The sequence below is a fragment of the Calothrix sp. CCY 0018 genome (assembly GCF_963920925.1).
Taxonomy (GTDB): domain Bacteria; phylum Cyanobacteriota; class Cyanobacteriia; order Cyanobacteriales; family Nostocaceae; genus Rivularia.
On record NZ_CAWUDI010000021.1, the window covers coordinates 1 to 115,343 of the forward strand.

A 115,343-nucleotide genomic window follows, 5' to 3' on the forward strand; every position below is an offset into this window, starting at 1 on the left:
CTGGTTTAGGTATGTACGGACTGATTACCGTGATTCCCTAAACAACGAATCGCACGACCTGAGTTCTTTTTATTGGGAAACTCCAGTCTTGGATTGCCCATGCCCTATATAAATGCCTTCTGCTATCTTCAGATATTCAACTCCCCTGGCAAGGAGTCCCCCGCTCCCCGTATTGGTGAGCCGGGGGACGCGAATAATAAGGGAAGCACAGCTACACCTCATTTTCGCTCAAGAATGCCAGCCAGCAATTAGATTTTTTTGGGGATAACCCAAATTATTGCTAATTTGTATTTAGGAGTACATCCAGTCCCTTCGGGCAATTCGATAAGCGTATCTTCTATTCACGACTAGACCATATAGAGGACAAGAACTAGGGAAACATTCTGTCGTATAACCTTACCAAATCTCAGCGCCCTAACCAACTCTTACGTTACATACCGTGAACCCAGTTATACCGGGTGTTTTGCAAGCCTACATTTACTCGTTAGAGAGGTGCAGGTAGTTGACAGGCATCCTTTATTTAGCATTACATTTCTTTATATTCCTATCATACTGGAGTTACGGAACTTCACATCATTACTAAATGTAAATAAAACCAAAAGTAAAGTTATGACAGGACAAGAATTACGTCAAATATTGATTGAGAAGTGGGGACGTTCCTATGATGTCCAGTTACGTCGCACGCAAGGCAAACTTTTTCTACAGGTGATGTGGAAATATTTAGAGCAAGCTTCGTTTCCTTTGAATGAGAATGAGTACCTAGAGCATTTGGAATTAGTCGCGAACTATCTTGATGGGATGGGTGGAAGCGAACAGGTACAGGGATATATTGAGGAAACGCGAGAACGTCCGCGACTCGGTAAAGCTGTCAGCGTTCCTTTGGATTTAGGCGAGCGTACTTCCGAATGGGTATTATAACTTTTTGAAGTATGTTCGCGCTACAGCATTTCTTCTTATTAGAAGCGCAATTATTTTTTGGGAAAGTTTATGAATATTTTAGATTTTGGATTTTAGATTAAAAATATTAATGCAAGTTTTATCACCCTGCGATAAAGACGTTCTTGCTGAAATGAAAGACTGTTTTGTTTTACCTATTTCCTACTTCCTTAAATTAAACCAATTAAAACACTCTTTTACCTAAAGTAACTTCTCTATCTGGTTGAATTAATACGACTTCACCATCATCAAGTAAGACTCCTAAAACCAAAACTTCAGACATAAAATCGGCTATTTGACGTGGTGGAAAGTTGGTTACAGCTAATATTGATTTATCGATAAAATCTTCTTGCTGATAAAGCTTAGTAATTTGAGCGCTAGATTTTTTCACTCCTAAATCACCAAAGTCTATCCATAATTTGTATGCTGGTTTTTTAGCTTTGGGAAAATCTTCGACCTTTATTATTTTCCCAACGCGAATTTCTACTTTCTCAAAGTCTTCGTAGGTAATTTGCATAGCAATTATTTCATATTTATCCTAAATAATGTAGTAGCTAGTAGCAAGTGTTAAATAAATGTATGTCTGGTAGGCAAATTTCAGATACAACCTAATATTAGGATGGTGCGTTAAGCGCGAAACATACATTTTTTGTAAAATCAAAATTATCTGTCGCGCCATAACACACCCTAAAAGTGAATTATATTCGCCCATTCAGATTAATTTGTATCACTTACCAATTAATTTCACTAAACCAATTCCACCAAAATATAATCCTAGAACTGCTCCTGCTAAAAGACTTTGAGTAAGTGGATCTGTGGAAGGTGTAAGAATGGCTCCCAAAACAACCGCTCCCATAATTACATAACGCCAGCCTGAAATCATAACTTTGGAAGATACAATTCCTAAAGCACCAACTAACAGTTGAATTACGGGAATTTGGAAAGCTAAACCCGTACTAAATAGCAATAATAAAACAAATTCAAAATATTTATCAATTGACCAACTTTGCTCAACTACATCCGCACCGTAATTGATGAAAAAATTCAAAGCTGCGGGAATCAAGGCATAGTAAGCAAATACCAACCCCGATAAAAATAGTACGGTAGAACCCATAAATACGGGTATAAGTAAACGACGCTCCCTTCTAGTTAATCCCGGTAGAACAAATTGAACGAGTTGATATAAAACAAATGGGCTAGCTAAAACCAAGCCACTGTAACCAGCAACTTTGATCGATACGAAAAAATATTCACCGGGAGCTAGTTGAAGAAACTTGACTCCTTGGGCTGGTATTTCCAGGAGTTGGACAATTTGCTTGACGAAAATAAAACAGCCAATCGCACTTAACACCACAGCGATCAAAGAATAAAAAATTCGCGATCGCAATTCTTCCAAATGATCGAAAAGCGACATTTCAACTTCATCGGGTAACTCCGAAAGAAATTCCGATTGTGAATTAGTGTCAACTTCAACATCTTTTACGGTAGTAGTTTCAGCTTCTGAAGAACGAGACATATGATTTTGAATTTTAGATTTTAGATTTTGCGGAAAGTTTGGGGTGTAGATTCACGAACCCCAAAACTTTCCAAGACGGATTAAAACAGTCAGGAGTAATTAAGGTTAAAGGTTAAAATAATCCTTGTCTCCCCATCACCCCATCCCCCTCTCCCCACTCTACCCCCTCTCCCCCCTCTCCCCCCCTTTCTCCCCTTCCTCCTCCATTTTTATAATTTTTATCCGGTTTTCCCAAAAAAGGGTTGGATAAGTTATCAGAAAAGTGTAAGTTGATTGTCATTTTACATTTTTCGATACGTAAAAGGTTCGTTTGTTTGAGAGGGAATCTACTATGACGTAACCTACAATTCTACTTGAGGTTAAGGATGCATAGTACAGGTTGTTATCTCATGTTGGCATTACCTATTATTGGGTGGAATGCTTTTGGTAGCTTGACTACTACTAGTAATGATTTACAATTTCTTGACAGCAAAGAAGCTATAATTACCGATTTTGTGACTGTTGGAAAAGTTGTTCAACCGTATTTAACAGATTTAACACCAAATCAATTATCGGCTAGAGATGACCGAATAAAAGATTGTCTTCGTTCGGGAAATTGTAAGAATTGATGCATTATTGTTTTTAATTCTTAGTTATTGTGTTTTAAATCATTATTTTTGGGATTAATTTTATAATTACTCCTTTATCTAGCTATTATTCTTTATACATACGAAATTATACTTAGATAATTTTACCATTTTTCAGTTATATATAATAGTATTTGAGAAGCTTCATTTTGATTTTGCACCGGGAAAAATAAGGGTAAGAATAATATCATTCTAAATCGACAGAATGCAATTTAATCTGCCACTTTTCAAGCAGTTCCGATTTTTATAGAGACAGTTCGTTTGAATGAACTGAAAATATTGCTGATGTAATACTACATTTTTTTTGGATCTAATTCTTTGTTTTGTAGCTGTTTGTTACAAGATATTAGTTGTGCTGGCAGTTGATTTTAATGTATATGTAGATAATACTTATTTGGGGATGTTATGAATAAGTTATTATTGAAATACTTTTAAACATTCAATCCAATTTTATGAAATTTACGGTATTGATTGTAGCTACCATTTGAATAAAGCTAATTAGTATAAAAAATAGCGCTATTCATCAGTTTCTATAGCTATTATCTATTAACATTGACCTACCTGTTTCAACTGCCGGATAAATTTGATGACGGCAACGGTATTTTATTACCAAAAAAAATCAATATTTATGTAACTATTTTATCCAAATATCAGCAAATATAAATTATTTATAAATCCGGAATACTGCATTTTTAATTTGTATTCAGAGTGAAGCTCACTCAATAGAAAAAATCCTCATATTGTTATAAATCTCGTCTTTCAAATAGAGCGAGTAGCAGTCTTTTATGCTTCTAAACTTAGAAAGATTTTATCAAGCTTGTAATCCGAGCCAACCTCTAGTAATGGGAGATGCTGATGCTCGTCGATATTATATTGATTTCGCTGCGGTAAGGGGCGGAAAAATTATTGAAGCGCTACAAAGGACTATTACTAGAATATCACCGGATACGCCTACTACTCAACTTTTTACTGGACATATTGGTTGCGGTAAATCTACAGAATTACTGCGATTAAAAGCCGAATTGGAACTGAAAAAATTTCATGTTGTCTATTTTGAATCCACCCACGTTTTGGAAATGGTGGACTTGGATGTTACTGATATTTTTCTGGCGATCGCCGGACAAGTTTCTCAAAGTTTGGAGTCAATAAAAATAAGGTTAAAGCCTTCATATTTTGCAAAGTTGTTTGGTGAAATTGTTGATTTTCTGCAAACTCCGATCGATTTGGAGTTGGAAGGTGAATTATCAGTGGGAATTGCCAAAATTACCACGAAAACAAAGGAAAGTCCTCAGTTGCGGCGACGTTTGAGGGATTATTTAGAACCGCGAACTCTGAATATTTTGCACTCTATTAATACTGAGTTATTAGCTCGTGCTAATGAGGAACTCAAAGCTAGAGGTAAAAAGGGATTGGTGGTAATTGTTGATAACTTAGATAGAGTAGCAATTCGTCCTTTACCATCGGGACGTTCTCTACCGGAATACTTATTTATTGACAGAGGAGAACAGTTACGCAAACTCAATTGTCATATGGTTTATACAATTCCTTTAGGTTTAACTTTTTCCAACGATAGCGCTCAATTACAGCATCGTTTGGGTGGTGGTGTTGCGCCAAAAGTTTTACCAATGATTCCCGTGCGTAAACGTACTGGTGAAATTTATACTCCTGGCTTGGATAGTTTGCGACAAATGGTTTTAGCGAGGGCTTTTCCTACTATTAATCCCGCAGAGAGATTACATTTTATAACAGAATTATTCGAGACTCCGGAAGCTTTGACTCGGTTGTGTTTAATTAGTGGCGGGCACGTGCGAGACTTGTTAGGATTGCTGTTTGATTGTATCAGGGAACAAGATCCGCCTTTCAGCAATGAATGCGTGGAGTTGGTAATTCAAAGACATCGCGATTATCGGGCTAATGCGATTGATACTCCTGAATGGGATTTAATTTTCCAAGTAGTAAAACAACAGCGAGTTAGAGGCGATATCGAATATCATACTCTGCTACGAAGCTTATTTGTTTTCGAGTATCGCGATAATCAAGGGGTTTGGTTTGCAGTCAATCCAGTTTTAGCAGAAACCAGGAAGTTTAGATCGTGGTTGGAAGAACAGAGCAATCAGATTTAGTCGCTGCTAATGCTTCTGCACTAAGAAGTTTAACGCGAGCAATTTCCCTTTCTAATGGGGAATTTTCGCTCGTATTAGTATGCTGTAATTATCAAGTTTTACAAGAGCGAATATTACAGCAACTCCAGGAAAATTTGGGAAAAAATTATCTATTGCAAAAGGTTTGTTTACCGCCTCATGCCAGAAGTTTATACAGTAAAATTCATATAAAGATAGATGATTCACAAAAAAGTGAAAACTTACCCAAAATAGCATTGATGGTTTTGGGTTTAGAATCAGTTGATGCAATCGACGATTTATTAAGTACCATCAATCACGTGCGTGATGAATTTCGCAAACAACATCCTTTCCCGATGGTGCTTTGGGTAAACGAAGAAGTATTGCGAAAACTGCGAAGATTGGCCCCGGATTTTGCCAGTTGGGCAGCCACACCGATAAAATTTGAAATGACGACGGTAGAATTGCGGCAGTTTTTGCAACAAGAAACCGATTCATTATTCTCCACAGTTTTAGATATTGCTACGGCAAGGGAAAAAGAACCTCGAATCATTAAAGATAATCGATGCAGTAAAAACTGTTTGGCGAAAAATATCAAAAACTCATCCGAACAGTACTGTCAATGCAACTTAGAACAAATTTGGCAGCACAAAAACGAACTGCATCATGCAATTAAAGACTTACAAACTCGTGGAATTAACTTAACTCCAGAACTAGAAGCTAGTTTGCAATTTGTGTTTGGTTTAGACGAATACGTTAAAGACTGCATCGAAAAAGCAATAAACCACTTTCGGAACAGTTATCAATTATCAATTAACAATTATCAATCATCAGTTAATAGCGAGCAATCATTAATAATAAGTTATCGAAACACAAATAAAACAAATAAGATAGTAATTACTTCTCCCCATCCCCCCATCTCCCCATCCCCCCATCTCCCCAACCCCCCATCCCCTCACCTGATCCACCAAGGAGTAATCCTCTTCTACCTGGGTTTGTGTTTTCACCGTTTAGCCGAGCGCTCACGCGGCGAGCAAGATGGTAATTGGCAATCTGCAAAGTCTTATTTTCAGCAGTGTTTGCAGGTGTTTGAGTTGGCTGAGCGTCCGGTTTTGGTGGCTCAGTTTATCGGACAGTTATGTGAGGTTTTACAGCAGCTTGAGGATTGGAGTGAGTTACGAGTAGTTGCTCATAAGTCTTTGGAGCTGCATCAATTGCACGGTAGCTACACTCAACTTGCTTGCGATTGCGGTTATTTAGCTGATGTGGCTTTGCAAGAATCAAATTGGAAGCAAGCAAGTAAATATGCTCAAGCTTCGCTGTTTTATTTGGCTGAAGCGAAGAATAATCATCAGGCACATCAAGCTTTATTCCCATTATTATTAGAGCAGATTTATCAGTTGGTTTTGGTGAAAGCTCTACAACTTTTGGGTGAGGAAAAAATCGCGCAACAGCATTTAGAAAATGCCACTAAGAAGTTATCAATGATGATGGAAAATAGCGATTATCGTTATGATGCTCATCGTTATATTCGGCTTTTACGGCGGTTGAGATGGCTTTATTATGAGTGTGGAAAGTATTTGGAAGCTTTTTTCATTCGTCGCGAAAGACGTTCGGTAGAACAGCAGTATGGCTTGCGTGCTTTTATTGGTGCGGGTAGGTTGCAACCCCAAAGACAAGCGAAAAATCCGGTGTTGATTTCACCGGCAAAAAATACTCATGTTGCTTTAGAAATTACTGCTTCTGGTAGGGAACGAGATATTAATTTATTGATTGGAAAAATTAGTCGTTCTGATAAAAAGTTAATTTTGATTCATGGTGAATCGGGAGTTGGTAAAAGTTCTATTGTTAATGCTGGTTTGGTTCCAGCTTTGCAAAATCGTCCAATTGGCGACCAAATTGCGGTACCCGTGGTGTTACAGATTTATACCGATTGGGTGCGGGAATTAGGAAAATCTTTGAGTGAAGCGATGTTTGTTGATACGCCGATTCGATCCGTTTATGGTAAAGAATTAAACGCTTTTGTTTATCCAACCACACCGATTACAATCGCAAGTATTTTAGAACAGTTACGAGAGAATGCTAATAATCATTTGATAACTGTGTTGATTTTTGACCAATTAGAAGAATTTTTCTTTGTTTGTAACGATAGAAGTCAGAAGGAAGAGTACGATAATTTTATATGTGAATGTTTAAATATCGCTTTTGTAAAAATAATTTTTTCGTTACGGGAAGATTATTTACATCGCTTATTAGATTTAAAACGTTTGGGAAAACAAGATTCGATTAGTAATAATATTTTAGATAAAGATATTCGCTATCAAGTTAATAATCTTTCCTCGGAAGATGCCAAAAGAGTTATTCAAAAATTAACCGAACGCTCCGAATACAATCTTGAGCCGGGTTTAATTGATAATTTAGTAGAAGATTTATCATCAGAAATAGGAGAAGTACGTCCAATTGAGTTACAGGTAGTAGGAGCGCAACTGCAAGATGAAAGAATTACTACTTTAGCTAAATACGAACCTTATCGACCAAATAAACTTATTGAAAGATATATTAAAGAAATTATTAAAGATTGCGGTGTGGAAAACGAACAGGCTGCTTTAATAGTTTTATATTTGTTAACTGACGAAAATCATAAAAGACCTTTTAAAACTAAGGCTGAATTAATCGCGGAATTAGCGGAGTTCGATTCAGGAGAAAACTTAGAATTAGTATTAGAAATTCTGGTACGCTCCGGGTTAGTTGTATTATTTGCTGACGTTACCGAACGCTATCAGCTAATTCACGATTATTTAGTTTATTTGATTCGCTCTTTTCAACAAGAAGAATTAATCCAAACTCAATTAGCACAGTTGAGAAATCAAGTACAGCAAAGAGAAGCTGAAATTACCCGACTTCATAGCGAACTAAGGAAAAAAAAGCAGTCAACAATAATTGATACTCAACCCCATGAAAACGTAGATATATTTACAGAATTAAAAGAGCTTCGCAAGCGTGAAGAACTTAGTCGCAGATCGATTGAGAAGCTATCAGTAGAATTAGAACAGCAAAAGTTACAAGCACAATTAGCAGAAAGTCAACAGCAGCAAAAACTCAGCGAAGTCAAAGTTAATCGTTCTTTAAAAATAGCCCTTGCTGGTTCTGTTACGGCTATTTTAGCTTTAACAGCTTCGACAATAATGTCAGTTTATTTATGGAGACAATCTGTAATTAGCGAAATTCAAGCTATTAGCGCCTCAGCAGAAGAACTTGCTTCTTCCGGCAAAGATTTCGACGCTTTAAGACAAGGATTGAAAGCAGCAAAAAAAATTAAAATCGCATTTTTACCAGATGCTTATACTAAAGCTCAGGTAATGACAGCTTTACATCAGGTAGTTCCTCAAATTAGAGAAAGAGAAACAATATCCGGACATTTATCAGGAGTTAATAGCGTTGCTTTTAGTCCGCTGAATTCCTTAATTGCTTCCGGTAGTGCCGACAACACCATTAAATTATGGTATCCAGACGGTAAATTTTTCCGCACTTTATCGGGACATACCGATGTAGTAAATAGCGTGACTTTTAGTCCTGATGGTACTACTGTTGCTTCTGGTTCTCAAGATAAAACTGTCAAACTTTGGACTATAGATGGTAGGGTAAATTTAACTTTATCGGGACACAAAAATATTGTTAATAGTGTTGCTTTTAGTCCCAATGGTAGAATAATTGCTTCCGGAAGTACCGATAACACCGTTAAGCTTTGGAATCGTCAAGGTAAATTATTTAAAACACTTTTCGGTCATGATGGTGCAGTTTTACAAGTTGCTTTTTCTCCGGATGGTGATTTAATTGCTTCAGCAAGCAGCGATAAAACTATTAAACTATGGGATAAAAACGGTAACAATGTTCGTACTTATAGCGGACATCGCGATGCAATTACTAGTATTGCTTGGAGTAATGACGGTAACATTATCGCTTCGGCAAGTTTGGATAACACTGTTAAATTATGGAACCTTCAAGGAAAGTTATTAAAAGTTATTAAGGCACATTCAGAAGCAGTTACTGCTGTTAGTTTTAGCCCCGATAATCAAATTATTGCTACGGTAAGTACCGACGAAACAGTGAAGCTTTGGCGTTGGCAAGATGGCATACTTTTAGGAACCCTTAAAGGACACAAAGACTGGGTAAATGATGTTAGTTTCAGCCCGGATGGTAAAACCCTTGCTTCTGCTAGTAAAGATAAAACTGTGAAACTTTGGTCTTGGCAGGATTTATTATTAGGAAATCTAAAAACACATAGTAAAGCCGTTACCAGCGTTAGTTTTTCCCCCAACGGTAATTTAATTGCTTCTGGAAGTACCGATAAAACGATAAAATTATGGACTCGTAACGGTACTCAAATCAAAACTTTACAGCCATCTCAAGCAGAAATTTGGGATGTCAGCTTTAGTCCCGATGGTAAACTTTTTGCATCTGCCGGTAAAGATAAAACTATCAAGCTTTGGCAAGAAGACGGCAAATTAATTAAAACAATTGCCGCTCATAATAATGTAATATTAAGTCTTGCTTGGTCTAATAAAGGTAATATATTTGCTTCCGCTAGTAAAGATAAAACTGTTAAATTGTGGCGTAGAAACGGTGAATTAATAACTACTTTGTCGGGACATCAGCAAGCAGTAAACTGGGTTAGATTTAGTCATGACGGTGAATTGATTGCTTCAGCTAGCGACGATAATACTGTTAAAATTTGGCATAAATCTGGTAAATTATTACATACGTTAATAGGACATAAACGTTCTGTATTTGCCGTTGATTGGTCAAGTAAAGGTAATATTATTGCTTCAGCTAGTCTCGATGGTACCGTAAAATTGTGGAATCAAAAAGGTGAATTGCAGCAAACTTTAATCGCAGAAGGTGAAGAGTTTATTGGTGTAACATTTAGCCCCGACGGTAAATTATTAGCAGCCACCAGCGAAGATAATGTTAAGCTTTGGCAGCGCGATGGGACATTATTAATTACTTTAAAAGCTGATAGAGAAGAATTTACCAGTATTAGCTTTAGTCCAAATGGTGAAACTTTGTTAAGCGGAACTAATAAGGGAACAATAATTTTACGAGATTTAGATAATTTAACTTTAGAAAAATTGCTTAATAAAGGATGTGATGCGCTGCAAGATTATGGAAAAGGAGGAGATGAGGTGTGTAAGAATTAGGATCTGAAACTGATGTTAAAAACCAAAAAACCTTTTAATATTGTTCCAATTTTTCATAACTCATATGCTAACATTTGTATCGTATAGTAAATACCTTTTAAAAATTAATTCCAAGTTTTTTATCGCCGTATCATTTTCTGCGGGTTTATAACTTTTTGCCCCACGATACTGAGTATAAGTCGAATTTTTGATTAATTCTTCTCGACATTTTATTGCAATAGTCTTATCTGAAGAGTAAAAAGATTTTTCTAATGCAGCGGCTAAATCTTGGTTAACTTGCTGATTATTTTTAATTGCCTCGATCGCACGCAACTTGCAGAGCTTGCCAATTTTCTTTAGTCGAATCGTAAGCTATATTTTCTATTAAGTCTAGCCAAATTACTTTAAATAGTATAAGTAAAAAAGGTTCCGCCATGTAAGCGCCCCCTTCTGTTTTTTAAGTATAAATTACACCATTTTATACTTAAGAAAAGTTATTCGCATACGTATGATGACTTCATATTTTTTTTATTATATATACGGTTCATACTAGTAATATTACTTAAATAACTAATTTAAGAGATTAAATTTATAAAACATCAATGTTAATAAATAGGACTTACGCAGCTACAACATTAAGTGTAGTGTTCCAGACATTTTAGATCACCCCAAACCCCCTTTTTAGCGGGGGCTTATGTAAGTCCTAATAGAAATACTTTTTAAACATCATCTAAAAAAAAATAAATATTGCGTAGGATGGATGACATATAAGTCACACCCTACGCTAAACAATTAGTGAAGCAATCGTGAATCCAAAATATTCGTACCTTCTTCACTTTTGACCTTTAACCTTTAACCTGACTAATTGCTTGCTGGTGTGGGTTTCGTTGTTGCTGCTGGCTCTTGCTGCTGATATTGAGGGAATTGAGATTGGTTTGCAGAATATTGTCCTACTATTTGAGATGTTTGGGGGTTATAAATCCTTAGATAATTCCAGTAATTTCCCAGCACCTGACGGACGTAATCTTTAGTTTCTGGGAAGGGAATTGCTTCTACAAATTCATCTGGGTCATCTATTGGTAAAGTTTTTAACCACTTAGAAACATTTCCGGGACCTGCATTGTAACTGGCAACTGCCAACAGCGAGCTATTTTCGTATTGCTTGTGGGTGCTGTCCAAATACCACGTACCGTACATGATATTATCGTTGGGGTCTTCTAAGCTGGTGCTTTTATAATCCACGTTGATTTGTGGTGCAATCCATTCGGCAGTAGTTGGTAGCACCTGCATTAAACCCGTTGCATTGGCAATAGATTTAATTTTTTCTTGAAATCTCGATTCCTGACGTATCAGGGAAACCACCAAGAAAGGATTAAGCTGACGTTCTTTAGACCACTTGCTAATTAGATCGAAGTAAGGGAATGGATAACGAGCCTGCCAATACATATTTTTCTGGCTCAATTCCTGATATGCGGCTTTCTCGTCAGGTTTTTCCCTATCTTCTAACTTTGCTACCGTAGAAATTCCATTAACATAGTTTCCCCTTGCTAGCAGCATCAAACCTTCAGTAAACTGTTCGGCAACTGTTGGCTGTGCTTTGTTCTCAAATTCTGTTTCCCATTGCAGCCAAGCGTCTCTTTCTTGTCCTAATAGATACAGTTCTTTAAAAGTATCGGAACCAGCCGGTGGTAAAGGACGTAACAAATCTACCATTTCCGGACTCATGTTACGCAGGGAATTAAAATCACCAACGTCCAAACCTAAAGTAACAGCAGAGCGCCATGCGTAATAAGAGTAAGGAAATTTACTGACTACATACTCGTAAGCTTGTTTCGCTTGTGCTTCCTTACCAAGTTTAGTTGCCCATTTGCCGACCCAAAAACCGGCTCTAGGAGCCAAAATACTACTAGGATTATTCACAGGAATCGGTCCTGCCCATTCCCATGCAGCTTGATAATCGCCAGTTTTTGCTTTATCCAGCGCGACTTTCCAGCGGTATTCTGCTGCTTGTTCGCTATTAGCAAACTTAGTAATTAGTAATTTTAAAGCCTCTTTAGCACCCGTATTATTGTTTTGCGATTGCAGAACTTTGGATTTACGAATCAGCGCTTCTCCAGCAAATTCGGGGAAATTGGTAATTACCCGATCGAGAAAAGGTAAACTTGCACTACCCGTTCTGGTTAACTCAGCCAAATTCAACAGTGCTTTACCACTTTCCCTTTCTTGAGGAAATTCGCTCAACAACTGTTGATAAGTCAATTGAGCCTTTTCTCTCTCTCCACTCAGCTGCAAACCTCTACCATGACGATAAACGTTTTCAGCCGTAGGAGTAGCTTTTTCGTAAGCTTTAGCTGCTTTACCAAATTCCTTATTTTCCCAATACGCATTTCCAATTACTCCCCAATCCTCTGGTTTGAGCGTTGGTTCATTAACAAGACGATCTAATACCGGAACGATTCCCGGTTGTTCAAAAGCCTGTTTTGCCAGAATTAATTGCAATTGTGGTTGATTAGGATTTTTCGCCAAACGTCCCCGAATAATGTCCCACGTCAAAGGATTAGAAGGAAACTCGGCGATCGCCTGATCTTGATATTCCTCGATTCCAATCAAATACAGAGCTTTAGCCGCAACTGGCTGTTCTGCGTATTCTTTTACAACAGTCTGCCTTTTATCGGAAGCTTTGCCTTCTTCACCGAGGATACCGTAAGCACGAGCCTGCTGTAATAAAACATAAGGCTTTAAAGCTTGATAATCATTTTCCAGTCCATCAAGCAATTCCAGTGCTTCCTTTGCTCGATCTTTTACAAGCAAATCATCCGCTAAAAGATAACGAGCGCGATATTGTTCGATTGAAGACGAACCCTTGGCAATTCGCGCCAGCTGAGCCGCACGTTTTTCCGGGGGTTGATTAACTAAAGGTAAAACAACAGATTTGGCTATATTCGCTTCCGAAATAACCGCTTCTTGATTGTTACCACCAAATAATCTCCCCAAATTATTACCAATTTGAGGGGCTGAAACCATAGCTCCAACCAGAAAGGCGCAGACTCCTGCACCAGCAATCAGAGAGATTTGTTTTTTCTGTAGCTTCTTCAGCATTGATACCCGCTGAGAATTTAACAAGAATATCTTGCACTTTAGCATCACTGGTCGTCAAATTAACCTATCTTGGCTACCAATTTGGAATTTTTTTGCTAAATTTTGCGAAAAAGTAGTTAGTAGTTAGTGGTTAGTGGTTAGTTGTTGGGGATTGGGAATTGGGGATTGGGAATTGGGCATCGGATTTTAGATTTTAGATTTTAGATTTTGGATTAAAAATTCTCTCCCCATGTCCCCCTATCTCCCTATCTCCCCATCCCCCCATCACCCCATACCCTACTTTCCCTTCGCCAATTCGGGAGTTTTCCCCTTCAAGCCAATCATCAATTTAAGATTAAATATTTTAATAAAAGGTACGCGCTGCATTACCCATAAGCCGAAGCGCCTGGCTATGACTACAGGTAGAAATTTATTGGAAAATACTCTATCTAATAAATCTGTAAAACCTAATATTGCTAGGTTCTCTCGCTTGCGCCAGCGTTCGTACTTTTTAAGTACCTTGATATTTCCAATGTCTTTACCAGCAGAATGGGCTTCTTTAATAACTTGGGCTAAAGCTGCTGCATCGCGAATACCTAAATTTAAACCTTGTCCGCCGACGGGATGACATTTGTGCGCTGCATCGCCGATTAATGCTAGTCGATTCAATACATAGCGATCGCTTTGCATTAACTGTACTTGAAAAATAAAGCGATCGCCTAATAATTCTAATTCTCCCATTTGGTTGCCGAAGCGTTTCTGCAATTGCTCTAAGAATTGCTTGTCATCTAAGTCACATAGGGCTTTCGCTTCTTCATGGGGTGCCGTCCAAACTATTCGGCAGCGATTTCCTGGTAGCGGTAATACTGCAAATGGCCCGCTGGATTGAAATTTTTCGTAAGCTGTATTATTGTGAGATTTTTCTGGTTTAACAAATGCTACAATACAAGATTGCCAATATTTCCAACCTCTGGTTTTAATTCCAGCAGCTTGACGAATTCGAGATTTACCTCCGTCGGCAGCTACTATTAAATGGCTGCGAATCTTGCATATTTCTCCGGCGATTTTAACCTCAACCGTTGCCACATCTTCGAGGTATTCAGTACTTATAACTTCGGCAGGACATAAATAAGTAATGTTAGAACTGTATTTGACAAATTCTTGTAAAGGATACAGTAGTGCTTGATGTTCGGCAACGTAACCTAAATCCTTACTACCGATATCTGAAGTATTAAACTCAACTACACTTGAATAATCGGCATCGGAAAGACGCACGCGGTTGTAAGTTTCGATTTGGGGCAATATCTTATCCCAAATGCCAATTCCTTGATAAATCAACGCCGACAGCATATGTATCGCATAGGCTTGCCCCTTTAGCACCGACGCAGATTGAACTCTGGCTTCGATTAAAAGTATGCTTAGCCCCGAATCATTTAATGCAGCGGCTAAAGTTAAGCCGATAATTCCGCCGCCAACAATTACCAAATCGTAATCATATCCCCGTTTATCGGTAAGGGATTGGGAAGGAGAGCTAATTTTAGAGAGCTGCGCTTGTGCCATTGTTAAGATTAATCACAGCATTTCTCATATTATGACGTATTTTGAAGGATTTGGGCAAGGGGGAAGGAGTTGAGAGTTATATTCGCTTTCTCTACCTACTGTTTTTGTAATATTTATAACGAACTTTACGCATACTCGTGTCTGATAATTTTAGCTTTTTTCTTCTGCTGTCTCGGTTCTTGCTCATTCTCGATTTAGATTTAAAATTATCCCCTCTCTTTGATTAGCTTTTGAGCCGCTATATATAGAAAGGGGTGGTAAGTCTTTGGGGTCGGTTAAAAATTTAACTGCTTTTAAATCTGGTTCTTATATCGTAACTCTCCTCTGTTCTGTAAATTTTAGATTTTCTGAGTTTCTTGTATGCTTTTCTGAAATTCTTCATTAAATTGCTTTATCTGAGCTTCGGTGTCAGAAAGCCCCGATTTCAATGCCCATTTATTATTAGTGAATAGTTCTACTTTTTTTGTGGTTATTTGAAGTAATTGATCTAATTTTTTACGTTGATCCTGGCTTAATTGTTCCCTTTGGGTATTATAATTTTTTGTTAATTCCTTCAATTCTTTGTCTAATTTATCTGATTTCTCGCGCCATTCTGTTGTCTTTAATCTATTAGAAAGACTACGGTCGGGAGCAGGGTCGTTTTCAAATGTGAATACTAAACTCTGCGAATCAACTATTTGTTGAATTTTGTCGGGATTCCAAGCACTCGGTTTAGTGATTCTGAGGAACTTCCGGAGTTTGTCGTGTTCTTCGATATTATTAGTTACGTACCACTCTCCCCTAACGTTCCATGCCATAGGTTCATCTGACTCGGAGGCTACTGGTCTAACCAGCCTTGCGGGTATTTGCTGCCCAGCTTCTCTAGCTTCTAATATCTGGTTTGTGGGGTAGGTGGCTTGGTCGCCATGCTGAAACATGGCATAAGCTCCTTCACCGTGAATTCGGGGCGGTGTCCCCTCCAGTTTAGCTTCGCCCTTTCTGGTTTTATCGACCTGCTCAATCGCTTTATTAAGGCGATTTAGTAGATTCCTTTTTTCAACCGTAGCTTCTGCTATTTGACCATTCATTCCCTGTTGTATTGCGTAGGCTTCGTGCAGGTCGTAGTCTCCGGTGTACAGAGAGGCTTGCCAATTAGGCAATTTTTGCAGCGCATCTATCTGCGGGTTATCATCTTCTTCTATATTAAAGAAAATAAATTGGATATTCTCATCTGATTGATCTACCTCCACAGTGATTCCTTGTTTTTCCAAGTCTTCTTTTGAGCCGTCTACTCTCACTCCTAATAGTTGATTGCTTTGAGAATCCCAGTGACCAACAAAACCATCTAGATTTAGTTTTTTCAGCTTGTCCATAATTTCGCTGGCATTATTCTTGTAATATCTCTCTACGGAGCTTTTTTTTATGGATTTTTCAAGAATAGTATGGGGTTTAGCCTTTGCACCCTCGGCGATACGCTTTACCGACAAAGCACCTGTTTCGCGAATCGCGATGGTATATTTGTATTTTTTGCAAGCATCACTGATTGCATTTAAATGCTTATCCCAGAGAATTTCTTTCAAGGATTTAGCTCTTTGCTGGTCTTCCAAAACGGATTGAACATCTTCATTGTCAACACTCAATTTGAACTGTTGGACATCGGCTTCCGCAAGGGCAAGTTCGGCGGCTTTCTGTAACTTTGCTGCTTCAGCAATTTTCTTTTTCGCTAACTCGGTCGCTTGCGCGTGCTTTTGTGCATCTAATGTTTTTTTCTGCTCTCTTCTTTCTTCTGATTTATTAACTTCGTCATTTGATCTTTTTTCATTTAGTGTATTTAATTCGCTTGTCCCCTGAAGAGTTTCAACTTCGTCTGTAATAAATTTCTGTAATTCCTCAACTGCATCTTTCCGACTTCCGGGGTCTTTTAAGAAATTCTCCAGAGTTATATTAATTTCTTGTAATTTATCTAGCTGTTTCTGGCTAGGTTTGTTCTCCTGACTGAGTATCTTCAAATCTTCATATTCACCTAGAAGTCGATCAACTTTAAGCAAATCAGGTCTATTTTTACCGCGATTGTTAGAAAATAAAGATTTGGTTTTGCTTTTCCAGGTTCTAAGAATATTTTTAACCTTAGAATAATCACTTTTATTTTTCGTGTTAACAGGTGTGACGACAAGCTGCTGATTAACACTTTCCGTCTCTTTTGCCCAAAGTTTCTTTGTTGAACGTTTATTTTTGCCTTTTCGTAAATTACTTTTACTACTGTTTGTCTGAGAACTAGGACTATTTCTACGTCTATCCGGTTTCTTGTTCGTCATGCGTTGTTTTCCTTAAAGTTTCAATTTAATTTCGCTTGATAACTCACGACTAAATTAATATTGCGTAAATTCTGCTTATCTCCTTTAATCGTTAAAACCCAATTCGACGTTTGATTACTAATATTTAATCCAGGTGTGGTTACATATTTACCATTTTGCAAAGGTAAATCATCTTGATTATTCAGCATCATACTTATCTCACCAGGTTCGTATAAATCAAATTGGGTATAAATTCCAGAAATTTTACTACTACTTATATCAGGAAATAAGTCACGACTCAAAGTTAGAATTAGCTCATTACTATCACTATCTAAAAATTCACCCCATTCATTGGCAAATTCATTGGCAATATTGAAATAACGAGTAGTTTGATAGGGTTTTAACATTCCTTTCACCCCCAGAGCAAAATCTTTACCTCCTTGCATTGCGGTATATTGAACGTTAACTGTAATATCGGTAAGTTGATCGAGATTGTAAGAACCGCGTTTACCTTTAAGTTCGAGTTCCCAGGTGGAAATTGCTCCGGTTCCTTCAAAGGGTAAATAGCGTTCGTCGTTAAAGTTGAGTTCAAATAGTCCTTGACTTTCTCCGGTGAAGGTATTTGTATGGGAAAAGGCTATTTGTTGATTGGCTTTCCAACCGCTACGTATCGAAAGGGGTGGTAAGTCTTTGGGTTCCATCAAATATTTAACTGCTTTTAAATCTGGTTCCAATACGGTTTTATCAGTTAATTGAGTTAAAATTGCATTGACAAATTCCCCTTCTGCTGCATTAAAGGTGATGGAAACGGTTTTGATTTGACGGTTGTAATGTCCGGGATAATCGTAATCAAAGTCTGCTTCGTTCAAAGCAAAGGTACAGCTACCCCGACGTTTTAATTCAAATAATGCTACGGGGTCGTGTTTAATTAAAGAAACGTTTTTAGTAATTTCAAAACCCCGACGATAGCTTTCATAATAAGCTTTTTCCATTCGGTCTAAATCGAGGTCTAAGCTATATCCCGCTAACAATCCTTTTTTCTGGGAGTCCCAATACAAACCATTAATATAATTGACTTCGCTTTCTTTCAAACCTCGTTCAAATTGAAAGGCTTTTTCGGCAGCTTTTGACATATCGTATGCCATTTGATAAGTCTGGTAATATATCGCCGAAAGTTTACTGACCATCCACTGATATAGTTGGGTATTGGTAAACTTACCTTTCATAAAGGTGGTAATTGAGTCCTGTTGTTCAATTTGTTTGAGATGAATTAATAAATCCTGTTGAGCAATTTTTTCTTGAAGTTTTGCTGCTTCGATTTGAGCGGTTATTTGGAGTACATCGCTGTCTGCTATTTTCTTTTGAAGTTCCCAATCTTGAACCGAGCGCTGGTGTTGAGCAAAAATGCCAATCACTTCTCCGATAGTACTTAAAGCATCTCCACCAGTTTCTAAAGCTTCTGCTGTCTTTTCAATTGCTTCACCAACATGGTCTCCACCAGTAGTTACCCCCACAGAAAATGGACCCAAGGTAACTTTTGGAAAAGTCCAGGCGATCGCCGAAAGTGTTTTTACAATAGCCGAAGCAGTCATGAGAGTAGAACCAGCAATCATTAGTGCAATTTGAGCAGCTTCTGTAGGAAGTAAGCCATCAGAAATGAGATTGGAATAATGAGTTACTTGTTGTCGAGCGGAATTTAAACTTTCGTTTAAAGATTGAGTATTATATTTGGTTTCTTCTAATTGCGCTTCTTTGATACTCTGGGTCATTGCTAAAATGACGCTTTCATGCTTATTTTGCAGTAGGGTAAGTTCTTCAGCATCTTGTTTCTCAATAGCTCCCAGTAATTCACCGCTAAATTGATTGAGTTTGGCAACTAATTCTTTGGCTTTTGCTAAGAGGAAACTAAAGCGATAATGGGGAACCTCTACATTAGTAATGCTAGCTAAAGCACTACTCAAACCAGCACCAGAACTTACAGCATTCACCAAAGCCATTGGGTCAATGGGAGGTTCAAATAATGGTAGTGGTTGAGCGATACCTAAAATATTTTGACAGCTACGGATTTTTCTGAGTCTATCTTCGACTCGGTTCCAATAATCGTTAAACAAGGGATTTTCGGGGACGAAGAAATAGGGATTACCAACGCTATCGTTAGGGGTAGTGGTAGTAAGTTTAGTAAATATTAATTCGTTTCCTGTATGAGGAAGAATCGCTGGTTCTGCTCGGAAGTCATCGTAATCGGGTTGGTTGGGGATTTGAGTATAATTACTGTCGGGGGAAAGGATTTTAGTACCCAGACTTTCGGGTTTTTTACCGAGCAGGTCGTAAGCCAAAATATATAACATCCGAGCTTCGTCGATGCTTTCGGAGGTATATTGACGGAATAACATATCACCCCAATCGATAATATTATCGATGTAAGCCATGACAATTGATTTACGATATGCAGTCTTTCGTAAATTTGCGATCGCGTGGGGGTCGAAGGGGTCATCTAAGTAAGTTTGAATTTCTGCATCCTTTACTCTGGTTAAGTCGTAGTTGTACCACAGGTTATCAATAATCCCCGTTAATTCGTGCAACTGATTGACCAATTTCTGATATCGTTCAATTTTATTTTCGTCAAGAGGTATAGGTAATTTACGTAAATTATCTTGGGTGTTTCTCAGCGTTAAACTTAAATCATTAAAATAATTTTTATAATCATCTTGCTGCTGCTCGGATAATTGACGAAGATGTTGAAAAACGTCAGTTAATGGTTCTATACGGGTAAAAATATTATTGAAATCATTTTCAACCGTAGCAACATTAATACCAATATTTTGAGGATTTTTTAATTCTGCTAAAGTAGTTCGTCCCGAAGTAATAATTGCTTGGATATCTACAGCTAAGAAAGGTAAAAATTTCCAGTAATGAGTAATTTCTGTGGGGTCAAATATATATTCGTACCATTCTTTAGCTTCTGCAAATTTTTGAGCGGTATTAAGGGATTGAGCAATCAGAAATGGAGCGTGGAAAAACACTTCCCAATAATAAAGACCGTTAGCGCTGTTAAAATCAAGATGGGAACTTATAGGTAAATTAGTAACTTTCCCTTGTTTAACTTTAATTTGAGTCGGAGTAGATTGTTCGGTACTAAATGAAGGTAGTTCATCTGTTTCTTGTGTAGAAAGACTTAATAACCACTTTATCCCTCCAGCAAACAATCTTTGATTTAATTTATAAGCGGTGCTGGTAGTTAACCGGATAATCTCATATGGAATATCAGTTATTTCATAAGGTCTAGGTTCGTTATCATCATCTATATTTGGATACTTGATATATTGATTATTTTGAAATAAATACAGTTCGCTTCCTTTATTTAAAGCAGCATCGAATCCCAAATCAATTAAGTCTTGAGGAATATTGCCAAAACTACCATTAATATTTTTAGATTCTGCTAAAGAATCCAGTTCTTGGTTATTATATAAAACAAAATAGACCTTCTTTCTAATCGTCCAAAAAATTCCAGCAAAAAATATATTCTGAAATTTTTGTTCGATTTCGCAAATTATGTATACTTTCTTTTTATTTTCATTGCCAAGAGTAAAAGCAGCATCAATCTTAATGTTATTAAGGTTAGGAATATCGGTTTTAATTTGTTTGGGATAACCACTATCAACAAATTCCGGTAATTGTTGATTTTCGGTAAGGGTATAGCGGATAAATTGATTACCGCTGCTCATAAATAGATAATTACCCTTGATATAAGCAGAATCTACTATTCCAGTTCCTAGAAAATTATTGCTAACCTTACCCCATTTACTTTTGATCAGAATATTTTGGTTTAAATTACTCGATTCAACAAAATACTGGTCTTCGTCTTGAATCTTCTTCTGGAAAAAGTATGATTTATTGCCGTTTGTAAATGCTGCTCCAATTTGATTCCACTGGGGAAAATCTTCTGTATTATCTAAAATCTGCTTGGGATACCCTTCATCAGCGTATTCATAGAGAAAGTCTGAATAAACTAGATATTCATCACCGCTGAATAAATAAGTTTTTGTGTCACGTACAAAGGCTGCATCGATAATACCATCGGCAGCAACTTTATTGTAAATCCTTCCCCATTTACTACTTTGCGGTTGAGGGTTAGACCAATTATTGATTTGTTCCACAATTATGGAAACTTTAGATACGGAGAAGACAATATAATATTGACCTCTAAATATATATATATTGTTATCCCGACCAGCGAATGCTGTATCGATTGTAAATCCCAAGTCTATAACCGGGACTCCAGATATAGTTAACTGTGAATTTTTAAATTTATATTGTGTATTACCTACCGTAAACGCTGTATTAAACTCCCAGTTAGCATCTTCGCTCTTATCTTCTGCGGTTGCAACCTTTTCTAAGTTTAAAGTAGTTGTATTTAGTTTATAATATCTATCTCTACGTCTACCTTCTTTGTCAAAGATAAAATATATATGTGAATCAAGAACGAAAGCTATATCAACAATTTCTTTTTTGTGAGATTCATCATTGTTTTGATAACCTAAATCTTCTAACAGATTATAAAAACTATTTTCTATCGGAAATCCATTATCTACAAATTGATAACTACCTCCTGTATATCTAATAATTTGCTTTTCGTTAATTAAATATGTTTTATCTCCAAAGATAAAGGCTGTTTCAACAGATTTTTTATTGCTCTGGGGTACGGTAAATGAATTTTTTACTTTACCCCATTTACTTTGAATTGATTTCTCCTCATTTATATTGTTAGAAGCAACATATGTTTTAGTTGAATTCTTAAAAAAGTAGATATTTCCATCTCTACCCTTCAAAGCAGCATCAATTTTATTCCATTTTGGTAAATTGATTTCTGCATGATTATTAGTTGAGATGGATTTAGGATAACTAAAGTCAGCAAAATCATATTCTTGGGAATATACTAAATATTCATTACCACTGAAAAGATAAAGCTTATTGTTGTGAATAAAAGCAGAATCAACAATACCGCTTACTTGAATATTGGTACGAATCTTACCCCATCTATCCCGAGTCTTGTTTAAATTATCGAGATTCTCGGAACTAACATATTTTTGAGTAGTATTATCAAAGAAATAAACTTGACTGTCAGTACCCATAAAAGCAGCGTCAATTTTATCCCACTTGGGTAAATCATTATTCTTACCAATATTTTGTGGGAAAGCATTATCATTTAAAATCGCAACATCAGGTTTACATAGGAAACTTCCTCCCTTATGGTCAAAGCTAAACCAAGCACCTCTTGATGAAGCTTCTGGAGCGTTAAACATGACCACATTATTAGGACTGATTGCTGGTTCGTCAAATAAAGATGTGAATACCTCTATTCCACTATTACTAAATCCTTTTGCATCAAAAACTTCTTCGGTATATAGTTCTGGAGTTAATCTAAATTCTTTAAATTTTTCTTCTTGATTAATTTTGTAACTACAGTTAATTACTATATTTTCATGGATTTCATGGAGATTATCATGATTATTATTTAATTTTAATCTATTAGAGTTTTCAACAAATAATTGAACGTCATTAATTTTAGCATCTTCCTTAATCTCAGCAGCTAATGTTTGTGCTGGAACCCATTCTTTATTTAAATTATAAAAAGAGAAGGAGATATCAATTAGATATTTTACTTCTGCTTGAGATGATACCGTTTGTGTATTTTCAGTTTCTTTAGTAGTAATAGAAGCATTAGCTGGGTCTTCTGTAATAGCTTGTATATTAGACCAGAACACAAATACTCGATTAAAAGCAAATACGGGATAAACTCGATCCGCATCAATTTTTATATTAACGCTTGACCAATATTCCCATAAACTAGAACCGTTTTCTCCACCGAGAAATTCTCCTTGACGGTAATAGTATCGTCTGGGGTCTGTTTTTGTCCGTCCAAACAAAACTAAATTTTGCTTTTCTCCTCCGAATCCGGGTTTATCGTAAACGTAACCTCCAGCAATAGTTAAACGAGAAACTTCTGTATATTCATCCAGATATTTTTTAAAGGCTTTCGCTGCTAAATCAAGGGTGATTTCCCCTTGCAATAAATCTTCTTCTAATGTTTGAAATCCCGGTGTTTTTGTATCTCGAAGTTCGGGACGGATATAATTTTCCGGATAAAGAAATACTTTCCGATTTGCTTCCCAAACCCGATAGTTTCTCATCCATTTCCAATATTCTTTTAATTTTGATTTAACTTCCTCATCTTGAAATCCGTTTATACCAATATTTTCTAAATTAACGAAATATCGATGAAAATATAGTTGAGTTGCAGCAATAGCTTCCTTAATTTTAGAAGTTGTACCACAGCTACCCATTTCTACATCTATCAACAGTTTTTCGTATAAGTCACGAGGACTTTCTGTTTCGTTATCATGAGATATTACATAAGGAACCAAAGCATCTCTTTTGATAACATTTAGTTCGTTATGAATTTGTTGGGAAAGTTCGAGCCAATTATTTTTTGTCATGATTATATTAGAAAATTGGTAATTGGGATTAACTATGAATTAAAGCTAAAAACTTGTATAAAGTATCTGCGGCTGATTTCAAATTTTTATTTGTAGATGAATACATCTTCAACCAAACTTGTTGGTAAATTTCTTTTGGGGAAGCTCCCATTTTCTTGATTACTTCAAATATGTCAAATAATTTAATCGCTATTTCTAAATTAAATTTGACTTCTAAAGAATCACTTGTCAAAAAAGCATTATTTCGTTTTAACCATTTCAAATCATCAATATCCCAATCAAATATCTCAGCAAGCATTTGATAGGGGTCTGGAATTTCTCCTTGGTCATAATGCAGGAAATTAACTAAGGTATAATCTCCGTTACTATAATTATCCTGAAGCTGTTTAAAACGAGTTATGGTTTTGATATCGTTTAAAAGATAATCTGACCAATTTCCCCAACGATATTCAAATTTTTGCGGGTAAATACTATCTATTGACTGATATTCTTCGTCAGAATAACGAACGTATTCATCCCCTTTCAAGAAGTATGTTTTACCTTCTAATACAAAAGCACTATCTATAGATTGCTCGAAGTGAACTGGTAAATTACCCCAGTTATCTTTTATAGACTTGGGAAATCCTTGATCAACATATTTTTGATTGGATTCGCTATATCTGATATACTGGTTTCCCTTGAAAAGATAAATATACCCTCTCTCAGATACGAATCCTGCATTAATTGAAGTATCTGGGTCGGTAAAATTGTTTTTAATCTTTCCCCATTTATCTTGAATAGGTCGAGGTTCTAATTCAGCAGAGCTTTGATATTCCTGACCTTTAAATAAATAAATATTACCGTCAGCACCCCAAACGGCTGCATCAATGCCATATTTAAAAGAAGCAGTGAATTGTGACATCCCTTCTTCACTTGTCAAATCAGCGATCGCTTTAGGATATCCATCATCTACATATTCATACTCATCTTGGGAATACCTGACATAATTATCCCCGGAAAATAAAAAGGTCTGTCTGCTTCCATTGACAAAGGCAGCATCAACATGATTATTTTCAACTATGCTGTTCTTCAATTTACCGATAATTTCAATATCGTAATTTTCGCTGAGTTTTTGCGATACTACATGAATATGGTTATCCATAAAGATGTAGAGATTCCGATTGTTCGCTACGATGGCATTTATTAATGTATCTGTCTCGTTAACGCTCAGGTCGGTAAGGGTATCTGTAAATTGTTCGGGAAGTTGATTAAATCCCGGTTCATCTGTTAAATCAACAATAAACTTGGGATATCCTGTATCTACATAACGATAATCTGCTGTCGAATATCTAACGTATTGGTCTCCGGAAAACAAATAAGTAATCTTATTTTGCCAAACGAATGCTGCATCTACTTTATTTTGCAGTCCGTTATTCACAAAGTTGTTATCAATTATTCCCCAATCTTCTTCAATTAACGTTGGTTCAGTAAATCTACTACCATCGTAAGTAACATAATATTCATCTGAGAAAAAATATGTTTTGCCATCTTTCCCGGTAAAAGCGGTTTTGACACGATCAAAAATATCTTTTTTAAAGGGAATATCTCTCCATATCCGTTCGAGTGGTTTGGGATAAGCCCAACTATCTTCTAAATTATTAAATTGGAGATAATGTTTCCCTGTTACCAGGAACATATTATCATTTTCAAATAGCGCTGCATTAACTTGAAGATATTTTTGAGGTATTTCCGATTTTTCTCCAACTTCAGTATATTCGTGGGGAATCTGCCAAAAATCAATATCTGCAACTTGAGGAAATCCTGAGTCTGGTTGGGAATAGTCTGCGGTGGAATAACAGACGTAACGAGAATTCCCTTGTGGATCTGCTTTTTCAAATAAGTAGGTTTTATCGTCTTTGACAAAAGCTAAAGCAACGGTAGTTAAACCTCCCCAGTGTTCAGAAATCTCTTGAGGAAGTCTTTCAATTTCTTCTTTAATATAAGTATTACCGGAATAAGTTACATATTGATGGTCGCTGAACAGGTAAGTTTTTCCATCGAGTCCGACAAATGCTGCATCAATGCTTTTATTCAAGTAAATATTATTTCTGACTATTCCCCATTCTTCATTTAGCGGATATTCTTTATTCAATAAAATATTAAAGCAATCCGCTCCTTTAAATAGATAAGTATTGCGATCGACACCATGTAATACAGCATCGAGTTCAGTTTTGAATTTATCTGGTACATTTCTTAATATTGGAGGTTCAACAGAATTTCTTCTCACTTCTTGACCTTCAATATTGCCGAAACGATTCCACGAATTACCATCAGCTATATATAAACTGTCTTCGAGGAAAGCACATTTGACTTGTCCAATATCTAAATCGTTGTAAGAATAAGCTTGATATAACCTTTCAGATACGACATGACATTTTGTTCCTTGGAATAAATATATATGACGACGGTCAGCAAAAGCAGCGTCAATCTTTCCTGACCAAAAAGTTTGCATTTGAAATCTGGGTTCTTGATGGAGAGAAGTGGAAATATATTTTGGATATCCTTCTTCTACTACGTCATATTGATTTCCTTGGTAACGATAATATTGGTCTCCGGAGAAAAGGTAGGTATGTATTAGAGTAATGGTATAGTTCAACGTAAATGTAATTTCTGCAATAATTTCTGAAGCTATTTGACGATTAATTGCAGATTGTAGTAAAGCGGAATCAATTTTATTGCGAAGTATACTATCGGGAGCAAATTCATTTCCTCCGACAATGCTACCATTACTATCGAAAATGCGGACTTGATAATTATCCCCAAATTTTGCGATCGCGATTGTATTTCTTCTATAATCGGGTAATTGAGAAGTTGTTAATTCTAATTGATAATCGTTATATTCAGCTTGAGATGTGACGACAACAGCAGCATCAACTTTTCCAGTTTTTGCGATATTATTGATTACATTTCCCCAATATCGGTTAGTTATATTGGGATATCGGTCTTCAACTTGATTATAATTATTACCGCTATATCTCAGATATTCCGTTCCGGAGAAAAGATAAGTTTTACCATCTTTTCCAGTAAAAGCAGCGTCAACGGATTCAAAAGGAATACTATCCCAATGGGTATTTAAATCTTGTGGTTCCGACCACCAACGCTGTTTATTATCGAAATAGATAAATTTATTGTTGGAGAACAAATATACTTTATCATCCGAACTATTTAAAACTGCATCTATACGGTGAAAAGCAGCTCCTTCCTCAACTAAACTAAAAGGAAGATTCCACCAGTTATCATTAGGTTCTTGGGGATAATTTTGATCTAGTTCTGTATAATCATTTGTCGAATAGCGGACGTAAACTGTATTTTCGGTAGAATCCATCCCAAATAAATAAGTTTTCCCGTCTAATATAAAAGCAGCATCGACATGAATTAAACCACCCCAGTCATCTTCAATCGTCCGAGGATATCCGCAATCAACCTGAGAATAATCATCTCCCGAATAACGAACGTATTGATTTCCCCCGAACACATAGGTATGACCATCTAAACCTACAAATGCAGCATTAACAATCCCAGTATCAATAATACTATTAGGAACAATTCCCCAGTGCTGTTTTACATTGCTTGGGATAATAGGAGTATCATTATCGTAAGCATAAAAGCTGACGAATTTATTATCCTTGAACAGGTAAACCTTTCCATCCTCACCTTTAAAAGCAGCATTAATCCCATTTTTAAATTCCGCTGGTAAGTTGGGATAATAGGATTCTAAAAGTCTGGGGAAACCGGATTCAACAATTAAACCGTCATTTTCCAAACAGTTTTGATAAACAATTACCTGATTACCAGCAAAGATATAATATTGACCACTATCAACATAAGCAGCGTCAATATTACTTAGATTCTCAAAATTATTTTTAACCTTTCCCCAAGTTTGCGAAATACTTCTTCTTTGAGATGAATTTTCAGAACAAATATAGCTGTTGTCCTTGAAAAGATAAATTTTATCATCAGTACCTTGAAAAGAAGCATCAATTGATTTATGAAACTCTACAGGTAATTGATAATTTGAACTAAAACCTTCATTTTTCCAATTCCCAGCGATTTCTAAAGGATATCCCTCATCCACAAAATCATAACTACCATTGGAATAGCGAATATATTGATCTCCGAAAAACAGATAGGTTTTACCTGCTTTATCTTGAAAGCTTCCATCAATATGTTCTGGTGACTCGAAATCGCTTTCAACCAATCCCCACACCTGCTTTTCCTTCACCCACCGAGTACTATCTTTCTCCTTACTATAAGATTCACCCCCAGCAAAGATAAATGATTTGCCATTTTTATCAACTAAAGCAGCGTCTATATGAGAAATATCTTTAAAATAGTTAGATAGGGAGCTAATATGATTATCCCTACTGATTCTATTCGCTAAAGTTTGAGAATAACCTATTTCCGTTAATTTAAATGTTAATTCTTCAGATTTAAACTGATTATAAGTCTCTGCTGAATAAGTCCAATATTTATTATCCTTAAATAGATATATAATTCCTTCCGGACTTTCCCATAAAGCATCAATACTGTTGATATTTTCAGGAAGAATTAATTTTTCCGGGAATTTCTCTACAATATCTTGGTCTTCCAGAATAATTTCAACTTCTTTCCGATTCAACCTTAAAATAGAGACTAGTAGAGCAAACTGTTGTATTCTCCGATAGGTAAAATTGAATTTATTATGATTCGGCTCTTCCGTGATTGTATCGTCATTGTTCACCACAGCTAGAACCGGAACCATAAATTCTTCGACAATCCGATCCGAACTTTGAAAGAAATTATCAAAAATGACTTTTAATATATCTTTTTCTAAACCAAAGATTTCTTGAGAAACATCCAACAACACCATTTGTTGAATTTCAGCAATCTCTCGAACTTTCTCAGAAATCTCCTCGATCGCAGAATTGACGGTTTTCGCAAAGCTATGTATGGCAAAAAAGATATCCTTATTATAGTCCTCGAATTTTTCTAAATTAAAAATAAGTGCATTATTAATATTGAGGAAGTAATCAATTTTGTCTTCAGGGATATACCCGCTCTCCAGAAGAAATCCATCTGCTAATATGTCAATCAATTCTTCCCGTTCTTCAATATCAAAATCTAACTCATCAAGAATTTCCGGATTGAATTGATATTGTCCAGAGCTAGAGATAATTTGACCAATCTTATTAAAGATAGCTTCCGTCTCTTGATCGGTGAAATCGGAATCAATCGTAAATTCAGCCAAATTATCTGGTTCTAGGAAAAAAGATTTTTCATCGTTTCCAATTATCCCATCGTCGTTGAGATATTCAATTTTAATACTCTCAAAAATTAAATTAGCAACAATTTTATCCGCTATTTCAGTAAAGGATTCTTTCGTGAAAACGTAAAAACTGGACTTTGATCGATCAATTAATTCCTGAATAGCTTTGAGTATCTTGTGTCGATAGGGGTAAAACACCAAAGCTAATTTAAACTCTTTTACATCTTGAGTTAATAAACTCTCTTTATTGATGAATATATTATCCCCATCGATATACTCGTTAAACTGTAGATTTTCCATCAAATCTGAAATTTCAGCTTCGGTGAGGGGAAGTGCTGAAAATATTTGTTTATTAAGGGTAATCTTCTCTTGTTCAAATTTTTCAACTCGTGAAAATATAACCTGAAAAATCTCTGCTGAATAATTTTTAATTTTGGTATTGACTTCAAATAACGAATAAGAATCGAATGTAGTGAAAAAATCCGGTTTTAAAATAGTTCCTTCGTCATTAATATAACCGTTAACAATTAAATTATCGTATAATTCTTGACGCTGTTCTTCAGTAAGTGTAAATACTGCTAAATCAGAAGGATAAATAGCAACATCAAGGATGTATATTTCTTCTTCTTCTATATCTATATATTCTTCGTCTTCTTCATCCGTCAATTTAACTTCATTAGCAATTAAATTAAGAATTAACTCAAAAAGGTCTTTGCGATAATCGCTAAAATCAGTTTCTATCTTGACTTTAACTGAATCCGCAATCTTCTCTTCATTCAACTTCCCTTCAGTATCAATATAACCTTGTAAAATTAAAGCATTGAAAATTCTATCTAGGAGATTTTGCTCTAAACCTAGATACATAAAATCTTCTTTACTAAAAGTTTCAATATTTTTTAAAGCTTGATAAGCAGATTGATTAACGGAATCTTGTTTATATTTAACTAATCGATTATCAAAACTGGAAACTTGATTGTCAGATGTCAACGTCTGGTAGATAATTCTCGCAGCACGATTATCAAATAAATCAGAATCAAATAAATCTACGCTCAAAGCAGTAGGTTTAAACTGCTGGTAAAGCTGATTTAAAAAAATGATTTTCTCTTGTTTGCGTTTTTCTTCTTCTACTTTTATTACTTCATCTACCTGAAATTTACCAGTTAACACAAACTTGAGTTGTTGAGTGGTAAATTGATTGGTTTTCATCCATTTTACGATGGAGAATAAAATTTGTACCAACCATATTGAATCAACGTTGGTTCTGGAAATAATTTGATAACAATCAAGTATCTCCGTATCTCGTTCAATTAAAATATCAAAATTACTGTATCTTCTAATTGTTGGGTCTGTTTCTAAGATATCGAACAAATTAAATAAATCATCGTAGGAAATATCCAGGGTTTCAGTTAATTTACCAATCCTGAATAATAGGGATAAAGCAGAAAGCTCAACCTCTTGGTATTCTTCACTATTCTTACAAATATCAAGGGGAGTTTCGTTTAGTTCATCACCATCATATTTACTAGATTTACTTCTAAATTTCTCAATAATTTTACTCAAATCTTTGTCATAAATACCCAAAGCTCTGCTCAAACGAATTCTATAAACTTTATTGCTCAGAGCAAGAATATCCCCCGAACAAGCTAGTTTAGTGTAAGTAGAATTAGAATACGCTTCGGGAATAAATTCTGAGACAGAAATATATTGTTGATCGATATCGGTAAATTTTAAATTAAAAATCCTATTGAATAAATCTTGGGGTTGATCTTCTCCGATACCTAATATGTTGATATCGCTGAAGAAAGCACAAATAACATCATAGGGAAGCTCGGATAAATCGTGTAATTGTTTTATGACTGCAATATTCTTAATTGCTTCAGCATCAAGTTTATTTTTACAACAACTACGAAGAATAATATCTAAGTCAGTAAACGAAATACCAATTTTCTTTGATATCCTGATAAATCTATTTACTCGCTCATACCATACAGGTATATTAGAATCTTTAATCCCTATAATATTTTCTTCATTTTCATCTAACTTTGAATAATCATCTAATTTATAGTTAATAAAGAAATTAGCTGCTCGATCCGTTTCCTCGCCATTTAAATTTTGATATAATAATTCTCTTAATTCAGAACCAGAAATCTCAGTAATTTTAAGAAAATATTCTACCTGCTTTAAATCGCTAAAAGATTGATTGTTATAAGACTTTCTAATTTCTTCTTCTCGATTTTCTTCAATTATATAAGTATTATATTCCTCTTCCGATAATCCTAAATACTCCCTAGCAACGATATTATAGTCAGTTTGTCGGCTAAATGATTTATATAATGATTCATTAGTAATATTTAAATAATTAAGAAACTTTTTAACTCTTTCATTTTCATAATTGAAAGGTAAATTAAAAGGGTACTTAGCAGTTCTCATATCCTCATAGACATCACCCTGAGATACCTTCTCTTCTAAAACTTGATTAACAATATCTAGATATGGAATAGTACCGTAAGTATTTTCAGAATTTAGCAATATACTTTTTATATCTTCCCTTCGATCCAGCTGTGGTTGCTCAAAATTATCATCTAAAAGCTGAAGCAAATCAGTTAGATATGCTGCTGGTGAATATACAGAACGACCATCATCACCTTTCTTAAAATTTAATTTACCGAAAAGCTCTTCGTAGCTTGGTAAATCTGGATTAGTACTCATGGGGTCTATTTATATTCCTGTAATTTTATTTTTAGAATCTTCTTCAGGCAACATTTGCACAAAAATCAGATAGAGACAGCATAGCTGAACACTACTTAATTACCTCTAAATTTTGTAACCAATTTTACTTGTGCCTTGAAATGTTATCCTGTGCATTTTCAAGGGCTGAAGCTGAATCTTTGAATTTAATCTTGATCTTATGACTAAGCTTTATTGTATGTTTTGAAACACATCTAACTACTTCATAGAGTAAAAGCTCTACCTCAAAAAAGTAAAGTGTATAAATAAAACTTTACATCGTGAGGTTTTATATTTAATTTGATCCGTTTACTTATATCCTTTGACTTATTGACAAAATACATTATCTAACTTTTCACAAATAAACACGCGCAAATTCGAGACTAACTTAAGCTAGCAGCCATTAAATCATCAGCTAGATCGAAGTTAGCTGTCACATTTTGCACATCGTCTAAAGCTTCAAGAGTATCAATTAACTTTATCAGCAACCGCGCTTGTTCTAAGTCAGTCACATCTATGTTATTGCTAGGAATCCAGCGCAATTCTACATCGGTAACATCAAAACTTTCTTGAAGAGTTTGGTTGAGGTTTTCTAAATCCGCAACTTCCGATACAACTTCCGCCATATCATCTTCGGTGATTTCGTAAAATTCGGCACCACCTTCTAAGGAAGCTTCGAGAAGTTTTTCTTCGTTAGGAATATCTTTTACAGTACAAACGCCTTTTTGGTCGAACATCCAGCTAACGCAACCAGTTTCTCCCAGATTGCCGCCATTTTTGCCAAAAGCTTCTCGTAAATCCGCTGCGGTACGGTTGCGATTGTCCGTAAGTGCTTCAATCAAAATTGCCACACCACCCGGTCCGTAGCCTTCGTAGCGAATTTCCTCAAACTCTGCTTCATCGTCTGCAAAAGTACCCGCACCTTTAGCGATCGCCCGCTCGATATTATCGTTAGGAATACCCGCTGCTTTGGCTTTTTCGATGGCGGTACGCAGTTGAAAGTTACCATTCGGATCTGCTACACCATTTCTAGCGGCAACAATAATCGCACGGGATAGCTGAGTGAAGGTTTTGCCTCTTTTAGCATCAACCCGCGCTTTCTGACGCTTGATATTAGCCCATTTACTATGTCCTGCCATAATCCCAACCTATAAAATTGAATCAACCACTAAGATATATAAATTTTTCTCTAAAATTAACTTCATTTTAAGCATTTATGCTTCAATGCAGTGTATTAAATTTTTGAAAATCAAGAAACCGTGTTTTTCAATAGCTAGAATTATTACAAGAAAAAGAATGTTTTATAAAAAATTATTGGCTTTACTAATAGTTTCGATAATTATCGTCACGGGATGCCAAACTTCATCGAGTGAAAAAAGCAATGTAACGCATCTGACTTTATGGCAGGGAGTAAATCCACCTTCTAATCGAGATGTTTTGCAAAAGTTAGTAGATAAATTTAATCAAAATCATCCCAAAATTCAAGTACAGTCGCTTTATGTAGGGCAACCAGATCAGCAAATGCCTAAGATTTTAGCGGCAGTAGTGGGAAATGCACCACCAGATTTATTATGGTTTAATCCCACAATTGCCGGACAATTAGTAGAATTAGATGCTTTAGTACCGTTGGATGAAATGTTAAATAAATCCCCGGTAAAAAATGAAATCGATCCGGCTTTGTTTGATTCAATGAAGTATCAAGGAAAGATTTGGTCGGTACCCTTTGCAACTAATAATGTTGGAATTTTTTATCGTCCCAGTTTATTTAAAGCTGCCGGAATTAATGAATTACCCCGCACTTGGGAAGAGTTTCGTCAAGTTGCTAAAAAATTAACTCGCGATACCAACGGAGATAATAAAATTGACCAGCACGGTATCTTTTTGCCATTAGGAAAAGGTGAATTCACAGTATTTATATGGCTGCCATTTATGTGGAGTGGTGGGGGGGAATTAGCTTTGGAACCCGCAAAGGTAGATTTGGCGAATAATAAAGGCGCGATCGCAGCTTTGCAATTGTGGCAAGATTTAGTCAAAGATGGTTCTGTAGTATTATCTGCACCGGAGAGAGGTTTTGAAACAGATGCTTTCGTCGCTGGTAAAGTTGCAATGCAGGTAACTGGACCTTGGACTTTAACGTATATAAATAATGATATTAAAGACGGTGATTATGGCGTATTTTCGATTCCTGTAGATGAACGTCAAGCTACTAGTATTGGTGGAGAAAATCTGTTTTTATTCAAAACTACATCAGAAAGAGAAAAAGCAGCTTTACAATTCGCGGAATATGTAGCAAGTGAAGATTTTCAGACAGAATGGGCGTTAGGTACTGGATATTTACCTGCAAATTTAAAGTCGCGTCAAAGCGAAGAATATCAGGCTTATCTTAAAAAACATCCCACCGCAAAAGTATTTTTAGAACAAGCGCAATACGGGCGGAGTCGTCCGGTTTTTGCCGGTTACAGTAGAGTTTCGCAAAGTATCGGTAGAGCAATGGAAGCAGTTTTATTAGGTAAAAGTAGTCCTCAAGATGCTTTGAAAGAATCGCAGCAGAGGTTGGATTTGATTTTTAAATAGGGAATAGCTGTAGGTTGGGTTAGGCAGACGACAAATATGTAAACAAATTTAGAAGTTATAATTCTGCCGTAACCCAACATTGTAATTCGTGGATAATAACGGCATATTAAAAGAATTATCAAAATATTAATGTTGGGTTACGACACGATTAATTAATATTGTAGTAATAGGCATAAGTTATTTTCGTGTCTAACCCAACCTACTAGTGATTTGTAGGTAAAAAATAAATACTAACCCAATATTATAATTTGTTGATAAAAGTTTAATAACAGTTTTCGGTTGATTTGAATACATTTAAAACCTCACCCTCGTTGCCTCTCCTTATTAAGGAGAGGGATGTCTATCAATAATTTGTGGGTGAATCATAAGAATATTTTTTATGCCCTCAAAATATAGATGTTGGGTTACGACACGATTAATTAATATTGTAGTAATAGGCATAAGTTATTTTCGTGTCTAACCCAACCTACTAGCTAAACCTAATAAGAGAATAGCGATAATTGCATACAATATCCGAGTTGTCCGTTCAGCCTTTGTCAATGTTTCTTGGTAGGAAAGCTGGTGATTTTGAATCAGAAAGAATGCTGGTGGAGTAATTAAAAAGGGTAATATCTTACTTAATGAAAGTCGCACTAAAAAATTAATATTCCATAACTTTTGACGAATCGGAGCTTGATTATATTGCCAAGGATAACCTACTTGCATCAAACGTATTAATGCTTTTGTGTCGGGAAGTCGCGATGATTCATACAGAGGTAAGGCTTCAACAAGATTATTATTACTTTGTTGTAATGCGTCGTTAAGCGTACATACATCTTCTAATGCTGAGTTGACACCTTGCCCTAAATCTGGGGGAAAGCTATGTATTGCATCTCCTAAAAGAACTATGAATGATTCTCCGTTTAATTTTGAATAGAATCCATCGCAGTATTGCGGAATCGGAAATGTACCACCTTCAGTTAGAGCAAATCTTTCGGCTTCTTGGGAAGAAACTATTTTATTTATGGATAGTTGTGGAAAGGATTTCGTTAAAAAATCATGCATTTCCTCACCGCTTTTCAATTCCCAGATATTATGATTTGGTTTGGTAATAATATTAGCGCTACGAACTTCATCTGGATCTTTGACGGGTAATAATCCCAAGGATATTGAATTTTTCCTATCTTTGAATGCACTACGAACAGCATATGCCATTTCGCTCTTCGTTAGTTCTTCGCCTTTTTCATCTAAAGGAAATTTTGGCGGCAATGTTAATATTTTGTATCTTAATCCCGAACTTGGTGAAGGGAAATAATTCATCTCAAATTTGCTTGATGATGGTTTCTCCCACTTTTTGAGAGTATTTCGGACTATTGAGTTAATTCCATCGCATCCTACTAAGAGAAAAGGCTGAAACTTTATTTTTTCACCATTTTCGATTTCGGCGATCGCCTTTATTTCTTCAAGCTTACTTTCTCCGTTAATAGTTTTATTTATTTCAACGCACTTCGCATTAAATATAACGGTAATAGAGTCATGCCAATTTTTTTCTATTTCTTGATAAAGTAGATTAACAAACGTCTTGCGAGTTATCCAATAAGCCGGTTTTCTGTCAGGATTTATAATTGGTAGTTTTAAAGTTTTACGATTACCATCCGGCGTAATTTTAGTTAAATAAAAATCTGTGCTGGCAACGCCATTTTTAGGTAATTGCTCGGTAATTCCAATATAATCTGTAAATTTTTGACCGCGCCCATCTATTAAGTAGTTAAATGATTTATCGGGTTCGTAATAATCTGCGGTAGGGCGTTTTTCTAATACTGTAATATTTGTCCAACCGCGTTTAGCTAACATCAGGGCGGTTGCGAATCCTGCGGGGCCACCTCCAACAATTAATACTTGTTGATGGTAATTATTATCGTTCATAATTTATCTATACATGATTTTTATTTTTTAATTTTACTAGGACTTACGCAATCGCAACAATAAATTAGGTATTCGCAACGTTAAGATCCCCCCAACCCCCCGCTAATTTGGGGGGCTTTACGTAAGCTAGTAGGTTGGGTTAGGCAGACAATAAATATGAACACAAACGTAGAAAATTTAATCCTGCCGTAACCCAACATTGTAATTCTTGGATAATAACGGCATATTAAAAGAATTATCCTTCATCTTGATGTTGGGTTACGACACGATTAATTAATCTTGTCGTAACAGGCGTGAGTTATTTTCGTGTCTAACCTAACCTACTAAGTCTGCGGTTTTATCTTCAGTAATCTTCTGCCATAAAGAAAGTTATATAAAAATTAAGCAGATAATACAGCTTTCACTTTTCCAAAGCGTCGCTCTCTATTTTGATAGCTTAATAATGCCTCTTGGAACGCTGCTCTGTCAAAATCCGGCCATAAAGTATCTGTAAAATACATTTCTGAATAAGCCATTTGCCACAATAGAAAGTTACTTAAACGCTTTTCACCGCTGGTGCGGATAAGTAAATCAGGTGCGGGAATATCTGCTGTATATAAATTTTGTTCTATCAAATTATCATCGATATCTTCTGGATTAATTTCGCCTTTTTGGACTAATTCTGCAACTTGACGACAAGCGCTGATGATTTCTTTGCGACTACCATAATTAACTGCGACATTAAACAGAACATCTTTATTATTGGATGTTTCTAACATTGAACGCTGCATTTCATTTTGTAATACTTTCGGTAGCGCGGATAAGTCGCCAAGAAAATTAATTCGCACGCCTTCCCGATGCATTTCTTCTAATTCGCGGCGCAACATTTTTTCAAATAAAAGCATCAGGAAATCAACTTCTTCAGTTGGTCTTCGCCAATTTTCGGTAGAAAAAGCGTAAGCTGTTAATATATTTATTCCCCAATCTTTACAGCATCGTAATAGTTCTTTTAGTGTCTTTGCACCTTGCCGATGTCCGGCAACTCGTGGTAACTTTTTTTGAGTAGCCCATCTACCGTTACCATCCATAATTACGGCTACGTGTTTGGGTAAGTTTTGTAAGTTTAAATCTGCGGGTAAGTTGGAATTCATAGGATTGTAAATTTTAGAACTTAGATTTTATACAGTAAATACAGAAAATTAGGGCTTGGCTACGAGGAATTTTGAACTTTGATTTGAACTTGGATTTGAACTTTGAATTCCTGTATCTCCAAATAGTTCATTTAAATACTTTGGTGTCAGGGTATTATTCCAAATCCACAGTTGATGTATTGCAGAAGTAAACCTAAATAACAAGCTTGATTTGTTACTAAAACTCCAAGAATTCCATTTCAGCGTTTGCATCATCCGTTTTAATGTTCTTGTTAAACTATTACGTGTATATTTTTGATGGCGAGTTTTAATCAAAGTTTTGGTTATTTTGATTGCAGAAGTATCGGGATAAGCCCAAACACCAAATCCCCATAATTTTGTCATGTGATTGATTTCATCTATTGCTAACTGTTCTAAAATGTCTTGCAGCGAGCCGGTTGTATGAGCCATCATCCATAAATAAAGACAAGTCGCGCCGAATTCAGTTGCTATGCGATGTAAACCGTGACGATACAAGTCTTCGTAGGGATTATCGCTAGGTAAATAGCCTCTATCAGCTTTTGATTTTGATCAATTGTTCCTCCTACATACTGAGCCATTTACGGATGTAATTCCTGTAAATATTGCCGAATCGTTTGTGTATATCCTCGGATAGGCGCTTCGGTATTTATCGCACCGACTAAAACCGATAAAAACACTTGTAAATCCATACCAGTTATTTGTTCGGAATTAATACTTTGCCAGTCAATGGGTTTCCAAACACGGGGTTGTGGTTGGTTAAATTGCGATGGTAAATCTTTTAAGCGTTCGTGTAGTTATTTTTTTGACAGATAATGTTTGATGAGAGAATTGATATTTTGCTGAATTTGAAAGTAGTTTGTGTGGGGGTTTATTTTAGTTGCCCGATTCAAAGCGGATTTACTAAGTGTTTCTATCATCTATTTTTAAATTAAAGTGTTTATTTTTGCTCTGATATTATTATTTTAAGCGTTCGTTTAGGGTTTGTCAGTCGGGTAAAGTAGGGTAAAAAGTATGGTTGGGATATTAGATAAAAGTTAAAAACGCAAAGGTACGAGTAAATTAAGTTGTCTTCTTCATCATTTCTTTAAAAAAGAGATTAATAGTCGCGTCTTAATATACCTTTGTGATTCGTTGTTAAAGGATAGGAGTAAGGTTAATTGAAATATTAGGAGCTAAAAAGTCAAGTTTACATAAACTTGTCCTTAAAGACTGGTTTCCAACTGTAGACTAAAATAAAGCTTGCTCCTTACACTCGTAAACTAAATTAGCTTGGTTGTTAAACAATGGATGATGAGGCAGTATTGGTATGGTTGGATACCGTAATACCTTCTAAAACGGGAGAACAATTAAGCGAATTAGATAAAATTATTCTTCAGCAGGTTTGGCTGGGAAGAAAATATTTGGAAATTGCCGATTTTTACGGCTGTACTGAAGGGCACGCAAAAGATGTGGGTTCTAAGTTGTGGAAGTTGCTTTCTAAGGTGATGCGTCAGAAGATTACTAAAAGTAACTGTCGCCGGGTTTTAGAAAAGTGTTTTCGCAAAGCTGGTACAATATCGGGTTTGTTTGATTATCAAATTACGTCTCACGATTCCTCAGTTGAGATCCCCCCAACCCCCCTTCTTGAAGGGGGGCTTTGTTTAAAGGAAACCAAACAAGAAAATATCAATTTTATTGGTAGAAATGATGCAATCGATCGCATTGATAATTTAGTAAATCTTGGTAGCAAAGTTATTGTTATTCAAGGTGAGGGGGGTTTGGGAAAAACTACTCTTGCTCAACAATACCTACATTCTCAAGAATTTGATGTAGTTTTAGAATTGTTGATGGCGAAGGAAACTCAAAACATTACTTCAGCGCAACGAGTAGTAGAAGAATGGTTAAAATATGATTTGGCACAAGAGCCGGGATTGGAATTTGGCGTAACGTTGGGAAGATTGAAGCGACAACTCCACTCAAAGCGAATTGGAATTTTAATTGATAATTTGGAACCCGCGCTGGATGGGAAAGGACGGTTTATTGTACTTCATCGCAACTATATTGAATTATTACGGATTTTAACCGATGCCAGAATACAATGCACGACTTTAATTACTAGTAGAGATAGACTTTGCGAACCCGAATTGAATGTAACTCACTATCGACTTCCCGGTTTAGATGAAATTGCGTGGTTGCAGTATTTTAGTAATCGGGGAATGGCGATCGCTCTACCAACTTTACAAAAAATCCATCATGCTTACGGCGGGAATGCCAAAGCAATGGGAATTCTTTGTGGTTCAATTCAGGAAGATTTTGACGGTGATATGATAGCTTATTGGCAAGAAAATCATGCCGATCCTTTAGCAGTTACAGATTTAAAGAATTTAGCTGCTAGTCAAATTAACCGCTTGCAAAAACTTGATTCTCAAGCATATCGTTTGTTGTGTCGTTTGGGATGCTATCGTTACCAAGATGTTTCAACCGTAACAACTTCAGGACTTTTGAGTTTACTATGGGATGTCGCACCAGAGCAACACCATCAAATTATCGCTTCATTGAAAAATCGTTCTTTGATAGAATGTTGTAAAGGTGAATATTGGCTGCATCCGATAATTAGAGCCGAAGCTATTTCGCGTTTACGTAATAGTGAAAATTGGGAAATAACCAATCATAAAGCCGCAGAATTTTGGACGGATAGCGTACAAACAATCGAAAGTTTTCAAGATGCTTTACAAGCATTGGAAGCTTATTATCACTATATTGAAATCAATCAATTTGAATTAGCCGGAAAGCTGATTATTAAAAGTCGAAATAATCAGTGGGGGCAATTTTTACCCCTCGGCAGCACTTTGTATAGAATGGGTTTAATTCAACCTATTTTAGATGCAATTATTTATATTATTAATCGTATTGAAGACAATACAAAAGTCAGCGAATTATATAATATTTTAGGCGATTTATATTGGATTGGTGGTAAAGTAGAGGCTGCAATTGCATATCAAGAAAAAACAATTGACTTAGCAAAGCAGTCACTTGATTTGATTAATAAACAAGAGAATAAGCAAACATTTTATTATTATCGAATGCTCGAAGTAGATTCTTTATTAAGCATCGGACTTTATAAAATTGATTTATGGGAATTATCAGAATCTGCTGATTTATTTCAACAGGTGATTAATCTCGCTCAAAACACCGCATATCATCCTTGGGCAGAAAAAGCTGCTGTATGTTTATCTTTAGTTAATTCGTATTTAGAACAATATTCATCCGCTTATTTACTCGCAGATGAATGTTATAAAAGTATTACCGCAGAGCAAACAATTGAAAAAACGGGAAGATTTGCTTATTTTATTCAAATTCTCGGTCAAACTTACATTAATTTAGCAGATTTGGATAAAGCGAAGGAAATGTTTTTGATGGCTTTAAAATTTGCCGAAGAAAGTCACTACACGCAGGTTAAAGCAAAAAGTTTGAATGGTTTAGCAGAGATTTATCGGAGACAGCAAGAATTTGAATCGGCTTTGAAGAATCATTTAGCAGCGATTGAACTATTAGATAAAATTGGCGCTAAATGCGATTTAGCTGAAGCTTATTTTCAATTGAGTTTAACTTATCAAGGTATGGAGAATGAAGTTGAAAGTCGGGTGAATATTGATAAAGCTATTCGGTTATTTAGTGAGATAGAAGCGCCGAAGCAGGTGGGGAAAGTCAGCGAGCAGCGAACAGTTATCAATTAACAGTACTTGTATGTTCACGCCCGAATCACAGTAATAGCACGTTGATTTTTTGATAAAGACTAGCCGTGTTTAACAATGACTGTAAGCACTGCTACAACCTTAACTGAACCGTGTTGCAGCATAAGCCGATCGTTCAAATGTAAAATAATAAATAACTATATGATTTGCACCTATGAGCCAACATACAAGACAGGTAATCTTATATAAAGATGAAAATGATTATTGGGTTGTAGAGTGCCCAAGCTTAAAGGGATGTAATAGCCAGGGAAGGACAAAAGAGGAGGCTCTGTCAAACATCAAGGAAGCCATCGCAGGTTATGTGGCTGCTTTAGTAGAGGATGGTTTGCCTGTCCCAGAAGACAATTTTGAAACATTCTTGGTAGTCGTGTGAGTAAGTTGCCTAATATTTCGGGAAAAGAGTGTATCAAAGCTCTAGAAAAAATTGGTTTCTACCAAAAACGGCAAGAAGGAAGTCACATTATCATGCGAAGAGATGAACCGTTTACCCAAGTTGTTGTTCCAAACCATTCAGAGATTGCGAAAGGAACCTTAAGAGCAATAATTAGAGATATTGAATTAAGTGTTGAGGAGTTTGTATCATTGCTGTAGTAAACATTATCAATGAATTTTTTACTAACAAGCGCTTGTATGTTCACGCCCGAATTACAGTAATAGCACGTTGATTTTCAGTAGTCACAACCTGGGTTGACAAACGTTCTTCAATTGGTAATGCATTTTTACGTCGGTCAAATATAAGTAACCAACCTTCATTTAATCCCAAGCGTGCCAAATATGATTCTAACTGCTCGATTCCTGTTTGCTGGGGGTCACGCTTTTTTTCCCGCCATACTTTTAATTCAATACCAAGAGTAATAGAACCATACCTCAAACATAAATCCATTCTGTCACTACCAATTGCATATTCCCGCTCTAAGGTTCCACCACCATTAACCACGCGATGCAAAAAAGCCATTAATACTAAATGGGGTGCGATTTCGTGGTAGCCAGTACTACCTAATAATGGTTCTCCATGCTGTCGCCAAAACTTAATAAAAGCTTCGAGCAAAGCATCTTTATTTAACTCACCTTCAGCAGTTAACCAAGTTGGTGCAATCATTGGTAGAGAAGCCATTGGTGTCACCGTTAATACTCTCGGTAAAACTTCGCGATAAATTGGGTTCGCGATTGTTAATCCACCTTGGGGATGCATTACACATAAACCCAAGTCAATTACAAATTGAATGTCATCATTAGGTATATCGCCTAATTCCGAACCAGCTAACATTGGTTGGATAATCGCTTTTATCCTTGGTTCCCGTAAGCGTTCGGCCAAAGAATCTAAATGGGTATCTCGACGAGCAATTAATATTTCTTTAGCTTGTAAAATATGCTCTTTGGTAATATTAATACTTCTATCCTTGACCATTTTTTCTACAACTTCCTTAGCTAACGCATTAACTAACCAAGGTTGACCTTGGGTTAAATCAAAAGCTGTTGCGCTTGCTTCTGGTGTGAAAATTTGTCCCGTTTCTTCAGTATGTTGCTGGTATAACTCTACTACTTCTTCCGCGTTAAAATTTCTCAGGGTAATCGAACTAACTTTGATATTGAAAGGGCTAGCTGTGTTTAATCTGTCACTTCCACCGGATGCAACTTTGTAATCGCGGACATCGCGTAAGCCAATTAATCCCACAGAAGAGGGAAAATTTTCTGGACGACTACGGTAGCCATCCCGTAACTGTCGCAACACCGAAATCAACGTATCGTCTTGTAAAGAGTCGATTTCATCGATAAATAACACTAACGGACGCTCGATCGCTCGTGACCAAGCTCTTAAATTTTCGCTAATTCTCTGCCCAGGAGCATTATAAATCCAAGTTGGGGGTTGTAGCTCTGGGGGTAGGTTATCTTCAATTGTATTCCGCCAAGTTCCCAAAATCGCTAATTCTGCTGCACCTGGGTCATGATTAAAAGCACTTCCCATTTCCGCCGATACCATGACTGCTGCATAACGTCCACTTGCTGTAAGTTGTTGTGCTAGTGCTAGCATTGCCGTAGTTTTACCAGTTTGACGAGGTGCATGAACGACAAAATAGCTTTCTTGTTCGATCAGCATTGACAAATCGGGTAGCCGACTTGTCGGTGGTAGCATATAGTGTTTGTCTGCTTTACACGGACCAGCAATGTTAAACCAGCGAGACATGGGGTGTAGAGAGTTAGCGGACACTTTGAGTTTAGACGATTTTGGGGGAGGGGTTGATATCTTAACCTGGCGATTGAATATCTCCTCCGGAGACGCTGCGCTAACGCGCCTACACAAGCGAAACCCACCTTTGTGGGTTAGAAATTGATGAATTATACGTAAATGTATTTTGCTTTTAGCGTTAGATACAGCGGTAAATACGGTCAATTATTTAGCAGTAGCGGATACATTTTCGATCAAATACAATCGTGAATGTTGCGATCGCAGGTGGTGTATGAGTCCGATACAAAAGATATTATTTGGTTCTCCTGGTACGGGTAAAAGCTATAAGGTAAATGAAATAGCTGAGAATGAATTAGGGATAAGTGGAGAAAAACTACATTTAAATATTGTAAAAACAGTATTTCATCCCGAATATAAATATTCTGACTTTATGGGTAAATTATTACCCTTGTCCTCTGGTAATTCGATTACTTACAAATATTACGCTGGACATTTTTTGAAAGCATTAGCGAAAGCATATAGCAGTATTATTAATGCCGATTCGCAAAAGTATTTGCTTGTCATAGATGAATTGAATCGAGGTAATGCTGCGGCAATATTTGGTAGCGTGTTTCAACTATTAGATAGAGATGAGAATGGCTGGTCTTCATACAGCATAGATATGTCTGAAATGGAGATGGTTGGTTTATTAAGTGCTATGGGTTATAAAGTCAAAGTTTATGAGGATACAATACTGATTAATAATTCAACATTTGAAAATTTTATAGAAAAGATAGAGAAAAATCAACCTGAGCTATCTAAAAATATCAAAAACTATCAGATTAAAATGCCTCCGAATTTATCTATAATTTGTACTATAAATACTTCAGATGAATCCATTTATTATTTAGACACAGCATTTAAACGTCGTTGGGATTGGGAATATATAGAAGCGCCATGTGAGTCAAAGATAAAAAATTATGATATTGATAAACAAAAAGTAACAATACCTAAAAAAGTTTTAAATACCAAAATTATCATCAATAAAGATAATGAATTACATTTGGAGCTATATCTCGTAATAGTTGGGATTAATGAATTTATTAAGTCTTGTCACAAATCAATTAGAAATATTGAAGATAAGCAAATTGGATGGTGGTTTATTAATTTAGAATCTGAAAAATTAAGTTTAGAGCAAGTAAGAGATAAATTAATGTTCTACTTATGGGATAGCGTATTCGGAAGAGATAAAAAGCCTTTAATAAAACTAATCGAAGATAAGCTTAATAAAAGTAACGTTAAACTTATTACTTATGCTGATTTTTTAAAATATACAGAAGAACTGCTTGAATACTGGCATGATAGCGTTGCTGATATGAAAAATCTAGAACAGGCAACTCATCAATCAAAAATAAAAAGAACTTTTTGACGAACCTCTAGCAGACTTCTTATGTTAAATTTTCAAGAATTGAATCCAATTATTAGTAATGAATATTCCTTTGTAGGTATTCAAAAGCAAGATAATGAATTGCTGCTTCACTTACCCAAAGGCTTTGATACAAACAACTACAATACATATGATAGCAAGCGCGATATATATTTCTTGCTTTATAAGATATTGCAGCGCTACAAACAGATTTGTGCCGAAAATGGTAACTTAAAAGACCAATTAAAAAAGGGTAGGGATGGAGTAATTCAAAGTAATCACAGCGTTCAGAAAGTTGTAATACCTGAAAGCGATGATGACGAAATAGTGCTTTACTCCAAATTGGATGTATTTGGTAAAATACTGGATGCTTATGACGAACCTAAAATAATGTCACTAGCCTATCGTTTGGGAGAAAGCGAAGAAATAGATTATTCTCAAATACACCAGTATTTTGACAGAGCTAAGTTTCTTCCAAATGGTGCGCCGTACATAGACACAATGGATATGCCACGGTTGCAGGTAAAATATCAATCAACTGATATCGTGGGAATGTATTGTTACATATTAAGTGAAGTTAAGCATCAATTAGATGAAGAGGTAACATCTGAAATACAAGCATTAGCAGAAGAATTTGCCCATAGACACCTTGATACTGAAAGCGGTTTATTTAAAGAAGAATATTGTATCGAAACGGTTGATATTCTTAAGGATACTTTAGAAACGATTGAACACAAAACACCTATTAAAGATGCGGATTACTGGGATTTCCATGATGCTATTAAATTATTTTTATATGGTGATTTGTCGCAGCAACAGGAAGGAGAAATATGGGGAATAAGTAATTTTTGCTATGTTTGGGAATCAATGTGCTTAACTTATTTAGTGAAAATTACAAACATAACTAACTTGTTGTATGTAGATAAAAGCTATTTAGCATCTGATATGGTAAAACAATTTGAAAGTAAGCCTAATTTTATAAAAATGGCTAATACTTTTATAATCAATGGTGAAAAGCTAAAACCTGATGCAGTGATACTAACTAATAAATTAAAATTGATATACAATCAAATTGTTAAATTGGAAAAAGAAGCTTGGTTTAAAATCGCTGATAATAGTGTATATGAACAAATATGGAATAATTACGATTATGAAACCTCTTTTGAATGTAATTTTTCCAAAAACTCAAAAAGTATAAATCCTTATATTAACATTAGTTATCTAGGACAAGGTAAAAAACATCATACATTTATAGAAATAGAATTAGAAACAAAATACAAAGTAGAAGAGACAACTCTATATGTAGAGGGAAACAATAAATATCCTGCAACAAAACGAAAATTATTGATACAATCACGGCTTCCTGATAAATTTTATTCTTATTGGAAAATTGATTTAGAAGAAATAGATGAACAATTATTGTCTATGATGCATCAATTAAATCATGTTTTTTATGTTGCCATAGAAAATGGTATATATAGTGATGATACTTTTTATCAGTTTCTAAAAAATAAATTTTCTATTCATAATAAAAATGCTTTTACACAATCTTTATTTTGTGGACTTAGCTTTGAACCACCTAATGAAATTAGTAAATGGCACTGGCTATCTTCGGATACAAAAGAAATAGTTGCCATGTATTGCCAATTTATTGATCGTATTTATTCTTTCAATATAATTGATATTAAATATAAAGTTGTTGATTACTATTTTAATAAAAATAAGCACGAAGAGATAAAATATAGAGATATTCGCAAGCAATTTGTATACGAATACTTGTTACAGCAGCATATACAAAATAATCCTAGTTTTAATCAATATAAAATAAAAAGTAGCTTTTGGCTGCCTACAGACGACGATTCACAACACATGAACAAAGTAGAACAAGAATATTTAAACGACTACATTGAATTAAATAAAGTTAGTTTTAACGTAGTAGCTAAAAGCTATTTATAAGAAAAAATACCTCAAACCATAAATTAGAATTCATATAATTCTCAACTAAAGACGATGACATTTCCAGATCCCGATCGTTCGATTGGAGAAAGTCGCTACGTTATCATTGGAATATCCAGATTCGGGCAGTGTTTGATTGTTGCCCACACGGATCGAGGAGAAAAAATACGAATCATTAGCGCTCGAAAAGCGACTCGTCAGGAACGGAGATTTTATGAAGAAGGAAGTTAACAGCGAGATGGATGATGACTTACGACCTGAGTATGATTTTTCTCAATTAGCAGGAGGAGTCCGAGGAAAGTATGTTGAGCGTTATCGAACGGGAACCAATCTCGTCCTTCTAGATCCTGATGTAGCTCAGGCATTTCCCAACGAAGATGCGGTAAATGAAGCATTGCGGTTATTGATGAAAATAGCTCAGCGTCAGCCAGCGAACGATTAAGGAGTACTTTTCACTGCTAACTGTTCACTGTTCACTGCTAACTGCTAACTGATTCCTCACCATCCACCGATGCAAAACCAACATCACCCCAGCTAAAGGAATCATCAAAACCGGAATAACTTCCAATCCAAAACGAGACGCAAAAAAACCAGCCAACGAAGGAATCATTGCCGCACCCACACTTGCCGAACTCGTAATAAAACCGATCGCAGCCGGTACAATTCCACTCGCCATTCGTTGCGGTGTCAGCCAAATTGTCAGCGGAAATATCGGAGCTAAAGCAATACCAATTAAAGGTAAACTTATTAATTGATTTGGCAATAACCACCAAGCTATCAAACTCAAACTTAATAATATTAAACTGTAATTCAAGGTGCGATTTGCACCCCATAATTTAACAAAACGTCCCGTCAAAAAACGTCCTAAAGTTAATCCCAACCAGTAAGCGCTGATGCTGTAACCCGCGATTAATGTGGGGGTACCTCTGCTAATATTCTGCACGCTGTAAGCCCAATTTCCCACCGAAGCTTCGGTTCCCACATAAACCAGCAACAATAAACCAGCTAGTAAAACTGTAGGTGTTTTTAAAGCTTCACCCAAACTCGCTGAAGCAGTTTTTTCCGACTTTTTAATTCTCTTGGTTAAAGGTTTGTAGTCAGATATTACAGCCCATAACATTCCAACTACCATTAATCCCACAACCGCAGCGAAAACCAGATAAACACCGCGCCAAGGTAAGTTTACCGCTAATAAAGTAGTGGCGATCGCCGGTCCCAATAATGCCCCAATTCCATAAAATCCGTGCAGCCATCCCATCAAATCGGCTTGATTGCGGTTGGCAATATAGCTGTTAATTCCCGCATCAATTAAGCCAATTCCCAAACCTAGTAAAGAGCCAGCAGCAACCATCAGCCACCAATAAGGGCTAAAAGCGTAAATTATTAAAGCAAAAGTCAAACTTATGGATGCTAATAACAACATCCTTGCTAATCCGATGCGACTGCTCAAAATACTGCTAGCTAAAGCCGCGAAAATATAACCCGTAACCTGACTGAGAAAAAGTAAAGTGATGTTGGCTGAAGTTAAATTGTAAGTTTCGCCGATGGAAGGGATGAGAATACCCAAACCACCTTCAGCGATACCGATTGCGATGAAAGCGTAGAAAGAGAGGAAGATTGACATGAGAGAGGGAAGAGAATTAGGATGTTTTTTTTAACGCAGAGGAGCGCTGAGGTTAACGCAGAGGAGCGCTAAGTCAAAAATATAAGAGCTATTCCCGATTACCCTTTCTTACAACCCGCTATCGGTAAACAAATTTTAAAAGTCGTTTTTCCCGGTTGCGATTCTAAGGATATAGTTCCTTTATGACGATTTTCGACAATTCTTCTGACGGCATCTAAACCTAATCCGGAACCTTTTCCTACTCCTTTTGTGGTAAAGAATGGTTCAAATATCCGCGATTGTAAGTCATCAGGAATTCCTGCTCCGGTATCGCTAATTTCTACTTTTAGTGAATCTTTAAAATGAGAGGTAAAGATTTCTAAAATACCTTTTTCGTTCATTGCATCAATAGCGTTATCTATTAAATTTGTCCAAACTTGATTTAGCTCGCTACCGTAAGCCAGAATTTGGGGAAGGTTCTCTCCATAGCAACGGCGAATTTCAATGCCGTGTTTGAGTTTAAAGGAAAATAATTTTATCGTATCTTCTATGCCTTGATGAATGTCTACCCATTGTTGAGCGCCACGATCTAAATGAGAGTATGATTTCATGGAATGTACTAAATCCGAAATCCTTTCGGCACCACGCAAGCCGTTTTTAATGGTAGACATGACATCAAAGGAAACTGCCAGCCAGCGTATTCCCATATCTCGAAGTTCGGTGGTATCATCTCGCCAACGTTCCATCATTGTGTCGAGTGTTTTCACCTCAATTCCACCTGCGGCTAAGGGTTCGGCGATATTCCAAGGTTTTTCTACTCCGTAATCTTCCAGCCAATCAAGTATTTCTTGTTCGCGATCGCTAACTGTCATTGCGTCTAATTCGTGATTATTTATCGTGTCGTAGCCATCATCTCTAATTTTCAACCATTTTTGCGTATGTTCTTCATCTACCTGATGCTGCCCGTAAACTAAGTTCATGCGTTGCAGTTCCAGCAATGCGGGTGTAACATCTTTCAGAGCGCGAACTAACGCCGCAGCAGGATTATTAAGTTCGTGTGCTAAACCCGCAGACATCGTACCTAAAGCCGCCATCTTTTCGCGGTTGCGGATAAAAGATTCCAGCCCCCGCAAACGTTTTTGAACGGCACGAAATATCGTTATCTCAAACTGCCGACAGTGGTGAAGCAATTCTAAAAAGTCTGCTGCGGCAAGTTCGTAAACCCGACAATCATTTAAAGCCCGTAAATTTACCATAATTGGTTCGTCTGTGAGTATCGGAATTTCCCCCACAAATTCCGGTGCTGTATGTTGTCCCAAAGGCATTTCCACACCATCAGAATATCGAGTGATACCCATTTTTCCCGACATCAAAATAAATAAACCCCGCGCTGCATCCCCTTCAGAAACCAAGATTTCACCCTTAGATAACTTGACTTGAGTAGCGCGATCGCAAACCCATTCCAACCTACTTTGAGGAAGTATTTTAAATAATTCCAGCGTTTGCAATTCTTCCGTACATAAAACCATTATTAGTTTTTAGTTGTGAGTGGATAATATCAAGCTTGATTAATTACTTATAAAATAAATCAAGTAATTATGTTTGTAGTTGCGCTTCAGCGCCTCCGATCGGAAGCGCTGAAGCGCAACTACGAGCCTTGATATAACAGTAAATTATCTACATTTTTATTTTTCCCTATTCCCTACTTTCTACTCCCTTTCTTACAACACCTTACTCAAATAGTTATGCACAAACTGCACGCAAATCGAACCTTCACCGACACCGGAGGCTACCCGTTTTACCGAACCGTGACGCACGTCGCCTACCGCAAATACACCGGGGACGTTTGTTTCTAATAAAAAGGGGTCGCGCTCTAAATACCATCCTTTGGGACGGTTGCTACCATTGTGTTTTAAATCCACTCCCGCAAGAAGAAAACCGCGATCGTCTTTTTCTAATACTCCATCCAGCCATTCGGTACTGGGTTTTGCTCCGATAAATATAAACAGCGAGCTTGCCGATACTGTCTCTTGTTCGTCAGTTAAATTATTAACAAGAGTCAGTTCTGATAAACTGGTTTCGCCTTTTGCTTTAACTACGCTTGTATTTATCTTGACTTCAATATTTGGTGTAGCTTCAATTTGGTCGATTAAATATTGAGACATACTTTTAGTTAAGGAATCGCCGCGCACCAAGATAATCACCTTGCTGGCATATTTAGAGAAATACATTGCTCCTTGTCCGGCAGAATTCGCCGCACCGATAATATATACTTCTTCCCCTTCGCAGGAACGTGCTTCCGTTTGGGCTGCACCATAGTAAATACCCGCACCAGTCAAGCGTTCGATTCCCGGTACATTCAACCGTCGCCAAGCTACACCCAAAGCTAAAATCAAGGCATGACAGCTAATTTCGCCACCGTCTTTTAGCTGAATTATTCGATACTGGTCTTGTACGCGAATACCTTGCACCTCTTGGGGTGTCAAAATCTCTACACCGAAACGTCTAGCTTGAGTTACAGCCCTTCTTGCTAAATCGCCACCGCTCAAACCAACAGGGAATCCGAGGTAATTTTCAATACGCGAACTTGTTCCCGCTTGTCCTCCCGGTGCTTCTTTTTCGATCATCAACGTCCGCAAACCTTCAGAAGCACCATAAACCGCAGCGGCTAAACCCGCAGGGCCGCCACCAACGATAATTAAATCGTAAAATGGTTTGTCGGCTTGGGTTTGCAATCCGATTTTTTCCGCAAGTTGCACGTTTTGAGGTTGTAATAAAGAAGAACCGTCTGAAAAAAGCACCAAAGGTAAATTCAAATGGTCGCAGTCTGCGTATTCAACTAATTTTTGGGCTTCTTCGGAAGATTCAATATCCAACCATTCATAAGGGACTTGATTTCGGGCCAAAAAATCTTTAACCTGGTGAGAATCAGGGGACCAGCGATTACCGATAACGCGAATACCTTCAAATGGTGGACGGAAATGCGCCATCCAATCGTCAATTAAATCGTCAATTACGGGAAATAATTTTTCCTGGGGTGGGTCCCAAGGCTTCATTAAATAGTAATCAACTTGAGTTTTATTAATCGCATTAATCGCCGCATCGGTATCCGCGTAAGCAGTGAGTAAAGCCCGTTTGGCATTGGGATACATTTCTAATCCCTTCTCCAAAAACTCCACACCCGACATTTGTGGCATTCTTTGGTCAGCTAAAAACAATGCTACTGTTTCATTACGAAGCTTGAGTTTTTCCAAAGTTTCTAAAGCAGTTTTACCAGAATCAGCACGCATAATCCGAAAGCGATCGCCGTATTGCTGTCGTAAATCTTTCGCCACTGCTTGCAACACTTGCGGATCGTCATCAACAGTTAAAATTACAGGCTTCATAATCAGTTATCAATTATTAGTTAGGAGTTAGTTGCTGGTTGTTAAATTTCTAAACTACCATCCACTAACAACTAACAACTAACAACTAACCACTTTAAACGAGCATTTGATAAAGACCAATCAAATTTTCATCTGGATCGCGTAGGTAAGCTGTTTTAATCCCGTACATGGGGTTGTTCATTGGTTCTGTAGTTAATTTGATTCCTTTTTGCTTAATTTTTATACATTCATCTTCTAAGTCATGAACTGTAAAAATTAAGGCTACGGTGTCTTGACATTCGGCTGTTGGGGGCTTTTCATGATTGTGAATCATCTGTGCCATTTCTGAACGTCGGAAAATACTGAGTTTCATTTGTGCAACATTGAATTCCGCGTATCCGCCCTGTTCGTCTTCTTGTACTATGTCAAATTGCATAATGTCTTTGTAAAAGGAAACGCAGGCTTTCCAATCGTTGACGAGCAATCTGGTAAAGGATTTATAGACTTTCATTTTTTTGAGATTTCCCCGTATATATTTGAATGAATAAAAGGTTTAGCAATCATCTAATCATTAATTGTTAGTTTAGGTGATGTTAGACATTCAAGATATCTAATTACTTTCTTCCTCAATGAAAACTAATCTTCTAACTAAACTAATGTGCAATTTTTCGATCAAAAGTGAATCATTCCATTAAATATTCCCTGAGTCATATTGCTTTTTTTGCATAAAAGTGATTTTAATGGGTGCGCTATTTAAGCCACACTGCACTAGTACAAGTCGGCGTAAATAAGGCAACCATAAAAAATGGCTGAAAAGCTTAGAAAATCAAACTTCTTACTTCTTACTTCCGCGAAGCGGTACTAGCTGTCAAACAGTATATTAACCAACCTGGTTTATAAACATTTACAAGTAAGATGAAAGTAAGCAATTTCTACTTAAATTCAGGAGAATAGTAAATCATGAAAAAATATAAATGTGCTGTTTGCAATTATATCTACGACCCAGAAACAGGCGATCCAGATTCGGGAATTGAACCAGGTACGGCTTTTGAAGATATTGCTGATGATTGGTCTTGTCCTATATGCGGTGCTACTAAATCTCAGTTTGAGCCGATAGATTAAATAACTCAAATAAATAACTTAAAACCCTTGCATCACTATTAACAGTTGGTAGGTTGGGTTAGACGCATAAAGAATAATAGTTGCCAACTAAAAATTCATCGAAGCGTCGTAACCTAACATCTTTATTATTCGTCGTTTAAGCGAACATATTGTTATTTGTAAGGCATAGAATAATGTTGGGTTACGACACGATTAAATAGATTTTCGTGACAAGCTGAAATTTTCCTTCGTGTCTAACCCAACCTACATACTTCCCGCCGAGAGAGTTAAAAAATTAATAATGCTAACTCCCAATTCCTTATTGCCCATTCCCTCGCTTCGTTACAATATCATTCGCCGCAGCCCATTGAGCAATATCCTGCTTCTGAATCGCTGCTGCCATCAAATCGGGGAATTTATCGGGGCTACAGGCAAAAGCGGGACTACCCATTTTGGCGAATTCTTCTGCTATTCTATAGTCATACATTGGTGCGCCTTCGTCGTTTAACGCGAGTAATGTTACTAACTGCACACCAGAACTTATTATTGCTGCAACACGCTTCAACATTGAAAGGCGATCGCCACCTTCGTACAAGTCGCTAATTAATACTAAAATCGTATCTTGGGGCTGTTGAATAAAATTTTGACAATATGCTAGCGCTTGATTGATATCGGTACCGCCACCCAATTGAGTGCCAAACAGTAAATCTACTGGATCGTGAGCTTCGTCGGTTAAATCTGCAACCGCCGTGTCGAAGACAACTATCCGGGTTTGGATTGCTGCTAAGGATGCTAAAATTGCTCCGAAGATTCCGGCATAAACTACAGAAGTTGCCATCGAACCGCTTTGGTCAATGCACAATATAATATTGCGTAAATTACTGCGTTTGCGTCCGTAGCCAATGCGAACTTCCGGAATAATTGTGCGATATTCGGGTTGATAATGTTTTAAATTGGCGCGGATGGTGCGGTTCCAATCGATTTCATTATGGCGAGGGCGACGGTTGCGGATAGCTCGGTTGAGGCTTCCGATCGCGGCTTGCTGGGTGGGATTTGTCAGTTTGCGCTGCAATTCTTCAACAACGCGCCGCACTACTTGACGGGCAGTATCTTTGGTTTTTTCTGGCATGATACTGCTCAAAGCAAGCAGATTTGCCACCAAATGCACATCTGGTTCCACTGCCGACAACATTTCTGGTTGCAGCAACATTTGACGCAGATTCAGGCGTTCGAGTGCGTCTTGCTGCATTAGTTTTACCACCGACGAAGGGAAATAAGTGCGGATATCTCCCAGCCAGCGAGCAACCTTTGGCGACGAACTACCCAAACCTCCAGAGCGCTCCGAATCGTATAGTGCATCTAGAGACTTATCGATCTTGGCATCATTACCAGTTAACTTGCAGCCAGTACCATCGGCTTTTTGGCTGCCAAGGATGAGTCGCCAGCGGCGAAGGCGTTCGTTGTTCGATTTTTCAGTCATGTTTTAGATTTGAGATTTTGAATTGATATCTGAAAATGGCGTTAAACGCAAAATACTATCGCAAGTTGTATTAATTTCAATCTTCAATCTACCTTTAGCTAGATTATTTTTTTTTTAGCATAATTCATAGTTTGTATTTAATATAAAAATTTATTCAAACGTTTTGAACTATATCTAAATAAATACGAACAAATAAATTATTGGAGATTTACCTAGATTGAAACAAAACAATAGTATTGCATTGCTTGTAATTGCTCACAAGCTTTACAGATATTACTTTGTTCAATTGAGTTTTATTTAGATTTAAGACACAACCTGCTTTTAATAAGTTGATAAATAAAAAAAGTTTGTTTGGATAAAATAATCACAAAATACTTAGTTTTATTCAGAAAATTCAAAATTTTATATCTTTTGATTAACCCATTCACTATTCTTTCGATAGAAGCAAAATTTAGAAAAGCTTGAGATGATTTAGATGTACGCAAAAAAACGTTAAAGAAAGTTTTGCAGCGTATACGAGACGTGTAAATCTTGATTCAGAGATACACCTATAGCGTAAATACTATTATTTATTAGGAGGTCAAGAATGACAGCTTATACAAATACCAATAATATCGATTATAAAAGAGCCGCTGGTTTATTTTATAGCCGCGAAGAAGCAGAAGCAGCGGTTCGTGGATTGAAAGATGCAGGTTTCGATCAAGATAGAATTTCCGTGATAGCGCGTGATGCCGACAAAGTAGAAGGCGTTCAATCAACAGAAAATGTTGGCAATAAAGCTGATGAAGGTGCTGCTGCTGGAGCCTTGACTGGTGGTGCATTGGGCGGAATTACTGGTTTGCTCGTAGGTTTAGGAGCCTTGGCAATTCCCGGCATTGGCCCGATTATATTTGCTGGTGCTGAAGCAACTGCGATCGCAACAACTTTAGCCGGTGGTGCAATTGGTGCAGCAACTGGTGGATTGGTTGGTGCTTTGGTTGGATTAGGTATTCCTGAAGAAAAAGCCAAAGTTTACAATGATAGAGTTTCTGGCGGTAGCTTCTTGGTAATGGTAACTGGTACCGAAGCTGAAGTAAAACGTGTCGAAACAATCATGCAGCGCTGTGGTGTTGAAGAATTCGGAATTTATAATGCACCAAATCCACCCGCACCAACTGCACAGGCTGTAGCTAAAGCTCCCGTAGCACCTGCTCCGAAACCAGAAGTTACAGACAACAACAACGTCAAGCTTTACGAAGAACGTTTGGTAGCAGATAAAGAGCGTCATAAAGCTGGTGAAGTTTCTATCGGTAAGCACGTTGAAACAGAAACAGCCAAAGTAGCCGTTCCCGTTGAGAAGGAAAGAATAGTTGTTGAACGTACCACTCCTACAAATGAAAGAGCAGTGACTCCGGGAACAGCTAATTTCTCTGGTGGAGAAGTTGCTCATGTCGATATTTACGAAGAATCTGCTGATATCAATAAAGAAGCATTCGTTCGCGAAGAAGTAAGAGTTCGTAAAGAAGTTGAGCGCGAGACTGTAGAAGCACAAGAAACACTTCGCCGTGAAGAATTAGATATTGATGTTGATGGTAAGACTGAAATTCGTAAAGATCGATAAAAATTAAGTGGAAGAAATTAATGTTGCAAACAGAGTATTAATTTAATTAGTTTAAATTTAAAACTGTAAAAACTCTGTTCGCCATCTTCCATCTAGAATTAGAAAAAAATTCTTAGATTTAGTTAAAAAAACATAGTGAGGAGAGAAAAAATGAAAAAATTAGCAACATTAGTATTAGGTAGTATTTTACTTTTTGGTTCTGCTGCTTGCGATAATAACACCGCAAAGACTAGTGCTGACGCTCCCGATTCTATTAACGGTAGTGTAGAACAAGCCGGCACAGTAGAAGAAACTTTAGAAGATGGTTCCAGCGAAATCCGCCAAGATCAATTAAATGCCGATATTAGAGCTAGAGAACAACGTAACGATATAGTAGGTGATCAAACCGATAGAGCAGATGCTGATATAGCAAGTGAAGTACGCTCTAAATTAGAAGCTAATATCCCCCGTGCAAAATTGATTGTTGAAGCTAAAGATGGTGCAGTATCAATCGCAGGTACAGTTCCCGATCAAAAAGAGTACGAAACAGTTGAACCTTTAGCTAAAGAGATTCTCGGTGTAAAATCTGTGAAAACAGACGTTAAAGTCGTACCACCTACTAACTAATTTATCTTTTTATAACAAAATATATGGTAATCTCTATATTTAGGATTACTTAAAAATGATTTTTTAACGCAGAAATTATCAATAGAATAATTCTGCCTAAGTTTTTTATATTTGTAAGTGGGGAAAAAGTTTGTTATTTAATAGTTGGGATGCTCTACAACATACGTTACTAGTTGGAACACTTGGCTATATAGCCGTAATTTTCCTGATGCGTATTTCCGGTAAGCGGACTTTATCGAAATGGAATTCCTTTGATTTCATTATTACTATTGCATTCGGTTCGCTGTTAGCAAGTCTCATGTTATCGAAAGATACTTCCTTAGCACAAGGAGTATTAGCAATTGGAATGTTAGTATTATTTCAATTTATTATTACTTGGATTTCTGTACGTTCTAATATATTCCAAGGATGGGTTAAAGCAGAACCGACTTTATTACTTTTTCAAGGTGAATTTCAGCATCATGCTATGCGACATCAAAGAGTAACAGAAGGTGAGGTATTAGCTGCATTGCGTACAAATGGGTTAGCAGAAATAGAGCAAGCAGAAGCAGTAATTTTAGAAACAGATGGTAGCTTTAGCGTTATTAAGAAACTTAAAGATTCTTCAGCTTCTGCACTACTTGATGTTAAGGGTTATCCGAAACAACAAACTGCTTAGATTTAATAGAATATTTCCGACGTTGCAAAAGTCATGATAATAATATTCTGTTATAGGATAAAATTTAATAGATAGCTCGGCTAAATTTTAATCAGTTAGGAACTTAGTTTGCAACAGAATTTGTTATTAATCTTGAACAAGCTTTGCTTAGACTGGCTTGCTCTTTTCGGCATAATTATTAGTCGATACTTTTTAATCTGCGGGGGAACGCATTTACTTTTCTATTTTATTTTATTAAAACCTCGCCGTCAGCCTTTGCTATGGGAAAAGATTAAAAAAGATATGGAATTATCGTTATTATGCGCGGTAATTTTCGCTTTTTGCGCGGCATTAGTTATAGCAGGATACGATTTAGGATTTACACGTTTATATACTTCTATAGATAAATATGGATTGTGGTATTTAGGCGTTAGTTTTATTGCGTTACTTATTTTTCAAGATGCATATTTTTACTTTATGCATCGATTATTTCACCATCCCTTACTGTTTAAAAAGCTACATTACGGACATCATCGTTCCGGAGAGCCAACACCTTGGACATCTTTTGCATTCGATCCAAGTGAAGCATTTATACAGGCTGTTTTCTTTGTAGGCATAATTTTTGTATTACCACTTCATTACATTCCTTTGCTTACAGCGTTGATAGTAATGAGTGTGTGGGCAGTATTTAATCATATTGGATTTGAGTTATTTCCCTCATCCTTTTATTCAAATTGGTTAGGAAAATGGTTTATTGGCTCAAAACACCATCTAATACATCATCGTAAATACACCTTACATTACGGACTATATTTCACATTTTGGGATAAACTTTTGGGTACTCAAGATGCGAATTTTGACAATGAAAAATTAGCTTCAATTCAAAAGCAGGTTTAACGTAATTTCTCTCGTACTTCCATTAATATTTTCCCCAGCATATTCTTTCCGGTACCATTTTTACCGCAACCCCAGTAATAATCCCCTGGTGCATTTTCGATTATTTCTTCATCACCAGTTGAAAGTAGAATTGCGCGGATTTCGTCATGAGTTTCAAATTTTTTTAAAACAGCTTTTCGCATCACATCATCTTTTACTTCTTCCCAATCAGCACGTAAAGGACGTTTTCTATCTCTTCCCATCGTGGCAGTTTGTTTAGGGGTTTTAGCTTGCAGAATTTCTTCTAAATGACGAGGATAAATAGAGATATTTCGTAATCACCATAATTGAATGTTGGGTTACGGTGCTGACATCATTTTTTTGTTAAATATCATGATTATTCAAGCACCTAACCCAACCTACGAACTACGAACTTTTTATAATTTTTATTTATTTGATTGATTTAAACCCACGGAGGTGGGTTTTGCCTGTATAGAAGCGGTTTCAACCGCCAGATATTCTTTATCAAAATTAATCTAGGTAAAATTGCGGAAAATTATTTCATGAGCGAGAATGTAGGCAAAAAAAGGATTTTGCACTCAATAATAATTAGAAGACATGAAACCCAAACCCTTACAAAATATTTCTCGCCGTCGCTTTTTGCTAAGTAGTACTATTGCAACTATCGGAATCATTGCCACAAACTTTTTACAAAATAAGAGTTTTGCTCAAGCACCGGCTATTATTACATCGGATAAAATGCGTCCAAAAATACCCTACGGTGTTGCTAGCGGCGATGTTAATGCAAATAGCGCGGTTATTTGGAGTCGTAGCGATAAACCGGCTCGAATGATTGTTGATTATGCAACTAATGAATCTTTCAAGAATGCACGGCGAGTTATTGGCCCTGCGGCTTTGGAAGTTAGCGATTTTACAGCGCGAGTTAATTTGAATAATTTACCAACTGGAGAGCAAGTTTTTTACCGCGTTGTTTTTCAGGATTTGGCAGATATCAATACTTACAGCGCTCCTTATACGGGAAATTTACGCACTCCCGCACAAAATGACGATATATTCTTTGCCTGGTCTGGCGATACTGCCGGACAAGGTTGGGGTATTAATCCAGACTTTGGCGGTATGAAAATCTACGAAACAATCCGGCAACTCAAACCGGATTTTTTTATTCATTCTGGCGACTATATCTATGCCGATGGGCCAATTGAGAGTACGGTGAAGTTGGATGATGGCAGTATTTGGAAGAATATTGTTACCCCGGAAAAGTCCAAGGTTGCGGAAACTTTACAGGAGTTTCGCGGCAATTATGTTTATAATTTGCTTGATGAAAATGTGAAGCGGTTCAATGCTGAAGTTCCGCAGTTGGTGCAGTGGGATGACCACGAAACTGTTAATAATTGGTATCCCGGCAAAATGTTAGATGATGACGATCGCTACAAAGTTAAAAGCGTTTCATTGTTAGCAGCCAGAGCTAAACAAGCCTTTATGGAGTATACACCCATACGCTTTGACGATAACGATCCAGAACAAATTTATCGTTCTTATAAATACGGATCAAATTTAGAAGTATTTATGTTAGATGAGCGCAGCTACCGAGGACCGAATACAGCTAACCGTCAGCAGCAGGCAAGTGCGGAAACGGCGTTTTTAGGTAATTCTCAGGTGCGCTGGTTGAAAAATCAATTACTTTATTCAAAGGCAACTTGGAAGGTTATTGCTTCCGATATGCCTATCGGGTTGTTAGTCAAAGATGGTGAAACCAAGTTTGAAAATGCATCTAACGGTAATGGTGAGCCGTTAGGGAGAGAATTAGAAATTGCTGATTTATTACGTTTTATTAAACAGAAAAATATCCGTAACGTGGTGTGGTTAACCGCTGACGTACATTATGCAGCAGCCCATTATTACGACCCCAACAAGGCACAGTTTAGCGAATTTACACCATTTTGGGAGTTTGTCGCTGGCCCTTTGAATTCCGGTACTTTTGGGCCAAATCAGCTAGATAATACTTTTGGCCCGCAAGTAAAGTTTCAAAGCGTAGACTCGACAATCAAACCAAATAGATCGCCAAAAGATAATTTGCAATTTTTTGGTACGGTGAAAATCAACTCTCAAACCAAAGTTATGAGCGTTGCGCTGCATAATCTTGAAGGAAAAACCCTTTACAGCGTAGATTTACCGGCTTCGTAATTTATAAATCGTGATTCGCAATTGTGAATAACTTATAATTTTGGATTTTGGATTTTGGATTTTGGATTTTAGATTATGGATTTTGCATTTATGCATATATTCCAGGAATACAGGCTTTAAAGCGTTGTAAATTCAAATCAAAAGCCTACTTTACCTCACCCCAGCCTTCTCCTTACAGAGCTACCGCGTACACACATCTTGTAAGATCCCCCTAAATCCCCCTTTTTAAGGGGTAATTTAACTTTGATTTCCCTTGTTTTCAAAAGGGACTTTAATTCCAATTCCCCGCTTATTAAGGGGGGTTAGGGGGGATCAAAACGCTATAAAACAAACTTAGAAGACTTATGTGTACGCGGTTTGTAAGGAGAGGGAGTCAGAAGAAATAATCCAAAATCTATTAGCTTGTTCATAACTACGAATCACAAATTATTAATTAAGATTTTGGGTAATGTGGTTGTTCTGCGTGAATTGGTGGGTGTATGTCAAAATGTGATAGCGGTCTATAGCTGTACTCTGAATCGGATTCTTTTTGAATATGTTTTTTGATTGCATCTAAATCAACAAAGCAGTCGGCAACATCAATTAAGCTTTCACTAGTCATTGAACGCAAACTAACTACTTCAACTCTGGAACCTTGATAGGAGACTGCATTTACTGCATAAGCTAAATCGCCATCACCGCTTACTAAAACCGCAGTGTCGTAGTAAGGGGCTAAATTCATCATGTCTACAGCAATTTCGACATCAAGATTGGCTTTTTTAGAACCATCTGGGAATTGCACCAAATCTTTGGTGATGACGCGATAGCCATTCCGACGCATCCACAATAAGAAACCCTGTTGTTTCTCGTTAGTTGGATCTACTCCCGTGTAGAAAAATGCACGCAACAATTTTGAATCTTTTGCTAAGCAGCTAAGTAGCTTGGCATAGTTAATTTCAATTCCAAGCTGCAATGCTGCATAAAATAAATTTGCACCATCGATGAAAATTGCTACTCTGCCGCGATTCGGACAAGTGAAAATACTGCCATCCGGGCTAATCTCCGGTGTTTCCATATAGTCGTCGGGAAGATCAGGAACAGGAGGAGCATCAGGAACTATCAAATTGGGTCGTTGATATTCTGGTCTTTGGTATTCTAATTGCTGTTTAACTGGTCTTTTTGGTCTTTGTGCTTGAGTAAAACTATTAATAGTCATTGATACCTCTGAATGTAAAAACAGGTAATTTTTTTGATTTATGACGAGAACGAGATAAAGTACGGGATTTTTAATCCGAAGAATGCAAATGGTTTAAAGTAATATTCTATGAACTTCACGCTTGTCCACATAAAGTATTCGGCATATTTACTAACAATTCAGGAACAATCCCTTATTAGCAATTGCAGCAAAGAAGGCTTTGGCTGCCGATTACAAAACTGATATTAACCGAAGTTGGGTAAGTAATATTACAGGTTGACAATTCATTTTAAAGGTTATAACTCAAAAATGTCTGTTTTGAGTATATTAATAAAACTAATTGAAATAATCTATGTGAATATACGGTTGTAAATCCACTTAGAAAATATTTCAAAATTAGCCTTTGACTGCCAATTATATTCATATTATGTAATGCAGAAAAAACGTTTCTTAATGATTTGATAAGTATTCACAGAGTAAAACACCATTTCGGGTACTTTTATCTAATTAAAGCTATTAACTATTAGCTATCAGCTATTAGCTGGCAATTTGATGGGGATTTGACCCTAACAAGACGGCTTGCACCGTCTCTACTACGGTAGGGTCTTAAACCCACTAGTAGCTGAAAGCTGAAAGCTCGATAAATTTTCGGATAAACTTTAATATTAAACATTTTAAAATTCGCTTTTATTTGATATCTAGCCCAATTCAAAGCTATATCGCCTTGTCTAACCTATCTTTACTTTAAACTATCTAACTTATCGAATTATCTTATATATAAGTATTTTAACGGTTTAACAACGTTTAACTCTAAGTTAACATTTGTTTATGATATTTAAGTGTGGATAATACCGATTCTTGATAAACTTTCATCTTAATATTACTTAACTATCTAATAATAAGCTTTTATATTTGCTGCTAATTCCGCAAGCATATTTAAAGTTCGAGTTTATCTTCAAATCGGTATATTCCTCCTGAGCGCGTTAAGCGTTACCCTAACGGGTCGTTTGCCGCGAGTAAGGCTTGCGTCGCCCGGAGGGCGATACACGGAGTGAGTCGTTAGATAATCGCTCACCTTTATGTATCGCGCTTACTTATCTCGCTCTTCCTAAAGTAGTGATGTACAAAACTGCTTCTTTGTCGGGGATGCCGAGGACTTCATTTACTTTGTCATCAAAGAAGCCACCAATACCGCTAACGCCTAAACCTAAATGAATTGCACCTAAATTAAGTCTTTGCCCTAAATGTCCGGCATCCATGTGCAGATAGCGGTAAACTCGATCGCCGTATTGAGCTACAGCGCTTTTGAGGTCGGCAGTATGGAAAATCACAGCAGATGCGTCTCGCCCCAAATCTTGTCCCAAGCAGAGGAAATGCAACTCTCGTCGGAAATTTTTAAAGCGTATTTGACGCAATTCCTGTGAAGAAGGAGCGTAATAGTAACAACCCCTTTCTAAACCCTCCACTCCAGAAACAGCAATGAAGGTTTCGATTAGACTTAAATCAAAATAGTCTGGAGAGTTATCTAAATTTTGGTCAACATAATTTTGGGGTTGATAAGTGAAATCGAGTAGAGCTTTCAATTCATCAAATTGCAAAGTTTCACCGCTAAAAGCACGAGTAGAACGACGTTTAAGAATCGTTTCTTCTAACTCTTCTAATTTTTTGCCCCAATAAACTGGTTTGGTAGCGGTGGAAATTTTATCGCAAAAACTAAAGTTGTATTTGTCCTCAATCGATTTATCAAGATTCACTTCTGGTAGATTCAAGTTACCAGTGGTACCCGGTTGAATCTGTGTAGCACAATGGAAATAATCAAGCAATTCTCCATCAGGAATTTGGGGAAAATCGGTTTCGGTGGCAGAAGGTAAAGCAGTACGCGCCCTCTCGGATTTTTGCTTGTTATCCTGTAAGTCTTCCAAACCAACAACTGCGATCGCGCCTTCTTGAGAGGAGTTAATATAAAGCAGTTCGTTGACATCTTCATCAACAAAACCGCCGATTAAATGGGGACGATAGCCGGTAAGAGCGCCAGCTAATTCGATATTACCGATCAGATGTCCCGTATCGAGGCAAATTCGACGGTAAGCCCTATCTTGATAACGCCAAGCAGAGCGATAAAAAACAGAAGTGAGGACGATTGCAAGAGTCGCGCTTTGCAACGAAGAATTTTCTAGACAAACTGATTGCAACTTTTCCCAAACATCGCTTTCCCAATAATGCATCAGGGAATGAGTCCGACATTGATAGTTATACAAACCAGGAGGCAAAAGCGGCGTACCTTTAGAAATCAAATACATTTCTGCCGGATACAAGCCTCCTGCAGAAGGAGCAGCACGCAGGTAAATCGTGTTTCCCATCGAAGGCATTCTGGCAGTCAAACCATAGCTGCAAAACAGCAGTCTGGAAAGTCTTTGCCACCATTGCGCTTCTAAATTATTATTGAATGAATTCGGTTGTTCTTTGATATAAGGCTTTAAATCGAAAGTTGAACCAATTTTGTACTCTTTAAAAGGTACTGGTTGTTTAGCCCAATCCAAGCCTTTGTTTTTGACCGATATAGTTTCTGGGTCATACTTAGTGCGTTCGTGATAATGCTGGGCGATTGACTGGCGTAATTCTGGCATAAGTCTTCGGATACGCTTATAACACATATCTTGGCATTCTTAACGGTCATTATTTCGTGATAAAAAGTACAAACCTAAGTTATTTTATTGTTTCGTAAACTTTTATGAGTGGGGATGGGTATTGGCAATAGGGCATGGGGCATAGGGAATTGGATACGAATTTCTTATTTTTGACTTTTAAAAATTATTTTTTCAGAAAATAAATTACCGAACATTTCAATACTTCTGAAAGTATGTCCGGAAAAGCGATAATTCTATCATTATCTAATTTGTGTATTAAAAAAATGTATCCTCTAAAAAACACGATATATCAAAGATACCGGGTTTATCGATCTTTATTATTAATAGGACTTAATAGCGTCCCCCTTAAAAAGGGGGGTTGGGGGATCTAGAATGTTTAGAACACTACACTTTCCGTTATAGCTGCGTAAGTCCTAATTAATTAAGCCAACAAAATCATATTCGTTAATAAAATTAATTTATCATCGCAATTTTTAGTTGGCTCCCCAATCCCCAATTAGTTAATTATTTTCAGAATTTCTTGATCGCGGAGTTTGCTGTAAACGTTGAGAAGAACGAAATTTACGCTTAAGGAAATAGCCAACAGCAACCAAAATTAATAAATATGGAGTGTAAACTATCAACCAAATACCCAGCTTCATTAATCCAACGGTAAATGCGCCGTTCTGTACTAGTCGAATTATTCCAGGCATCTTGAATTTGTGATGGTAATCCAGGTTGATTGCTAGTAGTAGAAACAGCTGCTTCTAAATTTAATGTAATCGTAGAATAGGCAACTTGATTTTGCAGGCTTTTTAATTGAGCGGCTATTCTTTCAATTTGTTCTCGCACTTTACTAAGTTCTTGAGCAACGCTTAAAATATCTTTGACAGAACCCGATTTATCCATAATTTTCTGTAAATTACTTTCGGTTCTGCGTAAATTACTTAATCTTGCTTGAAAATCAACTATTTGTTCGCCGACATCTTCAGCGCTGATATTACGACTTTGTAAGGTTCCTAATTCTGATAATTCATCAAGAGTTGTTTCCAAAACATTTTGCGGAACTCGCATTTGAACTGAAGCGCTAGGGCGTTTCGAGGAACCACCCAGTTGTCTTTCTTCTAAGCTGAGTAAATAACCTTGTTTTTGATTGATAATTTTCTTTACAGCATCGACACTTCGATCTAAAGATTGAACAATTACTGTCATCCTCGCTTTTTTAATTAGCTGTGGTTTTTTTTGAGGTAATGGTTCGTTAAGAGCAACATCGGCAACTTCTTGAACTGCATCAGATGAGACTATACTCTGCGGTTCGCTATAACTTTTGTCATAAGACTCTGACGCGCAACTCGTCAAAATTAAACTTCCTAAAAAAAAGCTTAGAAATAAACTTGACTTGCTTTTCAACAAACATAGAAAAAAGTTAGTGTAGAATTTAAACATAGTTAACGTATAAATACTGATTAAATTTATAATTAATTTGTTAGTTTCTTGTTATAAGATAACTTGACGGAAACTAATATTTTATATATGTGTCTAAAGTTTTAATCTGTGACAAGGGCTGATAGTCCTACCCCCCTTCATCAATTGAACGCACAGGTCATTGTGTCTTTTTTGTCATCTCCCCCAGGTAAAAAATAAAGACGGGAATATTTTGCGATCAAAATGCAAAACTATAACCTTTGGATGGTTTCTAAACCACTGCTTTAGCTGTTAAACCAATAATGGCTCTGGGGATGAAGTAATATAAATTAAATATAAATATGGAAACCACACAACTTGGAAAAAGCGGTGTTTCTGCAAGCGCGATCGGTCTGGGTGGAATGCCAATGTCAGTTTACGATCGTCCGACGGAATCGCAATCAATAAATGTTATTCATCGTGCCTTGGATTTGGGCATTACCTTTATTGACACTGCCGACTCTTACTGTAAGGATGAATCGGACAAGCATCATAACGAGCGATTGATTCACAAAGCTTTGCAAACTTATAGCGGGGATACCAGTAATGTCATTGTCGCTACGAAAGGCGGTTTGATGCGTCCCGATCAAAGCTGGACTCGCAACGGTAATCCAGAACATCTACGGGAAACTATTCAAGTCAGTTTTGCAGCTTTTGGCGGTAATAAACCCATAGATATCTGGCAATATCATTCACCAGACCCAGATTATACTATCGAAGCATCTCTCACACCTGCTAAAGTTGCCCAGGAAGCAGGAATGATTAATCAAATTGGGGTTTCTAATTTTTCGGTAGAACAAATTAAGCAAGCGCGGGATGTAGTTGATATCGTTTCAGTGCAAAATCAATATAGTCCTTGGCAGCGACAACCAGAAACCGATGGAGTGCTGGAATATTGCGAAAAAGAAGGTTTAACTTTTTTACCTTGGAGTCCGTTTGGCGGTCGTCGTCGCCATGATAATTTAACAGATATTGCAGCGATCGCTAAGTTAGCCGAAGAGAAAAACGTATCGGTATACTGCATAGTTCTAGCGTGGTTGCGTTCTAAATCATCTTGTATATTACCGATTCCCGGTGCTAGTAAAGTCAGCAGCGTTGAAGATTCGGTAAAAGCCGTGGATATTAAATTGTCAGTTTCAGAAGTACAAAAAATCGACAAAGAAACTTCATAGCATTAGTTTTTTTATTTGTAATTAAAGGTAATGATTATTTTAGTATTTATTACCGATGTTTTTTGATGGAAACTTGAAGCTAATCATGAACGGTTTTAATTTAATTAGCTAACAATTTAGATAAAATTATCAAATCAATTGTTTAACGATTATAAGTTAAAAATAAATTAATTGCATATTAAATCATGTCTCAAGTTTATTGAACTTTATAGTTAGAAAAATAATCAGAGAATATGTGTTTTAGACATCATTTTTATGCTTGATTCGCTGCTAAATTTGATTACGTAAACAGAGATAAAAGATCCACCTATGCTGCCATTTAAAATCGTATCTAACACAATAAATAATAACGAATATTATCGCAAATTCATGCGATACCCTTTAATTACTAATTGGGGTTGGCTAATCTCATTCTTGATGGTTTCTGTATTTAATGGCTGTATGATTAACGTATCTCAGGTACAACCACTATTGTTACAGCCAGACCAATTGAAACAGATATTAGTTATTTATTTTGCAATTTATCCGTTAGCTGGTACCGTTTATATTATTTTTAAAAGTACTAAATTATTAGTCGCCGCTTTAATTGCTTCGCAAGTTATTTTAGCTGTTGCTTTATGTTATTTGAAATTGCCTGTTTTAAACCCCCTATTTTTCGGTTTATTAGGTTTTAATATTTTATTATTCGTATTTATATTAATATTTGTATGTAAAACACGCGGAATTGTAGTTCCAGCTTTTATATTAGTTTTTGCACTCGTATTGACATTAGGCGGCTTGGGTAGATTAGCTTTTCATATAGTTTGGTACTGCAACCTCATTGTGACTAATAATAAAGCCGGAAGACAGTTAAGAAGTGCATTAGATAGTTTCGATGCAGCAATGCTAAGTTTGAGCGGAATTGCCGCAGTAGGATTAGCAATTGGATGGGTAATGGGCGGGTTTTCAGGTTGATAATGTAGGAATTCTATTCCCCGTTCCCTCTACTCCCTTGCCATGATTACGATTTTCAACGCCAACCGACTTAAGTACCCGCTTTACGGTAAGATAAAAAGTCTGTAATTAATCGGGATGCTCATCTCATAAGGCGAAATTATGGCTCGGATGTACTACGATTCGGATGCTAACTTAGACCTATTAGCAGGAAAAACTATAGCGATTATCGGCTTTGGTTCTCAAGGTCATGCCCACGCTCTCAACCTTAAAGATAGTGGGATGAATGTGATTGTTGGACTGTATCCGGGTAGTAAGTCGGCGGCTAAAGCCAAAGAAGGTGGGTTAACTGTTAAAAGTGTTGCTGATGCTGCCAAAGAGGCTGACTTTATCATGATTTTGCTACCCGATGAGGTGCAAAAAACCGTTTATAAAGAAGAGATTGAACCTAATTTAGAAGAAGGAAACGTTATAGCATTCGCTCACGGATTTAACATTCACTTCGGACAAGTTGTACCACCTGAAAATGTAGATGTGGTAATGGTAGCGCCCAAAGGACCGGGACATTTAGTACGGCGCACTTACGAACAAGGTCAGGGAGTACCTTGTTTGTTTGCAGTTTATCAAGACAACACAGGGCAAGCACGGGATAAAGCAATGGCTTACGCCAAAGGTATCGGCGGAACCCGTGGCGGTATTTTAGAAACCACCTTCCGTGAAGAAACCGAAACTGATTTATTCGGCGAACAAGCAGTATTATGTGGTGGCTTAAGTGCTTTAATCAAAGCCGGATTTGAAACCTTAGTAGAAGCAGGTTATCAGCCAGAGTTAGCCTATTTTGAATGTCTCCACGAAGTCAAATTGATTGTTGACTTAGTTGTGGAAGGCGGACTAGCAAAAATGCGCGATAGCATTTCAAATACTGCTGAATATGGCGATTATACCCGAGGTCCAAGGGTAGTAAACGACCAAACCAAAGCAGAAATGCGTAAAATTCTCAAAGAAATCCAATCTGGGGAATTTGCGCGAGACTTCGTGGTCGAAAATCAATCCGGCAAACCAGGATTTACAGCCATGCGTCGCCAAGAATCCGAACACCCCATCGAGGAAGTAGGCAAAGATTTACGCGCCATGTTTAGCTGGATGCAGGAAGCTTAATTGGAGATGGGGAGATGGGGAGATGGTGAGTCCACTCTCGTGCGGAGGTTCCCTCCGTTGAGAGAAGTGGCGAACCCGAAGGGGGAGATGGGGAGATGGGGAGATGGGCGGACAAAGAGAATTTTAACCTTTGACCTTAATTACTCCTAACTCCTAACAATTACCAATTACCAATTACCAATTCCCAATTACCAATTCCCAATCCCCAATTTATTTATTATTTTCCGCTTCTTCTATAGCTTTATTAGTTCGTTCGTGGGGTTTAAGTTTTGACCTTCTAGTCGGGAATAGCCCAATTAAACTTTTGTTAATGGTGGTTCGAGTGTTGAGGCTGGCAGATTTCATCGGCTCTGGTAAGACGCGATCGCCAATTCCGACAAAGATCGCAAATAGCATAAATATTACGATAAAATTAGACTTTCTAAACATATTTTTGTAAAAGCGTTAAACGTAAATCAATTCTTGATTAATTGATGTATTCAGTTTATTCGCTCTTTTTTGTTTGCCGTAAGGGTATTTATAAGTAAATTCGGCTTATCTTGATTTATATTTCCGGAAGCTATGTTAGAAGATTTGTATCACAACAAAGTCAAATACCGAAAGTCTTCTGATGAAACCAAATAGTGTATTCAACCTAAAACGAATATTCAGCGGATTAACAACTTTAGTATTAATTTCTTCTATTGGTTTAGATAATCCAGCTAACGCTCAGCAGCAAGATACAGAACTTTTACCTTTTTTTGATAATCAAGATAATCCGGTACGAGTCAATTATCCATCAGGAGCAAGATTAGACATTACACCACCCGCACCTGTGCTAAATTCCTTCGATAAAGCAGTACTTAAAACCTGTGGTGCTATCGGTACGCGAGTTAAGCCAAATCAATTTAAGCAGCTTTTATCTAATTACCCAGAAGTATTAACAAATATTCAACAAGCTACTAAAGGTGAATTGCGTCCGAATCGTAAAACTAAGTCAGAATTTTTGCAGGATTTAACTGATATTTGGTTCAAAAATAAAGGCTTTGAACATATATTCTGCGGTGAAATATACAACGAAAACGATATCGGTGGATTGCATTTTTCTGGTAGATATTTACAACTACAAAACCAAAAAATTGCTGGCAGACTTCCCGTAAACCCTGGAAGACAAGAAGTAATTCCAGGCGTAATTTATACAATGGGCGTAGTTATTAAACAGCGCGATCGCACGGTAAGAGATGAAATTAAAGGCTATGGTTATTTATCCAACGCCGAAGAACTTTTGATAGATGTAACTAAAGTATATAAACAACAAAAAAATACCGAAGGTGCTTGTATATATCAACAGTTAGACAAAGAAACCGGAACAAGCTTCCCCACAGTTTTTGTTAGAAAGAATAAAGGAATCATTACATTTTATCCCGATGCGACTCCGAGAGGGAAGCGGTGTAAAGGTTAGGGGATGGGGAGATGGGGAGATGGTGAGTCCACTCTCGTGCGGAGGTTCCCTCCGTTGAGAGAAGTGGCGAACCCGAAGGGGGAGATGGGGAGAGAATTCTTAACTACTTACTACTCCTAACTCCTAACTCCTAACTGTTCACTGTTCACTGCTAACTGATAACGGGCGTTTTTCGTGCATTGGGTTTGCTGCTTCTAACTGTGCTGCTAGGCTGATAATCGTGTTTTCTGCGGCAGGTTTTCCGATTAACTGTACTGAAATAGGTAAACCTTTTTCGTCAAAACCAACGGGAAGGGATATTGCAGGTTGCCCGGTGGCGTTTGCTGCTGGACAAGGTGCAACCCAGCGAACTATATTATCAAATGTTTCTTCGGGACTTAATGCAGCCCATTCACCAACGCGAATGGGTGAATGTAGATAAACTGGCATAACTAATACGTCTATATTGTCGAAAAACCCAACGAGTTTTCGAGCTACTATCTGCATCTGGTACACTGCCCTTAAGTATTCTCCGGCAGAACAACTTCTGGATAATAACCAGCGATTTAAAGGTTGTAAAATTTCTACAGGAACTCCAGAAGCGGCTACGTTAGCTTGCCAAACTATCTGAAATGGTTCTACTAAAGCGCTAATGTCAGGACATTTTTCTTCTACTGTATGTCCTAATTCTTCTAATAATTTAACTGTTTGGATTACGCCTTGATGACAGTTTGCGTCTGCTTCTCCTAAAGGTGGAATGCTGGTACAAAAGGCGATGCGTAGATTCTGTAGTTTTTCTTGAGTGGAAGCAAAAAATGTTTTTTCGGGTTCGGGCAACCAGTAAGAGTCTCCCGAAACATAGCCAGATATAGCATCTAATAAAGCTGCTGCATCGGCTACGGTTCTTGCTATGGGGCCATTTGTAGCAATTCCATTGAGGCGATCGCCAACTGGTGCATGAGTAACTCTTCCTCTAGATGGCTTGATACCGACTAAACCACAACAAGCCGCAGGGCCGCGAATTGAACCGCCACCATCCGAACCTTGGGCGATCGAACACAATCCCGCTGCAAGTGCCGAAGCAGCCCCACCGCTAGAACCACCAGAAGTATATTCTAAATTCCAAGGATTTCTAGTTGGGGGAAAACCCGTAGCTTCAGTGTAAGGAAATGAACCTAATTCCGAACTAGCCGTTTTACCTAAAATGACGAAACCAGCTTGTTTGATTTTTGCAACTACACCATCATCATAATCTGGTACATTACCGAGTAATGCTGCATTACCGTAACTGCAAGGAATACCAGCAACTGGATTTAAGTCTTTAATTGAAATAGGCACCCCGAAAAATAATGGCAAATCCTCAGTTTGCGTCAACATTTCGGTTTTGTTTTTAGCATCATCAATCGCCTGTTCTGCCGTAACAGTAAAATAACTTCCTAACTTAGAATTAAATTGTTGAATGCGTTCCAAATATAATTCCACCAACTCTAGCGGCGAAATTTCCTTACTACGAATTAATTCTGACTGTTTTAACGCCGATGCGAACGCTAAATCAACTTGATTCATTGATTTGAACTACCTCTAAAACGAAAATCTCCCGTATGGGAGCGTCGGAATTTTATTTTTAACTTTCTTGCTTGTAACCCCTACATAATCTAAGTCTTGGAGAAATTGCAAGCTGAGATAACCCAGTTTAACTCAGTTTTTGTAGCCTGGATATCTTGCTAAAATTTTATTTATTCGAAATACTGCTGAGAATTTGTATGTCAGATTTAACAGAAGCTTTAGATAGAATTTTAAATTGGTTGCAGCGACAAAGACGCGAACATCCGCAAGCAACTGAAGATTGGTGGATTCGTTCGCCAGAAGAAGAAAATAACCCCCCTTTTGTCAAACCTGCTTTATCTTCAGCGAAAATTGCACAAATCACTAAAGATGTACAGCGAGACTTTCCCCCAGAAGTTTATCAACTATATCAGTGGCGAAATGGAAGTTATTACGGTAATTCCATGTTTGATTTTGAACAAATTAAATTATTGCTTTGTTTCCGCTTTAATTTCTTGCATAATTATATAAATTTGTTCTTCAGACTGAATATGACGCGATAAAACTTGTGCTGTTTTCTCTAATAAACGTTGATTAAATAATTTGGTAATATCCTGTCGTAAACCTTGTCCGATATAAAATTTCAATAATGCTTCTACAGACATATCTCTACTAGCGGCTACTTCTTCAAGAGATGCTAAAGTATCTTTGGGGATATTGAGCGGAACAATTTATTTTTCACGGGGACGTATTTGTAGTTGCAATTCTTCATGATTATTGCTCATATAATCTCCTTTCATTTTTTATTGCTGGACGAGCGGAAATAATTCTTTTTACGACTTTTCTTTCAACATAAACGACTAATAGCAAACGTTGTGATAGCGAATACCTTAAAATAAAATCGCGTTGTTCATTATTAGCACTTGCCTCTCCTTCTTGATAAAACGGATCGAAAAATACTTCCGCTGCTTCTTCAAAGTTAACACCATGTTTAATCAAATTGCTCTGAGCTTTGTTTATATCCCATTCAAACTCAATATCTTGAATTCGGTAAACAAAATTCATTATCTATTTCATTCCCAGTATTTATTAAATAATTACTCGCTAATAATTGCTTTTAAAACTCTTTCGGTTTCCGCTTCTAAAGCTAAAATATCGGCTGCGATTTCTTCTAAACTCAGCAGATTGTAGGTTGGGTTAGACACGAAAGAAATCTAGTTGGTAATTAAAAAATTCGTTTATCGTGTTGTAACCCAACATCATGATGGTGGATAAACAATATTATATGAGAAGAGGAAAATCTTTGTGGACTAATCATATCTCGGATGTTGGGTTACGGCACAACACTTATTGGTAATTACAAGCTACTTTATTCAAGTGCCTAACCCAACCTACTAGGTAAAATTTAAAATAAATACATCCGTTGTGTTGTTAAAATCTAAAATCTTATACTTCCCGCCCGACAATCGCGCAACCAAGTTTGAATTCCTTGCCCTACAGCACTATTACTACTTTCTCTCGGTGGTGTCGGTGGTTGCTGTTTGGGATAACCACCCGTTTGCGAATACATCATTGCTACTCGCCAGCCGCTTTCAGTTTTCGTCAAAAATAGCCAGTGAAATTGTTGTAATTGAACTGCTTTACCTTTTACATACTGACGTTCTAAAGTTGTAAAAAAGACTTGTTCGACTCCATTTTTCCCATTTGCTGATTTATCCGCTTCATCCGTCCAGCTTTTCAAAGGTAACGCTTGAAAATCGGGTTTCCCAGCTACCAACATATAACTATAAACCTGTACAGACCTATCCAAACGGCGAGCGCGTTGAGTCGCACGATTAAAATAAGCCGGTAAATCTCGTAATAATTTAGTAGTAAATGTAGCTAAATCTTGATTCGAGCAAGAAGTTTTTTGTACTGTATTCTTAACAACAGAATTCGCTGCGAATGTAGGATAAGAAGATGTATTAGATATTAAAATCCAAAAACTACATACAAGCAATAAATAATAATTTCTTACTCTGAATTGATAATTGATCATTGTTAATTGATAATTGATAACTCCTCACAAATCTTCTTCCAAGCCAGCGCCGGTTCATCAGCAGCAGTAATCGGTCTGCCAATCACTAAATAATCGGCTCCCGCTTGTAAAGCTTGCTTTGGAGTAAAAGTTCGTTTTTGGTCGCCTTTGTCCGCCCAGCTTGGACGTATCCCCGGACACACAAACAAAAAATCATCTCCACAAACATCTCGTAATTTTGCAACTTCTTGAGGCGAACAAACTGCCCCATCTAATCCCGATTCCTTAGCCAAAAGCGCCATTTGCAAAGCATATTCCGGCAACTCTAAAGGAACCTTCAAATCAAATGCCAATTGCCTCGAAGAAATACTAGTCAGCAAAGTAATAGCAATTAATTTAGGTGGTTCCACTCCCGCTTGTGCGGCACCGACCGCTAAACCCTCAGTAGCAGCTTGGAGTGCATCTTTACCAGCAGTAGCATGAATAGTTAGTAAATCTACACCATAACGAGCAGCGCTACGACAAGCACCTTTTACCGTATTCGGAATATCGTGAAACTTCAAATCGAGAAAAATCTTTTTTTGACGAGATTTAAGCGCTTCTATAATTTTCGGGCCGCAGCTAGTAAACAACTCCAAACCAACCTTGAAAAAAGTAACTTCAGAGAGCTTTTCAACAAGCGCGATCGCACTTGATTCATCTGCTACATCTAAGGGGACTATGATTTTTTGCATGGGAGATGAGGGGGAGATGGGGAGATGGGGAGATTGGGAGATGGGGAGATAGGGGGACAAGGGGACAAGGGGAGAAGGAGAAATATTAATTACTAACTCCTAACTCCTAACTGTTTACCGATCGCTGTTCACTGTAAAAGTTTGACGAACTTCTTTTTTCCAAGTTGTAAAACTTTACCTTGTAATTCTTCTGAGGTATTAAAGGTAGCGTCGGTATCTGTTATTTTCTCACCGTCTAAGCGCACTCCACCTTCCTGAATTTTTCTTCTTCCTTCGCCGCTACTTTTACATAAACCGCTAGCATTAAGAAGATAAAATAGTTTAGCGGGGAATTCTACTTCGGCTAAAGAATATTCTGGTACTTCACCTGCTTTGCCTCCAGATGCTGCAGCTTTTTCTGCTTCTATGGCAGCTTGTTCGCCATGATACTGAGTTACAACTTGTTTGGCTAATAACTGTTGGCGATCTCTCGGGTTTTGTGGCAGATTGTCTTCATCTAAATCTGTTAATAGTTCAAAATAATCAGATAGGAGTTCATCGGGGATAGCCTGTAATTTCTGATACTTTTGAGAAGGGTGTTCTGCAACGGCTACATAATTATTTAGGGACTTTGACATTTTTTGAACGCCGTCAGTACCTACTAAAATTGGTAACAACAGTCCAAATTGTGGCTTTTTACGGAAGTGACGTTGCAAATCTCGTCCGACAGCAATGTTAAACTTTTGGTCAGTTGCTCCTAATTCTACATCTGAATCAACAGCGACTGAATCGTAACCCTGCATCAATGGATATAGGAACTCATGGATAAAAATAGGATTCTCTTTCTTATAGCGTTCGGCAAAGCCTTCCTTTGCTAACATTTGTTGCACTGTCATTGTTGAAAGTAACTCCAAAATTTGCCCTAAGTTCAACTTGTTAAGCCATTCGGAGTTATAACGGACTTCTAACCTACCTGGAGTGTCAAAATCCAAAATCGGTCTAACTTGCTCTAGATAGTTTTTAGCATTTTGCTGTACTTCTTCTTGTGTAAGTTGACGACGTGTTTCGGATTTACCTGACGGGTCGCCTATTCTCGCGGTAAAATCACCAATAATCAGTACTGCTGTATGACCATTCTCTTGGAAAGCTCGCAGTTTCCGCATTGGTATACTATGACCAAGGTGAATATCCGCACCTGTAGGATCGATGCCAAATTTAATTCTTAAAGGTTTCTCAGATGTTTCCAAAAGCTTTTCAAGACTCTCGGATTCTTGATCGGAATCGTCTCCTTGGGGGAAAATTTCTACAGTACCCCGATGTAGCCAAGAGAATGAATGCCCCATGCTAGTTTAGAAATTACTAATTATAGTGTTAACTCTGGTTGTAAGCTTAGTCGCGATCGCTCTATAAATGATAGGGATAGCTCCAAACAACAAACTAATATAATTACAAAAAACAACCGCTTTGACCTGCATTTATTAATTAGACTTATTATTTACAAGTGAGGAAGTGAGATAGCCGTGTCATCTAGGACTTTTGAAAAAAAGCAGCCCCAGGCTCCGGTTTCGTCGGGCTTTGAATTTATCAAAGGAGTCGGTCAGGTAGCTGGCGGAACTCTGTTAGCTGCCACAATGCTGACAAGCTCTATTGTAGCTGGAGGATTAGTCGGTTTAGCAATTAGTTTCCGTAATTTACCTGATGTCAGACAGTTACGCAACTTCTTTCCTTCTGAAACAACTTACATTTACGATATGAAAGGTAAGTTGCTTACGAGTTTACACGGTGAAGCGAATCGCGAGGTTGTTACTAGAGAAAAAATTTCTCCAGAGCTAAAGCGAGCCGTATTAGCGAGTGAGGATAGCGATTTCTATTTTCACCACGGCATTAACCCCAAAGGTGTTGGTCGCGCTATTGTCACCAACTATACATCCGGTGGAGTTAGTCAAGGTGCTTCGACCATCACCATGCAGTTGGTGAAAAACCTGTTTCTTAACCAGCGACGCGAAATTACTCGTAAGTTAGCTGAAGCTGTATTAGCAATTCGTCTCGAACAAATTCTTTCTAAAGACGATATTTTGGAAATGTACCTCAACCAAGTTTATTGGGGTCATAATAATTATGGAGTCCAAACTGCCGCACGTAGTTACTTTAACAAGTCAGCGAGCCAACTAAATTTGGCTGAATCGGCAATGATGGCTGGATTAATCCAAGCTCCAGAGAGATACAGTCCATTTATAAGCATGGAAAAAGCCAAATTCCAGCAGAAAACCGTTCTAGGACGAATGCGGGATTTGGGTTGGATTGACCAAAAACAATACGATACTGCACTAAAAGAAGAGATTAAACTGGGTAGAATTAGGTCTTTCGGAGGTAGTGCTTTACCTTACATTACTAATGAAGTTTCGCGAGAATTAGCCAAGAAATTTGGTCGCGATGCATTGCTTAAAGGCGGTATGCGAGTACAAACCACCGTCGATATCGATTTCCAGAAAATGGCGGAAGATGTTGTCAAGAAATGGCATTATCGACTATTAAGTCGCGGTTTATATAAAAACCAAATTGCTTTGGTAGCTGTAGATCCCCGCACTCATTACGTTAAAGCATTAGTTGGTGGTGTAGATTCTCAAAAAAGCGAATTCAATCGCGGTACTCAAGCTCAAAGACAGCCTGGTTCTGCTTTTAAACCTTTTGTTTACTACACTGCATTTGCGACTGGTAAATATACTCCTAATTCAATCGTCTACGATACTCCAGTCAGCTATAGAGACGGTAGCGGTTGGTATAGACCTCGTAACTATGACAACAGTTTTGGCGGTGCAATGTCAATTCGTCATGCACTCAAACTATCTCGAAATATTCCCGTTATTAAGATTGGTAAAGCTATCGGGATGAATAAGGTAGTTGAAACCAGCCGCACTTTGGGTATCATGAGTCCAATGGAACCCGTAACTTCTTTGCCTTTGGGTGCCATTGGGGTAACACCGTTGGAAATGGCTTCGGCTTATGCTACTTTTGCTAACTATGGCTGGCAATCACCAACAACGGTAATTGCTCGCGTTACCGATAGTAGCGGTAATGTTTTACTAGACAATACACCGAAACCCAAACTAGTCTTAGATTCTTGGGCAGCAGCTTCCACAATCAACATTCTTCAAACCGTAGTTTCTGAGGGTACTGGTAAAAATGCTGCTTTAGGTCGTCCCACAGCAGGTAAAACGGGAACGACATCTTCAGAAAAAGATATATGGTTTGTAGGTACCGTACCGCAGTTAACTACTGCCGTTTGGATTGGTAGGGACGACAATAAAACCTTGTCTAGAGGTGCGACAGGTGGTGGCGATGTAGCTCCGATTTGGCGTGATTTTATGGTTAGAGCGCTAAAAGGCGTACCCGCACAGAGTTTTACTCCGCCTTCAAAATTTACTCGTCCCAAAGCAAAATAGCTTTTTAGAAGGTGCGCCAGTTAGGAGTTAAAAGTTTAATCTTTTAACTCTTAACTCATAATTCATAACTCATAACTCATGACTAAATTAAGGATTTCTTTCTAAATCGGTTTTCATTCGTTCTAAGGTAAGACTCATTTGGTCAAACATTTGTTGAGGAGTTACCCCAAATTGATTTAATTGAGTTTTTAATTGCTCAACTGTCATTTGCGCCATAAAATCTTCAGATAGCTCGAAGCGCTTCATAAATACCCGATAGCGCTCCATCATCGCTTCCATCTTGCTGATAAAAAGTTTTTTACCTTCGCGGTCGAATTTACCATAACTGTTACCAAGCTGAATCAATGCTTGATAATCTTCAAATAGCTTTTTCGCTTCTTGCTGAACTATGTCGGAGTCGAAGAATCCCATATTAGTTGTATTTAAATGAATGTTGAGATTTAATATATTGTTACTTCACCTGCTATTTTTATTTTAATCCACCTAATTAATCTAGGGAACAACCTGAAGCAATAGTAGTGACTTTCTACTCAGCTCGGTACAAGCCTGGTTGAGCAAGTTATGTCACTGAACCAAGAATCCTCCTACCTTTAGGTCGAGGAGTGTCAATTTCGCACGTTTAGTTAGTATAGCTGTATATTTTTAAGTAACCGAAAAGCGGCTCCGTATTTCAATGCAGGTAAAAAGGTAGATAAATTAGGAATATGCTTGCCAAAAACAAAAGCCGAAGTATTGCAGCAATTTTAGCTTTATCTGGTGCGGTAACAATCTCAGGCTTACACAAGTTTTATTTAGGACAGCCGTTATGGGGAATACTTTATGTATTGCTTTCTTGGACACCCATACCCAAAGTAGCTTGCGCCATTGAAGCTGTTTGGTATTTAGCCCAAGACGAAGATACTTTTGATCGCAATTTCAATTCGGGTAAGTCAGCAAAATCCATTTTTTCTTCTAAAGCTTCAGGAGTAAAAACGCTTGCTCAAGATTTACGAGAATTAGACGCTTTACGCCAAGATGGATTAATATCCGAATACGAATTTGAACAAAAGCGCCGTCAGCTTATAGATAGTGATTAGGGAATAGGGAATAGGGAACAGTTAGGAGTTAAGAATTAGAAGTAAGTAACAAGTAGGGAGTTTATTTCTCCTTGTCTCCTTGTCTCCCCATCCCCCCCATCCCCCATCCCCCCCATCTCCCCATCCCCTCATCTTCCCATCCCCTCATCTACTCATGAATCCTAACTGGTGGCCTCGAATCAACCCCTTATTGCAAAAACTGCGAACTAAGTTGCTTAATGACCCTTATTACCGTTTAAAATCGGGGGAAGAAATTGCGATCGCTGTGAGACTTGGGATTCGGATTGATGCGAATCAAGCTACTGTTGATGACTGGCTGCGCTTACCGGGTTTGTCTATACATCAAGCTAGAACTCTTGTGGAGCTAGCTAAAACTGGAGTTAAATTTTACTGTGTAGAAGATATTGCGGCGGCTCTGGGTTTACCGGCACAGCGACTAAAGCCTTTAGAAATAATTTTACTTTTTGGTTACTATGACAACGAATCTGTAGATGCTATTGCCTGTGTTGTAAATCCTAATACCGCAACAATTGAAAGTTTATTGAAAGTACCTTTTATTGGTTCTTCCTTAGCGCAAGCGGTAGTAGATAATCGTAGCTTGTCAGGTCCCTATCGTAATATAGTTGATTTCCAAAAGCGGTTAAATCTTTCTGGTGAAACACTCGCTCAATTAATGTATTATTTGCAGTTTTAATTAAGGGGAATAGGGAACAGGGAATAGGGAGGTGGGGAGATGGGGAGACAAGGGGACAAGGAGAAATAAACTCCCTACTCGCTACTTACTATTTGCTACTTGTTACTCACTCCTAGCTTCCAAAATCCAAAAGGCTCCTAACCATCATATCGAACCGATTCGATCCGGTGGCCAAAAACGAAAACTTGCTTTACCAATCATATTTTTTTTCGGTAAAAAGCCCCAGTAGCGAGAGTCGTTACTATCGTTACGATTGTCGCCCATCATAAAATATTGGTTTTGAGGAACTTCTACCAGTGGAAAAGGCTGTAGGGGTGGTTCTTTTATATAATTTTCTTGCAAAAGATTCCCATTAAGATAAACCTTTCCGTCATTAATTTTTAGTGTGTCTCCGGGAGTACCAATTACGCGCTTAATAAAAGCTTGGTCTTGAGAATATCCACGGCGCTGTAATTCTGGTGGTGGCTGGAAAACTACGATATCGCCAAATTTGGGAGAGTTAAATTTGTAGGAAACTTTTTCAACAACTAATCGATCGCCTGTTTCTAAACTTGGTAGCATCGAATCTGAGGGAATGTAGCGAGGTTCGGCAATGAAAGTCCGAATCAAAAATGCTAATACCAAAGCGATGGTAATTAGAATTAGATTTTCTCGTAAACTACGCCATGCTTTTGATGATGCATCGTTATTTGCATCAGTTTGCTGAGAACTCATTTAGGTTTTTAGCTATTATTACAACAATTTTACAGTTAATATAAAGTTTCACTGGTATCACGGTTTAGCAGAGCATTAATCGTTATGTAGCGAACAAGTATTATACATTAAACTAGCAATACCAGACTTTATATTACACAAAATATAGATATTAAATCATTTTTAATCATTAGTAATTATAAAGCAATACTTAAGAGTATTTTTAGTTTTGCTTGTGCCTCTTATCCAAAAATACATTGAAAAATTGATTGAAGAAGAAATGTAACTATATCTCAATTGGCATCTTTCACCACCCATCTACGATTTTGAGCATCCCATACCAAAAAGAAACGCACTGATTTAGGTATAATTCGACCATTTTTCATCAAATAGTTTAATGAAGCATCAACTGTTGCCGTGTTTGTGTTTGCTTCCAAAATACTTATTTGCTGAATATTTACATTTTTAACTTTTCCTCTCCACCAACTCAAATAAGAAAAATAACCATTAGGATGAAGACGCTTGTTGTCTTTAAATTGTTGAGATAGCTGATTCCAAGCTGTTTTATACTGAGCTTGGTTGATGTTTAAATAATAATTTTCTACTGTTTGTATTGGCGATGGTTGCTCAATTGGTTGTTCGATTTGTGGCTCAATAAAGTCTCCAGGAGGAGATAAGGGAGTTGGCTGGGGAGGAATTTCCAATTTTGGAGCAGGAATAGTTGTTTGAGGAATTTGTGGTTGGATAGGTGTTTGGACTTGTGGAGTTATATTGGGTGAGGTTGCTGGTGGCAAAGTAAACTCCGGTTTAATTATTGGTGTTACGGTTGGTATTGGTGTAGTTTGAGGTTGATTTAGGGGTTTTTTTAATATTTCTGGAGTTGGCTTAGGCGTAATAGTTGGTTGCGATCGTTGGGTAATTATTGTAGGTTGCTTAGACTGCTTATTTAAAGCAAAACCAGCGATGATTGATGCACCAATTAAACTACCTGCAATCAAACTACCAAGAAGAATTCCTTTACCGTTTCCGCGATCGCTATATTGAATTGAAGATGGTGGTGGAATGGAAACTGTACTTAAATTAGTTTGGGGTGGTAAGGTTATTCCCGGAGCGATAGTATCTGAAAAAGCAGCCGTATGGGAAACCACCGAAGGTACACTTAAAATCCCAGTTTGCAACGCTTGCAGCATAAGACTGGCAGTTTTAAATCTTTCTCTAGCATCAAACCCAATTGCTCTGTCTAAAATATCTGCGAAATTATCTTTGAGTAATGGTGCATACTGTCGCCACAATACTTTACCAGTGTAAGGATCTGTAATTAACTCTTGCGGCATTTTCCCTGTAAGTAAATAAATTGCAGTCAATCCTAAACTATATATATCGCTGGCAAACATCGGTCTTCCAACTGATTGCTCGGTTGCCATAAATCCCGGCGTACCGATAACTATTGACTTTGTTGCATTTCCTGAAGGAGTCATAATGGTTCCTAAAGTTTCTTTGACAGCACCAAAGTCTATGAGTATGGGTTGAGCATTAATATCAATTAAAATATTCTCTGGCTTGATATCTCGATGAACAATACCTTTGGAATGGATGTAGTCTAAAACTGGCAAAATACTAATTAAAATGTGTTTGACAGAATTTTCATCCATCAAGCCTTGCTCTTGAAGCATTTGTGTAAGAGTTTTTGCCTCAATATACTCTTGCACTAAGTAAAATTGCCCATTCTCGCTAAAATAAGCATATAGTCTGGGAATCTGAGAACTACCATCACCCAGTTCTTCTAAAATTGCTGCTTCGCGTCCAAATCGCTCCCTTACTAATTGGTAAACCTGTTGATTGTCTTGAATTGGTCGTAGTTGTTTAATTACACAAAGGCGGCGAGAAGGCATTTGGGTATCCTCTGCTAGGAAAGTTTTTCCAAATCCGCCACCTCCTAAAGTCTGAACAATCCGATAGCGGTTGTTAAGCAGCATTTGTATAAAATTAACGCTAGTAAGCCAAAAGGAACACAGTCATATATTTTACTCCTAAATCTTGTATGTACCACAAGTTTGGTTGGGATTTATGATGCGACGGAACTATAGCTATAAGACAATCTAACTGTTTTCCGATTGAAAATCCCCTTACAATAGTGCGAATTTACAAAAACTATGGGCAAATTGTATCAGATAAAAACTTTGATTTTAATCAAATATTGGTATAAATTAGACGCGGCTTTCTGAAGTTATTTAATTGTTATTTTGTATAAAAAAGCCAATATATTTTTTTAGTTCAATATTTATAACTAACTAATCAAACAGGTAACGTCATAGTAATTGATAGTCCTTATTTAGAGTTAAATCATCAAGGAAATATTTTATGCTTGCGATAAATAAAACGCGAACATAAATTTGAACGCGATCTTAGTTTTGCAGATTTGGTTGTTCCGCCTCATTGGCAGGTTGTAGCTTTTTTAATTCGGGAGTAAGTAAGAGAAAATAGTTAGGAGTTAGAAGTTAGTAACAAATTTAGTTCCATCTTTTCCCCATCACCCCATCTCCTATTCCCAATTAAATCATTTTTTCACAAATCTTTTACCCGTTCTATCTTGATATTTATCAATAAATTGTGCATTTTGCATTTCGAGTTTTGAAAGTAATTTAATTGGAAAATCTTGAGGTGAATATCTAGGGGTATACCAAGATTGTCCATCGAAATACTGTTGTAAATCTTGATTGTTGAAACGTCTTCCGTAACGAGCAAAAATAGAATTTCTCATTATATCTAAACCCTTACCATCGAAGGGATCTAAATCTGCATCTGTTACCCTCCTTGAAGACAGCCAAGAAAAATCATTTTCCACTGGTTTGACTATAGTTTGAGGTTCGGGTTCTGTAGTAATTTGAGGTTCGGGTTCTTTAATAACTGGAGGTTCGGGTTCTGTAACAGCTTTAATTTCCGGCTGGGGTGTGATATTCCTGGGAATTAATAACCATAATCCACCAATAGCAAATACTCCAATTACGCTACCAATAACTATACTTTGAGATAAGATTCCTAACTGCTTACTGGATTTATTCTCCTGAAATTTAGTGTTTTGTTGAGATAAACTTTGTGTCGGTTGGTTATAAGTAGCAGCTTGGCGTTGAAAAGGTACGGTAGCTGGAAAAGGAGTAGCTGTTTGCAAAGCTTCTAACATTTCCAAAGCAGTAGAAAATCGTTCTCGTGGATGAAATGCGATCGCTCTATTAATTACTGTCTTTAATGAAGCGCTGACATTTCCAGCTTCAGATTCCCAGACAATTTCCCCAGTTTGCGAGTCAGTTTCTAATTGTTGCGGTGATTTTCCAGTCAAAAGATAAATCATCGTTAATCCCAAACTGTATAAATCGCTTGAATAAACCGCTCTACCCGCAGCTTGTTCGCTCGGCATATAACCGGGTGTGCCAATTATAATCGAACGAGTGAGACTTCCTTGAGAATTTACTACCGTTGCCATTGTTTCCCGCACTGCTCCAAAATCGATCAGCACGGGTTTAGCGTCGCTATTTCGTAAAATAATATTATCTGGTTTGATATCCCGGTGAACAATCCGCTTGCTATGTACGAAATTTAAAACTGGTAAGAGATTTGATAGTATTTCCTTAACGCTGCTTTCATTAAATAAACCCTGCTGCTGAAGTTTCGCTGTTAAAGTATCACCTTCAACCCATTCTTGAACCAAATAAAATTGATCTTCTAAACAAAAATAAGCATATAAAGTCGGAATCTGTTCGCTGACTCCTCCTAATTCTTCTAAAATTGCTCCTTCTCGTGCAAATCTTTCCTGCACCAGTTGGTAAATCTGGAGATTATTCTCAATTGGTTTAAGCTGCTTGATTACACAGCGACGTTGAGAAGGCATTTGAGTATCTTCCGCTAAGAAAGTATTACCAAATCCACCACTTCCCAAAGTCCGAATAATTTCATAGCGGTTATTTAACAACATTTTTATCTTTCAGCAGTAAAGATAGAATCTTTAGTAATATAAATTACCAGTATTTTACCGCTATTTTTGGCTTAATAGGTAACAACAGGGAACAGTGAGCAGTTAGAAGTTATAAGTTATCAATTAAGATTCTATCTCCACTGCCTCATGCCCTATGCCCAATTCCCTATTTTTGAAACTTAAGATAATCTTCTAAATCTTCAATTTGCGGATCTTTTAATTCCTGCAACATTCGCCAAGTTACAGTATAACTACCATCAGAATGACGACGTACAGGTCTAAAAGCAACAATTACATCGCTGCTTTGCATTTGCAATAATTGATCTATGTAGCGGCGTTGTTTTCTTGAAATAATTTGATTTTTAGCAATAATTTCTGGTAGCTGAAACTGCAAATTACGCACTAAGTAAGTATTATTTAATTTGGCATCGACATTTAAGTTTTGATGTTTGCCGGTAATAATTTTTCGCTTTTCTGTAAGTAGCTCACCTAATTTACTAGGAGGCTGATAGTTAACTAAAATATTTCGCTCCTGTGTATCTACAGTTCGTAAGTTACTATCCAAATTTTCTAAAGGTATATCTCCAATATCTGCCATAAAGCTATAATCTACACCCTGGGACAGAAGCTGAAACTTTCCATTTACTATTTGAAGTGGTAGATTAGGCGTAAACTTACCTTTAGGTTTACCCAAAACTGGGAAGGGATAGCGATCGAGAACATTTTTTTGGGAGCGATTCTCTACTGTATTCAAGGGACGAAGATAAGCTTGATGTGGCAATACGCGAAAAATACCCGTGTTAGGCATTAATAGCAATTTTCGATAAGTTTGCTTTTCTTGGAGGTCAACATCGTAAACTAAATGGTCAAATTTTGCTTCAATCTTTTTCAAATTTTGAACATTATTTTGATCAGGAAATACAGATATTGCTGCTGCTAAAAGCTGTTCTGCATTTTTTAAAATTTTTATTGCTTCAGATGGTGGTTTAATTGCTGGTTGAACTGGTGGAACATAATTAACAATGGCTCTCTTTTTTCTCTTTCCAATAATTAGTGAAGCATTACTTTCTACGGAAGGTTCTAAAATAGCATGAGGAGTTGCCAGTTTTCCCAGATTTGGTCGGCTTACGGGAGACATGGGAAGCACTAAATCGGATTGTTTTTCTCCGCTAACTAAAGGTAATTCCCTTACAATAGCTAATTCTCCACGTCGAGATAAAAGTCTATCTAAAATTGGAGTCAATTTTGATAATTCTCGGCTGGAATTATACAACGAACAGTAAATTTTTGAAGAGGATGGACTCAAAGGAGCTATAAAACCAACAGAAGCGTTTTCACTTGGATTTTGATTGCATAAAGCTTGGGGTTTTGGGTATTGACGTTTAAGAAAACTTTCTACGACTATAGTATGGGTAATTAATTGTCCTCCCACGGCTCGCATTTTATTAGGATCGGGATTCGATAGCGCTTTTTGAATCCGATAAATTAAGTTGACTTGCCGATTAACCAACTTTTCGGAAACAGCATCAAAGCTTTCTACTTGGCTTGACTTCTGACTACTATCTGGAGAAGATTGTGACTCAGCTTCAGCCGCAAAAGCTTGTTCAAAATTAGCTAGCAAACAAAAAGGAAGCAAAAAACTAAAAAAGGTGTATTTCATGTTAAAAGTCCAATAAAAAATTAAAGCCTAAAGTCTAAAAACAACTAAAATAGAATTAAAAAGGACTGCTTTAAGAGCATCCGTCAGTCCATTTTACTTTCAGAGAAAGTTATAACGGTTAATGACCAGTGTTGAAACAATATTTGATGCAAGCTTCTCAGGGACAACAACTTATTAATTCAGAAGCCCCATTACAACTATTGCTGTTTGTGGATGAACGTCCCAAGTCCCGATTACAAATACAGCAAATTCGCTCTTATCTCAAAGAATTGCAGCTTGAATATGATTTTGACCTTCAAGTTGTTGATGTAGGTAAACAACCCCATTTAGCCGAACATTTTAGATTGGTGGCAACACCAGCATTAATTCGGATTCATCCAGAACCCCGACAGGTTTTAGCCGGTAGCAATATAGTTGCTCAGTTAAAAACTTGGTGGTCTAGATGGCAAACTAGTGTAGAATCCTATCTGCAAATACAGCAAAACTTTAAACAAGCTGTAAAAAATGACCCCGATGGGTACATTAAGAAATCTCAAATTCCGCTTAATTCGCTGGCAATTTCTTCAGAAATTATCGAGCTTACCGATGAAGTTTTTCGTTTAAACCAAGAAAAACAGCAGCTTCAAGAACAGTTGCAATTTAAAGATCGTGTCATCGGGATGTTAGTACATGACCTCCGCAACCCCCTCACAGCAGCAATTATCGCCATCGATACTTTGAAAAATAATTTCAACAGTGAAAATGGTCAATTCAGGCGATTAACACCATCATTAACTGCTAATGTACTTAATCATGCCCGGAGTCAAACAAAGGTAATTGAAAAAATGATTACCGATCTTTTACAGGTAGGGCGCGGTAATGATACAAAAATTCCCATATCACCTCAAAAAATAGCATTGGCTGATATTTTTCTGGAAGTACTCGAAGAATTACGCGAATCTTATAAAGCAAAATCTCTCAAAATAGAAACAGATATTCCGCAAGACTTACCATATGTTTACGCAGATCCCGAACGTATCCGGCAAGTAGTGAAAAACCTTTTAGACAACGCCATTAAATATACTCCGCCCCAAGGTAAAATTATTATTTCCGGTTTGCATCGTACCAGTCAAAAAGTACAATTTAGCATCGGCGATAGCGGTTTGGGTATTCCCGAAGAAAATCGCGATCGCATTTTTGAAAATCGCTTTCGTCTGGAACGAGATGAAGCAAAGGACGGTTACGGTATAGGCTTAAGCTTATGTCAAAAAATTGTTCAAGCTCATTACGGTCAAATCTGGGTAGATACCGCACCTACCGGAGGAGCTTGGTTTCACTTTATACTGCCAGTATATCCGAGTTAATCAGTTAACAGTGAGCAGTGAGCAGTGAGCAGTTAGAAATTATTGTTTAAGTTGTTAACTGTTTGCAGTTGACTACTTTCTGCTGTAGGGCTTTAATAATTTGGAAGTTTGCAGCAGGGAAGTCAAATTGTTCTAGTTGTTCTATGTTTACCCAGCGGATTTCATCGCATTCTAATGGTTGAGGAACTCTTTTAAGATGCCGACATTCATGTACGGTGAGAGTGACTCGTAAATCGGTATAAGAATGATCGATAGTTATCAGATGCTCGCCGATTTCGATATCTATTGCTAACTCTTCATCAATTTCTCTTTTAATACATTCTTTAACAGTTTCACCTGGTTCTATTTTGCCCCCAGGAAACTCCCATAAACCCCCCATTGCTCCTTCCTGACGACGGCGATCAATTAAAATTTGCTCTTTATCATTCCAAATTACAGCCACACCGATAACTTTATGAGGTAGCGAAGAAATATTTTGATTCATAATTTTATATTGTTTTGGTAAAAGGTTCAAAAAATTTACTTTACAGTTTCTATATCTAACTTAATATTTTAAAAATGAAAATGTTACCGTGAAAACCGCTAGATATAAAATACAAATTTTACCTCTCTGTAACCTCTCTTCTGCAAGGAGAGAGGCTTTAAAAGCCTTCGCTTTTTCTTCTGTTCCCCTTCCCTGGCAGGGAAGGGGTTAGGGGTTAGGTTTCCCAGAGTATTTAAGATTTCAAATCCAGCAAACCTTCTTCCTTCAACTTGGGATTAAACCTAACCTGCATTTGCAAACCTCGCGCTTCTAACTGTTTCAATATTTCCGCTTCAACTCTTCTGGCTACATTTTTGATAATTTTCATCTTCGCCATTTCATCAATGACTGGACTATCATAATTAGCTTGTTCTTCAGGAGTAATCAAAGCTTTAGCATCAATTGGAGAAACCCATTTCTCTTTATTTTCTCCATTTCCTACGGGTACGCTACCATTATCACCAATCCAGGCTTGTTCGATTTCTTCTAAAATTTTACGACTGGGACGTTTAATAGTTTCTACTTTTACCCAGTAGCAATATTCCGGTTGTCGTACTAAATGCTGTCTGAGGCTAAGGAAAACATCGCGAGAATAACCTACAAATTGCAGATTTTTATCTCGATCAAAAATTGCGTAAACTCCAATTTTTCCCTGATATTGTTCGGGTAATTCACCGCTATCGTTGATATAGGGAATAAATTCTAAACTTGTTAATTTGGGAATATTCGTTTCTGTAGTCATTTTCAGTGAACAGTGAGCAGTGAGCAGTTATCAGTTAGAGTTAGCAGTTCATTATTCACAACTAACAACTAACCACTATCAACTATCAAGTTTTCTTGTAAATTGCACATAGCCGACTTGGTTTAAAAATCTTGGCTTTGAACATAAAATTAGGAGGTACGTTTAGAATTGCGTACTCTTCAGATTGATGATATTTCTCAAATTCCGCTGGCATTCCTTTTGGTGTAGTGCTGCTGTAAGGAACTGGCTGAAATAATAATTCTGTAAATTCTACTTGTTCGCATTTTGACTGCTGACAAACCTGTTTTAAAAAGCTTTCGTTTGTTAACAGTTCAAATAAAGTTGCTTTAGCTTGTGGTTCTAGAGTGAAATTACTATCAAAATTTTGAATAATTTTTAAAGCCATATCACAGATAATCTTGTACCTATAGAATTTTACGACTGATAAGTACGTTAAAGAAAGTTTTTGCAGCTAAAAATAATAAAGCTTAACAAGATATACGCCTTAAATAATTTGTGATCATTAAAAATAGTACCCTCCTGGGTACCAGAATCTTTTCGTAATCTTATTGCTCTTTGTTGATGAATTGCTTAGTAAACACAAAACGGAGTCAAGATTATGACAACTACTACAAGCAATCAACTCAACAAGCCAGTACTTAAAGTAGGTTCTACAGCTGAAACTGTCAAAGAATTGCAAAAGCTACTTTTAGACTACGGTATGTATGTATACCTTTATAATGATGGAGCTTGCGCTTTCCCTGCTGGCGCTGAGGCAATTGATGGTGTATTTGGTTCTGAAACAGAAAAAGCTGTAAAACTGTTTCAACACAAAATGTTTCTAGTTCAAGATGGAATTGTTGGTAATAAAACTTGGCGATCGCTTTATAAGGGCACTCCTGTTGATATGCCTATATTGAAAAAAGGCAGCACCGGAGAATTGGTGAAGCAAATGCAAGATCGTCTATTTACTGGCAATTACTACAGTGGTGGACTTACGATGAATAACCATGCTAGTAAAGTTGATGGAATTTTTGGTTCGCAAACAGAAGTAGCTATCAGAAATCTGCAACAAAACAATAGTTTACCTGTTGATGGAATTGTTGGCGATCGCACTTGGTTTGAGATTAGTAAGATTCAAACAGTTTTCTGTTAATTTTACGGATATTTACTGCTCTTGGTTAGGTAAGGTTTTATATGAAGTGAGCCACCATTGATAATAAATAAAATGTTCGTAGTAGCGCTTCAGCGCCTCCGATAAGATGCGCTGAAGCGCTACTACGAACCCTTGAAATAAAGAATAAAAAAACCCCCAACGTTGGGGGTTTTTATGAAATATTTGAAGTAAAAAAAATACTTAAAGCAGATACAGAATCCCAAAAAGCACAATCCAAATCACGTCAACAAAGTGCCAATATAATTCAGCAGCTTCGATACCGAAATGATGTTGGTCGCTGTAGTGATTCTGTTTGCGCGATCGCCACAATACGGCTAATATTGCTAAAACTCCGACGGTAACGTGCAATCCGTGGAAACCTGTCAACACGTAAAATGCACTAGCAAATAAATTGGTTGTTAAACCGAATTCTAGATGCTTGTATTCGTAAATTTGACCGCACAAAAAGATAATTCCCATCACAGCGGTGATAGCAAACCACATTTGCATTCCCCGCACGTTGTTCTTTTTAATCGCGGAATCGGCATTGTGGATTACAAAACTACTAGAAATTAGAATTATTGTGTTGATACCGGGGAGCAATAATTCTAACTCTGGTGTACCTGCGGGGGGCCATTCGGTTAAGGTAGAGCGGAAAGCAAAGTATGCACCGAACATACCCAAGAAAATCATTCCTTCAGCAACAAGAAATACAACTAATCCAAACAGACGATGGTCTGGATGTTCCGCGTGTTGTGCTTCTACGGTATCTGCACGATGGTGATTTTGTTCTGTTTTTGCTGGATCGATTGCTGAACTTTGCATAAATTTTTAATTGATTAAGAGGGATTTATTTTGAAACCTCACCCCTCTCCCTTAGTGAGGCTACAGTATACACACAAATAAAAGGGGGGTTTCATAACGTTTCGATCCCCCCTAACCCTTAAAAAGGGGGGAATCGGAGTTAAAGTCCCCCAATTTAGCGGGGGATTTAGGGGGATAGAGGCGAGATGTGTGTACACCGTAGCTTACTAAGGAGAGGGGACGGGATGAGGTTTTTGCATTAATTAACTAGCTTTATCACGCTTCAGCCGCGATCGCCGGATACGATTCATCTGGATCGCTGGTTTTTGGTGCTGGAGATTTGGCATTACCGAAGGGATCGTCGGTATGTGATAAGCCTACAACTTGTTTCGCTCTTTCGGTTCCGTATTCGTAAGGTCCGATAAGTAAGAACGGATGTGACTCAAAGTTTTCTATTGCTGGTGGTGAAGTGGTCATCCATTCCAATGTCAAGGAATCCCAAGGATTATTATTGGCTTTTTTCCCAGCCCTCCAACTCCAAAGCACGTTGATGATGAAGGGTAATGTGGATACTGCCAAAATGTATGAACCGTAGGTACAAAATTCGTTAATGGCAGCAAATTTGGGGTCATACATGGCGATACGGCGATTCATACCCATCAAACCCAATTGGTGCATCGGTAAGAAGGTCATGTTCATACCGACAATTGTTAGGGCAAAATGAATTCTACCCAAGGTTTCATTAACCAATCGTCCGGTAATTTTGGGGAACCAGTGGTAATAACCGGCAAAAATTCCTAAAACCGAACCGCCGAATAACACGTAGTGCAAGTGTGCAACGACAAAATATGTATCGTGGACGTGGATATCAAAAGGCACCGCAGCCAACATTACGCCACTGATACCGCCAATCACAAAGATACCTAAAAAGCCCATTGCAAAAAGCATCGCGCTGTTGAGACGGATTTTTCCACCCCACATTGTAGCCAACCAGCTAAATATTTTAATACCAGTAGGTACGGCAATCACCATAGTGGTAATCATGAAGAACATCCGCAACCAACCAGGAATACCGCTGGTAAACATATGGTGCGCCCAAACAATCAAACCCAAAAAGCTGATTGCTAAAGAAGAATAGGCGATCGCCTTATAACCAAAAATCGGTTTGCGCGAATGAGTCGGAATTACTTCAGAGATTACCCCGAAGAAAGGCAAAATCATGATGTAAACCGCAGGGTGCGAGTAAAACCAGAACATATGCTGGTAAACTACTGGATTACCACCGCCAGTTGGGTTGAAAAATGCGGTTCCAGCAATTAAGTCAAAAGAAAGTAGAATTAGTGCGCCTGCTAACACTGGAGTTGAAATTAAAACCAGTGCCGAGGTAGCCAACATTGCCCAGCAGAATAATGGTAATTGATGAAAACCGATACCTGGGGCACGCATTTTCAACAAAGTTACCAGAAAATTGATGGCACCCAAAATTGATGAGGTACCCAGCAGCAGGATACTACCAATCCAAATCGCCTCACCCACCTGCCCGGTAACTAAACTCAATGGAGGGTAAGAAGTCCAACCGGCATCTGGTGCATCGCCAACTAGCAAACTGCTAATTAGCAATATGCCAGAAGGAGGAACCATCCAGAAAGCGAGGGCATTTAATTTAGGAAAAGCCATATCTTCAGCCCCAATCATCAAGGGAATCAGATAATTAGCAAAACCCGCACCCGCTGGCACAATCCACAGAAAAATCATGATTGTAGCGTGCAGCGTAAACAAACTATTGTAAATTTCGGGAGTTACAAAGTCCGAAGCAGGAGTCCGTAATTCAGTGCGAACTAAATCCGCCATTACACCGCCGATACAGTAAAAAATGAATGTAGTAACTAGGTACTGAATCCCAATCACTTTATGGTCGGTATTAAAAGTAAAATACTCCCACCATTTTCTCTGCCGATTATGTGAAGCATCAGCCGTATGGTTGGTTTGTTCCATCTGTGCTTGTGTCATAAAAATTGTTGTTAGTTGTTAATTGTTAGTTATTAGTCGTTTCAATAACTTCTAATTCCTAACTTGCTTAAAGACGTAGCAATACGCCTCGCCTCTACAAAACTAATTGTGAATTTGATGTAACATTTCTGAAGATATTCCCATCTCACTGGTATAGTGAGCAAGAAATTCATCCGCTGATTGTTCTGCGGGGTTAACAGCAACTGCCTGATTAAACGTTTCTTTGCTTGCAACTTGCTGTTCTTTGATCCAATTATCAAAATCTTCTGGTGTTTGAACAACAACAGTTGCATTCATTGCACCATGATAAGGGCCGCAAAGTTCGGCACAAATCAACTTATAATCGCCTGCGACTTGGGGCGTAAAGCGAAGTTCTGTTTGTCTACCTGGAATTAAATCTTGCTTAAGGCGAAATTCCGGTACCCAGAAAGCGTGAATTACATCGTTTGCTGTCATATCAAGGTAAACTTCTTTACCAATGGGAACGTGTAATTCACCAGTCATTACGCCACTTTCGGGATAGTTAAATAGGAAAGCATACTGCAAACCAGTTACCTTCACAACTAAATCGGGTTGCGTCCCTTGATTTTCAGGAGTAGCGCCCAAACTAGGAGAAACTATACCCGTACCGGGAGCGTTTTCTGTATCGGGAAGTTGGTCGATATTTCTAACATCAGAAGCATCATCCAAAGTTGCTGCAATAGCTGCCCCAGGCATTGATGTTGCTTGTGGAGCTATAGGAGATTCATGAACCGCATGAGATCCAAACCCACCTATCTCGTTGTATACATCAAAGCTATAAACAGAAATACCTAAAACAATGATAGCGGGAATTGCCGTCCAAAGAATTTCTAACGGCACATTGCCATGAATCGGCTCAGCATCAGTATCATCTCCCTTACGGCGACGATACTTGATGGCACTAAAAATCAAAACTCCTTCAACGATGAGAAATATACCCACAGAAACGGTCATCATCGTATTGAACAAGCCATCCACCAAAAAAGCTTCATCCGAAGCGGCAGTAGGCAATAGACCATGATTTTGACCGAGCCAAAAACTGGCTGCTGTCAGCACGATACCAACTAATAACGTCCAAATTGTACTTGGAATATTCACGGTTAATAACAGTTAACGGATTTACTAGATTATTTAAGAACTACCCACATACTAAGTTAGTGTAGGCAATTAGCATTGAGTGTAACAAGTAAAAATCTTTATTATTTTTTATGCTAGTTGTTAGTGGTTAGTTGTTAGTGGTTACGAGTAAATAATTATCTTTTTCTCCTTGTCTCCTTGCCTCCTTGTCCCCCCATCTCCCCATCTCCCCATCTCCCTCTCTCCCCCCTCTACCCCCTCTACCCATCCCCAATTACCAATTCATCACAACCTAAAAAATCTCTAAAGCTTTGGGCTACATTTTTGATTCCCGATCCAGAGTATAAGTAAAGGGTTATTTCCAATCTTCGTGTTTGCGCTAGGGTGGAGATGAGTTGATACGCGATTCAAGAGATGAAAATGTTATAGCTCGAATTTTCGGGCATAAGAGAAGGTACAGTTGATGAGCCAATTTGTTTTAGAACAACAGTCGGGAGTTGCGACAACACAGCAACAATCCCAAAAAGATAAAATTCGTCGTCTCGTGTGGAAAATGGCGATCGCTACTTTGATTTTGATGGCGATCGGTAGCGCTACCCGCGTGATGAATGCTGGACTTGCTTGTCCAGATTGGCCGCTTTGCTATGGGGAACTTGTGCCGACTAAACAAATGAATTTCCAAGTTTTCCTAGAATGGTTTCACAGACTGGATGCGTCACTAATTGGGTTTAGTGCCATATTTTTAGTAGGAACATCTTGGTGGAATCGTCGTTCGTTACCCAAATGGCTGCCTTGGGCTTCTACGTTTGCGCTGTTTTTAATTGTTTTCCAAGGTATTTTGGGAGGACTTACCGTTACTCAGCTTTTGCGGTTTGATATTGTTACCGCTCATTTGGGAACGGCATTATTTTTCTTCATAACTTTACTGGTTATTGGTACGGCACTTACACCTTACAAAGCAACGGGACAAGGTGGTAAGTTACCTGCAATATCCCTTATCGCTAGCGTTTTAGTTTATTTACAAAGTCTGTTAGGTGCCCTGGTAGGTTCGCGCTGGGCTGTACATCAATGCTTTGGAGGGAATCAACTTTGTACCGTTATGTATACACATATTTTCGGTTTATTGCCGCCAACTATCGCGACATTAGCTTTAGTATTTGTGTCATGGCGCACCCCAGCACTACATCCAGCCTTACGGAACTTAGCAAATATTGCCGGTGGGTTACTAATATTACAGATTATTTTAGGATTTGCCACCTTCCGTTTACACCTACAAGTAGAACCTCTAACCGTCACACATCAGTTGATTGGAGCTTCCTTATTAGGTGCATTAGTTGTTTTCACAGTACTTGCAATCCGCGATTGGATGGACACCCGCAGTATTTCCGGTTACAACCAAGAGTTGAATTCATCTGCTACAAGTGATGTTAGTTGTTAGTGGTTAGTGGTTAGTTGTTAGTTGTTAGTTGTTAATTGTTAATTGTTAATTGTTAATTAGTAACTGCTCACTGTTCACTGCTCACTGATAACTGAAAAGTTCGACGCTAACAGCCTTTAAAGGCAAAAACAGCATATAAATTGTTAAAAAATAAGGAACGATTACCAAGATGATTGAGACAAATGTCTCTCCACGACATTCGACGTTTTTACAAGTTATTCAAAGTTACTACCAGCTAACTAAACCTCGCATTATCCCTTTGCTGCTGATTACCACTGCTGGAAGTATGTGGATAGCTGCATCGGGAGAAGTAAATCCTATATTGTTATTAGTAACTCTTGCTGGTGGTACTTTGGCAGCTGCTAGCGCCCAAACAATCAATTGTATTTACGATCGCGATATTGATTACGATATGGAGCGTACCCGACATCGCCCCATTCCATCTGGTAGAGTACAACCTCGCGATGCTTTAATTTTTGCCATAGTTTTAGCTGTAGCTTCTTTTGCGCTGCTGAGTATATTTGCTAATTTGCTTTCTGCTTTCTTGGCAATGTCTGGGATTGCTTTTTACTTGCTAATTTACACCCATTGGCTAAAGCGCAATAGCACTCAAAATATTGTGATTGGGGGAGCAGCAGGAGCAATTCCCGCTTTAGTTGGTTGGGCTGCTGTGACTGGTACTTTAAGTCCAACTGCCTGGTTATTATTTGGTATTGTCTTTGTTTGGACACCACCACACTTCTGGTCTTTAGCATTGATGATTAAGGATGATTACGCATCGGTAAACGTGCCAATGCTACCAGTAGTTGCTGGAGAAGAAGCAACAGTTAAGCAAATTTGGTGGTACACCCTTGTAACTGTAGCAGCAACGTTTTTACTGGTTTATCCTTTGCATTCACTAGGGATTATTTACGCTACTATTGCTTTGGGTTTGGGAGCGGTATTTATTCGTAAAGCGTGGCAATTATTACAAAATCCCAAAGATCGCAGTTCGGCTAAAGGAATGTTTCTTTATTCCATTTCTTACATGATGTTGTTGTGTTTGGGTATGGTAATTGACAGTCTACCTGTAACACATCGCGTTGTAAGTTTTGTCGGCGATAAATTTAGTTTATTAGTTGGCTGAGGGTTAGTTGAATTAAGCTTAGAGTTAAATTATCGAAACCGGGCTTATTAGTAAGTCCGGTTTTTGAATGAGTAATTTTTTCGACTTATTTCATACCCACCTGATTCTGTTCGTAGTTTGGAAAGTATCCGGCGGTTAAAACCGCTACTACACAAGCGAAGTCTACCTGCGTAGACTAATAAATTCTAAACCCGTGTAGACGGGTTTTGCTTGTGTAGACGCGGTTTCAACCGCCAAGTCTAGTATTTAATTAGACTTTTCAAACATCCTCTGAGCAGATTTGTATCCCACAGCATACGCTCGCATGGTGATAAATCGCTGCTGTTTTCCATCAACAAGTTTTTTAAAGGCATTTGCAGATAAATGAGCATCGTGCTGCAAACAATATTTTCTCAATATTTCTAGATTCTCATCTGCTGACAAAATCACTTTGACATGAAACTCGAAATAATTAGTCTTCGGTAATCTTTGCACTTCAATATCTGAAATCGGGATATCTCGATTACTCAACATCGCTTCAATTTTGGTGCGAGTAATTTTGAAATCTGCATTAACTATATTTTGGACTATTTGATTTATTTTTTGTAGTACATCCCGAAAACTGCCGTGATGATAAGATGCTGTCATCGGTTGGAAACAACTTACACCTTGAGGAAGTTCTATAAAAACTTACATCTTGCACCATTTTCAACAACCGCCTTGGAATAAATTCCCAGGCTCAAAAATAAAGTCTGATAAATCAGACTGGGCATGGCTTTTAGTGCGTTTTAACGTACTTTGTATATTAGCCTGGAAATTTATTTCAAGGCGGAATTCGGGCTTAACGAGAATGGTGCAAGATGTGAGATAAAAACGCATTTAACGCTTAAGTTTTGGCAAAATTGGTCACATTTTTCTTTTGATGCGAGATTTATTGCGTTTACGGTAATATGCGCTTCAAATGAACCTTTATAACTGGGTTGCATCAGCTAGTAAAAGGGTGGAATGCAAGCTTTGTAATTTGGTAATGAGATTTTTATATATTTTTTTTATGTATTATTTGTTGTAGTGCAAAAGAGCGTGTAATGGCAAATTCGTATGAGTAACGACTAGACAAACAGCTTCATTTGAAAAACTGCTTATCATAAAAAGGTATGGCAATTGTTCTTAAATTTTGTAAGTTTGTAAGTAAATATAAAGGCTGTGACAGTTTATGTTAACAGAATACATTTATCGAGCAATGCGTAAAGCAAGCTACGAGTTGCTCGAAGACGGAACTTTCTATAGCGAAATCGTTGATTGTCAAGGCGTTTGGGCGAATGCTTCGACATTAGAAGCCTGTAGAGAAGAATTGCAAGATGCTTTGGAAGGTTGGATAATTTTAGGACTACGTTTAAATCATACTTTACCAGTTATAGATGATATTGATTTAAATTCGATAAAAGAGGTTGCCTAATGCCATCTTTTGGAGCAATTAGCAGAAGCGATTTAATTCGCTACCTCAAACAAATAGGTTTTGATGGTCCCTTCCCTATTCTGGAGGAAAACATCAATACATGATAAAAGATGAACTGAAACTGACTATTCCTAATCCTCATAAAGGTGATATCAGTGTTGGCTTACTTAATAGAATATTGCGTCAAGCTAATATCAGCCGTGAAGAGTGGGAGACTTTCTAATTTTTAATTTTTGTAACTGACTCAATTTTTTATAGCTAATTTCTGTTTATAAATTCAACCTTTAATTTTGCTAACGTAGTCATATAAAGCATAATCATCTTTACCCAAAATTAGGTAAAAAGAGGTTTTAATATGGCTACTATAAATCTGCGTCGAACTGAAAATGTTAGCGGCGATTTTTATGTTGATACTACTTGCATTGATTGCGATACCTGTCGCTGGATGACTCCGGAAGTGTTTACCCGCGAAGGTGAGATGTCGGCGGTACACCATCAACCAAAAAATGAAGATGAAAGATTAGACGCACTTCAAGCTTTGTTATCTTGCCCTACTTCTTCTATTGGTACTGTTGAAAAACCCCAGGATATCAAAGATGCTCAGTCAAGTTTTCCGATTCTGGTTGAAGAAAATGTTTACCATTGCGGCTACCATTCGGAAAAGTCTTTTGGTGCTGGGAGTTATTTTATTCAGCTACCGGGCGGCAATATTTTAGTTGATTCTCCCCGATTTACGCCGCCTTTGGTAAAGCGTTTGGAACAAATGGGCGGTATTCGCTATATGTATCTGACTCACCGAGATGATGTTGCAGATCATCAAAAGTTTGCCGAGCATTTTAATTGTCAGCGCATCCTCCATGAGGAAGAAATTAGTCCAGGTACTCGCGATGTGGAAATTAAGTTAAGCGGTGAGGAACCCTTTAATTTAACTCCGGAATTGTTAATTATTACTGTTCCTGGGCATACTAAGGGACATACTGTTTTACTTTATAAGAATAAATTTCTTTTTACTGGCGACCATCTTGCTTGGTCCGATCGCTTAAAACAACTTGTCGCTTTCCGAAATCACTGCTGGTATTCTTGGGATGAATTAATTAAATCAATGCCAAAATTAACTAATTATTCTTTTGAATGGATTCTACCAGGTCACGGTCGGAGGTATCATGCTGATGTTAAAACGATGCAGCAAGAATTAACAAAATGTATTGATTGGATGAAAACTGTTTAGCGGTGTAAGCAGAATAATTAACTGACAAAAGTTGCAGGTCAACAATTATACAAATATAATCTTTACTGCTTAGTTATAATCCTACTTACTCGAATATAACTAAGCAGTTAATTAATTTTTCTTAAATTTTGATTAGATACTTAACGTTTTTAAAGAATACTCGATCTTTTATGTTTTTTTAAGATTCAAATATATATTCTGTATTTAGGCAGTTCCAATAAATAATCTTGCAAATTAATCGGTAGTTAAATATCTTATGACCTCTACCTCCGAAAATCTACAAACTCATAGTAAAGAAAATTACGACTTTTTTGTTGTAGGGATTGGTGCTTCTGCTGGAGGGCTGCGTGCTTTAGATGAATTTTTTGCGAATATGCCTGCTGATAGTGGGGCTGCCTATGTTGTAGTTCAGCATTTGTCACCAGATTACAAAAGTTTGATGAAGGAATTGCTGGGACGAACTACAAGAATGGAGATTTTTCGGGTAGAAGATGGGATGGAAATCAAGCGCAATTGCGTTTACTTAATTCCTCCCGGTCAAAATTTAGAAGTTAAAAATCGCCGCTTGTTGCTACAGCGTCAGGATAGAGAACTTCGAGGACCTAATTTTACCATTGATATATTTTTACAGTCTTTAGGTGAAGATGCTGGCGATCGCGCTATTGGTGTAGTGCTTTCTGGTACTGGTAGCGATGGTTCGGAAGGTTTGCGGATGCTCAACGAATCCGGCGGCATTGGTATGGTGCAAGACCCCGCCACGGCTCAGTTTGACGGAATGCCTCACAGTGCGATCGCCACCCGAATTGTCGATAGTATTGGTTCTCCGCAAGAGTTGGCAGAAGTTATTTACGATTTTGTTAAAGCACCTGCTAATGAAGAAAAAAACGAACCGCGTTCTAAACTGGCGCTAGATTCTTTTAGGTTGGGGCAAATTACGAATATTCTCAACCGTCACCAACAGATTAATTTTACCCATTACAAGCCTTCAACTCTTTCTCGGCGGATTCATCGCCGCTGCTTGATTAGGGGATACCACAATATTGATGATTATATTGGACGTTTGCAAATCGAGCGCAAAGAAAGAGAAATTCTTTGTCAGGATTTGCTGATTAGCGTAACGAAGTTTTTTCGCGATTCAGGAGCTTGGGAATATCTGGAAACGAATGTAATTCCCACAGTTATTGAAAAAATTAATCCTGGGGAAGAATTGCGATGTTGGGTTAGTGCTTGCGCTACGGGAGAAGAAGCTTATACTCTAGCGATATTAATAGATGAAGCTATTTCTGATTTAGGCAAACAAATAAAAGTCAAAATTTTTGCTACTGATATCGATAGAATTGCTTTAGAAAAGGCTGCTATCGGAATTTACCCAGAAAGTATTGCCAAAGATATTAACCCCGAACGTTTAGAAAGATACTTTATTCGTCAAGAGCAAAGTTTTCAAGTATCGAAGGAACTGCGAGAAAAGTTAATTTTTGCACTTCATGACTTGACAAAAGATGCAAATTTTACTCGGATGCATCTGATTACTTGCCGTAACGTGCTGATTTATATGCAGCCGCAGCTACAGCAGCAAGTATTGCGTAACTTTCATTTTTCCTTGTTCCCGACAGGTTTTTTATTACTTGGAGATGCAGAAACTGTTGCATATTTTGAGGATGAACTTGTCCCAGTTGACAAAAAGTATAAAATTTATCAAAAAGCCAGAGATTCACGGCTTCCCCTAGCCGTAAGAGGTGTAGAAAACTTTTCTAAGCATTTTTTAGCACAACCTTCTGTTAAGCAAGCGCCACCGTCAACTAAACAGCCGATGCTCGAAGCTGCCTTGAATAACTTATTGGGGCAGCAAAAAGCAACTTGTCTGCTGGTAGATAAGAATAATCAAGTAGTCTATATGTTTGAGGATTTGTGCCAGGTACTCAAATTCCCTACAGGTAATCCGACTACGGAAGCAATTAAATTAGTTATTCCACAGCTGCAACTTCCGCTTAATACTGCATTACGACGCGCCCAAAAAGAGCGTAATGCCGTTGCATACACGGGAATTAAGGTAGGGGAAGGTAACAAAGAGCGTATTCTCAGCTTGAAAGTCAGCTACGAACAAGCAAGCAAAACTGCTGGTGATTTCTTAATGGTGACAATTTCTGAAGACGCAGAAGTTGAAGCCGTTATTGAAACAAGACATTTTGCAGCAGATAGTGAAGTATCCCATCGGATACTAGATTTAGAATACGAGTTGCAGCAAAGCCGCAAAAATTTGCAAGCGACTATTGAAGAATTAGAAAGTATTAATGAGGAACAGCAAGCAACAAACGAAGAATTAATTGCTTCTAACGAGGAATTACAAAGTACTAACGAGGAACTGCATTCGGTAAACGAAGAACTCTTTACTGTAAATGGCGAATATCAATCGAAAATAAACGAATTAACTGAGCTAAATGCCGATGTCGATAATTTGCTGCAAAGTACCGATATTGGCGTTGTATTCTTAGATAAACACCTAAAAATTCGTAAATTTACCCCAGGAGCCACAGCAGCTATCAACTTAGTTGATGCAGATATTGGTCGTCCCATTCAGCATATTACCAATAACATCGACTTTCCCGAATTTACGGAACTGCTGCAATCAATTCTCAACTGCGGAAAATCAAAGCAAAGAGAAGTAAAAATAAATCCATCGGGTAAACATTTATTAATGCGGATTTATCCCTATCGCCAAGCAGATAAATGTTGTGATGGTGTAGTGTTAACTTTTATAGATGTAGATGATATTAAGCTGGTTCAAGAACAACTCCAGCAAACTTACAACGCATTGGAGAAAAAAGAACAACAGCTACAGGCAGTTTTAGATAATACTGCATCGCTAATTTACGTTAAAGATGCCGAAGGACGTTACCTATTAGTAAATAAACAGCTTAGCGCAGTTACTGGTTTGGAACCAGAAGAATTTTTAGGTAACAAAGACAGCGAACTGTTTCCCCCAGAAATTTATCAATTATTTGAAGATAACGACCAAAAAGTCATTGCAGAAAACACTGTCTTGGAATTTGAAGAACTACTTCCCCAACCTGACGGCTATATTCATACCTACATTTCTCTCAAAGCACCTTTGTGCGATGAGCAAGGGAAGCCTTATGCCGTTTGCGGTATTTCCACTGATATAACCAAGCAAAAGCTAACTCAAGAGAAACTCAATCAAACGAATGCCGAACTTGTTCGCGCTAAAGAAACAGCAGAAGCTGCAAACCTTGCTAAAACTGAATTTCTCGCCAGAATGACTCACGAATTGCGAACTCCTTTAAATGCAATTCTTGGTTTTACGCAAATCTTGAGCAGAAATCCCAAGTTAGAAAATAAACAAAAACAGTATTTAGATACAATTCTGCGTAGCGGCAAGCATTTACTGGAATTAATCAATGATATTTTAGATATTTCTAAGATAGAAGCCGGTATGGCAGAAGTTAACGTTACCAACTTCGATCTTTATCAGTTGCTTGACGGTATCGAAGCAATGTTACACGTCAAAGCTAGAGGCAAACAACTGCAATTAAAATTTGAATTAAATCCACAACTTCCCCAATACGTACAAGCTGACGAAAGTAAACTGCGGCAAGTATTAATTAACCTTTTAGGAAACGCCATCAAATTTACCGATTCCGGTAGCGTAGTCTTGCAAGTCGGATTTTTGCAAGATGATAAGGAGACAAGGGCAAAAGAATTTACACCTTCCCAATCTTCTTCACTACGTTTGCATTTTCAAATAAAAGATACCGGAAAAGGAATTGCACCGGAAGAATTAAATAAGATTTTTGATGCTTTCGTGCAAAGCAACCCTACCTACCAAGTTGAAGATGGAACAGGTTTGGGATTGGCTATCAGTAAGCGCTTCGTAAATTTAATGGGTGGTGATATTAAGATTGAAAGCGCTTTATTCAAAGGAACAACGGTTCAATTTGATATTTTGGTTGATTTAGCCGAAGAAATTACGGAAATTGCTCAATGTCTTGTTCCTCAAGGGCGTATTCTTCGTTTAAAACCCAATTATTCAAATAATCGCATTCTTGTAGTCGAAGATAACTGGGATAACCGTCAACTATTTTTACAAATTCTTGTACCTTTAGGATTTGAAATCATTGAAGCAACTAACGGGCAAGAAGCAATAAAATTATGGGAAAAAGAACAGCCCAATCTTATATTCATGGATATGCGAATGCCGGTAATGGATGGTTATCAAGCTACTAAGATTATTAAACAAAAGATGATTGAAAATCAAAATCAAAAAAATACTGCCATCATCGCTTTAACGGCAACGGCATTTAATGAAGATAGACAATCTATGTTGAAATTGGGTTGCGATGATTTTATCCGCAAACCGTTTCAAGAAGATCTTCTGTTAAATAAAATTGCTCAGTATTTAGGAGTTGAATATATTTATGAATCTGAAAACAATGGCAATAGTATTAGTTATTCCGAACAAAGTAATTTAAGTAAATTAAATAAATTAACCCCCGAATCTTTGAAAGTGATGTCAGAAGAATGGTGTAAATCTCTTTATGAGCGAGCAACTAACTGCAATCAAGATTCAGTTTTACAACTATTATCTGAAATCCCCGAACATTATCACAGCCTCAAACTGCAACTTGAAGAATTAGCAGATAATTATCAGTTTGATGAAATTTCTAACCTCAGCAAGCAGTCAACAGTTAGCAGTTAGCAGTTACAGTTACTACCCGTAAATTGAGACTCCACCTACATCAAAAGAATCAATAATTAACTGAATTGAAATCGAAAATACTTTCTACCTGAAGCTGTATTAGCTGAATTATTTGCTTATCTTATAGCGAAATTAAGATCGTTCATTATATAGAATGTATTTTTTCGGTTGGTTTAGGTGAAGCCGGAATCTGCAAGGAAATTTCAAATTTAACTCGATCTGAATCCAGATCCATAGGTAAAACCTTTATTTTCTCGATTCAGTAATATGCTGACAAGATAGAAATAGTAACAAAAGTTATAGAACTAGTTGATTCTTCTGGTATAATAAGTAAAACTGATAATTAAATATTACCTGCAATACTTGACAACAAGTAAATATTGGGAAAAATCATCAAAAATAGTCATCAAAAATTCCCGATAATATTTGTTGAATAAGTACAAATGGAATTCCCCTTCTGAAGAGGAATTCCATCGAAAATTCACGATTTGTGAAATAAGTCAATATTTACGCGATCAATAGTCAATCTAATAATCAACTGTTGATAGCATAAATATTGATTAGACAATAGCCATCGGACGGCTACCAGCAGCGTGACGGTCTATCACTTGGTCAATCAAGCCATAATCTTTGGCTTCCGAGGGCGACATGAAGAAATCCCTTTCGGTATCTTCTGCAATGCGCTCAATGGGTTGACCAGTATTTTCAGCTAAGTAATTATTTAGCTGTTGCTTATGATAGAGAATCTCTTTCGCTTGAATTTCAATATCGGTTGCTTGCCCTTGTGCCCCACCTAAAGGTTGGTGAATCATAATTCGAGAATGAGGTAAACTCATCCGCTTACCTTTAGTACCAGCAGTAAGCAAGAAAGCACCCATACTAGCAGCGAGTCCGGTGCAGATAGTACAAATATCCGGACGGATGTGTCTCATGGTATCAAAAATACCCATGCCAGCAGTTACCGAACCACCAGGAGAATTGATATACATATAGATATCTTTCTCCGCATCCTCTGCATCCAATAGTAGCAATTGAGCGACTATTAAATTAGCCACATTGCTATCGATAGGTTGTCCTAAGAAGATGATGCGATCGCGCAGCAGTCGCGAATAGATATCAAAGGCGCGTTCGCCGCGACCCGATTGCTCAATAACGATAGGAATCATGCAGCCTAGTTCATAGTTAGATTACATACATTTTATCGATTACTAAGCTAATTGTTGTCATCAGCAGTACGTTTGCAACAATATTGATGCTTAAGCGTAATATTTATCGACAAATCATTAAGTAATATAACTGTCAGTTGTTGATACAAATATAACAGAAGCTATATTTATATTGTTGGGTGTCCGGATAAAAGTATCATTGCAGGTAAAACAATAGTACGAGAGGTATATTCGCCCTTCTATTTAAACTTCAAATGCCATCTATTTAGAGTTACAGGAAAACGTCATGTTGAGAAGATTAGTACAAGCAACAATCATAACTTTGTTACTTAATATAATATTTGGATTAAGCGACCATACTAACCAAGTAATAAGTTCAAAAATAGAGTCTCCCATAGATACATACTCACAACCAGTGGTTAGTTTACTAGTTCGTTCTTTGAAATAGATTAGTCATATAGCGAGCTTAGTAGTAATATTGCCATAATAAGTATTGGTAAAAATATAGATATAAACGAGTAAAAAGCTGATTGCAGAAGTCTGTTAGCTTTATAGCGAATAATGTTACCGTATTCTTTACTGTATCTTTTATAAATTATTTCACTAATATCATTTAGCTTTCTTTTGTGTGGATACAGCCTAATCTTTTGCTACAAACTTCACTCTTTTTAGCGAATTTGCCGGTTTTAATTACCTATTTATCTATATTCCATCATACTTTTAACTGTGTATTTGGATACAAAGCATAAATTAAGAAACCGATCTTTTAAGGAAAGATCGGTTTCTTGATTTGTTCAATTTTCATAGTCGTTTTAATTAATCTTGGTAGTGAGAGCCGAACCCATAAAAATAAATCAAACGATCAATCGCAAGCGCAAATTAATATAAACGCTTAAACGATTCTCAAAGCGTATGGGATCGAATTTAAACGATAAACTAGGTGATAAGTACTTCGGCAAAATTAATTGTGCATTTGTCATTGCGAGTTGAACGGAGTGAAACGAAGCAACCGCAACACTTTGAGAAAGATCCGCTGTCGCTCGCAATGACACAAATAATTTTGCACACCCACTTATAAGGCTTTTCATCTTTTTGGAATTATGACTAATCGACTCGATCGCGCTCAAAGTCTTTACCTCCGCAAACACGCCGAAAATCCAATTGATTGGTGGAGTTGGTGTGACGAAGCCCACGCAACAGCTAAGTCGCAAAATAAACCGATATTTCTCTCCATTGGCTATTCAAGCTGTCACTGGTGTACCGTGATGGAAGGAGAAGCTTTTTCGGATTTGGAAATAGCTGAATATATGAATGCCAATTTTCTTCCAATCAAAGTTGATCGGGAAGAAAGACCAGATATTGACAGCATTTATATGCAATCATTGCAGATGATGAGCGGCAGTGGAGGTTGGCCGTTAAATGTTTTTCTTTCTCCCGATGACTTAGTACCATTCTATGCCGGAACCTATTTTCCTGTAGAAGAACGTTACGGCCGTCCGGGTTTTTTACAGGTACTGCAAGCAATTCGTCATTATTACGATACAGAAAAACAAGACTTACAAAAACGTAAAGCAGTTATTTTAGAATCGCTGCTCGAATCTGCTGTATTGCAAACCGAATCTACCGCAGCAACAGAAGACAATCAATTATTAAATAAAGGTTGGGAAACTTTCACTGGAATTATCAATCGCAATCAGCAGAGTAATAGTTTTCCTACGATCCCCTACGCACAGATGGCACTGCAAGGAAGCAGATTTGAGTTTGAATCAAGATATGATGGCAAACAAATTTGTAGTCAGCGAGGATTAGACTTAGCCCTGGGTGGAATTTTTGACCATGTTGCCGGTGGCTTCCATCGCTACACAGTCGATCCCACCTGGACGGTACCTCACTTTGAGAAGATGCTCTACGATAACGGTCAGATAGTTGAATATTTGGCTAACTTATGGAGTGCGGGGATCGAAGAACCACAATTTAGTCGTGCGATCGCCAAAACCGTAAAGTGGTTGCAAAGAGAAATGACAGCACCTCAAGGATATTTCTACGCTGCTCAAGATGCCGATAGTTTTATTACCCAAGAGGATGTTGAACCCGAAGAAGGTGCATTTTACGTTTGGAGTTACAGCGAATTAGAAGAATTATTAACTTCAGAAGAATTAACTCAACTGCAACAAACTTTTACAGTTACACCCAACGGTAACTTTGAAAATCAAAATGTTTTGCAAAAGCTCAACTCCGAACAATTAAGCGATTTGGTTGAAGCTATTTTAGAAAAATTATTTGTTGCTCGTTACGGTAACTTCTTCAGCGCGATCGAAACATTCACTCCCGCTCGTGACAACACCGAAGCAAAATCTAGTAATTGGCAAGGTAGAATTCCACCAGTTACAGATACTAAAATGATTGTTGCTTGGAATAGTTTGATGATTTCCGGTTTGGCGAGAGCTTACGCAGTATTTTCACAACCAGAATATCTTAAATTAGCAACTCAAGCAGCCGAGTTTATCTTAGAAAATCAATTTGTTGATGGAAGATTTCACAGATTGAATTACGAAGGTAAACCAAGTGTATTGGCGCAATCTGAGGATTACGCTTTATTTATCAAAGCTTTGTTAGATTTGCATCAAGCTTCCTTGAAAACAGAAAATAAATCTTCTTTATGGCTAGAAAAAGCAATTTCCCTACAAGAAGAATTTGATGAATATCTATGGAGCGTCGAACTGCATGGTTATTTTAATACAGCAAGCGATGCCAGCCAAGAATTGATTGTCAGAGAACGCAATTATATAGATAGCGCTACACCTTCTGCCAACGGAATCGCTTTATCCAATTTGGTACGACTAACCTTAATTACAGATAATCTTCAATACTTAAATTTAGCAGAACAAGGATTGAAAGCATTTCGCAAGGTTATGAATGATGCAACTCAAGCTTGTCCCAGTTTATTTGTCGCTTTGGATTGGTACAGAAACTGTACTTTAATTCGTACCCAAAAAGAGCGGATAAACTCGCTTATATCTAAATTCTTACCCGTTGCAATGTTTGTCGAGCAATCCGATTTACCGCAAAATAGCATTGGTTTAGTTTGTCAAGGATTAAAATGTCTTGCACCAGCCCAAAGTGAAGATAAATTGTTGGAGCAAGTAGTTTCTAGTTATAAGAGAGGGGTTGGGAGTTAGGAGTTAGGAATTAGGAGTTAAGAATCATTAAATCTTTGACACCTGTCCCCTCGAACCTATACTCTAACGAAACAACTATTTATTGATAACTGTTAATTGTTAACTGTTAACTGTTAACTGCTCACTGATGAAACATACGCTTTCGGTACTTGTAGAAGATGAGGCGGGAGTTCTCTCGCGAATTTCGAGTTTATTTGCGCGTCGTGGCTTTAATATCGAAAGTCTTGCCGTAGGTCCTGCCGAACAACAGGGAATTTCCAGAATTACAATGGTTGTACCTGGTGATGACCGCATTATTGAACAACTTACGAAGCAATTATATAAGTTAATTAACGTTCTCAAGGTTCAGGACATCACAGAAATTCCCTGTGTGGAACGAGAATTAATGTTGATTAAGGTTAATGCTACTAGTATTAATCGTTCGGAGATTGTCGAATTAGCTCAGATTTTCCGAGCGCGAGTAGTAGATGTTGCAGAAGATTCCTTAACTGTGGAAGTTGTTGGAGATCCAGGAAAAATAGTCGCGATCGTGCAGGTGCTGCAAAAGTTTGGTTTGCGAGAAATAGCGCGTACCGGAAGAATTGCACTAACTCGCGAGTCTGGTGTGAATACAGAATGGCTCAAGTCTTTACAAGCGAAAGTTTAGTTTAAGTGGGCAAAATCCCTCTAAATCGGGGGCTTGTAGTAGGAGTGCTTCGATGAATGAATCATAAATAATTCAATTTATTTTATTTTATTTAGGACTTACGCAAAGCCCCCCTTAATAAGGGGGGTTGGGGGGATCTTAACGTTGGGAATACCTAATTTATTGTTACGGTTGCGTAAGTCCTGTAATTATCTCCCCATCCCCCTATCTCCTCTCCCCTAATATCTCCATAATTAATCAAAAATTGTCTGTTGATTTACGAAAGCATCAAATTAATGCCAAATTGGCATGACTCAGTTCCAAAAAACTGTTAAATATTATATTGAGATAAAAAAAACAGATAAATCCGTTACAGCAAGAATTATTTTTTTTGGTAATTTCTTGCTTAACTTTTGGTTGTGTTTATGAGGAGTGTGTGGTTTAATCTGTACGATCTATGAATGCTCAATAGTAGGCAGTTATAAAATTGCTGATTTTTATAGAACAATTTTTTGGTGCTGAGTGGCAATGTAAAAATTCTATGGCTGGCGAAGCAATAAATTCATTCGAGAATGACGACATATTGCTTTTAAAGGAAGTTGTAATAGTAGAAAAAGTTTGGTATTTTCTAACTTTGATACTATAAAACGGGATGAAATAAGAATTACTCCGAACCTTTTATTTAAGATAATTCGCGATCGCAAGTGCATGAAGGTACTCCTGTGTGTAGTTAACACTGTTTATTATTTAAGGAGATAAAATACATCTACCAAGTAAAAAAGTAATGGTTTTAATAATTAACTTAGTCCATATTTTGCAAAGCAAATGTGCTTTATAAGTCAGTGTCAGTGCAATAGTTAAGTCAATTCAATGGTTGGTTGGTTGTTTGCCCTCTCTGATTTTATATTGCTCTATCTATTTTCTGATAGAGATATCTGGTGTTGCGTGCAAATAATTTACATTGATGGCATTACCAATTGATGCTCTGATGATTGTACTTGAGGGTATGCTTGTGGCAAATTTTCCAGGAGGTATTTAGAACTATGAATAGTTTATTCATGGTTTCTCATTGGCTACTTGATAAATCGACAAAGGTTTTATTAAGGAATTTATTGAAGCTGAGAAACCGTCATTTACTGATATTCGATATTATTGTTTTCGCGATTACGCCGCTTTTAGCCCTGATACTGCGATTAGATGGCAATTTAGCTCTTCAAACATACATACCCGATTTAGTAACGGCAACATTGCTTTTTTTAGCCGTTAAGATTGGTGTTTTTTATAGTTTTGGTTTTTATCGTCGTTATTGGCGATATGCGGGTGTAGAAGAATTGACTTATGTAGCTATGTTAATAGTAGCTGCGGTGGTAATGCAAACTCTGTTATTTGATGTTGTGGATTTCACCGTACCTTGGGCTGTAGATAGATTGCCACAGTCGCTACCATATATTGATGGATTGCTTTCATGTATTTTCATTGGTGGGTTACGTTTTAGCATTCGGGTTGTTGAGAGAAGTAAAAATTCCCGTATCGCTTTTAGCCCTGGATTTCACCATCAAGGCGAACGAGTACTTATAGTCGGTGCGGGAAGTGCTGGAGTAAGTCTCGTAGAACAAATGCAGAAAAACTATGATTTGGGTTTTCGTGCTGTTGGATTTATTGACGACGATCGAACCAAATTAAACGCACGTATTCGAGGAGTTCAGGTAGTTGGCGATCGCCATTCGATTCCCGATCTTTTAGAACCTTTAAATGTAGATAAGGTAATTATCGCAATGCCCTCGGTAGCGGGGGAAGTGATTCGGGAAATCGTCGATATTTGTAAATCTACCGGAATACAAACTTGTACTTTACCGGGGATAAACGAAATCCTTAACGGTAAAGTCAGCTTAAACAGTATCCGAGATGTGAGAATCGAGGATTTACTCAGACGGGAACCCGTGCAGACAGAGATTGAAAAAGTTGCTGAATTTATCAATGGAAAAAGAGTTTTAATTACGGGTGCAGGTGGTTCGATAGGTAGCGAACTTTGTCGTCAAATTTGCTCTTGTCATCCCAAAGAAATAATGTTGGTGGGGCACGGTGAAAATTCTGTTTTTAACATCCAGCAAGAATTGAATCTGCTAGTACAATTCTTAAAAGACGATAGCAGAAGCAGTGGACAGGCAACTCGAATTCATGGATTTATAGCTGATATCCGGTTTAAGGATAGACTCAGACACGCTTTCGATAAATTCAAACCCGATGTAGTTTTCCATGCAGCAGCACACAAACACGTGCCCTTGATGGAAATGAATTCCCCAGAAGCAATCACTAACAACGTGATTGGTACTAAGAATTTGGTGGAAGAAGCATTGCGATGCAACGTCAAACACTTTGTGATGATTTCCACCGATAAAGCGGTAAATCCTACTAACATCATGGGTGCTAGTAAGAGAGTTGCAGAAATGGTAGTACTGCAAACGGCGAAACAAAGCGGTAAATCTTACCTTGTAGTACGTTTTGGTAATGTTTTGGGTAGTAGGGGCAGCGTAGTTCCTACCTTCAAAAGACAAATTGCCGCAGGTGGCCCGATAACCGTAACTCATCCAGATATCTGTCGTTACTTTATGACTATACCTGAAGCAGTACAGCTAGTTTTACAGGCAGCAGTTTTGGGTAGAGGTGGTGAAGTACTGATGCTCAACATGGGCGAACCTGTAAAAATTGTTGATTTAGCTTCACAATTAATTCGGCTTTCTGGTTACAGAGTAAACAAAGACATAGACATAGTTTTTACAGGCTTACGACCGGGAGAGAAATTGTTTGAAGAGTTGTTTATAGAAGGAGAAGAATACGACCCCACAGAACATGAAAAGCTGTTTATGGTCAAGAATTCGAGTCGAATTATACCGACTACTTTGAATGTTTCCGTAAATGCACTTCGTCAAGCTGCGGATAAAAATGATACTAATTCAATCAAGTTTTTGTTGGAGCAATTGGTACCGGGGTATAAGCCGAAGTATTTGGATGATTGGGGGCACAAAGAAGATTTGACTAACAGCAATTATGCTGTAAACAATTTAGATGAAAGCAATAAGAGAAAAGTTGAACCAAAAAGGGCGTAAATCTTTTGGAGGAAGAAAAAAAGGCTCGTACTGTGGTAATTATGTGTTTATAAAACTTTATATTCACGGGATGTGTTTAGGAATACTAAAGGTATGAAAATGAGCCTCAAAAAGTACGTCAGTAGTTTATCTTTAATCGCTATTACTAGTATGGCTTATGGCTGCCGTATCATGCCTTTAAATGCTCATACGGTAAACACTTCGTATAGCGAAAGTTTTGATAATTTCCCTAATCCAGAAAGGGGATTTTATATTCCCTTTAATCCAGAGCCATATCAAAATAAAGCTTTTTCTCCTTTACAACTTTCGGAGTTAAAAAAAGCTAGAAATGAAAATTTGAGTTTAGTTCGTCGGATTTATCTAATACCAGATCGATTTGCACCGCTACCGGAGTCTTTTCTAAATTTGGTATTGCAAGATTTGCAAACTGCACGAGAAGCTGGAGTAAAGTTAATTATTCGGTTCACCTACAATTGGCAAGGAGGAGGTGAAGATGCTCCAAAAGATGAAATCCTTTCTCATATGGAACAGCTAAAACCAATACTTCAGAAAAACTATGATGCTATTGCATACTTACATTCAGGTTTTATTGGATATTGGGGAGAGTGGAATCGTTCAACAAACGATTTGCTTAATATTACAGATAAAAAAGATATTCTTTTTAAATTATTATCCGTAGTTCCATCTGAAAGAATGGTGGCTTTACGTTATCCAGCTGATAAAACAGAAGTTTATGGTACTGAAAGTCCTCTAACTTCTTCAGAAGCTTTTAACGGTTCCAATCGAGCCAGAACCGGAGCTCATAACGATTGCTTTTTAGCTAGTATAGATAATTGGGGTACTTATAAGGATACTGATGAAAGCATTATAGAACAACAAAAAAATTTCTTGAACCAAGATAATCAATATTTAGTCCAGGGAGGCGAAACCTGTAACTCTGATAGTCAAGCACAGCCATACATCGGTTGTGATAATGCCTTGCAAGAATTAGAACGGATGCGTTGGAGTGCAATAAATTACAGTTACGATGAAGGCGTTTTAGATACTTGGAGAAACCAAGGTTGTATAGAAGAAATCAAACGCCGTTTAGGTTATCGATTTAAGCTCGTAAATTCAGAAATTCCTGACATTTTCAAACCGGGTGACAAGTTTTTTGCCAAGTTGGAAGTTGAGAATATTGGATGGGCTAGCCCTTACAACCCACGTTTACTAGAAATAGTTTTACGTAACCGTGAAACAAACAAAGAGTATTATTTGCGAGTGAATGAAGATCCTCGTAGGTGGTTGCCAGGTAGCAGTAATACTGTAAATGTAGAAGCTGGTTTACCTGAAGATATCACGGCCGGAGAGTATGATATCTTTTTGAATTTACCAGACCCTACACCTAAATTGTACAATCGACCAGAATATTCAATTAGGTTAGCAAATGTTGATGTTTGGGAAGAGTCTACAGGATACAACTCTTTGTTACGTAGCATTGTTATTGATACACAGGCAGAAGCAGATACCTATTCGGGCAGCGATTATTTTCAGTCACGTTAGTTACCAGACATAATGAAAAATCTGCAATACTCTCACTTAGTTACTTTTTGGAAAAAATTGACAAGCGGCTCTACTAGTAGGCAAATATTTGGCGCAGCCATTACGGTTGGTTTAGGAACAGCTTTAGTAAAAATAGCTGCTATGGCAAAAGAATTGTTAGTGGCTTGGAGATTTGGTACGCAAGATGAGCTTGACGCATTTTACATTGCCCTAGCAATTCCTAGCTTTGTCATCAATGTTACTACTGGTGCTTTTAATTCTGCCTTTATACCTACCTATATTCAGGTACTTCACAAACAAGGAGTAAAAGCAAGTCAAGAACTTTTCAGTAGTGCAACCAGATGTAATATAGGGCTGCTAGTAATCGCAGGTGTATTCGTTGTCATAACCGCTCCGGTGTATCTGCAATTGATTGCATCGGGGTTGAGTTCCCAAAAGTTGAGCTTAACATTTAATCTACTTTTAGTTATTGCGCCTTTTATTCTGCTGTCGGGCATTAGTGCAATTTGGGGTGCTGTGTTTAATGCCCGAGAGCATTTTGCTTTGTTTGCGTTGGTGCCAGTCGTTACTCCCTTAATCACAATCGCATTTCTATTAAGATTGAAATCTTGGGGAATATTTGCTTTCGCTAGCGCGCTATTATGCGGTGCATTAGTAGAAATAGTAATCTTAGGTGTAGGGCTTTATAAGCAAGGTATTTCACTTTACCCAAAATGGTATGGATTCGACTCAAACCTACGTCAAGCTAGCAATCAGTATGCCCCAATGATTGCAGGGTCTTTGATGACCTGTAGCGCCGGTATTGTAGATCAGGTAATGGCAGCAATGTTATCACCTGGTAGTGTTGCAGCATTAAATTACGGTAATAGACTAATTATCTCTCCTATTAGTCTGATGAGTTTAGCTTTAGGCACTGCTGTTATTCCTTACTTTTCAAAAATGGTTGCGTCTGGGGATTGGAAAGGCGTAAGTCATACTCTTAAACATTATCTGTTAATTATTTTTTTGATTACAGTACCCTTAGCAGCAATAATGTTTATTTATGCACAACCTATTATAGAACTATTTTTCCAAAGAGGCTCATTTACGAGCGAAGATACAGTTTTGGTGGCTCAGATACAAAGTTTTTATGCCTTGCAAATACCTTTTTATATAGGTTGTATTTTACTTTTAAAATTAATTTCCTCAATGCAACAGAATCAGATATTAATGTGGGTTTCAGGATTTGGTTTAGTGGTAAATATTCTGGGAAACTATTTATTTATACAATGGCTGGGTATAAAAGGTATAGCTTTATCTACTAGCTGTGTATATTTGTTTTCTTTTTTATATTTACTTGTAGCGGTAAATAAACAATTAAAGAAATATCGCAAAATGCAAAATAAATGCAATTAATATTTTTTTAGGTCTATCGCTGTTGGTTCCACGCGCAAATATTAAATGAGATGATAAATAATTTATTTATGTTGAAAAAAATCTAACCACTATAAGTATAAAATTTTAATCTGCTTGATTAAACTTAGCATTAACTTCCCCAAAGAATAACTTAAAATACACAATTACACTTTTTGCAACAGAATCAATGACTTCTAGAGTAGACAATCAATATATTTTTACAGTTTTCACTCCTACATATAATCGTGCCGATACTTTAGATGGTGTTTATGAAAGTCTAAAGAATCAAACCTTTCAAAATTTTGAATGGCTAATAGTTGATGATGGCTCTACAGATAATACGAAAAAAAGAGTAGAGCAATGGCAAAGAACAAATAAATTTCCTATACGGTACATTTGGCAAAATAATAAAGGTAAACATATAGCATTTAACCGTGGAGTAAAAGAAGCAAAAGGAGAATTATTTTTGAATTTGGACTCTGATAATAGATGTGTACCTCAAGCATTAGAAAGATTTAAACTTCATTGGGATTTAATTGGAAATGAGAAAAGAAATAATTTTTCTGCGGTGACTGCTCTTTGTGTAAACACAAAAGGTCAATTAATTGGAGATAAGTTTCCCGATGATATAATTGATTCTAATGCGTTTGAGATTAGAACAAAATATCGAATTTTTGGAGAAAAATGGGGATTTCAAAAAACTAATATTCTAAAAAAATTTACGTTTCCAGAAATTGCTGATGAAAAATTCGTTCCCGAAGACTTAATTTGGA

At 37.4% G+C, this 115,343-nt stretch carries 80 protein-coding genes and 2 pseudogenes (1 of these 82 running past the window's edge); 40 read left to right on the top strand and 42 right to left on the bottom strand.

All coding sequences use genetic code 11. The features are described from left to right. The first annotated feature begins 609 nt into the window (after window positions 1–609). Window positions 610–918, top strand: coding sequence for a DUF3067 family protein (locus ACM03V_RS16350; protein ID WP_414621854.1), 309 nt, complete (start codon window positions 610–612; stop codon window positions 916–918). Between the two features lie 202 nt (window positions 919–1,120). On the opposite strand, the gene ACM03V_RS16355 is transcribed toward ACM03V_RS16350, so the two are convergent. Continuing rightward, window positions 1,121–1,453, bottom strand: coding sequence for a tRNA-binding protein (locus ACM03V_RS16355; RefSeq protein WP_414621855.1), 333 nt, complete (start codon window positions 1,451–1,453; stop codon window positions 1,121–1,123). Window positions 1,454–1,663: 210 nt separating this feature from the next. Continuing rightward, entirely contained in the window at window positions 1,664–2,452 is a 789-nt protein-coding gene (gene tatC / locus ACM03V_RS16360; RefSeq protein ID WP_414621856.1) for a twin-arginine translocase subunit TatC, read from the bottom strand. Between the two features lie 389 nt (window positions 2,453–2,841). On the opposite strand from tatC, the gene ACM03V_RS16365 reads away from it, so the two are divergent. The 3 genes from ACM03V_RS16365 (at window position 2,842) to ACM03V_RS16375 (ending at window position 10,396) form a co-directional block, all read left to right on the top strand. Then, complete coding sequence (locus ACM03V_RS16365; protein WP_414621857.1) at window positions 2,842–3,060, top strand: hypothetical protein; 219 nt, start codon at window positions 2,842–2,844, stop codon at window positions 3,058–3,060. 803 nt (window positions 3,061–3,863) lie between these two features. Then, window positions 3,864–5,201, top strand: a complete 1,338-nt coding sequence (locus ACM03V_RS16370) for a P-loop NTPase fold protein (protein WP_414621858.1) — start codon at window positions 3,864–3,866, stop codon at window positions 5,199–5,201. Beyond that, a complete protein-coding gene (locus tag ACM03V_RS16375; RefSeq protein WP_414621859.1) occupies window positions 5,171–10,396 on the top strand; it encodes an eIF2A-related protein in 5,226 nt (1,741 codons plus the stop codon). The genes ACM03V_RS16370 and ACM03V_RS16375 overlap by 31 nt, the downstream gene beginning before the upstream one ends. Window positions 10,397–10,456: 60 nt before the next feature. Here ACM03V_RS16375 and ACM03V_RS16380 read toward each other — a convergent pair whose 3' ends face one another. The 8 genes from ACM03V_RS16380 to ACM03V_RS16415 all read right to left on the bottom strand — a co-directional run bounded on the left by ACM03V_RS16380 (window position 10,457) and on the right by ACM03V_RS16415 (window position 32,933). Then, window positions 10,457–10,708, bottom strand: a complete 252-nt coding sequence (locus ACM03V_RS16380) for a hypothetical protein (protein WP_414621860.1) — start codon at window positions 10,706–10,708, stop codon at window positions 10,457–10,459. Then, window positions 10,686–10,811, bottom strand: coding sequence for a hypothetical protein (locus ACM03V_RS16385; RefSeq protein ID WP_414621861.1), 126 nt, complete (start codon window positions 10,809–10,811; stop codon window positions 10,686–10,688). Before ACM03V_RS16385 ends, ACM03V_RS16380 begins: the two co-directional genes overlap by 23 nt. Before the next feature lie 425 nt (window positions 10,812–11,236). After that, window positions 11,237–13,474, bottom strand: a complete 2,238-nt coding sequence (locus ACM03V_RS16390) for a transglycosylase SLT domain-containing protein (protein WP_414621862.1) — start codon at window positions 13,472–13,474, stop codon at window positions 11,237–11,239. 276 nt (window positions 13,475–13,750) lie between these two features. Next, on the bottom strand, window positions 13,751–15,013 hold the full coding sequence (locus ACM03V_RS16395; RefSeq protein WP_414621863.1) for an FAD-dependent hydroxylase: 1,263 nt from the start codon (window positions 15,011–15,013) through the stop codon (window positions 13,751–13,753). A 338-nt stretch (window positions 15,014–15,351) separates the two neighbouring features. Next, on the bottom strand, window positions 15,352–17,307 hold the full coding sequence (locus ACM03V_RS16400; RefSeq protein ID WP_414621864.1) for a hypothetical protein: 1,956 nt from the start codon (window positions 17,305–17,307) through the stop codon (window positions 15,352–15,354). 20 nt (window positions 17,308–17,327) lie between these two features. Further along, window positions 17,328–23,783, bottom strand: a complete 6,456-nt coding sequence (locus ACM03V_RS16405) for a neuraminidase-like domain-containing protein (protein ID WP_414621865.1) — start codon at window positions 23,781–23,783, stop codon at window positions 17,328–17,330. 28 nt (window positions 23,784–23,811) lie between these two features. Beyond that, the gene (locus ACM03V_RS16410; RefSeq protein ID WP_414621866.1) at window positions 23,812–31,776 is read right to left on the bottom strand and encodes a hemopexin repeat-containing protein; all 7,965 of its coding nucleotides are present in this window, start codon (window positions 31,774–31,776) and stop codon (window positions 23,812–23,814) included. Between the two features lie 401 nt (window positions 31,777–32,177). After that, complete coding sequence (locus ACM03V_RS16415) at window positions 32,178–32,933, bottom strand: YebC/PmpR family DNA-binding transcriptional regulator (protein ID WP_414621867.1); 756 nt, start codon at window positions 32,931–32,933, stop codon at window positions 32,178–32,180. A 157-nt stretch (window positions 32,934–33,090) separates the two neighbouring features. Between ACM03V_RS16415 and ACM03V_RS16420 the strand changes: the two genes are divergently transcribed. Then, window positions 33,091–34,368, top strand: a complete 1,278-nt coding sequence (locus ACM03V_RS16420) for an ABC transporter substrate-binding protein (RefSeq protein ID WP_414621868.1) — start codon at window positions 33,091–33,093, stop codon at window positions 34,366–34,368. Window positions 34,369–34,824: 456 nt separating this feature from the next. On the opposite strand, the gene ACM03V_RS16425 is transcribed toward ACM03V_RS16420, so the two are convergent. The 3 genes and pseudogenes from ACM03V_RS16425 to ACM03V_RS16435 form a co-directional block, all read right to left on the bottom strand. Then, window positions 34,825–36,273, bottom strand: a complete 1,449-nt coding sequence (locus ACM03V_RS16425) for an FAD-dependent oxidoreductase (RefSeq protein WP_414621869.1) — start codon at window positions 36,271–36,273, stop codon at window positions 34,825–34,827. A 380-nt stretch (window positions 36,274–36,653) separates the two neighbouring features. Beyond that, window positions 36,654–37,403, bottom strand: coding sequence for an isoprenyl transferase (locus ACM03V_RS16430; protein ID WP_414621870.1), 750 nt, complete (start codon window positions 37,401–37,403; stop codon window positions 36,654–36,656). A 48-nt stretch (window positions 37,404–37,451) separates the two neighbouring features. After that, window positions 37,452–38,341, bottom strand: a pseudogene (locus ACM03V_RS16435) (ferritin-like domain-containing protein). Window positions 38,342–38,707: 366 nt separating this feature from the next. Between ACM03V_RS16435 and ACM03V_RS16440 the strand changes: the two are divergent. The 3 genes from ACM03V_RS16440 to ACM03V_RS16450 all read left to right on the top strand — a co-directional run bounded on the left by ACM03V_RS16440 (window position 38,708) and on the right by ACM03V_RS16450 (window position 41,749). Beyond that, window positions 38,708–41,140 carry an NB-ARC domain-containing protein gene (locus ACM03V_RS16440; protein ID WP_414621871.1) on the top strand — a complete coding sequence of 811 codons (2,433 nt, stop codon included), beginning with the start codon at window positions 38,708–38,710 and terminating at the stop codon, window positions 41,138–41,140. Window positions 41,141–41,312: 172 nt separating this feature from the next. Then, window positions 41,313–41,531: a type II toxin-antitoxin system HicB family antitoxin gene (locus ACM03V_RS16445; protein ID WP_414621872.1), complete on the top strand. Its 219-nt coding sequence runs from the start codon at window positions 41,313–41,315 to the stop codon at window positions 41,529–41,531. Next, window positions 41,528–41,749 (top strand): type II toxin-antitoxin system HicA family toxin, encoded by a 222-nt coding sequence (locus ACM03V_RS16450; protein WP_414621873.1) that lies wholly within the window; start codon window positions 41,528–41,530, stop codon window positions 41,747–41,749. Before ACM03V_RS16445 ends, ACM03V_RS16450 begins: the two co-directional genes overlap by 4 nt. Before the next feature lie 43 nt (window positions 41,750–41,792). Here ACM03V_RS16450 and ACM03V_RS16455 read toward each other — a convergent pair whose 3' ends face one another. Further along, the gene (locus ACM03V_RS16455) at window positions 41,793–43,343 is read right to left on the bottom strand and encodes an ATP-binding protein (RefSeq protein WP_414621874.1); all 1,551 of its coding nucleotides are present in this window, start codon (window positions 43,341–43,343) and stop codon (window positions 41,793–41,795) included. Window positions 43,344–43,617: 274 nt separating this feature from the next. Between ACM03V_RS16455 and ACM03V_RS16460 the strand changes: the two genes are divergently transcribed. The 4 genes from ACM03V_RS16460 to ACM03V_RS16475 are packed head-to-tail and all read left to right on the top strand — an operon-like array spanning window position 43,618 to window position 47,149. Continuing rightward, window positions 43,618–44,754, top strand: coding sequence for a restriction endonuclease (locus ACM03V_RS16460; protein WP_414621875.1), 1,137 nt, complete (start codon window positions 43,618–43,620; stop codon window positions 44,752–44,754). A 21-nt stretch (window positions 44,755–44,775) separates the two neighbouring features. After that, window positions 44,776–46,707, top strand: coding sequence for a hypothetical protein (locus ACM03V_RS16465; protein WP_414621876.1), 1,932 nt, complete (start codon window positions 44,776–44,778; stop codon window positions 46,705–46,707). Window positions 46,708–46,761: 54 nt separating this feature from the next. Next, window positions 46,762–46,938 (top strand): BrnT family toxin, encoded by a 177-nt coding sequence (locus ACM03V_RS16470; protein ID WP_414621877.1) that lies wholly within the window; start codon window positions 46,762–46,764, stop codon window positions 46,936–46,938. Further along, window positions 46,922–47,149 (top strand): hypothetical protein, encoded by a 228-nt coding sequence (locus tag ACM03V_RS16475; protein WP_414621878.1) that lies wholly within the window; start codon window positions 46,922–46,924, stop codon window positions 47,147–47,149. The genes ACM03V_RS16470 and ACM03V_RS16475 overlap by 17 nt, the downstream gene beginning before the upstream one ends. Window positions 47,150–47,173: 24 nt before the next feature. Here the strand turns inward: ACM03V_RS16475 and ACM03V_RS16480 are convergent, their stop codons facing one another. The 4 genes from ACM03V_RS16480 to ACM03V_RS16495 all read right to left on the bottom strand — a co-directional run bounded on the left by ACM03V_RS16480 (window position 47,174) and on the right by ACM03V_RS16495 (window position 52,186). Then, on the bottom strand, window positions 47,174–48,331 hold the full coding sequence (locus ACM03V_RS16480) for an MFS transporter (RefSeq protein ID WP_414621879.1): 1,158 nt from the start codon (window positions 48,329–48,331) through the stop codon (window positions 47,174–47,176). Between the two features lie 98 nt (window positions 48,332–48,429). Beyond that, complete coding sequence (locus ACM03V_RS16485; protein ID WP_414621880.1) at window positions 48,430–49,839, bottom strand: sensor histidine kinase; 1,410 nt, start codon at window positions 49,837–49,839, stop codon at window positions 48,430–48,432. Between the two features lie 192 nt (window positions 49,840–50,031). Next, window positions 50,032–51,699 (bottom strand): FAD-dependent oxidoreductase, encoded by a 1,668-nt coding sequence (locus tag ACM03V_RS16490; RefSeq protein ID WP_414621948.1) that lies wholly within the window; start codon window positions 51,697–51,699, stop codon window positions 50,032–50,034. Window positions 51,700–51,790: 91 nt separating this feature from the next. After that, window positions 51,791–52,186 carry a VOC family protein gene (locus ACM03V_RS16495; RefSeq protein ID WP_414621881.1) on the bottom strand — a complete coding sequence of 132 codons (396 nt, stop codon included), beginning with the start codon at window positions 52,184–52,186 and terminating at the stop codon, window positions 51,791–51,793. Between the two features lie 449 nt (window positions 52,187–52,635). On the opposite strand from ACM03V_RS16495, the gene rd reads away from it, so the two are divergent. Further along, window positions 52,636–52,797 carry a rubredoxin gene (gene rd, locus ACM03V_RS16500; RefSeq protein ID WP_414621882.1) on the top strand — a complete coding sequence of 54 codons (162 nt, stop codon included), beginning with the start codon at window positions 52,636–52,638 and terminating at the stop codon, window positions 52,795–52,797. Between the two features lie 298 nt (window positions 52,798–53,095). Here the strand turns inward: rd and ACM03V_RS16505 are convergent, their stop codons facing one another. Then, window positions 53,096–54,256, bottom strand: a complete 1,161-nt coding sequence (locus ACM03V_RS16505; protein ID WP_414621883.1) for a VWA domain-containing protein — start codon at window positions 54,254–54,256, stop codon at window positions 53,096–53,098. 586 nt (window positions 54,257–54,842) lie between these two features. On the opposite strand from ACM03V_RS16505, the gene ACM03V_RS16510 reads away from it, so the two are divergent. The 4 genes from ACM03V_RS16510 (at window position 54,843) to ACM03V_RS16525 (ending at window position 57,996) form a co-directional block, all read left to right on the top strand. Next, complete coding sequence (locus ACM03V_RS16510; RefSeq protein ID WP_414621884.1) at window positions 54,843–55,856, top strand: DUF2382 domain-containing protein; 1,014 nt, start codon at window positions 54,843–54,845, stop codon at window positions 55,854–55,856. 150 nt (window positions 55,857–56,006) lie between these two features. Next, window positions 56,007–56,462: a BON domain-containing protein gene (locus ACM03V_RS16515; RefSeq protein WP_414621885.1), complete on the top strand. Its 456-nt coding sequence runs from the start codon at window positions 56,007–56,009 to the stop codon at window positions 56,460–56,462. 130 nt (window positions 56,463–56,592) lie between these two features. Continuing rightward, window positions 56,593–57,120 carry a DUF421 domain-containing protein gene (locus ACM03V_RS16520; RefSeq protein WP_414621886.1) on the top strand — a complete coding sequence of 176 codons (528 nt, stop codon included), beginning with the start codon at window positions 56,593–56,595 and terminating at the stop codon, window positions 57,118–57,120. A gap of 282 nt (window positions 57,121–57,402) precedes the next feature. Beyond that, the gene (locus tag ACM03V_RS16525; RefSeq protein WP_414621887.1) at window positions 57,403–57,996 is read left to right on the top strand and encodes a sterol desaturase family protein; all 594 of its coding nucleotides are present in this window, start codon (window positions 57,403–57,405) and stop codon (window positions 57,994–57,996) included. Here the strand turns inward: ACM03V_RS16525 and ACM03V_RS16530 are convergent. Next, a pseudogene (locus ACM03V_RS16530) lies at window positions 57,993–58,286 on the bottom strand (NADAR family protein); the annotation flags it as partial. The gene ACM03V_RS16525 and the pseudogene ACM03V_RS16530 sit on opposite strands and share 4 nt — an antisense overlap. 307 nt (window positions 58,287–58,593) lie before the next feature. Between ACM03V_RS16530 and ACM03V_RS16535 the strand changes: the two are divergent. Beyond that, window positions 58,594–60,180 carry an alkaline phosphatase D family protein gene (locus ACM03V_RS16535; protein WP_414621888.1) on the top strand — a complete coding sequence of 529 codons (1,587 nt, stop codon included), beginning with the start codon at window positions 58,594–58,596 and terminating at the stop codon, window positions 60,178–60,180. A 433-nt stretch (window positions 60,181–60,613) separates the two neighbouring features. Here the strand turns inward: ACM03V_RS16535 and ACM03V_RS16540 are convergent, their stop codons facing one another. The 3 genes from ACM03V_RS16540 to ACM03V_RS16550 all read right to left on the bottom strand — a co-directional run bounded on the left by ACM03V_RS16540 (window position 60,614) and on the right by ACM03V_RS16550 (window position 65,340). Further along, window positions 60,614–61,375, bottom strand: coding sequence for an NYN domain-containing protein (locus tag ACM03V_RS16540; protein WP_414621889.1), 762 nt, complete (start codon window positions 61,373–61,375; stop codon window positions 60,614–60,616). 1,073 nt (window positions 61,376–62,448) lie between these two features. After that, a complete protein-coding gene (locus tag ACM03V_RS16545) occupies window positions 62,449–63,981 on the bottom strand; it encodes a SagB/ThcOx family dehydrogenase (RefSeq protein WP_414621890.1) in 1,533 nt (510 codons plus the stop codon). Between the two features lie 588 nt (window positions 63,982–64,569). Beyond that, on the bottom strand, window positions 64,570–65,340 hold the full coding sequence (locus ACM03V_RS16550) for a DUF4349 domain-containing protein (protein ID WP_414621891.1): 771 nt from the start codon (window positions 65,338–65,340) through the stop codon (window positions 64,570–64,572). Window positions 65,341–65,747: 407 nt separating this feature from the next. On the opposite strand from ACM03V_RS16550, the gene ACM03V_RS16555 reads away from it, so the two are divergent. The 3 genes from ACM03V_RS16555 to ilvC all read left to right on the top strand — a co-directional run bounded on the left by ACM03V_RS16555 (window position 65,748) and on the right by ilvC (window position 68,708). Continuing rightward, window positions 65,748–66,617, top strand: coding sequence for an aldo/keto reductase (locus tag ACM03V_RS16555; RefSeq protein WP_414621892.1), 870 nt, complete (start codon window positions 65,748–65,750; stop codon window positions 66,615–66,617). Window positions 66,618–66,986: 369 nt separating this feature from the next. Beyond that, the gene (locus tag ACM03V_RS16560) at window positions 66,987–67,571 is read left to right on the top strand and encodes a hypothetical protein (protein ID WP_414621893.1); all 585 of its coding nucleotides are present in this window, start codon (window positions 66,987–66,989) and stop codon (window positions 67,569–67,571) included. A gap of 141 nt (window positions 67,572–67,712) precedes the next feature. Beyond that, window positions 67,713–68,708, top strand: a complete 996-nt coding sequence (gene ilvC / locus ACM03V_RS16565) for a ketol-acid reductoisomerase (protein ID WP_414621894.1) — start codon at window positions 67,713–67,715, stop codon at window positions 68,706–68,708. 210 nt (window positions 68,709–68,918) lie between these two features. Here ilvC and ACM03V_RS16570 read toward each other — a convergent pair whose 3' ends face one another. Beyond that, the gene (locus ACM03V_RS16570) at window positions 68,919–69,104 is read right to left on the bottom strand and encodes a hypothetical protein (protein ID WP_414621895.1); all 186 of its coding nucleotides are present in this window, start codon (window positions 69,102–69,104) and stop codon (window positions 68,919–68,921) included. 214 nt (window positions 69,105–69,318) lie between these two features. On the opposite strand from ACM03V_RS16570, the gene ACM03V_RS16575 reads away from it, so the two are divergent. Beyond that, complete coding sequence (locus ACM03V_RS16575; protein WP_414621896.1) at window positions 69,319–70,149, top strand: EndoU domain-containing protein; 831 nt, start codon at window positions 69,319–69,321, stop codon at window positions 70,147–70,149. 138 nt (window positions 70,150–70,287) lie between these two features. Here ACM03V_RS16575 and ACM03V_RS16580 read toward each other — a convergent pair whose 3' ends face one another. Further along, window positions 70,288–71,694: an amidase gene (locus tag ACM03V_RS16580; RefSeq protein ID WP_414621897.1), complete on the bottom strand. Its 1,407-nt coding sequence runs from the start codon at window positions 71,692–71,694 to the stop codon at window positions 70,288–70,290. A gap of 197 nt (window positions 71,695–71,891) precedes the next feature. Here ACM03V_RS16580 and ACM03V_RS16585 point away from each other — a divergent pair, with 197 nt between their 5' ends. After that, window positions 71,892–72,236: a hypothetical protein gene (locus ACM03V_RS16585; RefSeq protein ID WP_414621898.1), complete on the top strand. Its 345-nt coding sequence runs from the start codon at window positions 71,892–71,894 to the stop codon at window positions 72,234–72,236. 211 nt (window positions 72,237–72,447) lie between these two features. On the opposite strand, the gene ACM03V_RS16590 is transcribed toward ACM03V_RS16585, so the two are convergent. From ACM03V_RS16590 to tyrS, 4 genes are all read right to left on the bottom strand, one after another. Beyond that, the gene (locus ACM03V_RS16590; RefSeq protein ID WP_414621899.1) at window positions 72,448–72,738 is read right to left on the bottom strand and encodes a BrnT family toxin; all 291 of its coding nucleotides are present in this window, start codon (window positions 72,736–72,738) and stop codon (window positions 72,448–72,450) included. Between the two features lie 373 nt (window positions 72,739–73,111). Beyond that, entirely contained in the window at window positions 73,112–73,711 is a 600-nt protein-coding gene (locus tag ACM03V_RS16595) for a hypothetical protein (RefSeq protein WP_414621900.1), read from the bottom strand. Window positions 73,712–73,713: 2 nt separating this feature from the next. Next, window positions 73,714–74,424 (bottom strand): orotidine-5'-phosphate decarboxylase, encoded by a 711-nt coding sequence (gene pyrF, locus ACM03V_RS16600; protein WP_414621901.1) that lies wholly within the window; start codon window positions 74,422–74,424, stop codon window positions 73,714–73,716. A gap of 128 nt (window positions 74,425–74,552) precedes the next feature. Continuing rightward, window positions 74,553–75,746, bottom strand: a complete 1,194-nt coding sequence (gene tyrS, locus ACM03V_RS16605; protein WP_414621902.1) for a tyrosine--tRNA ligase — start codon at window positions 75,744–75,746, stop codon at window positions 74,553–74,555. A 177-nt stretch (window positions 75,747–75,923) separates the two neighbouring features. Between tyrS and ACM03V_RS16610 the strand changes: the two genes are divergently transcribed. Next, a complete protein-coding gene (locus ACM03V_RS16610) occupies window positions 75,924–77,846 on the top strand; it encodes a transglycosylase domain-containing protein (RefSeq protein WP_414621903.1) in 1,923 nt (640 codons plus the stop codon). 87 nt (window positions 77,847–77,933) lie between these two features. Here ACM03V_RS16610 and ACM03V_RS16615 read toward each other — a convergent pair whose 3' ends face one another. After that, window positions 77,934–78,257, bottom strand: a complete 324-nt coding sequence (locus ACM03V_RS16615; protein WP_414621904.1) for a DUF1825 family protein — start codon at window positions 78,255–78,257, stop codon at window positions 77,934–77,936. A 293-nt stretch (window positions 78,258–78,550) separates the two neighbouring features. Between ACM03V_RS16615 and ACM03V_RS16620 the strand changes: the two genes are divergently transcribed. Then, on the top strand, window positions 78,551–78,922 hold the full coding sequence (locus tag ACM03V_RS16620) for an NINE protein (protein WP_414621905.1): 372 nt from the start codon (window positions 78,551–78,553) through the stop codon (window positions 78,920–78,922). Window positions 78,923–79,076: 154 nt separating this feature from the next. Then, window positions 79,077–79,616 (top strand): helix-hairpin-helix domain-containing protein, encoded by a 540-nt coding sequence (locus tag ACM03V_RS16625; RefSeq protein WP_414621906.1) that lies wholly within the window; start codon window positions 79,077–79,079, stop codon window positions 79,614–79,616. A gap of 144 nt (window positions 79,617–79,760) precedes the next feature. Here the strand turns inward: ACM03V_RS16625 and lepB are convergent, their stop codons facing one another. The 4 genes from lepB to ACM03V_RS16645 all read right to left on the bottom strand — a co-directional run bounded on the left by lepB (window position 79,761) and on the right by ACM03V_RS16645 (window position 85,939). Continuing rightward, complete coding sequence (lepB, locus tag ACM03V_RS16630) at window positions 79,761–80,330, bottom strand: signal peptidase I (protein ID WP_414621907.1); 570 nt, start codon at window positions 80,328–80,330, stop codon at window positions 79,761–79,763. A 272-nt stretch (window positions 80,331–80,602) separates the two neighbouring features. Then, the gene (locus tag ACM03V_RS16635; protein WP_414621908.1) at window positions 80,603–82,285 is read right to left on the bottom strand and encodes a protein kinase domain-containing protein; all 1,683 of its coding nucleotides are present in this window, start codon (window positions 82,283–82,285) and stop codon (window positions 80,603–80,605) included. 581 nt (window positions 82,286–82,866) lie between these two features. Next, window positions 82,867–84,279 (bottom strand): protein kinase domain-containing protein, encoded by a 1,413-nt coding sequence (locus ACM03V_RS16640; protein ID WP_414621909.1) that lies wholly within the window; start codon window positions 84,277–84,279, stop codon window positions 82,867–82,869. Between the two features lie 166 nt (window positions 84,280–84,445). Beyond that, the gene (locus ACM03V_RS16645) at window positions 84,446–85,939 is read right to left on the bottom strand and encodes a hypothetical protein (protein WP_414621910.1); all 1,494 of its coding nucleotides are present in this window, start codon (window positions 85,937–85,939) and stop codon (window positions 84,446–84,448) included. A gap of 146 nt (window positions 85,940–86,085) precedes the next feature. Between ACM03V_RS16645 and ACM03V_RS16650 the strand changes: the two genes are divergently transcribed. Then, entirely contained in the window at window positions 86,086–87,282 is a 1,197-nt protein-coding gene (locus ACM03V_RS16650; protein WP_414621911.1) for a histidine kinase, read from the top strand. A gap of 46 nt (window positions 87,283–87,328) precedes the next feature. Here ACM03V_RS16650 and mutT read toward each other — a convergent pair whose 3' ends face one another. From mutT to ACM03V_RS16665, 3 genes are all read right to left on the bottom strand, one after another. Beyond that, the gene (mutT, locus tag ACM03V_RS16655) at window positions 87,329–87,766 is read right to left on the bottom strand and encodes an 8-oxo-dGTP diphosphatase MutT (RefSeq protein ID WP_414621912.1); all 438 of its coding nucleotides are present in this window, start codon (window positions 87,764–87,766) and stop codon (window positions 87,329–87,331) included. A 232-nt stretch (window positions 87,767–87,998) separates the two neighbouring features. Continuing rightward, window positions 87,999–88,547 (bottom strand): GIY-YIG nuclease family protein, encoded by a 549-nt coding sequence (locus tag ACM03V_RS16660; protein WP_414621913.1) that lies wholly within the window; start codon window positions 88,545–88,547, stop codon window positions 87,999–88,001. A gap of 85 nt (window positions 88,548–88,632) precedes the next feature. Next, a complete protein-coding gene (locus ACM03V_RS16665; RefSeq protein ID WP_414621914.1) occupies window positions 88,633–88,953 on the bottom strand; it encodes a hypothetical protein in 321 nt (106 codons plus the stop codon). Between the two features lie 213 nt (window positions 88,954–89,166). On the opposite strand from ACM03V_RS16665, the gene ACM03V_RS16670 reads away from it, so the two are divergent. Continuing rightward, window positions 89,167–89,703 (top strand): peptidoglycan-binding domain-containing protein, encoded by a 537-nt coding sequence (locus tag ACM03V_RS16670; RefSeq protein ID WP_414621915.1) that lies wholly within the window; start codon window positions 89,167–89,169, stop codon window positions 89,701–89,703. Window positions 89,704–89,904: 201 nt separating this feature from the next. Here ACM03V_RS16670 and ACM03V_RS16675 read toward each other — a convergent pair whose 3' ends face one another. The 3 genes from ACM03V_RS16675 to ACM03V_RS16685 all read right to left on the bottom strand — a co-directional run bounded on the left by ACM03V_RS16675 (window position 89,905) and on the right by ACM03V_RS16685 (window position 93,636). Then, window positions 89,905–90,528, bottom strand: coding sequence for a cytochrome c oxidase subunit 3 (locus tag ACM03V_RS16675; protein ID WP_414621916.1), 624 nt, complete (start codon window positions 90,526–90,528; stop codon window positions 89,905–89,907). A gap of 255 nt (window positions 90,529–90,783) precedes the next feature. Beyond that, the gene (gene ctaD / locus ACM03V_RS16680) at window positions 90,784–92,517 is read right to left on the bottom strand and encodes a cytochrome c oxidase subunit I (protein WP_414621917.1); all 1,734 of its coding nucleotides are present in this window, start codon (window positions 92,515–92,517) and stop codon (window positions 90,784–90,786) included. A 102-nt stretch (window positions 92,518–92,619) separates the two neighbouring features. After that, the gene (locus ACM03V_RS16685) at window positions 92,620–93,636 is read right to left on the bottom strand and encodes a cytochrome c oxidase subunit II (protein WP_414621918.1); all 1,017 of its coding nucleotides are present in this window, start codon (window positions 93,634–93,636) and stop codon (window positions 92,620–92,622) included. Window positions 93,637–94,078: 442 nt separating this feature from the next. Between ACM03V_RS16685 and ACM03V_RS16690 the strand changes: the two genes are divergently transcribed. Together ACM03V_RS16690 and ACM03V_RS16695 are read left to right on the top strand one after the other, a co-directional pair. Further along, on the top strand, window positions 94,079–95,053 hold the full coding sequence (locus tag ACM03V_RS16690) for a COX15/CtaA family protein (RefSeq protein WP_414621919.1): 975 nt from the start codon (window positions 94,079–94,081) through the stop codon (window positions 95,051–95,053). Window positions 95,054–95,222: 169 nt separating this feature from the next. Next, a complete protein-coding gene (locus ACM03V_RS16695) occupies window positions 95,223–96,179 on the top strand; it encodes a heme o synthase (protein ID WP_414621920.1) in 957 nt (318 codons plus the stop codon). A gap of 246 nt (window positions 96,180–96,425) precedes the next feature. On the opposite strand, the gene ACM03V_RS16700 is transcribed toward ACM03V_RS16695, so the two are convergent. Then, entirely contained in the window at window positions 96,426–96,806 is a 381-nt protein-coding gene (locus ACM03V_RS16700; protein ID WP_414621921.1) for a hypothetical protein, read from the bottom strand. Window positions 96,807–97,371: 565 nt separating this feature from the next. Here ACM03V_RS16700 and ACM03V_RS16705 point away from each other — a divergent pair. The 4 genes from ACM03V_RS16705 to ACM03V_RS16720 all read left to right on the top strand — a co-directional run bounded on the left by ACM03V_RS16705 (window position 97,372) and on the right by ACM03V_RS16720 (window position 103,556). Further along, entirely contained in the window at window positions 97,372–97,614 is a 243-nt protein-coding gene (locus tag ACM03V_RS16705; RefSeq protein ID WP_414621922.1) for a type II toxin-antitoxin system HicB family antitoxin, read from the top strand. Window positions 97,615–97,714: 100 nt separating this feature from the next. Then, complete coding sequence (locus ACM03V_RS16710) at window positions 97,715–97,837, top strand: type II toxin-antitoxin system HicA family toxin (RefSeq protein WP_414621923.1); 123 nt, start codon at window positions 97,715–97,717, stop codon at window positions 97,835–97,837. A 132-nt stretch (window positions 97,838–97,969) separates the two neighbouring features. Beyond that, the gene (locus ACM03V_RS16715; protein WP_414621924.1) at window positions 97,970–98,842 is read left to right on the top strand and encodes an MBL fold metallo-hydrolase; all 873 of its coding nucleotides are present in this window, start codon (window positions 97,970–97,972) and stop codon (window positions 98,840–98,842) included. Between the two features lie 256 nt (window positions 98,843–99,098). Next, window positions 99,099–103,556 (top strand): chemotaxis protein CheB, encoded by a 4,458-nt coding sequence (locus tag ACM03V_RS16720; protein ID WP_414621925.1) that lies wholly within the window; start codon window positions 99,099–99,101, stop codon window positions 103,554–103,556. Between the two features lie 560 nt (window positions 103,557–104,116). On the opposite strand, the gene clpP is transcribed toward ACM03V_RS16720, so the two are convergent. Then, on the bottom strand, window positions 104,117–104,722 hold the full coding sequence (gene clpP, locus ACM03V_RS16725; protein WP_414621926.1) for an ATP-dependent Clp endopeptidase proteolytic subunit ClpP: 606 nt from the start codon (window positions 104,720–104,722) through the stop codon (window positions 104,117–104,119). Between the two features lie 1,100 nt (window positions 104,723–105,822). On the opposite strand from clpP, the gene ACM03V_RS16730 reads away from it, so the two are divergent. The 6 genes from ACM03V_RS16730 to ACM03V_RS16755 form a co-directional block, all read left to right on the top strand. Next, entirely contained in the window at window positions 105,823–107,901 is a 2,079-nt protein-coding gene (locus ACM03V_RS16730; protein WP_414621927.1) for a thioredoxin domain-containing protein, read from the top strand. A gap of 127 nt (window positions 107,902–108,028) precedes the next feature. Further along, on the top strand, window positions 108,029–108,547 hold the full coding sequence (ilvN, locus tag ACM03V_RS16735) for an acetolactate synthase small subunit (RefSeq protein ID WP_414621928.1): 519 nt from the start codon (window positions 108,029–108,031) through the stop codon (window positions 108,545–108,547). Between the two features lie 1,022 nt (window positions 108,548–109,569). Then, complete coding sequence (locus ACM03V_RS16740; protein WP_414621929.1) at window positions 109,570–111,633, top strand: polysaccharide biosynthesis protein; 2,064 nt, start codon at window positions 109,570–109,572, stop codon at window positions 111,631–111,633. A gap of 99 nt (window positions 111,634–111,732) precedes the next feature. Further along, on the top strand, window positions 111,733–113,175 hold the full coding sequence (locus tag ACM03V_RS16745) for a DUF4832 domain-containing protein (RefSeq protein ID WP_414621930.1): 1,443 nt from the start codon (window positions 111,733–111,735) through the stop codon (window positions 113,173–113,175). 12 nt (window positions 113,176–113,187) lie between these two features. Continuing rightward, the gene (murJ, locus tag ACM03V_RS16750; protein ID WP_414621931.1) at window positions 113,188–114,570 is read left to right on the top strand and encodes a murein biosynthesis integral membrane protein MurJ; all 1,383 of its coding nucleotides are present in this window, start codon (window positions 113,188–113,190) and stop codon (window positions 114,568–114,570) included. 187 nt (window positions 114,571–114,757) lie between these two features. After that, window positions 114,758–115,343, top strand: partial view of a glycosyltransferase family A protein gene (locus tag ACM03V_RS16755; RefSeq protein ID WP_414621932.1) — the 5' portion only. Its footprint extends 332 nt past the window's final position; the window shows 586 of its 918 coding nt (coding positions 1–586); its start codon is at window positions 114,758–114,760; its stop codon lies beyond the right edge, outside the window.

Bases quoted from the DNA above. Each gene is read 5' to 3' on its own strand.
- ctaD (WP_414621917.1), bottom strand. From the start codon at position 92,517: ATGACACAAGCACAGATGGAACAAACCAACCATACGGCTGATGCTTCA.
- ACM03V_RS16555 (WP_414621892.1), top strand. From the start codon at position 65,748: ATGGAAACCACACAACTTGGAAAAAGCGGTGTTTCTGCAAGCGCGATC.
- ACM03V_RS16570 (WP_414621895.1), bottom strand. From the start codon at position 69,104: ATGCTATTTGCGATCTTTGTCGGAATTGGCGATCGCGTCTTACCAGAG.
- ACM03V_RS16470 (WP_414621877.1), top strand. From the start codon at position 46,762: ATGACATTTCCAGATCCCGATCGTTCGATTGGAGAAAGTCGCTACGTT.
- ACM03V_RS16355 (WP_414621855.1), bottom strand. From the start codon at position 1,453: ATGCAAATTACCTACGAAGACTTTGAGAAAGTAGAAATTCGCGTTGGG.
- ACM03V_RS16720 (WP_414621925.1), top strand. From the start codon at position 99,099: ATGACCTCTACCTCCGAAAATCTACAAACTCATAGTAAAGAAAATTAC.
- ACM03V_RS16400 (WP_414621864.1), bottom strand. From the start codon at position 17,307: ATGACGAACAAGAAACCGGATAGACGTAGAAATAGTCCTAGTTCTCAG.
- clpP (WP_414621926.1), bottom strand. From the start codon at position 104,722: ATGATTCCTATCGTTATTGAGCAATCGGGTCGCGGCGAACGCGCCTTT.
- ACM03V_RS16475 (WP_414621878.1), top strand. From the start codon at position 46,922: ATGAAGAAGGAAGTTAACAGCGAGATGGATGATGACTTACGACCTGAG.
- ACM03V_RS16460 (WP_414621875.1), top strand. From the start codon at position 43,618: ATGAGTCCGATACAAAAGATATTATTTGGTTCTCCTGGTACGGGTAAA.
- ACM03V_RS16615 (WP_414621904.1), bottom strand. From the start codon at position 78,257: ATGGGATTCTTCGACTCCGACATAGTTCAGCAAGAAGCGAAAAAGCTA.
- ACM03V_RS16625 (WP_414621906.1), top strand. From the start codon at position 79,077: ATGAATCCTAACTGGTGGCCTCGAATCAACCCCTTATTGCAAAAACTG.
- ACM03V_RS16480 (WP_414621879.1), bottom strand. From the start codon at position 48,331: ATGTCAATCTTCCTCTCTTTCTACGCTTTCATCGCAATCGGTATCGCT.
- ACM03V_RS16440 (WP_414621871.1), top strand. From the start codon at position 38,708: ATGGATGATGAGGCAGTATTGGTATGGTTGGATACCGTAATACCTTCT.
- ACM03V_RS16385 (WP_414621861.1), bottom strand. From the start codon at position 10,811: ATGGCGGAACCTTTTTTACTTATACTATTTAAAGTAATTTGGCTAGAC.
- ACM03V_RS16640 (WP_414621909.1), bottom strand. From the start codon at position 84,279: ATGTTGTTAAATAACCGCTATGAAATTATTCGGACTTTGGGAAGTGGT.
- ACM03V_RS16455 (WP_414621874.1), bottom strand. From the start codon at position 43,343: ATGTCTCGCTGGTTTAACATTGCTGGTCCGTGTAAAGCAGACAAACAC.
- ACM03V_RS16670 (WP_414621915.1), top strand. From the start codon at position 89,167: ATGACAACTACTACAAGCAATCAACTCAACAAGCCAGTACTTAAAGTA.
- lepB (WP_414621907.1), bottom strand. From the start codon at position 80,330: ATGAGTTCTCAGCAAACTGATGCAAATAACGATGCATCATCAAAAGCA.
- murJ (WP_414621931.1), top strand. From the start codon at position 113,188: ATGAAAAATCTGCAATACTCTCACTTAGTTACTTTTTGGAAAAAATTG.
- ACM03V_RS16665 (WP_414621914.1), bottom strand. From the start codon at position 88,953: ATGGCTTTAAAAATTATTCAAAATTTTGATAGTAATTTCACTCTAGAA.
- ilvC (WP_414621894.1), top strand. From the start codon at position 67,713: ATGGCTCGGATGTACTACGATTCGGATGCTAACTTAGACCTATTAGCA.
- ACM03V_RS16650 (WP_414621911.1), top strand. From the start codon at position 86,086: ATGCAAGCTTCTCAGGGACAACAACTTATTAATTCAGAAGCCCCATTA.
- ACM03V_RS16445 (WP_414621872.1), top strand. From the start codon at position 41,313: ATGAGCCAACATACAAGACAGGTAATCTTATATAAAGATGAAAATGAT.
- ACM03V_RS16705 (WP_414621922.1), top strand. From the start codon at position 97,372: ATGTTAACAGAATACATTTATCGAGCAATGCGTAAAGCAAGCTACGAG.
- ACM03V_RS16740 (WP_414621929.1), top strand. From the start codon at position 109,570: ATGAATAGTTTATTCATGGTTTCTCATTGGCTACTTGATAAATCGACA.
- ACM03V_RS16510 (WP_414621884.1), top strand. From the start codon at position 54,843: ATGACAGCTTATACAAATACCAATAATATCGATTATAAAAGAGCCGCT.
- ACM03V_RS16690 (WP_414621919.1), top strand. From the start codon at position 94,079: ATGAGCCAATTTGTTTTAGAACAACAGTCGGGAGTTGCGACAACACAG.
- ACM03V_RS16395 (WP_414621863.1), bottom strand. From the start codon at position 15,013: ATGGCACAAGCGCAGCTCTCTAAAATTAGCTCTCCTTCCCAATCCCTT.
- ACM03V_RS16540 (WP_414621889.1), bottom strand. From the start codon at position 61,375: ATGACTATTAATAGTTTTACTCAAGCACAAAGACCAAAAAGACCAGTT.
- ACM03V_RS16745 (WP_414621930.1), top strand. From the start codon at position 111,733: ATGAGCCTCAAAAAGTACGTCAGTAGTTTATCTTTAATCGCTATTACT.
- ACM03V_RS16660 (WP_414621913.1), bottom strand. From the start codon at position 88,547: ATGACTACAGAAACGAATATTCCCAAATTAACAAGTTTAGAATTTATT.
- ACM03V_RS16365 (WP_414621857.1), top strand. From the start codon at position 2,842: ATGTTGGCATTACCTATTATTGGGTGGAATGCTTTTGGTAGCTTGACT.
- ACM03V_RS16515 (WP_414621885.1), top strand. From the start codon at position 56,007: ATGAAAAAATTAGCAACATTAGTATTAGGTAGTATTTTACTTTTTGGT.
- ACM03V_RS16350 (WP_414621854.1), top strand. From the start codon at position 610: ATGACAGGACAAGAATTACGTCAAATATTGATTGAGAAGTGGGGACGT.
- ACM03V_RS16425 (WP_414621869.1), bottom strand. From the start codon at position 36,273: ATGAACGATAATAATTACCATCAACAAGTATTAATTGTTGGAGGTGGC.
- ACM03V_RS16430 (WP_414621870.1), bottom strand. From the start codon at position 37,403: ATGAATTCCAACTTACCCGCAGATTTAAACTTACAAAACTTACCCAAA.
- ACM03V_RS16635 (WP_414621908.1), bottom strand. From the start codon at position 82,285: ATGCTGCTTAACAACCGCTATCGGATTGTTCAGACTTTAGGAGGTGGC.
- tatC (WP_414621856.1), bottom strand. From the start codon at position 2,452: ATGTCTCGTTCTTCAGAAGCTGAAACTACTACCGTAAAAGATGTTGAA.
- ACM03V_RS16410 (WP_414621866.1), bottom strand. From the start codon at position 31,776: ATGAGTACTAATCCAGATTTACCAAGCTACGAAGAGCTTTTCGGTAAA.
- ACM03V_RS16405 (WP_414621865.1), bottom strand. From the start codon at position 23,783: ATGACAAAAAATAATTGGCTCGAACTTTCCCAACAAATTCATAACGAA.
- ACM03V_RS16675 (WP_414621916.1), bottom strand. From the start codon at position 90,528: ATGCAAAGTTCAGCAATCGATCCAGCAAAAACAGAACAAAATCACCAT.
- ACM03V_RS16730 (WP_414621927.1), top strand. From the start codon at position 105,823: ATGACTAATCGACTCGATCGCGCTCAAAGTCTTTACCTCCGCAAACAC.
- ACM03V_RS16595 (WP_414621900.1), bottom strand. From the start codon at position 73,711: ATGATCAATTATCAATTCAGAGTAAGAAATTATTATTTATTGCTTGTA.
- ACM03V_RS16420 (WP_414621868.1), top strand. From the start codon at position 33,091: ATGTTTTATAAAAAATTATTGGCTTTACTAATAGTTTCGATAATTATC.
- ACM03V_RS16575 (WP_414621896.1), top strand. From the start codon at position 69,319: ATGAAACCAAATAGTGTATTCAACCTAAAACGAATATTCAGCGGATTA.
- ACM03V_RS16620 (WP_414621905.1), top strand. From the start codon at position 78,551: ATGCTTGCCAAAAACAAAAGCCGAAGTATTGCAGCAATTTTAGCTTTA.
- ACM03V_RS16590 (WP_414621899.1), bottom strand. From the start codon at position 72,738: ATGAATTTTGTTTACCGAATTCAAGATATTGAGTTTGAATGGGATATA.
- ACM03V_RS16710 (WP_414621923.1), top strand. From the start codon at position 97,715: ATGATAAAAGATGAACTGAAACTGACTATTCCTAATCCTCATAAAGGT.
- ACM03V_RS16495 (WP_414621881.1), bottom strand. From the start codon at position 52,186: ATGAAAGTCTATAAATCCTTTACCAGATTGCTCGTCAACGATTGGAAA.
- ACM03V_RS16465 (WP_414621876.1), top strand. From the start codon at position 44,776: ATGTTAAATTTTCAAGAATTGAATCCAATTATTAGTAATGAATATTCC.
- ACM03V_RS16535 (WP_414621888.1), top strand. From the start codon at position 58,594: ATGAAACCCAAACCCTTACAAAATATTTCTCGCCGTCGCTTTTTGCTA.
- ACM03V_RS16545 (WP_414621890.1), bottom strand. From the start codon at position 63,981: ATGCCAGAATTACGCCAGTCAATCGCCCAGCATTATCACGAACGCACT.
- ACM03V_RS16415 (WP_414621867.1), bottom strand. From the start codon at position 32,933: ATGGCAGGACATAGTAAATGGGCTAATATCAAGCGTCAGAAAGCGCGG.
- ACM03V_RS16700 (WP_414621921.1), bottom strand. From the start codon at position 96,806: ATGACAGCATCTTATCATCACGGCAGTTTTCGGGATGTACTACAAAAA.
- ACM03V_RS16585 (WP_414621898.1), top strand. From the start codon at position 71,892: ATGTCAGATTTAACAGAAGCTTTAGATAGAATTTTAAATTGGTTGCAG.
- ACM03V_RS16695 (WP_414621920.1), top strand. From the start codon at position 95,223: ATGATTGAGACAAATGTCTCTCCACGACATTCGACGTTTTTACAAGTT.
- pyrF (WP_414621901.1), bottom strand. From the start codon at position 74,424: ATGCAAAAAATCATAGTCCCCTTAGATGTAGCAGATGAATCAAGTGCG.
- rd (WP_414621882.1), top strand. From the start codon at position 52,636: ATGAAAAAATATAAATGTGCTGTTTGCAATTATATCTACGACCCAGAA.
- ilvN (WP_414621928.1), top strand. From the start codon at position 108,029: ATGAAACATACGCTTTCGGTACTTGTAGAAGATGAGGCGGGAGTTCTC.
- ACM03V_RS16525 (WP_414621887.1), top strand. From the start codon at position 57,403: ATGGAATTATCGTTATTATGCGCGGTAATTTTCGCTTTTTGCGCGGCA.
- mutT (WP_414621912.1), bottom strand. From the start codon at position 87,766: ATGAATCAAAATATTTCTTCGCTACCTCATAAAGTTATCGGTGTGGCT.
- ACM03V_RS16485 (WP_414621880.1), bottom strand. From the start codon at position 49,839: ATGGTTTTATGTACGGAAGAATTGCAAACGCTGGAATTATTTAAAATA.
- ACM03V_RS16505 (WP_414621883.1), bottom strand. From the start codon at position 54,256: ATGACTGAAAAATCGAACAACGAACGCCTTCGCCGCTGGCGACTCATC.
- ACM03V_RS16715 (WP_414621924.1), top strand. From the start codon at position 97,970: ATGGCTACTATAAATCTGCGTCGAACTGAAAATGTTAGCGGCGATTTT.
- tyrS (WP_414621902.1), bottom strand. From the start codon at position 75,746: ATGGGGCATTCATTCTCTTGGCTACATCGGGGTACTGTAGAAATTTTC.
- ACM03V_RS16370 (WP_414621858.1), top strand. From the start codon at position 3,864: ATGCTTCTAAACTTAGAAAGATTTTATCAAGCTTGTAATCCGAGCCAA.
- ACM03V_RS16390 (WP_414621862.1), bottom strand. From the start codon at position 13,474: ATGCTGAAGAAGCTACAGAAAAAACAAATCTCTCTGATTGCTGGTGCA.
- ACM03V_RS16560 (WP_414621893.1), top strand. From the start codon at position 66,987: ATGCGATACCCTTTAATTACTAATTGGGGTTGGCTAATCTCATTCTTG.
- ACM03V_RS16580 (WP_414621897.1), bottom strand. From the start codon at position 71,694: ATGAATCAAGTTGATTTAGCGTTCGCATCGGCGTTAAAACAGTCAGAA.
- ACM03V_RS16645 (WP_414621910.1), bottom strand. From the start codon at position 85,939: ATGAAATACACCTTTTTTAGTTTTTTGCTTCCTTTTTGTTTGCTAGCT.